Source organism: Parabacteroides provencensis, from assembly GCF_900232875.1.
Lineage (GTDB): Bacteria > Bacteroidota > Bacteroidia > Bacteroidales > Tannerellaceae > Parabacteroides > Parabacteroides chinchillae.
This window is the reverse complement of sequence record NZ_LT960488.1, coordinates 645001-760343: the sequence shown is the minus strand read 5'-3', so window position 1 is coordinate 760343 and position 115343 is coordinate 645001. Positions and strand designations below refer to the sequence as shown.

General features: G+C 40.1%; 115 protein-coding genes, 2 tRNA genes, 2 rRNA genes and 1 CRISPR repeat array (2 of these 120 only partly in view). Of the genes, 29 read left to right on the top strand and 90 right to left on the bottom strand.

What is annotated here, in order from left to right:
• Nucleotides 1-876, top strand: the 3' portion of a protein-coding gene (locus CTY47_RS03350; protein ID WP_099463419.1) for a tyrosine-type recombinase/integrase. 303 nt of this gene lie to the left of the window's left edge; 876 of the gene's 1179 nt are visible here — the last part of the coding sequence; its start codon lies beyond the left edge, outside the window; it ends in the stop codon at nt 874-876.
• 35 nt (nt 877-911) lie between these two features.
• Here the strand turns inward: CTY47_RS03350 and CTY47_RS03345 are convergent, their stop codons facing one another.
• The 58 genes from CTY47_RS03345 to CTY47_RS03080 form a co-directional block, all read right to left on the bottom strand.
• The gene (locus tag CTY47_RS03345; protein WP_099463418.1) at nt 912-1145 is read right to left on the bottom strand and encodes a hypothetical protein; all 234 of its coding nucleotides are present in this window, start codon (nt 1143-1145) and stop codon (nt 912-914) included.
• The gene (locus tag CTY47_RS03340; protein ID WP_099463417.1) at nt 1138-1380 is read right to left on the bottom strand and encodes a hypothetical protein; all 243 of its coding nucleotides are present in this window, start codon (nt 1378-1380) and stop codon (nt 1138-1140) included. Before CTY47_RS03340 ends, CTY47_RS03345 begins: the two co-directional genes overlap by 8 nt.
• 15 nt (nt 1381-1395) lie before the next feature.
• On the bottom strand, nt 1396-1641 hold the full coding sequence (locus tag CTY47_RS03335) for a hypothetical protein (protein WP_099463416.1): 246 nt from the start codon (nt 1639-1641) through the stop codon (nt 1396-1398).
• Nucleotides 1642-1931: 290 nt separating this feature from the next.
• Nucleotides 1932-2366 carry a hypothetical protein gene (locus tag CTY47_RS03330; protein ID WP_099463415.1) on the bottom strand — a complete coding sequence of 145 codons (435 nt, stop codon included), beginning with the start codon at nt 2364-2366 and terminating at the stop codon, nt 1932-1934.
• Between the two features lie 223 nt (nt 2367-2589).
• The gene (locus tag CTY47_RS03325) at nt 2590-3129 is read right to left on the bottom strand and encodes a phage antirepressor N-terminal domain-containing protein (RefSeq protein WP_099463414.1); all 540 of its coding nucleotides are present in this window, start codon (nt 3127-3129) and stop codon (nt 2590-2592) included.
• A 331-nt stretch (nt 3130-3460) separates the two neighbouring features.
• Nucleotides 3461-3862, bottom strand: a complete 402-nt coding sequence (locus CTY47_RS03320) for a DUF5053 domain-containing protein (protein WP_099463413.1) — start codon at nt 3860-3862, stop codon at nt 3461-3463.
• A gap of 40 nt (nt 3863-3902) precedes the next feature.
• Nucleotides 3903-4088, bottom strand: coding sequence for a hypothetical protein (locus CTY47_RS03315; RefSeq protein WP_099463412.1), 186 nt, complete (start codon nt 4086-4088; stop codon nt 3903-3905).
• Nucleotides 4089-4172: 84 nt separating this feature from the next.
• A complete protein-coding gene (locus CTY47_RS03310) occupies nt 4173-5897 on the bottom strand; it encodes a hypothetical protein (RefSeq protein ID WP_099463411.1) in 1725 nt (574 codons plus the stop codon).
• Entirely contained in the window at nt 5894-9661 is a 3768-nt protein-coding gene (locus CTY47_RS03305; RefSeq protein ID WP_099463410.1) for a phage tail tape measure protein, read from the bottom strand. Before CTY47_RS03305 ends, CTY47_RS03310 begins: the two co-directional genes overlap by 4 nt.
• Before the next feature lie 2 nt (nt 9662-9663).
• On the bottom strand, nt 9664-10185 hold the full coding sequence (locus CTY47_RS03300) for a hypothetical protein (protein ID WP_099463409.1): 522 nt from the start codon (nt 10183-10185) through the stop codon (nt 9664-9666).
• 53 nt (nt 10186-10238) lie between these two features.
• Nucleotides 10239-10718 (bottom strand): hypothetical protein, encoded by a 480-nt coding sequence (locus CTY47_RS03295; protein WP_099463408.1) that lies wholly within the window; start codon nt 10716-10718, stop codon nt 10239-10241.
• Entirely contained in the window at nt 10718-11239 is a 522-nt protein-coding gene (locus CTY47_RS03290; RefSeq protein WP_099463407.1) for a glycoside hydrolase family 108 protein, read from the bottom strand. The genes CTY47_RS03295 and CTY47_RS03290 overlap by 1 nt, the downstream gene beginning before the upstream one ends.
• Nucleotides 11232-11687 (bottom strand): hypothetical protein, encoded by a 456-nt coding sequence (locus CTY47_RS03285; RefSeq protein ID WP_099463406.1) that lies wholly within the window; start codon nt 11685-11687, stop codon nt 11232-11234. The genes CTY47_RS03290 and CTY47_RS03285 overlap by 8 nt, the downstream gene beginning before the upstream one ends.
• Before the next feature lie 195 nt (nt 11688-11882).
• The gene (locus CTY47_RS03280; protein ID WP_099463405.1) at nt 11883-12551 is read right to left on the bottom strand and encodes a LamG-like jellyroll fold domain-containing protein; all 669 of its coding nucleotides are present in this window, start codon (nt 12549-12551) and stop codon (nt 11883-11885) included.
• 9 nt (nt 12552-12560) lie between these two features.
• Nucleotides 12561-13187, bottom strand: a complete 627-nt coding sequence (locus tag CTY47_RS03275) for a LamG-like jellyroll fold domain-containing protein (protein ID WP_099463404.1) — start codon at nt 13185-13187, stop codon at nt 12561-12563.
• Nucleotides 13188-13197: 10 nt separating this feature from the next.
• Nucleotides 13198-13389: a hypothetical protein gene (locus tag CTY47_RS16745; RefSeq protein ID WP_143813331.1), complete on the bottom strand. Its 192-nt coding sequence runs from the start codon at nt 13387-13389 to the stop codon at nt 13198-13200.
• Nucleotides 13358-14038: a hypothetical protein gene (locus tag CTY47_RS03270; protein ID WP_099463403.1), complete on the bottom strand. Its 681-nt coding sequence runs from the start codon at nt 14036-14038 to the stop codon at nt 13358-13360. The genes CTY47_RS16745 and CTY47_RS03270 overlap by 32 nt, the downstream gene beginning before the upstream one ends.
• A gap of 1 nt (nt 14039) precedes the next feature.
• Nucleotides 14040-15140, bottom strand: coding sequence for a hypothetical protein (locus tag CTY47_RS03265; protein ID WP_143813330.1), 1101 nt, complete (start codon nt 15138-15140; stop codon nt 14040-14042).
• A gap of 18 nt (nt 15141-15158) precedes the next feature.
• Entirely contained in the window at nt 15159-16148 is a 990-nt protein-coding gene (locus CTY47_RS03260; protein ID WP_099463401.1) for a hypothetical protein, read from the bottom strand.
• Nucleotides 16141-17349 (bottom strand): hypothetical protein, encoded by a 1209-nt coding sequence (locus CTY47_RS03255; protein ID WP_143813329.1) that lies wholly within the window; start codon nt 17347-17349, stop codon nt 16141-16143. The genes CTY47_RS03260 and CTY47_RS03255 overlap by 8 nt, the downstream gene beginning before the upstream one ends.
• A gap of 1 nt (nt 17350) precedes the next feature.
• Nucleotides 17351-17650 carry a hypothetical protein gene (locus tag CTY47_RS03250; protein WP_099463399.1) on the bottom strand — a complete coding sequence of 100 codons (300 nt, stop codon included), beginning with the start codon at nt 17648-17650 and terminating at the stop codon, nt 17351-17353.
• Nucleotide 17651: 1 nt separating this feature from the next.
• Entirely contained in the window at nt 17652-17987 is a 336-nt protein-coding gene (locus tag CTY47_RS03245) for a hypothetical protein (protein ID WP_143813328.1), read from the bottom strand.
• 13 nt (nt 17988-18000) lie between these two features.
• On the bottom strand, nt 18001-20457 hold the full coding sequence (locus CTY47_RS03240) for a hypothetical protein (protein ID WP_099463397.1): 2457 nt from the start codon (nt 20455-20457) through the stop codon (nt 18001-18003).
• Nucleotides 20458-20497: 40 nt separating this feature from the next.
• Nucleotides 20498-21001, bottom strand: coding sequence for a hypothetical protein (locus CTY47_RS03235; protein WP_099463396.1), 504 nt, complete (start codon nt 20999-21001; stop codon nt 20498-20500).
• Nucleotides 20988-21749, bottom strand: a complete 762-nt coding sequence (locus CTY47_RS03230) for a hypothetical protein (protein WP_099463395.1) — start codon at nt 21747-21749, stop codon at nt 20988-20990. The genes CTY47_RS03235 and CTY47_RS03230 overlap by 14 nt, the downstream gene beginning before the upstream one ends.
• A complete protein-coding gene (locus CTY47_RS03225; protein WP_099463394.1) occupies nt 21746-22717 on the bottom strand; it encodes a DUF6712 family protein in 972 nt (323 codons plus the stop codon). The genes CTY47_RS03230 and CTY47_RS03225 overlap by 4 nt, the downstream gene beginning before the upstream one ends.
• Complete coding sequence (locus CTY47_RS03220; RefSeq protein WP_099463393.1) at nt 22717-24075, bottom strand: hypothetical protein; 1359 nt, start codon at nt 24073-24075, stop codon at nt 22717-22719. The genes CTY47_RS03225 and CTY47_RS03220 overlap by 1 nt, the downstream gene beginning before the upstream one ends.
• Entirely contained in the window at nt 24072-24350 is a 279-nt protein-coding gene (locus tag CTY47_RS03215; RefSeq protein ID WP_099463392.1) for a hypothetical protein, read from the bottom strand. Before CTY47_RS03215 ends, CTY47_RS03220 begins: the two co-directional genes overlap by 4 nt.
• Nucleotide 24351: 1 nt before the next feature.
• Entirely contained in the window at nt 24352-25422 is a 1071-nt protein-coding gene (locus CTY47_RS03210) for a hypothetical protein (RefSeq protein ID WP_099463391.1), read from the bottom strand.
• Between the two features lie 198 nt (nt 25423-25620).
• Entirely contained in the window at nt 25621-26301 is a 681-nt protein-coding gene (locus tag CTY47_RS03205; RefSeq protein WP_143813327.1) for an N-6 DNA methylase, read from the bottom strand.
• Nucleotides 26294-26548, bottom strand: a complete 255-nt coding sequence (locus tag CTY47_RS03200) for a SymE family type I addiction module toxin (RefSeq protein WP_099463389.1) — start codon at nt 26546-26548, stop codon at nt 26294-26296. The genes CTY47_RS03205 and CTY47_RS03200 overlap by 8 nt, the downstream gene beginning before the upstream one ends.
• The gene (locus CTY47_RS03195; RefSeq protein ID WP_099463388.1) at nt 26538-26954 is read right to left on the bottom strand and encodes an ArdC-like ssDNA-binding domain-containing protein; all 417 of its coding nucleotides are present in this window, start codon (nt 26952-26954) and stop codon (nt 26538-26540) included. The genes CTY47_RS03200 and CTY47_RS03195 overlap by 11 nt, the downstream gene beginning before the upstream one ends.
• A gap of 86 nt (nt 26955-27040) precedes the next feature.
• Nucleotides 27041-27490, bottom strand: coding sequence for a hypothetical protein (locus tag CTY47_RS03190; RefSeq protein ID WP_099463387.1), 450 nt, complete (start codon nt 27488-27490; stop codon nt 27041-27043).
• 510 nt (nt 27491-28000) lie between these two features.
• Nucleotides 28001-29713 carry a hypothetical protein gene (locus CTY47_RS03185; RefSeq protein ID WP_099463386.1) on the bottom strand — a complete coding sequence of 571 codons (1713 nt, stop codon included), beginning with the start codon at nt 29711-29713 and terminating at the stop codon, nt 28001-28003.
• A gap of 11 nt (nt 29714-29724) precedes the next feature.
• Nucleotides 29725-30291 carry a hypothetical protein gene (locus CTY47_RS03180; RefSeq protein ID WP_099463385.1) on the bottom strand — a complete coding sequence of 189 codons (567 nt, stop codon included), beginning with the start codon at nt 30289-30291 and terminating at the stop codon, nt 29725-29727.
• Nucleotides 30284-30532: a hypothetical protein gene (locus CTY47_RS03175; RefSeq protein ID WP_233202081.1), complete on the bottom strand. Its 249-nt coding sequence runs from the start codon at nt 30530-30532 to the stop codon at nt 30284-30286. The genes CTY47_RS03180 and CTY47_RS03175 overlap by 8 nt, the downstream gene beginning before the upstream one ends.
• 13 nt (nt 30533-30545) lie before the next feature.
• Complete coding sequence (locus CTY47_RS03170) at nt 30546-31136, bottom strand: hypothetical protein (RefSeq protein WP_099463383.1); 591 nt, start codon at nt 31134-31136, stop codon at nt 30546-30548.
• On the bottom strand, nt 31136-31951 hold the full coding sequence (locus CTY47_RS03165) for a hypothetical protein (RefSeq protein ID WP_099463382.1): 816 nt from the start codon (nt 31949-31951) through the stop codon (nt 31136-31138). The genes CTY47_RS03170 and CTY47_RS03165 overlap by 1 nt, the downstream gene beginning before the upstream one ends.
• Before the next feature lie 132 nt (nt 31952-32083).
• Nucleotides 32084-32647, bottom strand: coding sequence for a hypothetical protein (locus CTY47_RS03160; RefSeq protein ID WP_099463381.1), 564 nt, complete (start codon nt 32645-32647; stop codon nt 32084-32086).
• A gap of 17 nt (nt 32648-32664) precedes the next feature.
• Entirely contained in the window at nt 32665-33654 is a 990-nt protein-coding gene (locus CTY47_RS03155; protein WP_099463380.1) for a hypothetical protein, read from the bottom strand.
• Nucleotides 33655-33660: 6 nt separating this feature from the next.
• Complete coding sequence (locus tag CTY47_RS03150; RefSeq protein ID WP_143813326.1) at nt 33661-34764, bottom strand: Clp protease ClpP; 1104 nt, start codon at nt 34762-34764, stop codon at nt 33661-33663.
• Between the two features lie 82 nt (nt 34765-34846).
• Nucleotides 34847-35320 carry a hypothetical protein gene (locus tag CTY47_RS03145; RefSeq protein WP_099463378.1) on the bottom strand — a complete coding sequence of 158 codons (474 nt, stop codon included), beginning with the start codon at nt 35318-35320 and terminating at the stop codon, nt 34847-34849.
• The gene (locus tag CTY47_RS03140) at nt 35307-35861 is read right to left on the bottom strand and encodes a hypothetical protein (protein WP_099463377.1); all 555 of its coding nucleotides are present in this window, start codon (nt 35859-35861) and stop codon (nt 35307-35309) included. Before CTY47_RS03140 ends, CTY47_RS03145 begins: the two co-directional genes overlap by 14 nt.
• Before the next feature lie 664 nt (nt 35862-36525).
• Entirely contained in the window at nt 36526-36834 is a 309-nt protein-coding gene (locus CTY47_RS03135) for a hypothetical protein (protein ID WP_233202080.1), read from the bottom strand.
• Nucleotides 36835-36968: 134 nt separating this feature from the next.
• Complete coding sequence (locus tag CTY47_RS03130) at nt 36969-37247, bottom strand: hypothetical protein (protein ID WP_099463375.1); 279 nt, start codon at nt 37245-37247, stop codon at nt 36969-36971.
• Between the two features lie 44 nt (nt 37248-37291).
• A complete protein-coding gene (locus tag CTY47_RS03125; RefSeq protein ID WP_099463374.1) occupies nt 37292-37576 on the bottom strand; it encodes a hypothetical protein in 285 nt (94 codons plus the stop codon).
• Between the two features lie 37 nt (nt 37577-37613).
• Nucleotides 37614-38027 carry a hypothetical protein gene (locus CTY47_RS03120; RefSeq protein ID WP_099463373.1) on the bottom strand — a complete coding sequence of 138 codons (414 nt, stop codon included), beginning with the start codon at nt 38025-38027 and terminating at the stop codon, nt 37614-37616.
• A 19-nt stretch (nt 38028-38046) separates the two neighbouring features.
• Complete coding sequence (locus tag CTY47_RS03115; protein ID WP_099463372.1) at nt 38047-38274, bottom strand: hypothetical protein; 228 nt, start codon at nt 38272-38274, stop codon at nt 38047-38049.
• Nucleotides 38275-38300: 26 nt separating this feature from the next.
• Nucleotides 38301-38618 carry a hypothetical protein gene (locus CTY47_RS03110; RefSeq protein WP_099463371.1) on the bottom strand — a complete coding sequence of 106 codons (318 nt, stop codon included), beginning with the start codon at nt 38616-38618 and terminating at the stop codon, nt 38301-38303.
• 3 nt (nt 38619-38621) lie between these two features.
• Nucleotides 38622-38786 (bottom strand): hypothetical protein, encoded by a 165-nt coding sequence (locus tag CTY47_RS16900; protein ID WP_158228499.1) that lies wholly within the window; start codon nt 38784-38786, stop codon nt 38622-38624.
• A 9-nt stretch (nt 38787-38795) separates the two neighbouring features.
• Entirely contained in the window at nt 38796-38954 is a 159-nt protein-coding gene (locus CTY47_RS16895; protein ID WP_158228498.1) for a hypothetical protein, read from the bottom strand.
• Between the two features lie 6 nt (nt 38955-38960).
• Nucleotides 38961-39170, bottom strand: coding sequence for a hypothetical protein (locus tag CTY47_RS03105; RefSeq protein WP_099463370.1), 210 nt, complete (start codon nt 39168-39170; stop codon nt 38961-38963).
• Between the two features lie 18 nt (nt 39171-39188).
• Entirely contained in the window at nt 39189-40097 is a 909-nt protein-coding gene (locus CTY47_RS03100) for a hypothetical protein (protein ID WP_143813325.1), read from the bottom strand.
• Between the two features lie 11 nt (nt 40098-40108).
• Complete coding sequence (locus CTY47_RS16740) at nt 40109-40360, bottom strand: hypothetical protein (protein ID WP_143813324.1); 252 nt, start codon at nt 40358-40360, stop codon at nt 40109-40111.
• Between the two features lie 4 nt (nt 40361-40364).
• On the bottom strand, nt 40365-43457 hold the full coding sequence (locus CTY47_RS03095) for a CHC2 zinc finger domain-containing protein (protein ID WP_099463368.1): 3093 nt from the start codon (nt 43455-43457) through the stop codon (nt 40365-40367).
• A 465-nt stretch (nt 43458-43922) separates the two neighbouring features.
• Nucleotides 43923-44345: a hypothetical protein gene (locus CTY47_RS03090; protein WP_099463367.1), complete on the bottom strand. Its 423-nt coding sequence runs from the start codon at nt 44343-44345 to the stop codon at nt 43923-43925.
• Between the two features lie 22 nt (nt 44346-44367).
• Entirely contained in the window at nt 44368-44943 is a 576-nt protein-coding gene (locus CTY47_RS03085) for a helix-turn-helix domain-containing protein (protein WP_233202079.1), read from the bottom strand.
• On the bottom strand, nt 44940-45152 hold the full coding sequence (locus tag CTY47_RS03080; protein ID WP_099463366.1) for a hypothetical protein: 213 nt from the start codon (nt 45150-45152) through the stop codon (nt 44940-44942). Before CTY47_RS03080 ends, CTY47_RS03085 begins: the two co-directional genes overlap by 4 nt.
• 123 nt (nt 45153-45275) lie before the next feature.
• Here CTY47_RS03080 and CTY47_RS03075 point away from each other — a divergent pair, with 123 nt between their 5' ends.
• From CTY47_RS03075 to CTY47_RS17245, 3 genes are all read left to right on the top strand, one after another.
• Nucleotides 45276-45647 (top strand): helix-turn-helix domain-containing protein, encoded by a 372-nt coding sequence (locus tag CTY47_RS03075; RefSeq protein WP_099463365.1) that lies wholly within the window; start codon nt 45276-45278, stop codon nt 45645-45647.
• A gap of 213 nt (nt 45648-45860) precedes the next feature.
• On the top strand, nt 45861-46286 hold the full coding sequence (locus tag CTY47_RS17250; RefSeq protein WP_233202055.1) for a transposase: 426 nt from the start codon (nt 45861-45863) through the stop codon (nt 46284-46286).
• Nucleotides 46217-47158 carry an IS3 family transposase gene (locus tag CTY47_RS17245; protein WP_317044048.1) on the top strand — a complete coding sequence of 314 codons (942 nt, stop codon included), beginning with the start codon at nt 46217-46219 and terminating at the stop codon, nt 47156-47158. The genes CTY47_RS17250 and CTY47_RS17245 overlap by 70 nt, the downstream gene beginning before the upstream one ends.
• Before the next feature lie 44 nt (nt 47159-47202).
• On the opposite strand, the gene CTY47_RS03065 is transcribed toward CTY47_RS17245, so the two are convergent.
• The 4 genes from CTY47_RS03065 to CTY47_RS03050 all read right to left on the bottom strand — a co-directional run bounded on the left by CTY47_RS03065 (nt 47203) and on the right by CTY47_RS03050 (nt 50939).
• Nucleotides 47203-48429 (bottom strand): sugar MFS transporter, encoded by a 1227-nt coding sequence (locus CTY47_RS03065; protein WP_099463364.1) that lies wholly within the window; start codon nt 48427-48429, stop codon nt 47203-47205.
• A complete protein-coding gene (locus CTY47_RS03060; RefSeq protein WP_099463363.1) occupies nt 48413-48781 on the bottom strand; it encodes an L-rhamnose mutarotase in 369 nt (122 codons plus the stop codon). The genes CTY47_RS03065 and CTY47_RS03060 overlap by 17 nt, the downstream gene beginning before the upstream one ends.
• Before the next feature lie 64 nt (nt 48782-48845).
• A complete protein-coding gene (locus tag CTY47_RS03055; RefSeq protein ID WP_099463362.1) occupies nt 48846-49472 on the bottom strand; it encodes an NUDIX hydrolase in 627 nt (208 codons plus the stop codon).
• Nucleotides 49473-49484: 12 nt separating this feature from the next.
• Nucleotides 49485-50939 carry a DUF4153 domain-containing protein gene (locus tag CTY47_RS03050; RefSeq protein ID WP_099463361.1) on the bottom strand — a complete coding sequence of 485 codons (1455 nt, stop codon included), beginning with the start codon at nt 50937-50939 and terminating at the stop codon, nt 49485-49487.
• Between the two features lie 166 nt (nt 50940-51105).
• Between CTY47_RS03050 and CTY47_RS03045 the strand changes: the two genes are divergently transcribed.
• From CTY47_RS03045 to CTY47_RS03020, 6 genes are all read left to right on the top strand, one after another.
• A complete protein-coding gene (locus CTY47_RS03045; RefSeq protein WP_199163400.1) occupies nt 51106-51588 on the top strand; it encodes a ferritin in 483 nt (160 codons plus the stop codon).
• 115 nt (nt 51589-51703) lie between these two features.
• Nucleotides 51704-52186, top strand: a complete 483-nt coding sequence (locus tag CTY47_RS03040) for a ferritin (protein WP_099463359.1) — start codon at nt 51704-51706, stop codon at nt 52184-52186.
• 191 nt (nt 52187-52377) lie between these two features.
• Nucleotides 52378-54051 (top strand): GAF domain-containing sensor histidine kinase, encoded by a 1674-nt coding sequence (locus CTY47_RS03035; RefSeq protein WP_099464054.1) that lies wholly within the window; start codon nt 52378-52380, stop codon nt 54049-54051.
• A gap of 65 nt (nt 54052-54116) precedes the next feature.
• Nucleotides 54117-55400 (top strand): M64 family metallopeptidase, encoded by a 1284-nt coding sequence (locus tag CTY47_RS03030; protein ID WP_099463358.1) that lies wholly within the window; start codon nt 54117-54119, stop codon nt 55398-55400.
• Between the two features lie 42 nt (nt 55401-55442).
• Nucleotides 55443-57128 carry a M23 family metallopeptidase gene (locus tag CTY47_RS03025; RefSeq protein ID WP_099463357.1) on the top strand — a complete coding sequence of 562 codons (1686 nt, stop codon included), beginning with the start codon at nt 55443-55445 and terminating at the stop codon, nt 57126-57128.
• A gap of 135 nt (nt 57129-57263) precedes the next feature.
• The gene (locus CTY47_RS03020) at nt 57264-59012 is read left to right on the top strand and encodes a phospho-sugar mutase (RefSeq protein ID WP_099463356.1); all 1749 of its coding nucleotides are present in this window, start codon (nt 57264-57266) and stop codon (nt 59010-59012) included.
• A gap of 141 nt (nt 59013-59153) precedes the next feature.
• Here the strand turns inward: CTY47_RS03020 and CTY47_RS03015 are convergent, their stop codons facing one another.
• The 4 genes from CTY47_RS03015 to CTY47_RS03000 form a co-directional block, all read right to left on the bottom strand.
• Nucleotides 59154-61937 (bottom strand): hypothetical protein, encoded by a 2784-nt coding sequence (locus tag CTY47_RS03015; RefSeq protein WP_233202078.1) that lies wholly within the window; start codon nt 61935-61937, stop codon nt 59154-59156.
• Between the two features lie 159 nt (nt 61938-62096).
• The gene (locus CTY47_RS03010; protein ID WP_099463354.1) at nt 62097-62693 is read right to left on the bottom strand and encodes a MarC family protein; all 597 of its coding nucleotides are present in this window, start codon (nt 62691-62693) and stop codon (nt 62097-62099) included.
• A 33-nt stretch (nt 62694-62726) separates the two neighbouring features.
• Nucleotides 62727-63491, bottom strand: coding sequence for a TIGR03915 family putative DNA repair protein (locus CTY47_RS03005; protein WP_099463353.1), 765 nt, complete (start codon nt 63489-63491; stop codon nt 62727-62729).
• Nucleotides 63492-63494: 3 nt separating this feature from the next.
• On the bottom strand, nt 63495-64754 hold the full coding sequence (locus CTY47_RS03000; RefSeq protein ID WP_099463352.1) for a putative DNA modification/repair radical SAM protein: 1260 nt from the start codon (nt 64752-64754) through the stop codon (nt 63495-63497).
• A gap of 286 nt (nt 64755-65040) precedes the next feature.
• On the opposite strand from CTY47_RS03000, the gene CTY47_RS02995 reads away from it, so the two are divergent.
• The 3 genes from CTY47_RS02995 (at nt 65041) to CTY47_RS02985 (ending at nt 68473) form a co-directional block, all read left to right on the top strand.
• Complete coding sequence (locus CTY47_RS02995; RefSeq protein WP_099463351.1) at nt 65041-65937, top strand: YitT family protein; 897 nt, start codon at nt 65041-65043, stop codon at nt 65935-65937.
• A 74-nt stretch (nt 65938-66011) separates the two neighbouring features.
• Nucleotides 66012-67211, top strand: a complete 1200-nt coding sequence (locus tag CTY47_RS02990; protein ID WP_099463350.1) for a pyridoxal phosphate-dependent aminotransferase — start codon at nt 66012-66014, stop codon at nt 67209-67211.
• 17 nt (nt 67212-67228) lie between these two features.
• On the top strand, nt 67229-68473 hold the full coding sequence (locus CTY47_RS02985; protein WP_099463349.1) for an ABC transporter permease: 1245 nt from the start codon (nt 67229-67231) through the stop codon (nt 68471-68473).
• An 8-nt stretch (nt 68474-68481) separates the two neighbouring features.
• Here CTY47_RS02985 and CTY47_RS02980 read toward each other — a convergent pair whose 3' ends face one another.
• From CTY47_RS02980 to CTY47_RS02970, 3 genes are all read right to left on the bottom strand, one after another.
• Entirely contained in the window at nt 68482-69471 is a 990-nt protein-coding gene (locus CTY47_RS02980) for an endonuclease/exonuclease/phosphatase family protein (protein WP_099463348.1), read from the bottom strand.
• Nucleotides 69472-69491: 20 nt separating this feature from the next.
• On the bottom strand, nt 69492-71012 hold the full coding sequence (locus tag CTY47_RS02975; RefSeq protein ID WP_099463347.1) for a hypothetical protein: 1521 nt from the start codon (nt 71010-71012) through the stop codon (nt 69492-69494).
• 148 nt (nt 71013-71160) lie between these two features.
• Nucleotides 71161-72618: an aminoacyl-histidine dipeptidase gene (locus CTY47_RS02970; RefSeq protein WP_099463346.1), complete on the bottom strand. Its 1458-nt coding sequence runs from the start codon at nt 72616-72618 to the stop codon at nt 71161-71163.
• 147 nt (nt 72619-72765) lie between these two features.
• On the opposite strand from CTY47_RS02970, the gene CTY47_RS02965 reads away from it, so the two are divergent.
• Together CTY47_RS02965 and CTY47_RS02960 are read left to right on the top strand one after the other, a co-directional pair.
• Complete coding sequence (locus CTY47_RS02965) at nt 72766-72984, top strand: hypothetical protein (protein ID WP_099463345.1); 219 nt, start codon at nt 72766-72768, stop codon at nt 72982-72984.
• Nucleotides 72985-73006: 22 nt separating this feature from the next.
• Complete coding sequence (locus CTY47_RS02960; protein WP_099463344.1) at nt 73007-73612, top strand: OmpH family outer membrane protein; 606 nt, start codon at nt 73007-73009, stop codon at nt 73610-73612.
• Between the two features lie 149 nt (nt 73613-73761).
• Nucleotides 73762-74527: a CRISPR direct-repeat array (repeat unit 33 nt; unit sequence GTTTCTATCCACGCGTCCCGTATGAGACGCGAC).
• Between the two features lie 165 nt (nt 74528-74692).
• Here CTY47_RS02960 and cas2 read toward each other — a convergent pair.
• From cas2 to CTY47_RS02925, 7 genes are read right to left on the bottom strand one after another with little or no spacing between them, the layout of a single operon-like run.
• Entirely contained in the window at nt 74693-74983 is a 291-nt protein-coding gene (gene cas2, locus CTY47_RS02955) for a CRISPR-associated endonuclease Cas2 (RefSeq protein ID WP_099463343.1), read from the bottom strand.
• Nucleotides 74984-74987: 4 nt separating this feature from the next.
• Nucleotides 74988-76010 (bottom strand): type I-C CRISPR-associated endonuclease Cas1c, encoded by a 1023-nt coding sequence (gene cas1c / locus CTY47_RS02950; protein ID WP_099463342.1) that lies wholly within the window; start codon nt 76008-76010, stop codon nt 74988-74990.
• Complete coding sequence (gene cas4, locus CTY47_RS02945; protein ID WP_099463341.1) at nt 75970-76668, bottom strand: CRISPR-associated protein Cas4; 699 nt, start codon at nt 76666-76668, stop codon at nt 75970-75972. The genes cas1c and cas4 overlap by 41 nt, the downstream gene beginning before the upstream one ends.
• Nucleotides 76668-77534: a type I-C CRISPR-associated protein Cas7/Csd2 gene (gene cas7c / locus CTY47_RS02940; protein WP_099463340.1), complete on the bottom strand. Its 867-nt coding sequence runs from the start codon at nt 77532-77534 to the stop codon at nt 76668-76670. Before cas7c ends, cas4 begins: the two co-directional genes overlap by 1 nt.
• 25 nt (nt 77535-77559) lie before the next feature.
• Nucleotides 77560-79329 carry a type I-C CRISPR-associated protein Cas8c/Csd1 gene (gene cas8c, locus CTY47_RS02935; RefSeq protein ID WP_099463339.1) on the bottom strand — a complete coding sequence of 590 codons (1770 nt, stop codon included), beginning with the start codon at nt 79327-79329 and terminating at the stop codon, nt 77560-77562.
• Nucleotides 79326-80000, bottom strand: a complete 675-nt coding sequence (gene cas5c, locus CTY47_RS02930; RefSeq protein WP_099463338.1) for a type I-C CRISPR-associated protein Cas5c — start codon at nt 79998-80000, stop codon at nt 79326-79328. Before cas5c ends, cas8c begins: the two co-directional genes overlap by 4 nt.
• 30 nt (nt 80001-80030) lie before the next feature.
• Nucleotides 80031-82190 (bottom strand): CRISPR-associated helicase/endonuclease Cas3, encoded by a 2160-nt coding sequence (locus CTY47_RS02925; RefSeq protein ID WP_099463337.1) that lies wholly within the window; start codon nt 82188-82190, stop codon nt 80031-80033.
• A 254-nt stretch (nt 82191-82444) separates the two neighbouring features.
• On the opposite strand from CTY47_RS02925, the gene CTY47_RS17240 reads away from it, so the two are divergent.
• The 3 genes from CTY47_RS17240 (at nt 82445) to CTY47_RS02915 (ending at nt 85589) form a co-directional block, all read left to right on the top strand.
• On the top strand, nt 82445-82870 hold the full coding sequence (locus tag CTY47_RS17240; RefSeq protein WP_233202055.1) for a transposase: 426 nt from the start codon (nt 82445-82447) through the stop codon (nt 82868-82870).
• Nucleotides 82801-83742, top strand: coding sequence for an IS3 family transposase (locus CTY47_RS17235; protein ID WP_317044048.1), 942 nt, complete (start codon nt 82801-82803; stop codon nt 83740-83742). The genes CTY47_RS17240 and CTY47_RS17235 overlap by 70 nt, the downstream gene beginning before the upstream one ends.
• Before the next feature lie 401 nt (nt 83743-84143).
• Complete coding sequence (locus CTY47_RS02915; protein ID WP_099463336.1) at nt 84144-85589, top strand: OmpP1/FadL family transporter; 1446 nt, start codon at nt 84144-84146, stop codon at nt 85587-85589.
• A 155-nt stretch (nt 85590-85744) separates the two neighbouring features.
• Here CTY47_RS02915 and glgP read toward each other — a convergent pair whose 3' ends face one another.
• Both glgP and CTY47_RS02905 read right to left on the bottom strand, forming a co-directional pair.
• Entirely contained in the window at nt 85745-88315 is a 2571-nt protein-coding gene (gene glgP, locus CTY47_RS02910; RefSeq protein ID WP_099463335.1) for an alpha-glucan family phosphorylase, read from the bottom strand.
• Nucleotides 88316-88419: 104 nt separating this feature from the next.
• Complete coding sequence (locus tag CTY47_RS02905; RefSeq protein ID WP_099463334.1) at nt 88420-90078, bottom strand: glycosyltransferase; 1659 nt, start codon at nt 90076-90078, stop codon at nt 88420-88422.
• A 128-nt stretch (nt 90079-90206) separates the two neighbouring features.
• Here CTY47_RS02905 and CTY47_RS02900 point away from each other — a divergent pair, with 128 nt between their 5' ends.
• The 4 genes from CTY47_RS02900 to CTY47_RS02885 are packed head-to-tail and all read left to right on the top strand — an operon-like array spanning nt 90207 to nt 93077.
• Nucleotides 90207-90497, top strand: coding sequence for a hypothetical protein (locus CTY47_RS02900; RefSeq protein ID WP_099463333.1), 291 nt, complete (start codon nt 90207-90209; stop codon nt 90495-90497).
• 2 nt (nt 90498-90499) lie between these two features.
• The gene (locus CTY47_RS02895; protein WP_099463332.1) at nt 90500-91048 is read left to right on the top strand and encodes a 1-acyl-sn-glycerol-3-phosphate acyltransferase; all 549 of its coding nucleotides are present in this window, start codon (nt 90500-90502) and stop codon (nt 91046-91048) included.
• Nucleotides 91049-91059: 11 nt separating this feature from the next.
• Complete coding sequence (locus tag CTY47_RS02890) at nt 91060-91839, top strand: amidohydrolase (RefSeq protein WP_099463331.1); 780 nt, start codon at nt 91060-91062, stop codon at nt 91837-91839.
• Nucleotides 91836-93077: an MFS transporter gene (locus CTY47_RS02885; protein WP_099463330.1), complete on the top strand. Its 1242-nt coding sequence runs from the start codon at nt 91836-91838 to the stop codon at nt 93075-93077. The genes CTY47_RS02890 and CTY47_RS02885 overlap by 4 nt, the downstream gene beginning before the upstream one ends.
• A gap of 6 nt (nt 93078-93083) precedes the next feature.
• Here CTY47_RS02885 and CTY47_RS02880 read toward each other — a convergent pair whose 3' ends face one another.
• From CTY47_RS02880 to CTY47_RS02870, 3 genes are all read right to left on the bottom strand, one after another.
• Complete coding sequence (locus CTY47_RS02880; protein WP_099464053.1) at nt 93084-94703, bottom strand: RluA family pseudouridine synthase; 1620 nt, start codon at nt 94701-94703, stop codon at nt 93084-93086.
• Nucleotides 94704-94714: 11 nt separating this feature from the next.
• Nucleotides 94715-95539 carry an endonuclease VIII gene (locus tag CTY47_RS02875; protein WP_099463329.1) on the bottom strand — a complete coding sequence of 275 codons (825 nt, stop codon included), beginning with the start codon at nt 95537-95539 and terminating at the stop codon, nt 94715-94717.
• Between the two features lie 67 nt (nt 95540-95606).
• Entirely contained in the window at nt 95607-96425 is an 819-nt protein-coding gene (locus tag CTY47_RS02870) for an SDR family NAD(P)-dependent oxidoreductase (RefSeq protein WP_099463328.1), read from the bottom strand.
• Nucleotides 96426-96557: 132 nt separating this feature from the next.
• On the opposite strand from CTY47_RS02870, the gene CTY47_RS02865 reads away from it, so the two are divergent.
• Nucleotides 96558-96743 (top strand): hypothetical protein, encoded by a 186-nt coding sequence (locus tag CTY47_RS02865; protein WP_143813323.1) that lies wholly within the window; start codon nt 96558-96560, stop codon nt 96741-96743.
• 70 nt (nt 96744-96813) lie between these two features.
• Complete coding sequence (locus tag CTY47_RS02860; RefSeq protein WP_143813322.1) at nt 96814-98559, top strand: hypothetical protein; 1746 nt, start codon at nt 96814-96816, stop codon at nt 98557-98559.
• Nucleotides 98560-98905: 346 nt separating this feature from the next.
• On the opposite strand, the gene CTY47_RS02850 is transcribed toward CTY47_RS02860, so the two are convergent.
• The 4 genes from CTY47_RS02850 to CTY47_RS02835 form a co-directional block, all read right to left on the bottom strand.
• Complete coding sequence (locus tag CTY47_RS02850; protein WP_099463324.1) at nt 98906-99349, bottom strand: GNAT family N-acetyltransferase; 444 nt, start codon at nt 99347-99349, stop codon at nt 98906-98908.
• 1 nt (nt 99350) lies between these two features.
• Nucleotides 99351-100742 (bottom strand): tRNA uridine-5-carboxymethylaminomethyl(34) synthesis GTPase MnmE, encoded by a 1392-nt coding sequence (gene mnmE / locus CTY47_RS02845; RefSeq protein WP_199163386.1) that lies wholly within the window; start codon nt 100740-100742, stop codon nt 99351-99353.
• 2 nt (nt 100743-100744) lie between these two features.
• A complete protein-coding gene (locus CTY47_RS02840) occupies nt 100745-101866 on the bottom strand; it encodes a DUF362 domain-containing protein (RefSeq protein ID WP_099463322.1) in 1122 nt (373 codons plus the stop codon).
• A gap of 164 nt (nt 101867-102030) precedes the next feature.
• The gene (locus tag CTY47_RS02835) at nt 102031-104205 is read right to left on the bottom strand and encodes a tetratricopeptide repeat protein (RefSeq protein ID WP_099463321.1); all 2175 of its coding nucleotides are present in this window, start codon (nt 104203-104205) and stop codon (nt 102031-102033) included.
• 539 nt (nt 104206-104744) lie between these two features.
• Between CTY47_RS02835 and lepA the strand changes: the two genes are divergently transcribed.
• Entirely contained in the window at nt 104745-106532 is a 1788-nt protein-coding gene (gene lepA / locus CTY47_RS02830; protein ID WP_099463320.1) for a translation elongation factor 4, read from the top strand.
• A 59-nt stretch (nt 106533-106591) separates the two neighbouring features.
• Here the strand turns inward: lepA and CTY47_RS02825 are convergent, their stop codons facing one another.
• The 5 genes from CTY47_RS02825 to CTY47_RS02805 form a co-directional block, all read right to left on the bottom strand.
• Nucleotides 106592-108430: a carbamoyltransferase family protein gene (locus tag CTY47_RS02825; protein ID WP_099463319.1), complete on the bottom strand. Its 1839-nt coding sequence runs from the start codon at nt 108428-108430 to the stop codon at nt 106592-106594.
• Between the two features lie 3 nt (nt 108431-108433).
• Entirely contained in the window at nt 108434-109267 is an 834-nt protein-coding gene (locus tag CTY47_RS02820) for an OmpA/MotB family protein (protein WP_099463318.1), read from the bottom strand.
• 207 nt (nt 109268-109474) lie between these two features.
• Nucleotides 109475-110311, bottom strand: a complete 837-nt coding sequence (locus CTY47_RS02815) for a head GIN domain-containing protein (RefSeq protein ID WP_099463317.1) — start codon at nt 110309-110311, stop codon at nt 109475-109477.
• Between the two features lie 134 nt (nt 110312-110445).
• Nucleotides 110446-110868: a large-conductance mechanosensitive channel protein MscL gene (mscL, locus tag CTY47_RS02810; protein WP_099463316.1), complete on the bottom strand. Its 423-nt coding sequence runs from the start codon at nt 110866-110868 to the stop codon at nt 110446-110448.
• Nucleotides 110869-110926: 58 nt separating this feature from the next.
• Complete coding sequence (locus CTY47_RS02805; RefSeq protein ID WP_099463315.1) at nt 110927-111454, bottom strand: lipocalin family protein; 528 nt, start codon at nt 111452-111454, stop codon at nt 110927-110929.
• Between the two features lie 636 nt (nt 111455-112090).
• Between CTY47_RS02805 and CTY47_RS02800 the strand changes: the two genes are divergently transcribed.
• From CTY47_RS02800 to CTY47_RS02785, 4 genes are all read left to right on the top strand, one after another.
• A 16S ribosomal RNA gene (locus tag CTY47_RS02800) occupies nt 112091-113618 on the top strand.
• A gap of 190 nt (nt 113619-113808) precedes the next feature.
• Nucleotides 113809-113882 (top strand) — tRNA-Ile (locus tag CTY47_RS02795).
• Between the two features lie 24 nt (nt 113883-113906).
• Nucleotides 113907-113983, top strand: a tRNA-Ala gene (locus tag CTY47_RS02790).
• Nucleotides 113984-114157: 174 nt separating this feature from the next.
• Nucleotides 114158-115343 (top strand): 23S ribosomal RNA (locus CTY47_RS02785); it runs 1693 nt beyond the window's last position.
• Together the 16S and 23S rRNA genes with 2 tRNA genes alongside form the textbook arrangement of a ribosomal RNA operon.

Genomic DNA, 115343 nt, shown 5'->3' with positions numbered 1-115343 from the left:
CGGTATTTAACGAAACTGGCTGATGATGGCCATTACCGGAGTGATACGTATGTATCATATTGTTCCTATCTCCGGAATATAGAGCTGTATAACCAAGACAAGAAAGTGCCTATAATTTACATATATCAGTTCGACAGGGAGTTCGTCAGTGACTTTCTGGATCATGTCTACCTTGACAGGGAAAATACACCGCAAACGCGCGATAATTACCTCGGTTTTCTAAAAACTTTCAGTTCGTACCTGGTACAACATTCGTATATCAAAGTAAAGCCGACCGAAGGAATATCCTGTTTCGGTAAACGGCTGAAGAAGAAGAAACGTACCATAATTGAGGAAGGGGATATGATCCGGCTACATGATTATCTGCAGGAAAAAAACAAATATTACTTACTGGCCAGTTATGTTCTACACTATTGCCTTATCAGGCCGAAGGAAATGTCTATGATCCGCCTAAAGGATATATCGCTTAAAAAGCAGACTATCTACATTAGTGATACGGTATCAAAAAACCGCATGGATGGCGTTGTTACTCTTCCGCGTAAGGTGATCGAATTAATGATCGATTTGGATATTTTCCGGCATGCCGGTGATGATTACCTGTTTAGTACCGGTTTTAAACCAGGGGCGGAATACCGGGATGAAAAGCAGTTCCGGGATTACTGGAGTAGATATGTTCGTAAAGACTTGAAGTTTCCTGACAGGTATAAATTTTACAGTCTGAAAGATACCGGCATCACGTCGATGTTAAAGCTCTACGATCCGATCACAGTCCGGGACCAGGCGCGACATGCTAATATACTGATGACAGAAATATATACACCGCATGATATACAGAATGCAAATCATTTAATAATGAACCATGAAGGTGTATTTTAAATGAAAAAGGGGAGCTGTGCCGGCTCCCCTTTTGGTTACTTACGGAAAACAACCCAGTGGGGCTTCCCTTCTATAAAATCGACCTCAAAACTTGCACTATTCATCAGCTCCGATATTTCAGCTATGCTGATCGATACCATTTCGGACAGTTCCCGGACTATATCGGCACTTGTGATATAATCTTTATTCTCATTGTCTCCAAGTACCTGATAGTTCTCCTGTATGTAACGTACAGCGATATCTCTTTTTAAACTCTTTTCGTCACACATTTTTAACCTCCTCTCCATTCAATGTTGCAAATATTTCTTTGATATAGCATAGTTCCGAAATGAGTCTTAATGCGATTACCGCCTGTTCCGGTTTAGCGCCATCATTTTCTTTCGCAATATATGAGATTGTAGAATCAAACACTTTCAATGAATTTTCCATTGTCCCGTCATTTTGTTGATACCATTTAATGTTTTCTATCAATGCGGGTGTCAGATTTATACCTTCAATTGTCATTCCTGGCCTCCTTTCTTATCTTAAAATAGTTAGTAACAACGGGAATATGAAAAATATCACACATCCAAAAAAAATGGTGAATGCAATAGCTTCTGTCAGAAACTTGGCGTCCTGCACAGTTGCACGATTAAAATCCAGGAACGAAGGAAGGGCGCGGCGATAAAAGGCGGCGACATTTTCCCATGTAAATGGGTTACGGATTGTGATTGTAACAAGTTCCCGTCTTTGGGAAGTTGATACGGTTAATGAATTTGACTTCATACTTTAATGTTTGTTTCGCATTATAGGCAGAAAAAAAGAACGGCTGCCATTTCCCTTGTTGCGAAACAAACATCAAAGTAACCTCCGAAGAGTCCTAAAAATGCTGGGAAAGGCAACCGCCTTATATTATGTATTGCTCACGACATAAATGTCGATAGCAAAAGAATGGGCATAAAAAAAGCCCGACGTATGTCTGAGCCACTAACCGGGACTCTATCGGCAAGGTCTAACCCTGATGTTGTTTCGCACTGCAAATATGAGTATAATATTTGGACTGTGCAAATAAACAATCAGAAAGTAAGATTTATACCTATTCCTTCGTTGGCTGGTTTTAAATAAGCAAAGCCTTTTTCTTGATCATGGACTTTTCCAGCTTTGCCTATTGTTATAGCCCCTTTAAACCCATATACAATGGCTACAATTCCGCATACACCTCCAATACCCAACATGGCATATTGACCTCCCTTTTGGTCTATAAAAGCAGAAGTTCCGCAAAAAATACCGGAAGCAATACCTGTGCATCCTGCAGTAATAAACTCTTTTGATGCTTTTTGTAGCAGTAATCCAGAAGTTTGTTCTTGCAATGACTGTTTGTTTTTGGTCGCTTTTTTTGTTTGGATCACCTTATAAGGTCCTGGCCCGAAAAGAGATGTTTTCTTTTGTTTTTCCTGTGCAAAAATGGTAATGCTACAAAAGAGCATCAATACTAGTAAAATCTTTTTCATATTATGTATATATTAAAAATTGAAGGGGACAAAGATATAAAAAAAACGTCCTATTCTCACGAACCGGACGGTGGGTGTTAAGGTGTTTTGTAAATGAGAGTGAACTTTAACTGTCAAGCTCAGCATGACAGTTGTAATTTATTTTGATTATTTATACGATTTGTGTCTGTTCCAACTATTAGGCTTAACCCAATAGTTGAACCGTTACCCTGAAGGTAATGGATTATTCTTCATCGAAGTTCAGTTGCTGTTGTCTATCCTGGATTTCCCATTCTTCAAAGGTTAATTCTTTTGCTGCATCCATTCGCTTTTTTGCTTCGGAAAGTTCCTGTTTAGCTTTATTGAAGTTCTCCTGAATTGATTGGTAGTTTTCATATTCGCTGGCCAGTCGCTTTTGTTTAACTTCATTGAAGCGGGAATAAGCGGTAAAATGATGATATAAGGCTCGATAACATTCTAACTGGTATTTCTCGACCGCTTCTTTTGCTTCTGGTGCCACGTTGGAAGAATTAATGGTGAACAACCAACCAAAAACAAATTCTAAGGGTAGACAGAACATTTCGCGTTCTTTTTTATCAGCTCCAACTGCGGTGCACAGCACCGAGGTTGAAGATAATAGAGGATGTTCTTTTATCTTTTTTCTTTGCGATTCGACATCAATACCTAAAATGTCACAAATAGGTTTGATAGGTACAAATTTTTCAGGTTCGTTACTTGCAATGATAGCGATGTTGTTTACTTTAGCAATAATCTTTGTTTCCATAATATAAAAAAGAGGTATGGTTTCGGCGGATGCAACGCCTACTCCCAATACCTTTAAAATTTCTTTCTGATGCTGTCGTTTGCATCTCGATCAGCACGCCTTTCATTAACGTACTGCAAAAATATAGTCAAAATTTCGGAAACCCCTGCTATAAAATGGGAGAGTTTTAGTGCTTTTGTACTGTAACAAAGTTTAACAAAAACGGAAAACAATCGGTTCTCTTTTGCGCTAAAAGTGACTAGACTATGTGATCTGTTAAAACTCAAACAGAAAGCTGTAAAAAACCCCTGTGCGGTTCGAACACAGGGGTTTTGTGTCAGATAACAGTCTATCAACATTTGATGGACAGCGAACCAATTTTATTACTGATATCGCGTAAAGCAAAATTCAATGTGTCTATTTCTTCCGGACTGAGTTTGTAAACTTGCCCTCTAACGGCATTACCGTTAATGCGCTGGTACAACCAGGCACGGCTTTTACCAAAATATTTTTTAGCAATGTAGGAGAGAGAAACAACTTCTGAAATATCTTTCAGTTGTTCTTTTATAGTCAATTCTTTGTCAATCTCCTTCATTTCCGACTTTATGTCATCCAGTTCCCCCAAAAGGTGTTTGCGGATCGTCTTTTTGTCTTCCGGAGATGTGTAACGGGCTTTCATATCTACCAGGAATAAATCCAGTTCCTTTCCGGAAAGGGAATCCATTTTTTTTAGATCATCTTTTAATGTACTCATAATATAGGGGTTTTATGTCCCCTCCGGAGAGGGGACGTCTTTACTTTTTCTTCTTTAATTCCTCAATGCGCTGTTTTAGCTTTACAATCTCATCTAACATTTTGTCGGTTTCGACTTCGTCCGTGTAGGGTTCGATTTCAAATACAGCGACTTTTCGTTTCCAAGAATAGATTCGAGCCTCTACCTGAGCAATTTTAAATTCTAGTTTTTGAATATCGTCCATCATTCTGTTTTTAATATTAGTATTCTTGTTATCTGACAATGCAAATATACATAATCTTTTGATTATGCACAAAGGAAAAAGACAAATTTATTTCACTTCATAGAATATGCCGGTAACTTCCGGGTGTATTCCATCGTTGGTAATCCTGTATTCTAGTTCTTTGCAGATAAACAGTTTATTGTTTAGCAGGAATTGCGATTGTATGTTTGGCATAGTGTTAATAATGAATTTTATCGTGTATTCTTTTGTCGCGCTGATCTGCTGGCTGGGTTGATAGTACCGTTTTACAAGTCCTTCGGGACCAACTAGCCTAAAAGTACCGTGGCTTTTTTGATACCAGGAAGTGGTATTGTCATTATCTGCCACGTTATCCGTAAGAGTGAAATAATATCCTAAATCCGAAGGATGGAAGGTACACAGAGAAACAGGTTTTTTATTTGCGTTAAAGTCGCTTACTCCATTTTCTATTAATTGCCTGATATTCTTTGCCTCTTCTTCTTCGGTATCGTCAGCTCCCGGTAGATATGGCATTCGTTGCGTTACTACATACATACTATCGTTGGGTCTTGATATGTATAGACAAGGGAAAAAACTTAGTTTCAAATAGTCATCATCCGGATTTGATGTATATTTTCGAAAGGTGTTTACCTTTAGTAAGTTTTTAATGTAAACAGATGCACCTGTCGGGCTGTTAAGCCATTTGTAAAGATATTTATCAAGAACATAGTATGTGTCTGTCTCGGTTACATAAAACAGGGTATTGGAGTTATAGTATTGATCGAAAATATCATCCGGTAAAACTTCGTCTTTGGAGTTTGTTAGCTTCTTAACCAGATCGGTATATGTTTTTGATTCGTTTATAATAGCTTTTTCCAGTACACTTTCATCAATGTTCTGGTATTTGTAATCTTTTGAACTGGGAAGATCGTAACAAACGTTTTTATACGAAATGCGCGGATCATCGTCTACTGTTGTCCGTTCGAAAGTGTCCAGTACATTTTCAATCGTATAGGTACCTGTTTCTGCTTTAGATGAAGCACAAAGAATGCGAACACTGCGGTTTGCATCATTAATGATAAAAACAATATTCATCAACTTTTCGCATTCTTCCAAAAACTCTTTTACTTTCCAACCCGGTAGTATTTTGTTGTATTCGCCGGTTTGGTCGTTATTCAGAATAAAGATACGGGAAAGGAAATCGTCATTCCTGGCTTCGTTATACTCAATGACATACCCTAAAGCTGATAATATTTTTTCGATCATTGCCAGTAAATAGGGTTGGATTGCCAAATTTGAAAAATTATAGGGCTTATTCAAAATTACATCCATAGACATTTCCCGGTGATCGTTGTATATTTTGCTACCAATCTTCACCATTGGACAGGCGAAAGCTACTTCCGGAAATCGTTTTCTTATTACCTGGTTAAATCGTTCGCTGCTTATATCGGTTTCTTTTCCCAAATCGAGCGATGAAATGTAAGAGTCTGCCCCGATGAAATAATTCAGTTCCGAGTTTCCAGAAAGTAATTGGATTTTTACTTCTTCATTAGTATTACTGATAAAGGCTTCCGTCCCGTTTAAGATCACATGGCCGTTCGATATAAGAACGGCGCTTCTACCCTCAATTACGGCCGCAGATTGCAGCCGTTCAATATGTTTGTACAGTATTGAGTTATTCCGCTCTTTTAGAGAAAGCGAAAGATCAAGGGTAAAAGTGCCGTTTTTGGTAATAAGCGGGTTTTGCTGTTTGACTTTTAAGTCCATTCCTTTCGGTAATACAACTTGTTTCCCATCAATAAATAAATCTGTCATCGTGTAGCGTTTTTGATTAGTTTATCATAGTCTGTTAAGTTTTGTTTTACGCCTCTTGGTCCATCGACGTAAACTTCGCCTATGAACGGTTCTTCCAGTTTTTTACGTATAAGAGCTATCATTCGTGTATTATTATCGAGTGCCCGAATAATATCCGGATTGGTAGACGCTGTTTGTCCGATTGAAACCGGCATATTGTTTGGTGTACCGGACGATGGAGTGGAAGAACTACCTAGAGCGCGTGCCATGTCCGGTCCAGTAAGGGCGGCAACATTCCCGGTACGTTGTGCGTAGTCCATGATATCAAATACCGGACGTAAAATTTGAACGGTTTTCTTATTGGCGACAAATTCGCCGCCATGTGTCTGTATGAGTTTCTTTTTTTCGTATTTGCCACCTTCACCGGTATAACCGCCGTCCCACATGTTGGCTGCCTGTTCACGTGCTTGGTTAGCTGCGGCAATTTGAGCGAAACCTGCAGCTACAGCTGCTGCTGCCATAACAGGTGCAAGAGGAATACCAAATAATCCTAATTCTAAGGCTGCATTATAAGCACGCATGGCTGCAACTGCTGTATCTGCTGTTATTTGAAGGACCTGCAATGCAAATTGTTTATCTGCATATTTCTTTTTGATGGCCAACAATTCAGCTTCTTTTTGTTCTTCAAGTTCGGCAGTTGCTTCATTATCACCTTCAGCCAGGATAAGTTTATATTTATACTTTTTTTCAATGGCAGCTTCTTCCCGAGATTGAGCAGACTGCATAATGGTAACGGCAGAGTTTGCCAGACTGGAAATAGCATTTAAAACAGACTCCCGAATTTCCATTTCATGTTCGGCTGCAACTTTGTCTTTAGCTTCTTTTTCCTTCCGGTATTTTTCATCGAGAATGCCTTTATTATACAAATATTCTTGATGAGAGATCAGCCCGGCTTTATACTTTGCTTCATTCAGGGCAATTTGTATTTCAGTACCTTTCGCCAGTTCAGCCCAAAATGGGTTTTCGTCTTCCTTTTCTTCCTCTGGCGTGAACTTCAGTCCCTTAACTTCCTTACTAGCCTTCTGGGCTGCAGTTATGATTTTGTCCCAAAGAGACATTTCAATATCTGTTGTATCCTGGCCGAACCTTTTTAATAGATCAATCTTAGCATACAGATATCTCATTTCTTCGGTATATAGATCACTTTGCATCTGATCCGATGTTCGCTTTTGTTCAATATAGGCCTGCTTGATGATATTGGTTTGTTTATGGTATGCTTTTTCCAGTTCGTCAGTCGCTTTCTCTAAAGCTTTCTTTCTCTCTGCTTCATTACCTCCTGTTCCGACCGGTACAGGAGTAGGGTAGACCTTCGTTTTTTCCCGGGTAAGGGCTTCGATCGCGTCGATAGTATCTTCAATGCGTTTGTTATAGTATTCCAGTTTCGCCAGGTCAACGGGACTGACGATACTAAGCGGTTTTTTCTTATCCGTTTCAATTTTAGCTAACAGCTCATCCCTTTCCCGATCTAACTGTTCCAGTAAGGCTTGTTTGTTTTCGGTCTGGATGGAAACAGGAATACTGATCTGATACTGATCCGCATTTTGATTGTACAGGTCGATTAGTTTATCGATCTGTGCGTCAATCTTGGATTTATCTTCATTGATATCTTTAGCTTTAAGGCTTATTTCCAAGTTCGCATAATATAGTTGTTCATCGGAAAAACCTAGCTTGTTTTCTTTCAGTTCTTCCCTACGTTTTTGTAGGTCATATAGTTTCGTTTCGTATTGTAGTTGCTCATCATACAGCTGGGAAAGTTTGTTCTGAATAGCCTTAGCCTTTGCATTCTTCATTAATGATTCCGTGTACTTTTTGACGGCAGTGTCGGCGGCTGAAGTATTTATATTCTCCAGGTTAAGGTTTCCCAGATATTCAGGACTGATTTCGTTCAGCAGTTTAATTGCTTTGATACGGGTTTCTTTGCTGATATTCTCGTTTTTGGCGACCGACAAAAGTGATTCCAGTTCTGCCTTTTCATTTGATAAGGATTTAACAGCTTCCTGGTTTATTTCAGCCATTAATTTGACTTCCCGTGTAGCTTCCCTTGTTTTTTCAGCCCAACGTAGTAGAGCGACTGTAACGCCTGTAATAATTATAGCCAGTGCCCCCATCGGACTTATGCCGATCATTCTGTTAAGTGCTTTCATGGCAATCGTGGCTTTCGCTATGTTTCCGGATAAAGCTGCTTTGGCAGCAGACCAAAGCAGGGTTACAGCTGTAGCCGCTTTCACCCCGATATTTCCCTGGAGAACCAAGCCGTTGTAAACTTTCATTGCTGCATTGTACCGGCCTTGTAACCCTGCCTGATTGGCCAAGGATGCAGCTTGCAGTAAGGCGAATGCCTGTCGTGTTTTATTGTAGCCATTGAGAATGGTTAAAATAGTAGCTTTTGCCTTTAATGCAGCAGAGTATGAAATGACGATCGCTGTAAGTTCGACGATAGTCCTTCCGTGTTCTTTTGTGAACTGGATTAACGGAGGTATGATCTTTACCAGGTAGCGAACACCATTGGCAGAAATGGTGAAAACCGGCCCGATTTTATCAACCATTTCCATCGCTTCCAGCTTCAGGGCATTCATCGTTTGCTTTAGTACAGCGCCTGATGTTTTCGTATTGGTAACGGCCTGCTCTGTCGCTATGCTTGTATCTGTTACGGCTTTGGTAAAATGATCAACCCGGTTAGTTCCTTCAATCAATGTCTGAGCAACGGTGTAAGCTTCCAGGCCGAACACGGCGATCATCTTGCTCGCGTCCATGTTTTCTTTTTTCAGGTTCTGCAGAGCAGCTGTCAGACCGACGATCTTAGGATTGAATTTGTCTGCACCTTGCTGCAGCTTAAGAAGGAATGTCTTTAAACCAGTACCAGCCATTTCGTCTTTAATACCCTTTTCGGCCAATGTTTCAATAAGACCTACTGTTTGTTCTAGGGTAACATTTGCACTATTAGCAGCAACACCGGAATTTCTTAAAGCCTTGGCAACACTATTTACATTTGCTGAACCGGCTTTTGATCCGGCGGCCAGAACATTCGTTGTGCGTTTCGCTTCGGTTCCGAACTGATTCATGGCCAAAGTGGAAGAATCTACAACATCCTTTAAGTTCATATCGTCTGCAGCTTCAGACAGGATCAGGATTTCTTCAGTCACTTCGGCTAGTGCTTCTTTGTTCTCTAGTAATTCCGGTTTTGCCGATCCTACGAGCATGAAAGCGTTAAGTATATCGGTCGCTTCCTTCCTGATCCGTACACCGGCAGAAGTAATGGAAGTTGACAGCAGCTTTGCCTTATCTTTGAACCAGGTAACAGCATCATCAGACAAACCGGTTAAGGCCTGTAAGTTTGCACCTTTCTGTTCAAATTCATCCCGTTGTTTTTTTAACTGATTCAGGGCGAAAGAAAGGCCTGTCAATGACGCTATCATAGATAATACGATACCGGAATATTTTGAAAAGATATCATTGATCTTATCAAAGGACAGTAGGCTTTTCTTTGCTTTGTCAACCTCAGTAGTTGTTTTACGCCATTGTTTCCGGTGTTCTTGTATAATGGAGTCAAGGGCTTGAATTTTCTTTCCGGTCTGAATGTATTTTTCTGACCCTATTGTCATTTTAGCCTGTTCGTTTTGGAGTTTTTTAAATTCGCCCTGTACAGACTTTAGATCGTTGTTTATCTGCTGTCCGTTGATATAAAGGTATATACCTCTTTTTGTCACAATTTTGTCATCAGCCATGGTTAAGGAGTTTTGTCGATTAAAAGTTTACTTGCTTCTTTCAGTACAGCGGTAGCGGCTTTATCACCGTGATAAGAGGCGGCAATGTCTGCCAGACGTTCAATATTTCCACGAATTTCGATATCCAGCCAGTCAAAGCCATGACGGGCTACGGGTCTATGATCTCCGGCGTACTCTTTCCAGGTTTTAGCGGGTCGTCCCCGATACATCCGGAATTTATTATTATCCTCGCGATGGCCGCGTATAACGGAACCGCCTTTGCGGATATAGCCCCGGCCTACGCCGTAATGGATAAATACCAGGTAAAAACTGAATTTAAAACCTGTGGAATAGATTTCGCCGTACTGTGATTTAAAAGACGGCGAAATAGTTCGCAGGCCTTTACTGGAACTTTCGCCGGTTGTGGCTTGCCGTAGTCGGCCTTTTGCCCTTCCTCTTACCTGGAAGGTCCAGCCTTTGACTTGTTTATTAAACTGTTCAACGGTTATGACCGTATCGGTTGGTTGGTTTGGGTTAGTTTGCATTAGCTCTCTGTTTAAGCAAAAACCGCCCGGACTTCACAGTAGGGGCGGTTCGGTCAGTTATGAACAATCATTTTTCTACATTTATAAATAATACCTATTACTAATATTATAAAGAGTACGACAATCATCCACTTAGGGGGTCTGAACAACCGGCTATCCGTTTTCTTATTCTGATTTTCGATTTGCTTACTGGTGTCAATGGATTTTTTGTTATTGCTTAAATCTGCTTGACTATTGATATTTTGGTTTGAAATGGCAGTTTCATCACCTTCTAACTCTATATTATATTCTGTTTCGGAAATGATCGGTTGCTGGCCAGTGGAATCAGGTGGGGCATAGTGGCGTTCTGTCTTCTTGATGGTCGCTTTATAGCGGGAAAGAAGAGAGTCCAGGACAGACGTATTTGTCTGTTTTTGGAGTTCTAAGCGTTCTAACATTTCCCGGTTAATTTCAGTTCTCCGAGAAAAGGTGTCCGTTGTCGTTCGGCAACCGGTTAATATTAGAGCCAATAATATGATGATTGTCAGTTTCATTAGCCGACGAATTTAAAGTCATTAATACGGTTAGTCCAACCTTTCAGGAATTTGGTTTGTGTAGGGTCTTTCTTGCAAATGTCATGGCAGAACTTGATACGTTCTGCTTTTAGAACTTCGAAGAAAACAGAGGGATTAACCTGGTTAAGCGTTGCCAATGTGATTTGACCGACGAATCCATCCGGATTGACGTTTAAGAGACGTTGCGGGATTACGATACCCCATTTCCCAGATGCCCAAACCCAATCGACCAAAATATTCGCCAGAGATTGACTGCGGATATTATCGGCTATCCAGCGATTCCAGTAGTGTGTCCGGAGAAGGGTTACCACATCTTCACGGGTAATCTGCTTTAAGTCGTCGGCGTCTATATCGCCGTCACCGTCTTTATCATACCCGCAACTTTTCCAGGTGGCAAGAGTCACACCCATGTTTGTTTTACCGCCTTTGTCTTCTTTGACATCCGCCCAGCCACCTTCCCATTGGAAGATAATAGGGGCCAACACTTCAATTTTAGCCATTCTGTTCCCCCTTTCTTTGCTTTAGAAAAGATTCCAGGAACGGTACTTTCTTCATAAATTCAAAGCTGATAAGCCAGTAACAGAAAGCAATCCATTGAGACTGTGGAAATATCCGTTTGAGGTTTTTAAAAACATTGACTGCATAGAAGTATAAAACTACATGTGTCACAATAGAAATAGAGACAAGGGCTTCACCTGCGTTATCCATATGTTCGCCGATCGTAAAAACGGCGGCGACAAAAACAACGAATACACATGCTTCGGAGAAACAGGAAAAGGCCTTTTTGAAGTCGAAATCTTCTTTGTTGACCAGCATTCCGGAAAAGTAGCCGGCTGCAAAATTTAGTACGAAAGCTAACGTCACGGCAAATAGTATGCCGTTGATCGGGCTTAAATATGCCATCAGGGATGACAGGGAAACAACAATAATAGTTCTTAAATCTTCCATATTTAAAGGTTAAGGGTTAGTGTTTTGATGCAAAATAAAACGAAGGTGTCTTTTGGAAAAAGGACATCTTTTTTTATTTAGAAATTTAAAGGGGCAAAACTTCTGGGCATATTTGTTTGTTATTGTGCCGGAACCGAAGCCTCGGCGGTTTATTATTTTGTTTCACTTGTGGGCATAAAGGAGTCACCACCGAAATTATTTTTTTATTTTAAATGGCTTAGTCGGTGGAGTGAAATCTGATTCCCAAAGAATTCCTTCTACTATAGCTATTTCGTCCAATGCAGCCCCCATTGAACGAATACTTATCCTACCTTGATTACTATTATAATAAAGAGGGAAAGTTGCTGTCTGTTTTAGTATTCCATCAAAGTATACATTAAACTGATTAACATTTGATCTATATGTAATTGCAATGAAGTGAAATATTCCATCATCGCCGGAAGGGATATCTCTTAATGTTTCGGTGGATATCCAATTATTTAATGAGCTGTTAGCCAATAATAATGAGAAACTGCATTGGCTGCCTTTAGATAGATTAAAACCTATTTGAGCAAAATCAGCCCCGACAGAAGTACAATTGATTCTCACTCCTATTGAACTCTCCGATGCTAAATTAATCTTAGAATACCAGCAAGCTATAGTAAAATCCTTACCATACATATTTGCATTTGGAACGTTAACCGTTGCTATTCCTGAAGAAAGGGCATTATCAAATTTTCCGGTACTAAAAGACGAACCACTATAAGTCAGAGCATTTCCTACAGCATCAGTTGCTACTGCTCTATCTAAATGTGTAAGACAAATAGGATTAGACAAATATATTTCTCTACCTTCTTTTTCCGTCATCACTATTCTTTTCGGCATAACTTTTAATTAATATGGTTTAGTAGGTGGTGTAAAATTGGATGTCCAGCGAGCAACATTTGATACTCTAAACTCAGATATAAGACCTGACAAACCATTCCCTATAACGCTATATCCTGTGCCAGAATAAAGAGAGATATTGCCTATTTCTAAGCTATATATCATTATTCCATTTACAAATACATATACGTATGCTCCCTTTCTTACGTAGGCAAAATGATACCAGATATTTGCTGACCAAGATTCTGGCAAATAAATATTATAAAGCCATGACGTGCCATTAATAGAAATAATTACTCGACGTCGTAATACATCCGTATCAAACCCAACTCCACAATATGTACCACTTGATTGATTAAGTCTAAAAAAACCATAGGACGTACCATTAAATTTCACCCAGCAATCAACCGTAAAATCGCCTGCTTTAAAGTCAAATAAAACGGAAGAAGGTATTTGCAACGGTGTGCCAGTAAATTTGAATGCTTTGTCAAAATATCCGTCAACGATACTTACATTAGTATTGTTGATGATTTGATGATGACCTGTAGTATCTACAAAACTATCACCATGTAACAACAACAAAGTATTTGCATCTAGCTTGCCACTTTCCCCTGTCATTATAATCCTCTTCGGCATAACCACCTCCTTACCTTATATCCGGGATAATTACCGTTGTTACACTGTCATTACGCTGCACAACTGTTCCCTCCTCTATTTTCGAGGTAGGCAGGTAGTGAGGTACTGTAGCTGACCAGTAGCCAGCCAATGCGATTGTTGTCACTGCTAACAGGATCATCAACTCCTGCTTAACTGTTTGTCTCTGTAGTATTGTTTGCATTGTCTTGTGTATTTAAATCCAAGTTAAGTTCAAACGTCAAAAAATAAGGATAGTTCGCTTTTACGTCGATTTGAGTCAATTGCTCCAATGACGTAGCGGCATAAGCGGCGGCCTCGTTACTTGCTTTGAGGTCGTAAGTACGTTTAGCGTATATCTCAAGCAATGGTAACTTATCCAATGCCCATACAATAGGCACATCTATAGACTGAGGAGGCGTGCCGGTTGTCCACAACTTAGTAGTGGTTTGGCCATCAGCCTGCAAAGCCGGCAGGGTAATACTGTATAAAGAGTTACGCAAATCCTTATCAATCCATAACTCTACGTTAGCAATCTCAGTACCGCCCTGTGTTATCGACACAAAAAACTTATTACTAAACCCGTCCTGTGTTTTTATCTCCTGCAACTTTGCTTGTCTAGCCATTTCCAGTGGATCAGGATCAGGCAAAGGCTCCGGCGCAGGTGTAAGCTCCATGTGCCAACACTCCAAAGGAGATGCGTCCAGGTGTGCAGCGTGGAAAGCTGCCTGTTCGTCACTAAGGGCTAGATAAGCCCCATTGTTGTAATCATCTATCGTTACACCTAGTTCGTAAAAATCGGTAAGAGGTTCCGATATGTTTACAAAACCTTTTTGTTTTTGAATGTATATCATATTAATTTGTTATTATTGATTTGAACTGTTGAATATCTTTTGCCTCAATTATATTGCCACGAAAAACGAGGCGAAATGAATAACCAGAACTTGTATCATTTGTATATCCTCTAATACATCCAACCCCATTATAATATGGAGCAGGCGGATGATAAAATGATCTATGAAATCTATTATAAGGAGCACTAGAATTCCACATATAATCACAATACCCTTTACTTGCATCCGGCTGTCCTTGTTTCCCTATTAAATCCAAATACTCTCCAATTACAATTTTTGACGGGACTACGTTCGGATCACTTATAGGAGCTGTATTTAATGTTCGTGTTGTCCCATCATGCTCTACAATGGTTAATAACTGATTGTTTTTAGTTAATCCTTGGACTATATCTGTATAATAACCCCACCAATCCTCTAACCCCCAAAAATTAATAGGATTATTGCCAATCAATGCGGATTTGGTATCTTCCATACCTAGGTTGTCCGTGCTACCTGTTATATGAGTATTTATTGTTCCATTGCCTATCACTGCTTGGCTATTTGTTGTACCGTACATAGCGTAAAATAAAAAAGCCATAATGCAATGATTTCGAAAATCTACACCGGTAAAACCAAGTCCCATATTGTTAACATAATTAAGCCAATTGCTATTGCTTGATAATGTAGGAGTTGCTCCACTAACTGAGTAAACCGTATTATCTAATACGATAGATAAATAAACAGCAATGAGCTGTTCTTTATATGTTTTCCAAGTGTCACTAACTTTATAGTTTGCAAATTCGATTTCCCAAATATCAGATGATACTTCTTTGGCATGATAATAAAATGTAGGTAATTTCATAAATACGCTACCTTCCGACCCTGTTAACACAGCTACACTACCGTCATAAAATTTCTTACGGTCTAGGTCTGACAGTTGGCATACAGTCATTTCTCCGACCCCTGTATGTTTAGCCAGATAACAGTGCGAGTTATCTCTAATCCACTTAATGGCATCTCCATTTATATCGCCACTTAACATTGCTGATGGATCACTAAGATTCTGATTCAAAATTATTTTTGAAACTATCTTTTTATCAACAGTCATCAAACTTCGTTTCATAGCTCAATTATTTTCCAATTAAACCCTAAATACATATTTACCATGTATGTAACGTACCGAGATAGCAGTTACCTTACCAGTAGGACAAGTAACAGACGTCTCGTTACTCTGGCAATTATCTGCGTTTGGTAAAGGCTGATCAAAGTCAGCCGACCCGCTATTAAGGATGTCGATCATGTACTCCATTCCGGGGACTGGCGTGCCGGCAAATGAGATAGGACTAGCTGCAGACAAAGTGGCTTCGATAGAATATTTTGTAACCGGTAAGTCTGTAAGTGTAGTTACCTCTATTTTATCCTTAAACCGTAAGGAGTCTGCAACTTTCTGTTTTTCTTCGTCACTATAATTGTTGTCTGTATGTATGTAACCTGCATCCTTAACTACATTATCATCGTTTTGTAATTGTGATGTTTTAGTAGGGACAGTTGCCTGTACATTTGCAATACTTTGATTGATCCCTGCAATGATCCCTGCCAATGTTTGGCTATCTTCCACATTTGACAAAAAAGCGATGATCTCGTTAAACGATTCAATTGCGGCCGAAGCATTACCAGAAACAAGTGTATTAACTTGTTGTTGTAATGCAGTTAATGCGTTTCGAACTGCCGTATCATCATAGTTCTGTGGTTTCAAATTAGACGTAGTAACTTCACCGGAAGCAGACGTAAATTTGAGCTTGTAATCTGTTGCAGTATCGCTAACAACTTCCACTGTAGCCCCTATACCGTTTGTTCCTCGTAGATTCGGTGTATCAAATGATCCTGCTGCTGTCGTGATCGTAAGGATATAGGTTGTAGCATCGTTAGTTTTGACAGTTGCGGTAATATCCTGCAACACGGTCGGAAGTTCGGCAAACGTATGTACACCGTCAGATAACTTCATGTTAAATTTGCCGTTTTCCAGACGCTCAAACAGCCAGACGGATGCAGGGTACAGCGTTGTATTGGTAGCCCATTCCGCAGTTGTTAGTTCTATTTGTTGATAGATAAATGCCCCTTTCTTACTCATTTAAGTTTCCTCCCTTAATTATTCGTACTGATTCATTATAATAATTTGCCCCTTGCAAATAGATGTTGCCGGGTAATGCCGTCCCAGAGCCGGATTCCTGCCATGAGGCCACACCATCAGCCAGATCGTAGAGCTTGTAAAATACATATTCGCCGTTTTCTAAAACACGTACTTCGTCACCAATACGGAAGTTGATTGTTGTACCGGAAGAATTAACGTAGCTAAGTGTGTCAGAACCGGGAACAACAGCCAATGTGGGTATTTCTGGTTTGTTGGCTATATAATTTCCGGATGTCGGATCAGAAACATTATAATCCGGACGAATACCTAAAACAATATTTTCAGCAGCTTGAGCAGCAGCATTAGCACGGTCAGTAGCTATATTAGCGTTACCGGTGGCAATGTCGGCATTATCCTTTGCCGTGTTTGCTGCGGTAGCTGCAGCATTGGCAAGCCCAGTAGCTGCAACAGCGCCAGACGTAGCATTAATAGCATCCTCTGTCGCAGTGATAGCATTTCTGGCAGCCGTACTAACCTGTTCTGCCTTACTCCCTGCTAATGTCGCCGCTTCTACTGCAATACCCGCAGCGGTGTTTGCATCGTCTGCTGCATCTGTAGCTAATCCAGCTGCTGCGTTGGCTGCTGTAGCCGCCGTATTTGCGTTTGTAGTAGCTGTTTCTGCATTGGTCTTTGCTGTATTTGTATCGGTGATAACTTGACTCGCTTCTTGCGAGATACGAGTCATTTCCTCGCGAACCTCGGCAGCCGCAGCGGTGGCAGGTTTTTGAAACTGCGCAAGCACGTCTGCAGGGATGGCCGCCCAGAAACCGGCAATTTCTTCCGATGTCATTTTATCGAAAGTCATCTGGAGATTATCTAGCTGTTCCGGTGTAAAATCCGAGTAGGTAAACGGATCGCCTTTAGCTCCTTTTAAAGATACAAAAAACTCAGCAAGTGTTTTACCGGAGTTACCTTCCTGCTCTTTCCATTCTTCATAAGCTGACTTTCCGCTATCACCCTTCAGGAGTGATACAGCAAGACGTACAAGATTCGCCGCTGTCCCTGCCTGGTTATATTCCAACACAGGGGCTAAGTACATTCGTGACAAATCGGTACCACCATCAGTAAGCCCCTGTATTGACATTCCTTTTGATAGAACGTATTGATATACCTGATCTAAATCTTGCTGAGTTAGTGCCATATTATTGAACGGTTGAAATAGTTATTTTTTCTGCAAGCGCTATAACATCAGCTTTATCGGCTGACACTTTCGCATAAATCATATTACGTTCGGCATCGGTAAGCGGAGCCTGAGTTTCAAATGTAAAGTAGTTTTCGGCTGTACGGATATTACCACTTGCAACCCTGGCATTATCTTTCGTTACACTGTAATTAATAAATGATGGCTTACTATTCGGTTGATGAGTTGCTTGATATTCATACTTAAATCCGCCTTCTTCCGAGGTAAACGGAGTTGTGATTGTTGATGTTCCTTTTTCCATTTTACTTTGTCATATTTAGAATTGTTCCAGCCTGAGTAGAATTGAAATCTTTTTTACTATAGAGATAAAGTACCGATTCACGGATAAGGGCTAATTCATCCGTAGAATATTCTTGTTCTATACCTTTAGCCACTTTCTGTTGGAGTGTAAGGCGTTTTACAATCTCTTCAGCAGCAACAATTTTAGCGTCATCGGAAGGTTGGTGCATTAAAGAATTAATTACCAATACAGAAACTTTGAGAGGTGATTCCTCTTTGTCTGTCGGACGAAGTCTAACTTTTATAACTTCGCCATAAGCATCTACTAAATTCACATTGAAATTGATTTTCTTTGCCATAATCTTTAATATTTTATTGTTTAACTTTAAGATATCCACTTCCATCTTTATAGGCTTCACCTATACCAGCTTCATCATAAGAAGGCCAACTGGCATACATGCCTATTCTTCCTGGTGTTTTGGCACTTCTAGTAATAATATAGCTTCCGCCATTTATAGACATGTTTAAACCTGCATTTCCCAATTTTACATTTGAAGATGGAGCAGCAAATTCTAAAGAATTATAAATGCCTCCATCATAGCTGTCAAAAAATATTCGAAAACTCCTATATCCATCGTTGTTATACATGACGAACTTATTTAAACTGGCTGGGTCTATAATGCATCGATAGCCAAAAACGCTACTTTCAAATTTTCCTCTCACATTGACATTTCCATTTGTGTCCCATTGGATATTTTTTTTAGCAAGCCAGCCATCACCACCATACAATAGCGCAATTGGAGCATTCCTCCAATTTTCAAATGTCGATCCAGCCCAAGCAAAAACAACGTCTGATTTAGGTGCAATGCCTCCTTGACATGTAAAATAGCCGACTGCACCATCTCCTATGCCAAGCTCTATACGCCTGTTAAGGCTCATTCTGGAATCATCGAATTTATAGAAGGCATTAGTAATCGACATGGAATTATCTATTAAAAGCAATAAGGAGTTAGATGTCTGTTTAAATTCAGTCTTACTTACTAAATCTTCAACAGAACTATTTATTTGTGAGCTGGTCCATGAAGTAGTAGCATAATTAGTAAGTTTGCCATCAACAATAGTCCCTACCTCCGTATTGATCTTTGTGGCCGTCCAACTCTGAGTAGCATAATCACGCCGGACCACACGGTTAAACTCATCGTATTCGTCACGGAAAGAGTTAAGCTCTGCCTTATCCGCTTTGACAGATAATTTGGTATCATATTCGACTTTCACCCGATTAATGGCATTCGTCAGCCTATCGGAAGTAAAAGATATGTCTATGATATTGACTGCGCCAGAAACGCGTATAATAAAGTCTCCCATACCATCCCAATCACCGGACAGCTCCGCCCGTTTCCATGTAGTATCTTCTGATAAAGGTTGTGTAATGTGGAAGGACGTACCTGGAATACCTATTTCCAGACTGCCGAACGAAAGCAGGGAGCGGTAATAAAAAGACAAGACATATTTGCCGGGTGTCCGGTCGGTGAACATTGCATTACGCTGAGTTACGGCGCTATCGGACACTTGTAATACAGTACGATTATTTACAGGATCGTTTACCAACACAGCGCCAGAAACAAAGTTAATGAATGGGCGGTTAGATGCTTGTAATAGCGTCCCATTAATAGTCCAGGGATAAAACACATTTGTGACTTCCCAGCTATTTATACCATCCTGAAATGCAGGGTTAGCCAGTACGCTATCTTTCGATACTTGTATTTCGTAGCGAATATCTGACAATCCCATGTTGATCTGGTCCCTTAATACTTCGAATGTGCGGGATACACTTTCGCCTGTGGATCGAAGGATTAATTCACCGGTACCGTAGAAGTTGCAGGTGTAAAGCCCGAAGTTATTCACAGCTCCGTAAAGTTCGGGGAATGCAGGATCACTAATACCATCCAAGCGTCCATTGCGCACTTTAATCACGCCTTGAGTGGCATCCCAGTCACCATATCGGACATCCATGTAAGGGTTATACGAATCGGAACTTGTCAGGTAGACAAGTCCCTTTCTGTTAGGATCACTTAGATTATCCCATCGGATTAGCTCGTCACCTTCTTCTGGTATTCCAGTACCTTCCAGATTTTTTTTTGAAAGATCAAAATAAGTGGCAGAAACATTCGTTATGGCAGCCAGATAATATTTGGTAACACGCTGGCACTTTACACAGTCATCAACACGGAAATTCATCCATACATCACCGCCGTATGTGTCAATATAGCAACGCCAGAAAGTTCCCATGTCTTCCACGTGGTCTATCTTATTGCAATCGGCTACTGCCAATGATCCGTTAGTTCCCCGTATCTGGTCAATGACAAACATTTTTGCCCGTAGCTCTTTGCGAAATGATCCGTAATCGGTTTCAAGATAACCACGTGACATACTCCATTGACTGCCGAAACCATCCCAACCGCCAGCATAATGAGGAGAACCGATAACATTGTTGCTCAAAATCGGCCCGCGAACGTTCATCGACGTATACCAAGCATTTCCGGTTTCCGATACATACCAGCCGGTTGGATTCTCTACTTCCCATCCTATATTATATTCGGCCGAACGAACAGGGGCTTGTGTCATCCAACCAGCTTTCCAGTTATAGAAGCCGGCGCCTTCGTCATTTATATATTTGCGGAGATAGCGTTGGTCAAGGATATCAGTATCTGTACCGGTATTTTCGATCATATCCAAAAGAAGCTGGCCGACGCGGGTTGCCGTGTTCCGGCCTTCCATCACTTCGTCCCTGATCTGTATTGCTCTTAGTTTTAAATCTTCACTTGACATGTTGCGAAAGTAGGTTTTGAGTTAAGTTTGAAAAAGGACATTATTCGAAGCTTCCTGCCCTGGGTTTTACACAAAATTTAGATGTAACAGGAAACGTAACGATCGCGCCATATAAGGCCAGGGACCGGTTACCAGCTAATTCATATTCGACGGAAGAAAGGTCCATATCAAACATACCGGGGGCTTTCCCGGAAATTATATCGACATAGATTTGTGAAACAAAGTCATCGGCTATGGCCTCGCAGTTGTCCCAAACATCGTGAATACGATTGTAGTCCTTAGTGTCCGGGACATAATCCAATATCATTAGAGTAATTCCGCGTTTCTTGGATGTATTGCCGACCTCTCCGGAAAGGTTCGCAGAATAGCGGTCCAGGCAAACGACCGGGAAACCGACTGTTTGTTTGATACTGTTATCCAGTTCGTCCGTGTCCAAGCGGATGAAGTGGGAAACGTTGTCATTCAAGTGCTTAATCTCTTTATGTTTCTTAGACAGGCTTTCGAGATATTTTATAAAGTCTGAAAATCGGTTATTTAGGTTCATTTAGATAGTCTTTCATTCTTCGGTTAATAATGCGAAATGCATCCATACAAGGCATATTTTTATAGAACTCTGTATCAGGTATCTGTTCACCAACAAAAGCGTCGAAGATATCCAGCCATTTTTGTTGCCGTTTCGGGGAACTGCTGCCATTCTCTTCATTGGATGAAAACATATAGGGGTAAGCCTCAGAAAGCCATTTCTTTTGCATCATGTAATTTAACAAAACAGCTTCATAAACGACGTTATCAATTTTGATCTTTTCCAGGCTGGCGGTGCGTGTCTCGATATTTAAGTCGGTAAAAGCTTCGTTCTTTTTCAGATAAAGAGCGGCAATGAAGCTGTACAAATGCTGTTCATTTTCTGATTTAAGATATTGTGTGTACATCGTATCGGCAAACATGAACTGCATAAATGAAATACCTTTGAATTTCAGACTGTCACAAAATAGATCTGTTCCCGGTAGCCTGGTAATAAAAAAGCGATCGGCAGACTTTGAAAAGTCGCTGAATGTTTCCATACATTCAATAAGTTTGTACGTCCAGAACTTTTTCAATGAGATAACCAACGACATGAAAACAGAAAGGTTATACATGATCGCAATCAGCCGGCCTTCCCGGATTTGACCGTTCATATACCGAACTAATGACAGATATTGTTTTTCTGTCAGATCGGCCATTGTTCCGGGAATTTCACGTACAATTTTTATCGGAATGCCTAAAAAGCGAATGACGAATTTTATCTCTTTCATACTCCCCAAAAAATTTTAAGGTTATCATTATCGACGTTGAATGTGTTACTGGCCTTGCCTTTGAAGTATTCGGGGAAATTGTCCTGAATGCAACGGTCGGCCAAAGACAGGTAAGTTTCGGCATCAGCTTCAAATTGCTTTGCCCTTGTTTCAGTTTCTTCCTTAGTCGCTATAATATTTGTTTCGTCATTGCCCGACATTCCGGCAAGAACGGAAGAAAAATACAGGCCTTTATCTGTCAACATTCCGGCCTGACGTACCAGGCGGGCGGCTGCATAGAGGATAACAACCGGTTGAATGCAGTTTAATAAACTCTGAAAGGTTGTTCCTTCTACTTCCTTCTTTTCCATCTTTTCTTTTAGGGCGGACAGCATTTTTTCACCGATCAACCCGGGCAGGCGTGTTTTTTCTATGAAGGAAATATGCGGTTCCAATCTGAGAAAAATAAGCCGACTTCGTTCGATTGGTAAATATTTTTGTACGGTATCGGCTCCGGGAACAATCGCCGTGCTACGGGAAAGCCATGCCGGAGATTTTTTATATTCCGGAAAAGAAGAACCTTCGAGATATAGTAGCATATCATCCAGCGCATTAAACCCTTTTGTTTTGTAGTTTTCTCTTAACTGGCGCTCCTGGTATTTATACAGACCTTTGTAGTCTCCTGTTTCAGCCTTTTGGATGCCACTACCGGACAGGATAACGGTTAATTCGTAAAAGTTATACCATACAGCCAGGTTCGCGTTCGCACGTTGTGCAAGGTAAATGACCGGATTACATTTATCCGGTGTATCTTCGTTATACTCCTTAATAAGTCTTTGGGTCATATCTTCCCCCAGGACCGGCCGGATAAACAGGTCGAAGGCTTCGCGTAATATAGGTTCAAAAGAGTTAAAATCAACAGCGGCCGAACTTTTCATAACGTGCTGGAACTCGCGGCCCTTGTCCCATTTATCTAAACTAAATACCATCAGCTTAATACTTTTTTTGTGCCGGCGCCAGTGTCCAGCGTGGTTAATATAGTGTTCCGGTAACGTAAGGAAATATTCTTGACTCCATTGAAGCGCAGATAACATTCGAGCGGGTCAAGTATGTTTTGACGATCAATCCAAGCGTTGGCAATGTTTACCAGAAAGGCTTCTCGAATATTACTTCCTCCCTGATTGCCGGCATATGCTCCCCCCGGCATACCGGCACCTAAAACGTTCGGGTTAATCATTAGGGAAAACAGAATTTCAGAGTTTGCAGCAGCAGAAGTAACCAGCTTTTCGGCGTCTTTACTTTTATTATCCAAAGGTGTTATCTTCCATTCTTCTTCGATGCGGCCATTACTTTCATTAACGCCATACATCGTGATAAGTGGTTTTTCTGCATTTTCTTTACCGCACAGATTGTTTTCTACACTCTGCATATACTGTGTTATGGCAGCTTTACGTTGGTCACTACCTTCCGGATATTCGGCATAAGGAAATTTCTTTTCCCAAAAGGCATAGGGTATCTGTATGTGCCATTTTAGCGTTACTTGGTTTTCATAGGCTTTTAGAAGAAATTTAGGAACAGAATGCGCTATATCAATCCATCCGGCCTGTTGTGCTGCCCACCATACTGGGCAACTGTAATGATCGTTGTTGCTCCAGCTATCCCGGACGGCATAAACAAAGCTCTGGCCTTTTATCTTCCCTTCACTTGATAACAGGGAAAGATCCCATTCCGGGTCGTACTCGGAAAGTAAACGGAATTTATCAAATACGGAAGGTGCATCCGGAAATTTACCGGAGACGATACAATACTGTTCCGTGCCTTTCATTTCAGTAACACGGCAATATAAAGAGTTTAGCGGATTGATACCGGCAAAAGTATTCCCGGTAACGGATGGCATTAACTGTACGAACCCGATACCGAATTTAAGGTAATCGCGTAAGATTTTTTCCATATACCGCCGTACCAGACGACTGGAAAGAAATGCTTGAATGCCGATATTGTCAATCGGTTTTAGAACTTCATTTCCTGCGTCGTCGATACCTTCCACGGTGCAGGGGAAAATTCCCTGGCCGATGGTTAGGTTTCGCAAGAATTTAAGGCCGGTATTCAGCACTCCGGTACGAGTAATTATTTCATCTGCTTTTTGTGGAAAATCGTTATTCTCTCCCCAGGAAACAAGCCGGAAATTGCCAACGTTCATTTTGTCGATATCAGCTTTTTCTGTCGTTAAAACTTCTTTTCTTTTGACCGTTTGCGGGACGCCGGTTGTATTACCCAGTGCACGACCGTAAGGACCTGACATATCGAGAACAAGAGGGTCGCCTTTATGGTTAAATTCTATGTTCATAATACCACTGTCATGTTATTAAATTCAATGATCCGGTCTATACTGACCGGATAGGGGTGCCCTTCCGGATTACCGGATGCGCAACAGGGTTGTACACCTCTCATACGGTTTTGGTAGTTATCCATTTTCCCGGCACCGCATGAAATTGCGGTTGGAAAAAAACGGATTATTCCACTTTTATCGCAAAACTTGACAGAAAAAATATGCGGTTTCCCGTTGGGAAGTTCCCGTACAGAAAGCAGTTTTAACATCAGATTTCTTTTAATTGTTTCCATATTAGTTAAATGTTTCGTCAAAGGTGTAGTCAAATATACCTTTTTCACGGTTGTATTTGTAAATGGTTAGGTTTCTTGCTGAATAGGTATAAGTAAATTCGGCTGTCGGTAGTTTTGATCGGAAGTTGTGCAGTGATACGTTTTCCCCGCTAATAATAACGGGAATAGCAATATTATCCTGTAAAACCATCAGAGAAGAGGAAGAAAGAAGGGATATAACGGCTTCTTTCTGATCTGCATCCAGTGTGCCGGTGTTGACTGTGAAACTTCTTAGGGTTGTTTGTTTAGAGATAAAGGCACGCCCGGCCAGAACTCCGGTTTCCCTTTCCGCCTGTATTTCATCTTTTCGGATTCCACGGCACACAAACGATTCTATACCACCAAAATCATTTTGGTATATGAAGACTGTCGGCGCGAAAGACATCGGTTTATCCAGCCAGTACCGGACTGCCCTGTCTTGATGGCCGCTGATATATACGTCCCAATATATGGGGGTATCGGTCGAAAGTAATTTCGATAGAATAACAGAGGCAGAAACATCGACGGTGTTGTAAGCGTCTGAAGTGGAAAAGGTGTATAAGTCTACGATCTTATTGGCCATTCTGTTACCGGCTTTATAGGTTATATCACAAAGCACCGATAAACTGGTAGAAGATACGAAAGACAGGAATTCTTTAGCATCCGGCAATGTGTGTTTTATCTGCGATCTGGTTAGTGGCATAGATCGAAACATTTCCGGTGCCAGTCGGTCGCCGCCGACGTATGAGCGGCAAAAATAAACGGCTACAGTTTTGGAAACTGTTTCCCCTGCGGATGTGAATGAAATAATAGCATTCATAGCAAACCGTCTGATATCGTATGTGGCATCATAGAAGTATTTTTCAAGCAGATCGCCTATACCTCTAAGCGTTGCCATACCGTCCGTATCGAAATGATAAATTTCGTTTTCCAGGATAGCGAAACCACCCATATTGATAGAAACCAGCAGCTTTTCTTTTGCTTTTCCTCGAACCGTAATATTCGGGAATTGGTTTGTAAATGCGTATGTTGGTGTAATAACAGACAAAGCCATAACTTAAAATTTCCCGCAAGATAGTAGCAGGTTTTGCGGTAGAAAAGGACAGAAATCGAAGGGGCTTTTTTGCCCCGCTCGCCCCATCAGTGAAGCCAAAGCGAAACGGGAAACCCGCCGCGAAGCGGCGCGCGCCCAAAACAGGCCATCCCTACCCATCGCGGGCAAGTAGGCCAATCCGACATATAAAGTCATTATTTAGGCAACAAAACGCCTAAATTTGAATTGCTTTGTATGGTGTTCATTGATTTGAACAGGTTCAACAGTTGTAATTTCTTCGGTTTGTACTTCTTCTTTAAGTTCAACAATAAACGGAATGCGTGGATAAATCGTAAAAGTAACAGCCCATTCTTTATAAATTTCCATGGAAAGACTATTCATCCAGGCAATACGGCATTTTAAACCATTCAGGCACATATTAATGAGAGTCATTTTGCAACATGTTTCTGACAGGTCACCTCCGTAAAATGTTACATCTCTGTTCTTTTCGGCAGCAGCAAGAAAAAGTCTTCCACTGCCACAACAGGGGTCATATACATTTTTCCCTTCGATCGGATTGATTTTGGTCATTAATTTACAGATAGACGGGGGAGTAAAAAACTGGCCTAATTTTTCGTTATAGAAATATTTTTCAAAATATTCTCCTAAAATGTCTTTTAGTCCCGCTCCGTTGTTGTCCATTTCAATCACCAGTGCGGCAAATGCTTCTTTTAGGATATCAAGATCATCACGACCGTATGACTTTATTGTCTTAAAGTATAGTTCTTCTTGTTTCCCCATTGACAGACAACAAACGGCAATAGTCAGGAAGTCATTAAAAACCCTACTCCGCCCATATCGGGCGGAGAGGCTATCTATATAATTGGCAAATTTATCCACGTTTCGGCAGTGTTAAATCGAATGTATCAATCAGATTATCAACAACTTTATTTTTTCTACTAAACAAAGAAACGATATTTGTTTCTGTGTCTTTAGTTATAACGATTCTGTTTTCTGTAACTTCTACATGAACATAATCACCAATATTAAATCCGTAATCTTTCAGATATTCGCCTTTTAAGTTAATTCCTGCAGTGTAGTTATTCTGAGTAGGTAAACCGCATACTTTTAATAATTTAGTTAGCATTGCCCCCCCCTTTCTCTGCTTTTTCGACTTGCAAATTAGAAAACAAATAGGCTATCGGGAAAAATTCGTACGCTGTTTCTTCGGTAGGCTCTGTATTTTTTTCGGTTGCTTCGCCTGGCTTTGTTACATTTTTTTTCTTAGACCAAAGGATAAAAGCCTTTGAACCCTTTTTGATATTATAACCGCTTGCTTTCCATTGTGCAAACGTTTTAAACTCTGTCGCTCCACTTTCCTGTCTATACCATTCAGCAATAATATCATTAATCCGTATTGAAGACCAATATAAAAGTTGTTGCTCTGTTTCTGCTTTACTTAGTTGTTCTTCTCTGTATGCACGTGCTTTTACTGATAATTCGATTAATGCGGCTCTACGCACATCTATTTGTTTATTTAAATTAGATTTCATAACTTTGTCGGACTTTTAAAAGAGTATAAAAAATTGATTTTTAGCCCCCTGCATAGCTGTTACTATGTAGGGGGATTTTTTTAGGTTTATGCGCTAATAAGATCACGCATCTGTTTTTCAACTTCATCGATAGCCGTCGAAAATTCTTCTTTCCAGATATCAATCACTTTTTTAATACATTTCGGATTGCAACTTTCAAAACTTAAACCTTTAGCATCTGCAAGCTGTAGTTGCGCATTGTCATTATCATGAGAAATAGCGAAAAGGTCTAAACTTTTACGTTTTCCGGTCAATTCCTCATATTTAAGTGTCAAAAGGTGTAATTTCTCCGCTTTCTCCATAATAGCGGAAATAGAAACAGCTTTTTTATCATTTTTTTGTGTTGCACCAGGTAATTCAGGAGAAGGCAATAACGAAGTTTGTTTTGTTACTTCATCAGTTACTTTATTATCCGGTTTTGAAACTGTTAAAACTGCATTTGCAGCCGGAACGGCTACGGGCTGTGCGCTTACCGCGCTTCTTGCTTTTGAATTCATAATGTTACTTTTAAAAGATTAATAAAATAAGGGGGATTGCTGTTACAACCTTTTTCCCTTTTGATTACAATACAAATATACTATTTTTTAATGTGTTGTTCAATAGGTGATTATCTCTATTTGTACCTCAAGATAGCACCCTTATACATTTCATTTGACGACGGGTAAACACGAACCCTGTCAGGAATTAAAAGTTTTTTTCTGTCTATAGACAGAAAAAATGAAAGATCGTACCGCTGGCGGCCTTAGGGAAGGTCGTTTTTTGTATTTCAATTCCGTACTGTTAAAAAAAACAAACGGAATTGATTAGTAGTGTCTTATCGGTCGAAAATAACCGGCGGTAGCCGGTTATGAAGAGCGAACCCCGAGCCGTGCCCTATCGCGGAGCGCGGCCGGATGCGCACCCTTTTGCGGAAATATGCCTCGGAACCGCTCCCCGGGGCAGTCCTAAAACGATGTTCGACCGCGTTTTTCGTGCTTCAGGCACGAACGCAGTCAGAAGCGCATCAACTATAACAGCGGGTCTACGAAGCCATAAGAGCGGCGTAGTAGGTGATTGTATTTAATCCAGATACGTTTATCAACAGCATCCCCGAAGTGTGTCGCTTCTTCAGGCAGTACAGATTTACGGCGTTCACTGGTTTTGTCCTTTTTGAACTTCCCGTCGCTGCCTTCGATCACACGGGTATTATTCATAGAAATGAGGGTATATTTACATTTGCTGCCATTAAAGCGAACAGGAGTGTATCTGTTATCTGTTTCTTTGAGAACATAGGCCCACAATAAGTATTTGTCGTGTTGGGGTGGCTCCATGCCCTTATGTGTTTTCTGTTCCACGGTCCAACCACGGGAAATCAACCTGTCGATAGTTTGTTCATTGTAAGTCTTTTTGTTATCCGGACGTTTGGCATCACCGTATTTGTCACGATAGAATATAAGCCGTTTACAGGCATGGTATTCGTAGTAATCGCAGAACTTATCGACTATGGCGTTTATCATTACGTCTGATTCTTCCTGTGGTTTTACAAAGAACTCATTTATTATATTGTCCGTCTTTCTTAGCAGCTTGGTTACAAAATCGAAGTTGCGCTGTTGGGCGACAGAGAACACCGCAATTTTACTACCCCAATCAACCGACAGTTCAAGCGGCTGGCGCGGATCGCAATCCAGATCGGCACGGCTATCAAGGTTTGACAGCTTTTTCCAATCGAAATTTTCATTATCGGCAACACCACGGATATAATCGTCATTGGTTGCATTATAGTAGATATGACGTTCATCAATTGAGTAGTAGCAATCATCGACTTTATCCAGGAACAGATTCATAATTTCGACCATGAAGGTCATTAAGTCCATTGTCCTGTATTGAGTCATAATATAGGACATTCCCAGGTTCTTGATATTGTCGAATGCATTTCCAACCGAAAACAGAACGTTATCCTTTGAAACAAAAGGTGCAATTTTTTTCCGGATAGTAACGGTTTCCTGCCATATATCACGAAATAACCGGCTGTCTTTTTGTTCGGTAGCTTCTATCAGTTGCATTTGTAGTTTAACTATCCGGTTCCAGGTATCAAACAGCCGGATTCCGGCTTCTTCTTCATAGTATTTTGCAAACTCTATTAGCCAACGTTGTTCAGATGTATAGGGCATGGAAGACGTAAACAAAAGGCCGTGGTGTTTAAGTAGCGGTTTCTTTGACAGCCGACCGAATACATCTTCATTACCTCTGTTTGTGGGGGCTACTTCGGCATCGAACTTTTCTTTATCAAGTGTCAAGGCCTCGTCCGTTATATTGTAGTCAGCGTTTGGACCGCGGCTGTTTGTGTCCTGGGAAAGCAGAACAGCCGCATGTCCGTTAATGAAGCTGATGGCATTATCATACGAAAGAATTTTTTCGTAAGGAGTAAGGAAACCGGCCGGCGGCTTTTGGCAGACAACATAATCACCGGTTTTAGTTTTAGGATTATAGCGTTTCAGTCCGAATTTTTCCAGCAATTTGAATGTAGAAGGTAACGTCTTAGTAAGGGCCTGGCCGTATGTGCGCTGCGTGATCGTCGTAATGCCTCGCGGCATAATTTTGATATTATCGTATAGCTCATATCCGTTTTGAAAGCTCTTTCCGGATGCACGACCGGCGACGTGTACCTTTACTTTAGCGGGTAAAAGTATTGCATTGAACTGGAAAGGATTAACGGAAATTTCTTCGTCCCATTCGTTCATAGGTCAAGGGTTTAGGAGTTCATTATATCGGTAGCTTCGTTTTCGTCTATCTCTTGATAAGCGGCCTCTGTCAGTTGTTGTAATTCTGTTTTATTCAGCTTCGAAATTACATCGATCGGCACATTATAGTTATTGAGCTGGATATAGACGTTTGTTTTTTCTGCGCGGTGGGGGTCTTCGTCCTGGACAGGCTTTTCACCGATCACCGTTTTAAGGACCTTATGAGCATTCACCCATTCTTTGTGCTTGCCTTGTAATTTACATTCACGAATAAGTTCTAACAGGTCTTTTATTTGCCAGGTCTGCCAAAAATCAAAGTCAAATTCGTTGTTCATCTTAAACAACTCCGTAGCCATTCTGATATCCTGATATGCCGTGTTTCGGCCAATTCTATATTTTGCCTGTAACTTAGCGACGATCTGCGACCGGTCCGGGTGTCGGTCAAGTAAGCGGGATGCCTGTAAAACCCGATCGAGTTGTATTTGGAGAGCTGGCGATAATGGCGAGTTCTCCGGATCGAGAATATGCGCCATTATTTCTTCATATTTTTGATCTTCCAGTTTCTTTATATTAGCCATGTAACAGTTCTCTTTGTATATTGGTTATACACTTCAATAGTTCGATTTGGGCAGGATTGCTGCCGTTTCTTGCGGCTTTTATTGTGTCTGTGCGCAATTCTCCCAACTGGCGGAGATAGCCTTTATAAAAGGCTTTATGAACGTCGGTTCCGGGAGTGCCGATTTCTTCGATAAATTCGTCGGCTTCTTCGGATTCGAGTGCTAAAGCGATTTCAAACGGGGAAAAAAGCTGGTAGGCCATTTCCTCAATATTTTTAAGTTGTTCCGCGTTGAAATACATCGTTAAGGGTTTTAAAGTCAAAATCAAAAACTTGTGGGTCTGTGTAGATAATACCCCTTTCTACTTTGGGGTTGTCGGTTGCATTCTGACTACTGATAAGGGTTACTTTCCAGGCGTCGTTATAAATACAGGCTACTTTTGCATGAATGGAAATGCAACGATAATCGAAGTTTCGTACAATCATATCAAACGGCTTTGGTGATATCGTCCGGACGCGGTTGTCTATAATCAGGCGAAAGTCCTGTATTGCTCCCTGTTCTTTTCTCCGGATAATACCTTCAATGGTTTTAGGAGATATACCATAAGAGGACATTAGAATACTGGCCGGACCAGTCGTTTTCAGAATATGGAAAATAAGGCGCATACTGTTGAAATTACCAAAACTGTAAAAGTGCTTTGTTTCTCCTTGCTTTAGTTGGCCTATACTCTTGTCTAAAATACCGGCTACAAAAGTATCTTTAGCATCACAGGAAAGGCCGGAAACGGCAGGAGAAGGCCTTTGCAGGGCTTCTTCTGCCGCCTGACTAACCTGGCCTAAATCGATAGGGATAGCGGAATATAACATTAGGACAATTCAACGATTTTGTAACCGATTTTTTCAATGAAGGCAGTCAGTGTTTCGACCTTCTTTTCGTATTTGGCCCGTTTGGGGCCTTCGGGCATAGGATTAGGTTCATCGGCTTTCGTTACCTGCTGATAGTCCAGCATATTACGGGCACGGATAAGTTTCGTGTTTACATTCTTTTTCAGTTTTTTTAAATCGTCTACTGTCGCATTTTCTGGGATGGTATCATCTTCTTCGTCGTCACCATCAGTGGAAGTGTCCGCTTTTTGAACCTCGAAAATATCTTCGCTTGGGACTTCTTTGTCTTTTTCGAACTTGGTTTTGATAGTCCAAAGGAAATCCATACGCAGGGAAATGCTTTCGATCGTCTCGAATAAATCCTTTCTTTCTGCAACTTGTGTAGGTTCGTTTCCTTCGATGGCTGTAGCCTTGCTTTGAAGCTGGCGACGTTCTCCCATTAGAGCATAAAACTCGTGGATAACCCGGCGGATGATATCCGGATATCCCTGTTTATCACAAAGAGTCTTTATTTCTTCTTCTGTCTTTGCTTCCGGTTCAGGTTTAACCTCCTGTTCCGGTTTTTCATCATTAGCAGCCATTTCCGGTTTTGACCATAATCGGATAAATTCGTACATCAGTGTTGCTAGCTTCGCGTTTGCAAAGGCGTTCTCTTCGCCTCGTTTAGCGACATTAGCCACGGCAACGGGTTTATAGCCAGATTCTTGTAAAATTGCCAATCCTTGTTTAAATGGGCGTTTCTTGTCGTCAATCCATTTGATAGCCTTACTGCGGCATGATAGATAATCTTGGTTCATTCAATTAAAGTGTTAGTTAATAAATCAATCGGAACAAACGTACTGCGTTTTTTGCCGCGTATAAAGGACAAACAAAAGGCGATACAACGGGTATTGTATCGCCTTTAAAGGTTTGGTTAAAAGTAAGGTGGTTTATTCTGCGGGTACAGTTTGTAACAAAGAGTCAAAGTCACCGTCATAAACGCGTGGATTGTTTACTGGATAGATGAATTTCATGCTGCCACTGCGAAGGTCGGTTCTTGCTGTACCTGTAGTTGCTCCGTCTCCTTTGTCTCTCATGGCGCCGGTATCTTCGTCTCCCATCAGATATTTTTGTCCGTTGGAGTCCATTACCACAAATCCCATTTTAGCGTTCTTGGTAGCTCCCATTAATCCGAGCATTTCGGGGGTGATACCATTCTGGAAAATGTTAAGTTCGTATTGGTGGGACATACCACCCATTTCGCCTTGTTCGGTAATGGCAAAACTACCTTTGTTTTGTGGTAGGATGATAAGAGCAGCTTTTTTTCCAGGCTTTAAAACCAAATCACCTTCCAGTGTACCGGCGGCTGCCAAATCTACTGGTGATGTTGGTGCTTTCGGCCAGGATTTAGCATCATCATGGTAGAAGGCGGCAACCTTTACGATTCCGCCCGTGTTGTCTGAACAACCTAAGTCGGAATCAATATCTTGCAATTGTATACAAGTCTTATTCATAAGTTAATTTTTAAAGATTAGACATTTTCTGCAACGGGGGTCAAAGGCTGATCGTTGATACACAGTTCTGATGGGTGAATAGAAACAAACTGGCAACCGAATACATATTTCATGGCAGCAGTGAACAGGTAAGGATTACCGCTTGAAAATGCTTTCATTCCGGTAAGATCACTTTCCTTATCATAACCGTAGACCATGTTTTCTTTTGTAGTAAGCAATGCGAATTGTGAGCCTTCCGGGAACGCATTAGTACGGATGATCTGCACACGTTTGTTTGTTTTTTTGAGATACTGGATTTCTGATTCATCAGTACCTGGTAACTGGATTGTTTCGCTTTCCAACCAATCATCGTAATCGTCTCCCAAATCTTCAGATAAGAAAAAGATTGCTTTCTTTTTACGGAATGTTTTAGGCATTGCACGCCACATATCTAGCAGTTTTTGGCCTATATTTGTGGCATCCATTGCACCGGTGGCAAACATATTCTTTTTATCAAGAGAAATGTTACCAGCAGTTTTTTCTGTTTCTAAAATTGAACCCCAAGCGTCGAAAGAATTTTCCAGCTCTTTTTTTTCTGGATCACTGTCATACTTTGCAGTGAACAGTCCGTTGTGCAGGTCTTCGGATGCGATGTTAATACCGTGCTGAATAAGCCATACTTCGAACGGGTGTTTATTGGGGTCCAATCCACCTTTAACTTCAGTAATCCATGAACGACGATAACGCTCCGGTTCGTCTGCCATTTCAGCAACGACTGGGTAGACAGTCAAAGTACGTGGTACAATTTTCCCCAGATTGTTAGTGCCTAAGAAAACGCCGGAATATTTTTTCGAGATTGTACCGCCTTCAACTTTACCTAAAGTGATTGAATTGGTAATACCCGGCATAGGGGTACAATGTTTCAGAACGTCGCCAGCTTGTAAGCGGTCAACGGAAACCATTACATTTTTGTGTTTTACAACTGCGCCATTTACGGCAGAAATGTCAATAGGCTTTGTTAAATCCATAGTGGGTTAGTTTTGTTTAAAGAAATTGTTGATTTCATCAGGAATATAGTCCTGGGTTGTTTCGTGGGTATCTGTACCTAATTGGTTGGAAGGCTGAACGCCTGGGCGCTTATTCAACAGATTTTCTACGGCCGTCAGTTTTTCATCTTCGGTTTTGGCATCTTTGACGGTTGCGTCCAGTGCGTTCAGTTTATCCAGAACAGCCGAATGTAGGGTTTTGGCTTGCTCTGCCTCTTGCATCGCAGTATTGAAAGCTACCAACTGTTCAATAGTTAAGGTAACAGCATTATTTTGAACGTCGAAACCTTCGATATTCAGAACTTGGTTTAAGTGGGTAAATTGTTTGTCCATTGTTGGTTTATTTATAGGGTCTTGTGTGCGAACGCTTTCTAAATTGACGTCGTTCTTTGGATTTCGGGAAAGAAATGATCTAACACTTTTGGCGATATCTTCGATAAATTCTTTACTGAAATTTTTAGGGCTTGGCTCTGTTTCCTCTTCTCCGATACAGTCTTCCGGAAGTGGCGTTCCGTTACTGGCGAAAAGGGCAGCAACGCAATTGGAAACTTTCTGTTTCTTTTTGCATTTGGATTGAATGATTTCATCGACAAATCCGGCGTCTAAGGCTTCCTGCGGAGTAAGCCAGCGGGCATCTTTCATCATGGTAAGAACATCGGCAACGGCTTTTCCTGACTTTTCCGAATAGCATTTAGCCAATTGCAAAGTAGTTGCAGAAGCTAATTCCTTTTGTGTTTTCAGGTCTTCGATAGCTTGGTCGATTTGATCTTCGTTCATCTGTCCCCAATTATCAACCCAAACGGATGTTTTGTGTATCATGTATAAAGCATCCGAATTGATTGTTGATTTTTTGGCGTAAAGTCCCAGGAGAGTAGCGGCAGAAGCGTTGAAAGCGACATATTCGACAGTGACGTTTCCATGTTCAGCGATCTGATTACCGATAGCCAGGGCTTCGTTAACATCGCCACCGTATGAATTTACAGAAACAGTTATAGGGCCTTCTTCGCAGTCCTTCAACTGCCAGCGGAAGTAATTAGAACCATAACCCCAACGGTCGATAGTTCCGTTAATTTCAATGCGATTTTTGGGCATATCTATTTTTTTTGGCAAGTGTAGGCATGAAAAAAGCGCTGCAAAAGGACATTGCAGCGCTTTCAATTATGAACAAAAAGTATTAAATCATAGGGTTTTGGATATTGACACTTTCGTATTCGTCCTCACAAGAGAAGGAAAAAGACGTTCCTTTTAATCCCGATCGTGAAGAAGATGTATCTTTTTTTCGCTCAAAGACCAGGTGAACGCGGTTGCTTCCAGAAACAACCCAATTTCCTTCCGCGTCTTCGGTCGCAATGACCCAGGAACCGGAATCCAGTTGAGAAATGATCTTATCGTTATTTTCACTTTTACCATATATAAAGCCTGTTACTTCAATTTGGTAAACGTCCCCACTGTCTGATTCCTGTTTATTTTCCTGAAAACTGCCATCGGCGGGAAGGCAGGAGATACAAATGATATCATCCGTATTGGTAAGACTTAGAATCCGGCTGGCATCGGATGCAAAACCAATACCACGAAAGCTACTAAGAGGAATAGCCAAAATTTTTCGTAGGCCACCAGCGTTGTCGAATGGAAAATCAGTTTTCTTCATAAAGGAGTTTAGCTTGTGGGGTAATTGTCCGGTTTTTGGACATTTGGGACAAAATTATTTTATGAATTTTTTCGGAAAGTAGTCTGTCCGTCTCTTTTTCGAATACATTATTTCGCTGGCAATCTTTATAAATCGACTCAAACTTCCAAATATGTTCTGGAAAACCGAACTTTGATTGAAACGCATTAACACATTCTACGGCAGGCATTCCAAAACTATGTTGAGACGCACACCAAGAACGCATTAGGGTTTTTACTTTACTCTCAAAGTATTTGTTTAGGTCCATTATTGCTTGATTACTGAGATAGCAGCCATAATGTTCATAATCCTTTTCGTTGATCTGAAAGGTTAGAACTTCCGGATATACCTCTTTATTGATTGGCCTGTATTCCAGGTTCTTGGAATTACGCATCAAAAGCAATCGAACAATTACCATTACGCCTTTATCTCTATAAAAACGAACGGGCTTGCCATAGTTTTGTTCGATGAAACATTTAACATAAGGTTTACAGGGTAAGGTAACAGTAAAATTGTAAGGCATTTTTTAGGTTGTAGTTTAATTTTTGTACTTAAATTATTGAAAACAAAGGTATTAAATATTTTCTTGTGTTGGCATAAAAAACATAGAATATTATCTATGTTGCAAATACCCCCTTATGGGAAAGAGGTTATTTCCGCAGTGCTTTCGTGCTAAAAAAACGATATGTTTTATATACTGTTGAATATCAGCTAAATATGTCAGCACTTTTTTTGCACAAAGGATATTAGAAACAAATCATACAGAACAAAAACGGGTTTTATACTCGTTTTGTGCTAAATGTGCTGTTTAGTGCGGAAATTGTGCTATGTCAATTTATTGATATTTAACTATTTACAAATGTAAATTGCGGAAAAGTACAACCGCACTACTTTTATACCTTTTTTTATATAGGGGTATAATTATAAGTAGAAGAATAAAAAAAAGAGAATATAATATATGTCTCCTGCCTGTCGTTTTGTTACAAATAGCTGGCGATATCCATCAGGTATCGGAAGAACCCCCTGCTGTCGATCTTTCTTTTTGCGCGTTCTTCCCCGCTTCTCCTAACAAAATAAAATGTGCATCTGTACGCCGTCGATTTCACGCACAGATGCACCAAACGTTATTTTCAAATAAGGGGGGGGGCGGGGGAAAAGAAGAAAGAAAAAGAGGGAACTTCATGCGGCTAAAGCCGCACGAAGTTTAGAGGATAGTAAGCGTCACACATAAACTCGTGTTCCGGATAAAGTTTCTTTATACCTATGACGACAGCAATACCGCGAGCGGCCAGTTCATACAAGCGATGTGTTGTAATAGGGCTTTCGCGTAGGTTGTAAGAATAGGCCAGTACAAAGTATGTATTAACCAGGTCGTAATCCTGAGGTGTCAAACGAATGATCTTTGCGGCGTCTGCTGGTGTAATGGCGAACCCTAAGTCGATAGCGATACGGCCGATCATGGCTTTTCGTTCCTTCTCGTCCGGGCTTATGGCCACAATGATTTTATTTTGTTTTTTAGGCATAATATTCTATTGATTATTTGGTTGTTAATACGAAAATTGCTATCTTTACATCATGCTAAATTGGGGCATTATATACCATACAGGTAGGTAGCGAGAGACGAATATTTTTAGAATAGTCTTTGTCGCTTAATGAAAAGATAGTCATCAGTAAATAAAACCTCGTCAAAGGCCTGTTCTACCATATAAACGCAAGCTGTTTTAATAAACTTCTCCCAGTTCTTTTCCGGAATATTTTTACAAATGTCAAAGATTCCACCATAAGGGAGATTGTCCAAAAATACCTTCATCGCTGCATAATATTGTTTGAATGTTTCACCACCGGCTACTTTGTAGTCTATCACGTCTTGCATAGTATTTAACCGGAATTGTTTTAAATTGGATATCATAATAACTTCAATAGATTGCTAACTCCTGGAGTCGAAGCATAATATTACCAGCTTATGAAAAACTTAACACGATTACCTCCAATAAATCGAAACACAACAGTATATCCACGTTCTATTAATGTACGGTTCAGTTCTTCACGAATGTCTTCATCAACAATACAAGAGATGTTTTTCAGTCCTCTATTGGTACTGAATCTTACATTTCTGTCTATTTTTTCAAGAGAAACTTTTATCGCTTCCTCCACTCTGCTTTCTTTGTTTGCAGAATAATTATCTTCAAGAATTTTTGAACGCTTTTTTGCTTCAGTAGCATTAATCAATGTTCCCATGTCTATTATTTTTAGTTCAGAATTTACAGGATTTGAATTATTTCAAATAGGTTAGTAATTCAAGAATACATTCAGGAACATCGGATAATTGTACTTCTGGTATATACTGAAAATTGAAAGCATTATTTGTATGAATTTCTATTTCAGATAATCGAGCTCCGGACGGTGAACTGTTGCCAAAATCAAGTCCTGATTTGTACTCGACACATATACAGTGTCTATCATCTTTGGTAAAAAAGTACGTTTGATCTCCTGGATTACGAGTCAAGCAATGTACTTTAATCATTGCCTGCCGTTCTTTAATTTCAGATTGAAATTTTGCATAGCCATTGCGATAGGCATTTATTACCAATTTCCTGACCCTCATTCTATCTACAAATTCGGGAAGTGGATCACAAACCTTTTTGCTGTGTTTCAAGGCGGATTCTGTTATGCCTCTTTTCTTTGCCATACCTCACTTGTTTTTTAAGTTATGATTCAACAATCTGTAACGCCTGCATACATTCAAAAGAGAAAGTAGAATTTAAGGCGTCATACACTTCTTCCGGTATATCATTTTCATGTTCAAAATCACCTTCTATACCTTTTGCTCCAGTAGGTGTAGCGACATGTTTCTGGATAAATGTTTTACCATTAAGACAGACAGTCGTTGTCCAGCCTTTACTTGTTATTTCAATTGATATTTTATTTTCTTCCATGATTCAATTATTTTTAGTTTTGAGGGTTATAGCATTTCAAATTCAGCCTTTAGCTTACATAGATTTTCTTTTATCGCCACTTTTATAGTGTCTACAAGAAAATCACTTAGAACCATAGGTATAGGAAGTTGTCTTCTATACTTATCTTCATCAAATTCATCGTACTCGATAATTAACTTAGGGTTTGTACTTTCAAACTCTGGAGGCAATTTATCTTCCCCATTGGATTCACGTATATCGTTTATATACTCATTTTTATCATACTCAAAACAGAGCAAAGCCTTCTCGTGCTCTTCAATCAACTTGTTTAGCCGATTAGCTTCTTTTAGTCTTTCTTTTTCCATGCTTCAATTATATTTAAATTCTAAATCCGACACTTCAATATTAGTGACATTGCCCTCTGTTATATCAAGTTCTAAGAAGGAGCTATTGTCTTCTACAGATTTACACACTTCTTCTACTGTTTCAGAATCAGCTGCTTCAATCGTTATTGTTACTTCAAATGTTTTCATGACTCGTTATTATTTAAATTCTAAATCCGACACTTCAATATTAGTGACATTGCCCTCTGTTATATCAAGTTCTAAGAAGGAGCTATTGTCTTCTACAGATTTACACACTTCTTCTACTGTTTCAGAATCAGCTGCTTCAATCGTTATTGTTACTTCAAATGTTTTCATGACTCGTTATTTTTTAGTTTCGTACAGTTGATAAATAACTTTGTCAATAGAGCATGATCCAGTAATATCATGTCGTCTTTTACCTATATCGCTGGACTCGCAACCGATGGGGGCCTTGAAAATGCGATTGTCACATATCTCTCCTCGAACGGCTACTAACTTTACCGTCTTTCCCGTATCCTTAACTGGATGTTCAAAAATATCTCCTATTTTCATAATTTTTTAGTTATATGTTTATTGGTAAATTGACCGTGCAAAGTCCTTTCGGGACAGGAGTTCGTTGTAATACGACTCGTTGTCGTCGAAATAGTCGGAGCCTTCCGGTTCCGGATATTCCGGCGTATACCGGAAACCGATTTCTTTCGAGTTCAGGAGAAAAAGTAGTACACGGCGCAAAAACTCTGCTGTACCTGGTATTTGGTAGCGATGCATCAGGCGATATACACCATTATACATATCACCCTCTCCTATATATATGCGGAACTGTATTTCACGTGAAAAACTATGCGTTGTAAATCCCTCAATTCGCAGGTGGTCTTGTATTGCCTCCTGTACTTCAAACGGTATCGGGTAACTGTCCGAAAGAACATCTTCCGCTGCCAGCACCATGCTAATTGCCGAACGCACCATGCATGTGAAGGACATCCCGCCATGTATGGACATTTCGAACAATCTGTCGTATAGCGAATCGGACATATAAGTCTGTAGCCATCCTGAACAGGGAACCTTGGGGACAAACCGGGCGTGCATTTCTTTTCTAAGCCCGCGTTTTTCTCCTCTTCTGGCTGACAGAAAGGCTTCCATTAACGCATTTATCAGGTTCGACAGATACCCAAAATCGGTAAGGCTAAATATCTTGTCCTTATATTCCTCTGCCAATTGCAGGCCTCTGTGTTTACGTGGAAACACTCGGAGGACGGGAGGCCGTTCAACAGACACACGGCTTAGGATGCAGCGTACGATCCAACTGTTTTTTATGCCGTTCCGTTCATTATAGAGTCCTATGGCCAGATAGATCAAAGCTTCTTGCTTGTCTCTAAAGCCGAACTCCTTGACTTGCTTGTCATACTCTTCCGCCAGTACTACTGGAGCCGTATAGGTAGTATTGCAAGTATCTTGCATGACGAATCGTTTCTTTTTCATGATAAAACTTTTTATTTGATTTGTTCCCTGGCAAGGGATCGGAATCCGGTGTCCAGTTTTTTAATAATCTTGATAATGTATTTTCCTTTGAGTGGATGCCTTTTAGTGTATCGGTATTTTCCTGATTGATCGTTTATTAAATTCATGGAACATTCTACAAAACTTCTCATAGCCGCGGAACATTCTTTTAAGGCGGTTCCCAATGGGAAAATACTGAAACAAAACTCAGCGATCGGAACTGTATTAAATTCTTTGTTATCCATTATTTTAATTTTTTAAAATATCTATAACCGTTTGTTTGCCTGGTTGATAGTTCGACTTTTGTATAATCTGAGGAACTTCGGGGAGTTGTCCAATAGTGAAGTATTCAACGCCATTGCTTTTGTCGTCCAAGTCAGGCTTTCCATCCGCATCGATATACATAGGCAATCCGGAAATAGCATCATATCGGCCAGGGTTGAAGATGTAACCGCGAAGTTTACAATACTTTTGTAACTTCTTTTTGAATACAGCTGCCGAACAATACTTCCGTTGTTCCGGCGCATATTCCAAGTATGCGTCATACAGTGTTTTTCTTGGAATACGATCATTAATTCGTGATACATCAGAGAAGTATTCATCGGCCCATAAAAGAAAGGTTTCCCCGACATCTTGCCGTAATCTTCGAATTTCCAGACGTTCTCCAGGAGACTCAACAACTCCGAACATTAGATAAGCACGAACACATTGGGCCATGAGGTTCCAATGTAAATTCCATTGTTCGAAGTCCCATTCGTCAAAAAACATTGTTCCAAAATCGTGTATAGGCTTGTGTTCATTATTGTAGAAGTCTGAAAAAGCAATAAGCCACTGCCTATCTAAAAAAGAAGATGTATCACCGGATAAAGCATGATTGGTTGTAAGATATATTTTAGGTGATACCTGAAAATTGAATGTTGCTCTGCTACCTCCTTTATAGTTTACTTTCCAGTCGCCTGTAATGTTTGCAAACAGAAATTCGAAATCGAAATTTTGCCTAACATCATCAATGAAACAACAGCGCATTCCCTCTACAAGATCATTCCATAGAAAATTATCGCTTGCCATATCTTTTGATTTTCCGTTGATAAAAAATGTTGGCATCAGATATTTGAACATTTCGCCGACAATCGATTTTCCGGAACGTCCGTTTGAGGCTCCGACCTCGGACTGTTTGCCGTCCATGGCAACAACTGCGCGTGAAACGGAGCGGTCTTTAGCTTCCATCAGCATGTAGCCGATGGCACACATCTTGGCAATAAGATGAACTTTATTGTCGTATAGGTCTTCTTCTGAGATGCTAATATCACTTTTACCGGTTTTCTCTATTTGTTCAGTCCTTAATTTTTCCTTTCGCCAAGTGAAATTGCTGGTGTTTATCAAGAATTGCAGGAAATTACATTTTTTGCCTGTTTCAGTTACTTGGTAACTAAATTTACCGGTATCTGCGTCCTGAGTTATATTTATGAGTGAAGGTGACTTTTTTGCGTCAAAGCTCTTTTTTTGATTCCCCCAGATGTGTATCTGAACTTTAGTATAGTCAAGTTCGTTAATACCGTCCTTTGTAACTTCCCAGCAATTATTTTCAAAAAAAAACATTTGTCGGTTGCGGGATGGTGTATCAAAATTCGGCTGAAGAAAATCAATATTAGAGAGTTTGTCCGGTCCGAGATATTGCGGCCCACCTTTATACAGCATATTTAATACGGCTTCGCTCGCTATAGACTTAGTAAAGTCTGTAACAAAGTCCCTAACGTCTGTGGCTTCTATCATTTTAACTATTGGTGGGTCCAGGTGTATTAGCGCTGTCGTCCCGTCGATCTTGCGATATCGGCCAAAGCCCCTATTTTGGAGAAAACGAAAACATCGGGCATAGTTGAACGAATAGACGGAGTATTTATCTCCGTTTCTGTTTTCCTTTTCGATTTCTTCCCAATACTGTTCGTCAGATTCCAAAGGTTGTGCTGAAACAAACTCGCCAAATTCATTAAATTTCCAGGCATGTTTACCGATGCGAAATTCCGGAAGGTTTTTAAGTATCTCTTTGTGAGCTTCGGCAAACTTGGCTGGATGGTTTAAATGCCAATACTCTTCCAGTTTATGATCTGTTACAGACGTTATTTTATATAATGTCAGATACTTACCCGTTAGATTCTTGTTACATAACAATGTGTTAAGATCATTCAGGATAGTTTCTTCTTTACCTTTTAACGTATTTGCTAAAAGATCATCGATGCCTTTGTCATCAACTTCATTTTTATTGACATGTCCAAAATATAGTTCAATGAATAAATTCCGGCTTTTAAGAGAACGGCAGTATTCCTTAAAATTCCGGACCGCATAAAAGAAATTACGTGGACGTTTTTCTACCTGATCGTTGATTTTTATATTGCTGGAAATATCATTCCAGTCTGCATCGAGCAGGAAACAAACTTCTTTGACATGACATCCCTGTATAATCCGGATTAAGTCTTCGGGTAAACGTCCCTGTTGGCCTAAGTTCTGTATTCCGGATATGGCTACGGACATTACCCCATGTTTGCAGGCTTTTTCAGCTTTCTTTTCTCCTTCTTGAATGAAAAGCATGTCGATCGATCGGCCTTCTTTATAGGCTTCGCGTAATCGTTCCGGGATATAAATATGTGTACCACCACCATAAGGAGTTTTATACTTTCCGGCTTTCCCGGCTTTATCCAAATGTTCTTCCGGAAACTGCCAGCGAACTCGGTAATAGTTTCGCCTTTTATCGGTAGGCTGTTTTTTATTATCTAAGACGAAATAGGACACAGGATAACCGTCCAAGTCAAAATATTCAATAATGGCATCATCACCGGCCGGATCGATTTCTCCCCGACTATCAATAGTCCCTTTGCGGAACGTTTGCCATTTTAAACAGGTCTTTTCCTTATCCTTCCGGAAAACACTTGCCATCACATCTTTGGGAGTTAGTCCGGATGCGGTCAACATGCGATTACAGAAACAATCGCCTTTTTGTGAGGTGACTTTTTTAGTTGTTTGCTTTTGCTTTTTGGGTGCTTCTTCTGGTAAAATATATCCTATATGTTTAGCCAGGTATTGCAGGGCATCAGGATAACTCATGTGTTCCCCCTTCATCAAAAAGTCTATAGGTCTTTTTCCGGATAGCTCATTACAGGCGAAACATTTAAAAACATGTTTTGACGGGTTGATTTCCAGTTTATTTGCACCACACAAAGGGCAGGTTCCAACAGAGGAAACCGACCCAGATCGGTGTAGTGTTACAAATTCGCCGATTACTTCAACCAGTTTGTTTTCTGTGCCTTCCAGGATTTTTTTTGCATCATCATCAGGAACATACGACATAATTAGTATAGTTTTTCGAGTTCACGTTTTAGTTTTACAATTGCCTTTTCTGCATCTGATCTTTTCCCGTCGGCTTTGACAGCCAAATAGGAACAAAAGCAGTCGTCTAGGATCTCGGCTTCACGGGGGGATATATTTTGTATGATTATTTGGCCGCGTAGGTCTTTCTCTATATACATAGGATTTTTTCTTATTAAGGAAAACAACCCGTGTTGTCGTGGTGGTTTCCCGGATTAATACTATATCTTTCATTAAAAAGGAAGATTATTAATAACGGTGGTGTTTTTGAGCTTTAGTAAATTGAGATTTATAGTGTAACTTGACATAACTATTTATTTAATAGGTAATTTGAGTTTTTGATGTGTTTTAATAAAACTACGTTGAAAATGCCTGGCATTGCACAAACACCCCCATAGAGGCACGGATGTTGTGCATTAGCATTCTGCCGAAGAATGTCCGGGGGAATTAATTCTTTTTCCATATTTTGCTAAACTCATTCAAAAAATTATCTAAACTTTTATCTGTAAGGGATTCCCGCTTGTTTTGGAGGTCTAATTTTTCCGTGACTTTGGAGAAAAGGGTAATTGTTGAAGCTACCTTGCTGAAAATCTCTTCTAAAAATTTGCAGTTGATAGTATTACTCAGGTCTAAGTTTACACCAGAAAATTCGACGCTAAATTTATCTGGTTCTTGCTGTTTAAACCTTAAACCTATTTGATTTATAGAACAAGCATCTTTGCTGAATAACGCCTTTTGGTCAATTTTTGCAAATAGGCGATGTTTTCTAATATTCTTAGCCGTGATTTCAATGTTTTGTTCTGACAATTCTTCAACGATAATATTTAGAATTGCTTCGTCTGACTTTGATAGGGGAAGATTTGTAATCATAATACCAGTGTTTAAAATTTAATTATTTGAATTTGTTGTTGTTCCAAAATGCGACCATTTGGGCCACAGTCCGGACACCGATTTTTCGTTTGATATTTTCCCGGTGGTTATTCACCGTTGGAAGGGATAGGCTTAATTCTTGTGCTATTTCGTACCCGTCGAAACCATCGACGATTAGTCGGAATATATTCATTTCTCTTTGTGTTAAATTTGTATTGGGTTCAGGTTTGCATATGATACCTTCGTCCAAGCATTCCCCCCGCAGCGGGCACCTGACTTCTTCGAAACAAAAATTACCACGTCGATCGATGTCGAAACAGTATTCGTCAAGTTCTCCGAAGTTACAGCGTGCAAACCTTTTTACAATTGAAAATTCATAGAACAGCCGGTTTCTGCTTCGAACTGTATAGAGTTCACATAGCCGGTCAAATGCTTTGGGGTATCGTTCGGAAATAGCTTCCATCATCCAACCTATTAGGTCCCGATCGCTTTCTTTCAGTTTGCGTAACGGTTGGTTCTCTATATGATACATAATGTCACCATTGGGTACATTGTAGAACTCAACGTTATAGTAACGAATACTTACTTGGCCTTTCATTGCCATGTGAATTTTTGGTTGCATAATTCTTCCAACTTGCTTTGTTCCAGTTTGGAAAATTTTTCGTGTCGGAGTTTGTAATAAAAAGAAGTATAGGCGATTCCGCTTGCAGAAAGAAAGCCGTCGCGGATGCTCGTTTTTTCATCTTCTGACAAACCTTCGTAATAGTACTTAAATACTATTTGATCTGTTTTTTTGGTGTTTTCCATTTCAATACAAATTTTAGTGCTATATTTATACTGCAAACGTATAAAATAGTTTCGTTCGTGTAAAATAATACATCTTAAAAAGCTACTATTTTATATTTATTTAATGATTTAGCTACTATTGTTATGTTTGTACCAAATAAAATTGAACGATTACTAGAAGAACGGAAGGTGACTAAAGTCTATCTTGCCAAACAGATAGGTATTAGTGTTGCTGGATTAAAAAAAATGATAGCAGGAAACTCTTTACCTTCGGTTGAGAAAGTTGAAAAGATCGCTGATTTTTTCAATGTTCCTATGGATTTCTTTTTTGATAGAGAAGCTGAACGAATTTCGGTAAACATAGGACATCAGGTTTCCGGGACAGGGAATATTACAGGTGACATTTCCTTGAATGAATGCCAAAGAGAAGTGGAACATTTAAAAGAGATCATTAAAGAAAAAGATAAAATTATAGAAGAGAAAGAGAGGGTTATACAACTTTTGATGAAGAAATAATTCTACTTCAAACCGGGACAGCATTCGAGACAATCATTAGAAATTTTGTAACAAACAATTGTAGAGAATCAAGTAGTTATGAGCGAAAAGGTTTTACAAAAAAGTCTTCTCATCCCGACTCGGAAAAAAAGGGTAGGAACAAACAATGTTCTTACCCTTTTTTTAGATGTATGTCTAGTCCTAAAATAGCGTTACACCAAATTAAGTAACGAAATGAAAAAGTCAGAAACCAAGTACATTAGACGTACACAAAAGGATTACAGCATGTCCTTTAAATTATCAGTAGTTCAAGAGTATGAAACAAGCCGGCTAAGTATGGAGACTATTCAGCGTAAATATGGCATACAAGGAAGCCATACATTAAAACGTTGGATTGAAAAATATGGTAACTTTGACGTGTCAAACAAATCTCATTGTCCCGTGGAAAAGAGTAAGGAACAGCAACTGCTTGAATTGGAGCAGAAAATAAAGTTGTTGGAGCGCAAGAACGCCCGCCTGGAGAAGGAACTCGAATTAAAGGATATAAAAGCCGAATTCTTTGATATGATGATAGATATCGCAGAAAAGGAATATCACATCGATATCCGAAAAAACTCCTTTCCCGAACAGTCCTCCAATACAAAGAAGAAAAATCCGTAAGTATCAGCGGGATCTGCCGACTGCTCGGGATAAGCAGGCAAAAATATTACCGTCAGCATTGGAGTATAGACAGGAGTCGCCAAAAAGCTACCGAAGTTGTAGAGATAGTACAGGGTCTCCGTTTGGAGATGCCCCATATAGGTACCCGTAAACTCTATCATATGCTTCAGCCGGTATTGAAAGAGAAGAAAGTTGGCCGTGACAGGCTGTTTGACATACTACGTGCCAACCACATGCTCATAAAGCCTGTCCGTTCCTATCATGTGACGACCAACTCCCACCATCGGTTCCACAGGCACAAGAACCTTGTGGCAAATATGGAATCTATACGTCCGGAAGAAATCTGGGTTTCGGATATAACCTATATAAGAAATAGAAACAGTCACTTGTATCTCTCATTGGTTACAGACGCTTATTCAAAGAAGGTTATGGGATATGACCTTTCCTGTTCTTTGGACACTCAGGGTACCCTTAATGCCTTAAAGATGGCCAACGGCAACCGATTGTACAGGGAGGAACCCTTAATACATCACTCAGATCGTGGTATACAATACTGCTCCGATGCATATCAGAGATTATTGAAACGGTATCATATCATACCGAGCATGACTGAGTCCTATGATCCTTATGCAAATGCCATAGCAGAAAGGATAAACGGGATACTCAAACATGAGTTTCTGCTTGAAGACCTTAATCTTCCATTGGCACAGATGAAGCGTCTGGTAAAGGATGCTGTTTATAAATATAATAATCTCAGACCACATTACTCGTGCGGATACAAAACACCGGAGTATATGCACCATCAGAGGCAGATTAAAATTAAAAGTTATAAAAACAAACAGTTCAGCAAGGCTAGCCTTGCTGAACTGTGATAAATGTTTTAGTTTTGTCCAATAACTGTAACGGTTATTTAGGACTAGTCAGGATTTGTTTTATGGCATTGGACTGCAAAATAAAATATATAAATGAAAGCTACTAATGGAACAAAGAAACCAATTGCCATATTGGCTTCTCCTATGTACCCCATCAACATAGGACTGAATGCTCCGCCAGCTACCCCCATTACAATATAGGAGGAGGCTTTTTTCGTATATACGCCCATACCTTCAAGACCTAATGCAAAAATGGTGGGAAACATGATAGACATGAAGAAAAAGGATAGGTAGAGGGCATAGAGGGAGATACTGCCTAATGTAGCGGTGACGAGGCTCATGCAGATTATGTTGGCTAACGAAAACCATGTGAGCAGACGGTTTGGCGACATCCATTTCATGGTGAAGCTACCAGTAAGGCGACCTACCATAAATAAGGCCATACCTCCGAAGGCCAGTATCCGGGAGGCTTCGATGTTGCTTGTTTGAGGATCGGTTTCGGTAACATAGTTGATGAAAAAACTGAATATTCCGGTTTGTGCTGCACAATAACAGAATTGGGCAATGACGGCACGAACAAATTGCCGGTGTTTCCAAATTGATGTTTTTTTGCCGGATTCGGAGATTGCGGTATCGTTAGCTGTTTTTATTTCAGGTAATTTGGTGAAGATGAATAACAAGGCTACCAGCAATACGATACTGCCTACTAATATATATGGCTTTGTAAGTGCGAACGAATCATTTTCGGGTGCACCGAATATAAGCAAGCCACCTACTAACGGACCTAATATCCATCCTAAACCATTGAATGATTGAGAAAGGTTGAGGCGTTGGGCAGCCGATTGGGCAGGGCCTAAAACTGTTGAGTAAGGATTGGCTGCTGTTTCGAGTATGCAAAGACCGCATGCAATGATAAACAGAGCTATGAGAAAAGGGGTAGCCGAATGCAAGAAGGCAGCGGGAATAAAAGCAAATGCACCACCCGCAAAGAGCAATAGCCCGAGGATGATACCTTTTTTATATCCATACCGTTTCATAAATGCTCCTGCAGGAAGAGCCATGAGGAAATAGGCTATATAAGTAGAAAATTGTACGAGTCCGCTTTGGGCTTTTGTCATAGTAAAAACGCCCTGGAAGTGTTTGTTGAGTACGTCAAGTAGTCCGTGGGCAAATCCCCAAAGTAAAAACAGGCTTGTAATAAGTATGAAAGGTATAAGATAGTTTTTTCCATTTGGTGCGGAAACCAGTGATTGTTTATTTGTTGTCTTCATTTAATTTATTAGGTTGTGGTAATTTGAAAATACATTCCATACGCTGCCATTTTTCGGAAGAATTGCTTCTTGGTGCGGCTTTTTGGAACTGGCCTACAAAGGCTTCCCACTCGGCCTGTTTTTCCATTGTCGCTAAACGGGCGAATGCAGTGTCCCAATCGAAATCGTCGGGAGTTTCTACAATCATGAACAGACGCGTGCCAAGACGATAGATTTCCATATTCAGGATACCAACGGCTCGGATGCCTTGGGGAATTTCTGGCCAGATATGTTCCGGTGAATGCCAGTGGGTGTATTCCTGAATAAGATTTTCATCGTCTTTCAGGTCTAAAGTCTGACAGTATCTTTTCATTACTAACTATGTTTTTTTATGAATTGACAAACTTAGTGAAAAAACATTGGCAAATGGAGCTAATCTAATCTAAATAGACCGTTTGCGAAGGATTTTTATAGTAACCGAACATTTGTTTTATTTGTTCGGGAAGCACTCGCTCGAGAGATAATGGAGGAAGTTGGTCTAATTTGAAAAAGCCTTTTCCCAGAATATCAAAGGTTTCGTTGAATGTCCCCCCGGTTATCCTGCAAAGAATAAAGAATTTGTATACGTAAAACGGAATAGCAGGGTGAGGATGTTTGCTCATATCCATGACGGCTAATAGCCGGACAGCTTCTGCGTCGAATCCGGTTTCTTCCTTTACTTCTTTTATGGCAACCTCTTTAGGTGAGAATCCTACATCCGACCAACCGCCGGGAAGAGACCAAAGCCCGTCGGCTTTCTCGCGCACAAGCAGTATTTCGTCTTTTTCGTTGAATATAACAGCGCGAATATCAGCCTTAGGTGTGGTATATTCTTTTAAGGGATGATAGCACGCATGCACAGTTTCGTTATCTATTCCGGCAGAAAGGGCGGTTATTTTATCACTGATTTGTATTAGTTCTTCATACCGTTCGATGTCATACTCGTTATCCGAATAGGTAAGTCCGTTTTGGGCTAAAGCCCGGATGCGTTGTGAAAAAAGTATCAGTTCTTTTTCTTTTTCCATAAAGATGAAAATTTAACGTTGTAAATAATATGCAGGATCGATATAAGATACATGATAAATGGAGTCGCGAGTCAGAGACATGCGGCCGATTACTAATTTGATTGAATCCAGGTCTAGTTCAAAAATTTTAGAATTAGCACTGTCTGGTATCGTATCGGTTGCTGTAAGGCCTATTTTATACATTTGATGGAGTAAAAAAGTGTCTATTTGTTCTTTGAACAGCAGGTTTTTGTTCCCCTGGTACACATAAAATGTATCATAAGCCTGATCTGTCCAGATCCCATCGGTCATGTCGGTACCTACAAGTTGTATGGTTTTATAGTCTTTTATCTCTATTGCGTTGTTATTGTTTAAATCGACGTAAGACGGATAAACATATTTTTCCTTAGACTGTGTATTACCTCTTGCAGACTGTGAAATACGTTCGATATCGGATGCGGTTATTCCTGGTATATAGGTGACGGACGATAAAAGTATTACTGCCAGGCATGCGATGTATAAATAATGTGCTGTACGTTTGAATATGAACATGATGGCTGTTCCGGTTAGGATTAACCCTGTTACGACCAGATATACGCGCGGTTCAGTGTAACCATATTCGTTGATGCGGTATAAAGATCCGACCCAATACATGATTAGTGCCGGAAAAACAGCCAAGCTGGCATGACGATAGAACCATTCGTAATGACGTTTTTCCAGAAATTCCTGACATCCTTTTAATATAAAAGTAGCCGAAGTAAAACTGACTACAATATAAGCTACTGCTCCTTTGGGTAGCGACCATAGGACGGTTATCTTAATAAAATAAAGATATAATATGACAGCATATATCAATAGGGCGGGAGAAAGGACATAGTTCATCAGTACATTAAAAGTTTTGTTGCCAGCATAGTTTACATTCTCTTTTCTTTGGTTGAACATGAGAAATAGCAAAGGCATTATGCCGAGATAAAAAAAGCAGGAAGAGTAAGAAATATAATCATATTCGTGGCCTTCCCATATTTCAAAAATATAACTGATGGAATAATAGATGGAAAGCGATAATAGCCACGCAATGGATGCTAATACGGCGGCTGAAAGTAAAGCTCCTATATAATGAATCCCTATTTGCATAAATGCATTGTTGTCTTTCTTCCAGCATCCAGCCAAATAGGCTAGTTGGATAGCAATAAGGCTGACCAGATAGGTTGGATAATGTCTGGAGATGTCTATGAACAGGAATGGCAGGAAAGACAGTGCTGATAGGTAATAGAGCCAACGTCGTTTTTGCCATGTTAGTTGGTTGAGGATGTAGGTAAATAAGAAGATAACCGGAAAATAGAGTAGCGCCATTTCTGTATTTTGGCCTTTATAATTATGATGGTAGCATCCGATTATAAAGAACAGAATGGAAAGGAATACTTCCATCGGATTACCTTTTACAGCTTCTTGCAGGCGGGCAATGAATATTTCAATTCTTTTTTTCATGTGCATAATTAAGTTATATGTTTAGAACGTATAAAGATAGGAGATATTATTCTCCTTACAGCGGGCTTCAGTCAAAATAGAAATTAAATAATCTCTATTTGGTATAAACTAAAATTCTAATGGCTTGTTTTATTATAAAATAATTTCATTAAAACGAACCATTATGATTTTAAGTAGAAAACTATCAGATGCTCTGAATGAGCAAATAAATGCAGAAATGTGGTCGGCTAACCTGTACATGTCTATGTATGCGCATTTTCTGGTTCTTGGACTCGACGGATGTGCTCATTGGATGCGTAAACAGTCTGAAGAAGAAACAGAACATGCTTATCGTATGATTGATTATTCGGTACAGCGTGGCGGACAGGTAAATATCAGTCCGGTTAATTCGGTTCCTACAGCTTGGGGAAGTCCGCTTGAAATTTTTGAACACATATATAAACACGAAACCTATATTTCTGAACTTATAGATAAACTGGTTGATGTTGCTTCTGCGGAAAAAGATAAGGCGACACAGGATTTTTTGTGGGGATTTGTCCGTGAACAAGTGGAAGAAGAAGCAACAGCTAAAAATATCGTTGAAAAATTAAAATCGTATGGCGAACACCATATTGCCATTTTAGATCATCAGTTGTGTAAAAGAAGCTAAGAAAAAACAAAGAATTAGAGGTTGAAAGTATAGCTTAAAATTAAATAAATACTTATTTTTGCAATAAACATTTCACAATCATTGTGTCAAATTAATATTGAAAGGGTATAGTACTATGATTTTAAGTAAAAAACTAACGGAAGCATTCAACGTTCAAGTGAATGCAGAAATGTGGTCGTCTAACCTCTATTTGTCGATGTCAGTGTATTTTCAGAAAGAAGGTCTGAATGGTTTTGCTCATTGGATGCGTAAGCAAGCCGATGAAGAAATGGAGCATGCCCACAAAATGATCGATTTTGCAATAGACCGGGGTGGTGATATTACAATCGGTCAGATAAATGTTGTCCCGTCTGCATGGGGCAATCCATTGGAAGTTTTTGAACATGTCTATAAACATGAAGTACATGTTTCTGAAATGATCGATAAAATGATGGATATAGCAGAAGCCGAAAAAGACCATGCAGCTAGAGATTTCTTGTTTGGTTTTGTGCGTGAACAGGTGGAAGAAGAATCGACGGCTAAGTCTATTGTTGATGAATTGAAACATTATGGCGAATGTCATTTTGGAATAATGGATCATAAACTAGGAAAGAGATAATGTGAAATTTGTATATTTGAAACAATTTGTTGTATATTCTGTTCAAGAAAGGTTGCATATAATATGCAACCTTTCTTATTTGTGTTAAATTGATACTTTTTTAGTTTGAAAATATATTAAATGAAATTTATTTTCTAGATTTGTCTGTCTTGAATATCAAAAGAATTTCAGAAAACTATATACTGGTATATATGGCCTCAGTATCTAATATCAAACAAATTATTTCGGAAGTAATAGCTTTGCTTTTCAATTCAGAGGAAAAAGATGCCATAGAAAAAGCAATGAAAATACTTATTGACTTTTTTAATGCTGATTGGGTTTATGTCGCAACTTTTGATGCTGAATATAAAGTAGCTGATTTTTTGTATGAGGTTACAAGTACCTGGGTAGATACTTCCAAAGAAGATTCATCTGTTTTGTCTTATGAAACAATACCATGGATGATTGATACTCTTATTTCCGGAAACGATATTGTACTTCATGATATTAAAGATCTGCCCGAAGAAGCACATATAGACCGGAAATTATTTCAAAAGCAAGGATTATTGTCTATGTTGGTGTTGCCGCTTTCTTTTCATGGAAAAATCAGAGGCTTTCTTGGTTTTGATGCTATTCGTGTCCGCCGCCAATGGACATTGTCAGAGATAGAAAATGTTCGTATTATCTCGAATATATTCTCTATTATTATAGAACGTCAGAATGTCCTGGAGAATATTCAAGATTCCCGGAAACGTTTATTACAAAGTAATATGCGTTTTCAGATGATATTTTCTAACTTGCCTGTTGGAGTAGAATTATATGACACGGATGGATTCCTGATTGATGTAAATGAGGCAGATGCCCGGATTTTTGGGAGTCGCCGGGAATGTTTGTTGGGAATTAATTTATTTGAGAACCCGAATCTTCCTGTAAATGTTGCCGGTTGCTTAAGACGATATGAAAATTTTGATTTGCCTGTTACTTTTCATTTCGATAAGATTGGTAATTATTATTGCAGTACTATTACAGACCGTGTTAAGTATCTTCAGATAAGAGGATTGATTTTGCATGATGAAGAATTGGGGAAGATTGGCTATTTGCTTATTATCAGTGATAATACAGAGAACCGCCTGAAAATGGAGATGGAAGAGAAACTGAGAAAAGCGGAAGAAGAGAAACAGAAGGCAGAGCTTGAGATGGAGAAAATACGGGAAGCGGATAAGTTGAAATCGGCTTTTCTGGCTAACATGAGTCATGAAATCCGTACTCCGCTTAATGCTATAGTTGGTTTTTCCGGAATTATGGCAGAAATGGAAACTGTTGAAGAACGTCGTTACTTTCAGGATATAATCAATAAAAATAACGAGTTGTTACTTCAGCTGATATCTGATATTCTTGATTTTTCGAAAATAGAAGCCGGTGTCTTGAAATATCAGAAAAAAAGTATAAATCTGAAACACATATGCCAGGGAATAGCTAATATATACATGGCATCGGAGTTTACCCATTTGCGTTTTGTTTTTGATAAAGATGCCCATCCTGATTTATTGCTCCATACAGATGAACAGAGAATCCGGCAGATTATTATAAACCTTATTTCGAATGCGTATAAATTTACAGATAAAGGGCAAATTGTATTATCTTATAAGCTTGCGGGAGAATTTGTTCAGATTTCTGTTACAGATACAGGCATAGGTATTCCTCCGGAATATCACGATAGTATATTTGAGCGATTTGTGAAAATAGATAATTTTAGCCAGGGAACAGGTTTAGGTCTTCCTATTTGTAAAACAATTGTAGAAGCTTTGGGTGGAAAAATAGGGCTTGAGTCGGAGTTGGGAAAAGGTTCCACTTTCTGGTTTACACTTCCTTTGTTTTCGTCTTGACTGTAAGGAGATAAATATTTCCTATATTTGTATGCATAATTAAAAGCCAACGAAAACTACTTGTTATGAAAACACGACTTTCTTTTCTTTTGTTCTTTTTGATTTGTGGCCTGGCATGTATGGCACAAAATGAATTTGATACTTATTTCCTTCCCAAAAGTCTGCGGATAGATTTTGCTCTTAGTGGAAATGCCAAATCTCAGTCGGCTGCAATTCAACAGTTTCGGGAAGAACCCGTTTGGGGAGGGCCTCGGAAAAATTTGATAGATAAGTTTAATTATGGCGGATATTATGTGAATATATATAACAAGGCCGATAATCGACTGATTTATTCTCGTGGTTTTAATACGTTGTTTGAGGAATGGCGTACTACGGAACAGGCTGATAAAGAAACACAGTCATGGACAAATAGTATTTCTGTTCCATATCCGAAAGCTCCGGTTTTGATTGAAATTACTGCCCGGGATAAGAAAGATATGAAATTTCATCCATTATTGAAAACAGGAATGGACCCTTCCAGCATTTTTATTGATCGTGGAAAACTGAAGGATAATAACATTACTCGAGTTCAGTATAAAGGAAATCCGACAGAGAAAGTAGATATGGTCTTTTTGGCTGAAGGTTATACAAAAAACGAACAAGATAAGTTTATTGCAGATGTTAAGCGTTTTGCCGAATCGTTATTTAAAACCGCCCCTTATGATAAGTATAGGGATGATTTTAACGTTTGGGCGGTTGGGTTAATTTCGGAAGACTCCGGTACGGATATCTCGGGTCAAGGCGTTTTTAAGAACACGGCACTTAACTCGGGTTATTATACGTTCGGAATAGACCGGTATTTGACAACGCCTGATATGAAATCTATTCGTGATGCCGTTTGGAACGTACCCTGTGATGCTATTTTTATTCTTGTGAATACAGATACGTATGGTGGCGGAGGCATGTATAATTTTTATGCAATGGGTACGGCGGATAATGTAAAAACCCAAGTTGTGTTTGTTCATGAATTCGGACATAGTTTTGCAGGATTGGCAGATGAATATTTCGCATCTTCTGTTGCTTATGTAGATTTTTATAATCTGAAATATGAACCGTGGGAACCCAATATAACAACATTAGTGAATTTCGAAACTAAGTGGAAAGATTTGCTGCCGGACAATACTCCGGTTCCAACGCCATTGGATGATGAAAATAAAGATAGAATAGGGGTGTTTGAAGGCGGAGGCTATATTGCTAAAGGTATTTATCGTCCTATGGATCATTGTATGATGCGGGATTATGCACCATTCTGTCCGGCTTGTAGCCGGGCTATTGTGCAGATGATAAATTTCCTGACCGATAAAAAGTAAAGATATTTTGTGTATGTTTGTCTGATATAACGACAAGATATTATGCAAGTACATCATATTATAGCAGGCATTTGTCTGACTTCTTTTATTGTAACTTTACCTCTTACAGCGCAGGAATATCAAGCACCTTTTGATTTTCCGATCCTATTGAGCGGAAATTTTGGAGAATTAAGAAATAATCATTTTCATTCGGGGATAGATTTTAAGACACAGGGTGTTGAAGGTAAGCCTGTGCATGCTGTAGAGGAAGGATATGTTTCCCGCATTTCGGTTAGTCCCTGGGGATATGGAAACGGACTTTACTTGACTCATCCGGATGGGACGACTACGGTCTATGGGCATTTGAATAAATTTTCTAAAAAGATTGCCGACTATGTGAAAGAGCAGCAATATCAAAAAGAGAGTTTTAATGTGGACTTGAGTCTTACCCCTGATATTTTCCCGGTGAAAAAGGGAGAAATAGTAGCTTTGAGTGGTAATACGGGAAGCTCGGGAGGACCTCATCTGCATTTTGAAGTACGAAATACGGAAACGGAAGAAGTGCTTGACCCGATTGACTATTTCAGGGATAAAATCACAGATACACGGGCGCCCAAAATACAAGGTGTTATGATTTATCCTATATCAGGGCAAGGTGTTGTGAATGGCAGTAGCAAGAAACAGGAGTTGAAACTTGTTACTTCTAAAGATGGAAAACAGGCTGTTACAGGAAAGTTGGAAGCATGGGGTGATGTCGGGCTGGCTGTTAAAGCATATGATTATATGGATAACACTTCCAATATTTATGGAGTGAAGGAAATTACTTTATTGGCGGACAGCCAGGTTTTATTTCATAGTAATCTGGATCGTTACGCATTTGATGAAACCCGTTATCTGAATAGTTTTACGGATTATGAAGCCTGGAAAAACAAACATTCATTTTATATGAAAAGTTTTATAGAGCCGGGTAATCGTTTGCGGTTTATGGAAGGAATAAACCGGGGTATACTTTCTGTGGACGAACCGAAAACTTATCATTTAATTTATAGGCTGTCCGATACATTTGGTAATACGACTCAACTTTCCGTATGGATTGAAGGAAAGCAACAAGTTATACCGAAACCGGATACTTCCGGTGTTGAGTTTTTCCATTGGGGAAGCGATAATAAGTTTGGTGCTAAAGGTATACGGCTTACTATTCTACGTGGCAATTTATATGACGATGTGTTGTTCAGATATGAGGTGAAAGAAGATGAATCTGCATTGTCTGCAATCCACGTTTTGCATAATCAGCCGGTTCCATTGCATAAATCGGCACAGTTGTCTCTGCGTTTGCAACATGACACTTTGGAAAATAAGCAACAATATGGGGTGGTACGTGTACAGAATGGACGTGCATCCTGGATGGGCGGAGTTTACAGGAATGGTTGGATAGATGCTGACATTAAAGAATTGGGGAGTTATATGATCAAGCAAGATATAAAAGCTCCGGTTATCACGCCTCTGAATCCGGCAACCTGGGTAAACAAACGAAGCATTGCTTTCCGGCTGTCGGACGATTTAAGCGGTGTGCAAACATATAAAGGAACTGTAGACGGGCAATTTGTATTATTTGAAATGAATAATAAATCTGTAATTACTTATCGCTTTGATAAAGAAAGGTTGAAACCCGGCAAACATGACCTTGAACTTGTTGTGACAGATGCTTGTGGCAACCAATCTGTTTATAACCACACGTTTAATTGGTAGATAAGATACTGGCTTGAATTTGAAACCATTTTAACGTCGAAAATCATAGTTGAAAGATTTGTTTAAATCAATTAATTCGTATATTTGTTTTCTTTATAATAGAGTAATTTGTTCAACAACAAACACAATATAAACATGGAAAACAACGAGTTATTGGAAATGGTCAGAAGTAAGGCACAAGGATGGCTTACTAAGAGTTATGATGCCGAAACACGTGCGCAGGTACAGGCTTTGTTAGACAACGAAGATGCTACGGAATTAATAGAATGTTTCTATAAAGATCTGGAATTTGGAACAGGCGGCTTGCGTGGAATTATGGGTGTTGGCTCTAACCGTATGAATATTTATACTGTTGGTGCTGCTACGCAAGGCTTATCTAATTATCTGAAAAAAGAATTTGCTGATTTAGATCAGATAAAAGTCGTGATTGGTTATGATTGCCGCAATAATAGCCGCAAGTTTGCTGAAATATCAGCAGATATTTTTTCTGCAAACGGTATCAAAGTTTATTTGTTCGAAAATCTTCGCCCTACACCAGAAATGTCATATACTATCCGCAAATTAGGATGTCAAAGCGGAATTATCCTGACAGCATCCCATAATCCGAAAGAATATAATGGCTATAAAGCATATTGGGATGACGGAGCACAGATGATAGCACCGCATGACCGTAATACAATTGCCGAAGTAAATAAAATACGCAATGCCAGCGATATCAAGTTCAAAGGCAACAAAGAATTAATTGAAATTCTTGGTAAAGAAATTGATGATCAATATATTCACGATCTGACAACAATATCTTTGTCCCCAGAGTCGATAGTCCGTCATAAAGATATGAAGATCGTTTATACTCCGATTCATGGAACAGGTGTTAAGTTGGTTCCTGATGCTTTGAAAGCGTTTGGATTCACGAACATTATTCACGTTCCTGAACAAGACGTTGTAAGCGGAGATTTCCCAACTGTTGTCTCTCCCAATCCAGAAGAACCGGCTGCGTTATCTATGGCAGTAGAAAAAGCAAAAGAAACAGATGCAGAACTGGTATTAGCTTCTGACCCGGATGCAGACCGTGTAGGTGCAGCTGTTAAGAATAACGAAGGCGAATGGGTTCTGTTGAATGGTAACCAGACTGCTTTGATGTTTGTTTATTATTTGATTACCCGTTGGAAAGAACTAGGTAAAATTCAGGGCAAGGAATATGTTGTGAAGACGATTGTAACAACGGAAACAATTCGTACTATTGCAGAACGTAATGGTGTGGAACTGTATGATGTTTATACAGGTTTCAAATGGATTGCCGATGTAATGAAGAAGAATGAAGGCAAGAAAAACTACATTGGTGGTGGTGAAGAAAGCTATGGTTTCTTATGCGAAGACTTTGTTCGTGATAAGGATGCTGTTTCGGCCTGTGCTATTCTTGCAGAAATTGCTGCTTGGGCAAAAGACCAGGGATTATCATTATTCCAATTGTTACAGAAAATTTATGTGGAATACGGATATTCAAAGGAACAGGGAATTTCTGTAGTGAAGAAAGGCAAGAGCGGGGCAGAAGAAATAGAAGCTATGATGAAGAAGTTCCGCGAAAATCCATTGCAGGAAATAGCAGGTTCAAAAGTGACATATTTCTATGATTATGCTTCGCTGAAAGGTCATAGTTTTGCTGATAATGAAACTTTATCTCTGGATATGCCTACAACTTCTAATGTATTGCAATATTTTACGGAAGATAATACGAAAGTCTCAATCCGCCCTTCAGGAACAGAACCTAAGATTAAATTCTATTGCGAAGTGCATTCTAAGATAAACAGTGTGAATGATATTCCGGAAGCCGAAAAAGCGGCTGTCGAAAAGATCAATCAGATTAAAGCATCATTAGGTATTTAATCAATTGTTAAATTTATAAGATTGAATAAGGAGGCTGTCTAACAATCAAACTTAGACCGTCTCCTTTTTTTGAATACCCATTGGATATTCATAGTTATGAGTTGGAAAAATCATAACTATGGTTTTCTAAACTCATATCTTTTATTTGTGTTCTCTCTTTTCTTCATGTTCTTCAAATTTCTTTTTTTCCCCTTCAAAGAAGCGTTTTACTTTCCCGAAAAAAGACGAAATACCTTTTGCGACATCTTGTTCTGTTTTTGATACACCGACAGAGGCTGCAACTGCCGGACGAAGAAGCTGCCATAGGTAATTGAATGTTGAATGATATGGATCACGTTCTATGTACATGTTTATGTATCGGAGTTTGCTGTCTGCCTTTTCCGGATGGCTCGGATTGTTATCCCTAAGTAATAGATTGGCCAAACCTGATAGAAATGTGTTGTTGTGAATTTCGCCATTCTTCTCTTTCTGCAAAGAAACTTTAAGGTTGCGATATGGAAATTGCAATTCTATTTCCCCACCTTTACTGGATGCATCCATATTAAAAGAAAATCCGTTAGTCCACCCGCTTTTTATTTCGGCTGAAACCAGCGGTGTGATGATTTCATTTAGTGCGGTTAAATTCAGACTATCCATTTGGGCATGTAGTAAAAACCGGTCGTTTAATGAATCAACCGGTAATTCCCAGGTAGCCGCAAAGTAACCTTGCCCCATTAGTTTACCGTTTGCATCTAGCCGTATGTATTGATTATTGGAGGAGATGATGTTTGTCAAACCGGAAAAATGTCCGTTCATATCTGTAAAATAGATCTTTCCCGGCAGTGTCCCTTTCTTTTCTAGTTCTTCATAAATAACAGAGAAATTTTTTATGTCTGCATTCCCAATAGTGAATAGAACCGGTGCTTTTTGAATAAAAGAGTAAACCATCGGGACGATATGAGGTTCGACATAAATCTTTTTGTTTTTAAAATTCTGCAATAATACATCTTTTATTTGCAGATTTCCTATTTTTAATTGATTATGAGTGAAGTAATGTGGTATGTCAATATCTGTCAGTGAGATATTCCCTATTTTTACATCAAACCAATCTTTATGTTGTGGTTGTTTATAAGCAAATTCCATTTTAGGATATGGTGATACTAGATGTAAGCTATCCAGTATTAGCTGGGATTGCTTCAATTTCAAAGTTCCGATGTTTAAAAAGTAAAAACCGTTGTCTAATGGAATTTTTATGTCTTTTGTCTGGAAATAAATGTCTTTTAGATTACATTTTTGTTTGATATTATCTATATCGACTCCTGTTAATTCCAGATCAAAAGGTGAAATTATCTCATCTGTTTTTGTACTATCGTTGACTATGTTTATGTATTCAAAACGACCTTCTGTTATTTTAATTTTATCTAACACGACCTGATTTGTAAAAGAACCGAGTTGCTTATAAATGTTTTTAATGTTAAATTGGGCTTTGCCGGACTGTGTTGGTAATATTTTCTTTTTTTGATACCATTTGAAAGTAAGTTGGGGCCGTACAATTGTCAGTTTTCCCATATTTAAGATACTTAAGTTTGTGCCTTTTTTATAGAATAGGCCATTTAAGCCAACAGAATCTATTTGGCCGGAAATATAATCTTTGTGTGTGTTTGTAGATATAGGATTTAATTTTACTTTGTTTATCTGGAAATGTTTTGTTTCTGTATTTAACATCATGTTTTCTATCTGGAAGTGATAGTTATGTGTCGGCATCATTCCATTTATTCCTGAGGCATTGAATGAAAAACTGCGAAAATATCCCAGATCATATTTTTCAAACGAAAGAGAATCGATTAGAAATTCATTCCCCCGGAAACTAAAATTGTCCACTTGATAAATATCCTTGAATTGATGTTTGGATTGGGAATAGTTGAGGTGTGCATCGTTGACTGATACTTGATGAATAGATACACTATGCAGTACTGGGGAAATAATATCATATAAAGATAACGCCTGTACGATTGAATCTGTTTTTGCAATATCTGTTGAATCTTTATTAGAACCTGATTTTTCATTTACCAGATTAAATGCTTCTATGTCAGGATTTGAAATATTAAAGGAATGTACTTCTAAGTAATTCAATGCATGTTTACGTTTAAAGAAAACACCTTTTGCTTCGATGTCATGTATATTGGCCGATAGAAAATTGTCAGGCTTCTGTTTTCTTTCGTTCCATAATTTTTCTTGGGGAAGAATGCGTATATCTTTGATGTATATGATTGAATCTTGGGTGTCTAATGCGATACTATCTGTTTGGAGTAAAAAATCATTGTTTGTCAGTAATGTCTGGGGGCGATTGGTTTTAAAGTCAAAGTTGTCGCAATATAATAACTTACCGTTTGTGGATGATAAAGAATCCAGCCAGAAACCATATCCGTGGAAGCTAACATTGTTAAGTGCATATATAATAGGTGTGGATGAGTTCTGGACGGTATAAAATATACTTGCATTTTCCAGGTTAAGTGTACGGACGCTTAATACATTAATGTAAGGTGATATAATTTCGTATAATGTTTTTGATTTGCTGTGTTTTATCTCTGCTGCTGTGTGGTTGGCATAAAATGGGCTGAATAGATGTATTTCGGGTGACTTGATTTCGAAAGATTGAAAATGCAACCTTTTAAAATTCCAGCGCCAGGTAAGGTTTACACCTCTGAAACCAATAGTTCCGACTTTTGCATTGATATATATGTCGGGCAGGCTGTCTTTTGATTCCCATAAATGAAAGGTTGCCGGGTCGGGGGTAAAAGATACGCCGCTGATTTTCAATTCGCCTTTAAAAAAACTGATAGACAAATCATCAAAAGAAAGTTTGTAAAAACCATCCGTCGCTTTAGAAGTCCGTTCAACCAGTTCTTTTTTAAGGAATCGTTCCAGGCGATTGGTTAAAATCATGTTCAGGACGAAAAGGACAGCTGACAGTAAAATGACAGATGAAACTATAGATTTTATTAGTCTTTCTATTTTTCGCCCTTTCATAGATTTTTTTCCGGATAAAAATGCCTTGTATAATAGAAAACAAGATCAGTGAAGTTATGTTCCCGGATTTATTCTCTATTTCTGCAAGCCGTCAAAAAGAAGTGCGATATTGGATGTGAATAACCTGACCGAAATAGCTAACAGAATAATACCGAAGAATTTCCGGATCATATATATGCCGCCTTTCCCTAATATTTTTTCCACTTTAGCCGTCATGCGGACAACAAAATAGACCCATATCATATTTAATATCAAAGCAACTAAAATATTGATAGAAGCATATTCGGCTCTTAGCGAAAGTAATGTGGTAAATGAGCCTGCCCCGGCTAATAAAGGAAAAACTAGAGGGACAAGAGTTGCTTCTTTTATAGGGCCTTGATTCTTGAATATTTCAATGTCCAGAATCATTTCTAATGCCAGCAGGAATATGATAAAAGAACCTGCAACAGCAAATGATTCTATGTCTACGTGAAACAGTTGGAGTATATAATCCCCTACATAGAAAAAACCTACCATCAGTCCAAATGAGATCGTTGTAGCTTTCAGTGCATTAACGCCTTTTCCACGTCGTTTTAGTTCTACAATGATAGGAATAGAGCCAATAATGTCGATTACGGCGAATAAGACGATAAAGGCACTTGCCATCTGTTGGAAATCAAAATTGGATAACATAGCTTTATTTATTTATGATTTTTGTTTTGTCTTTTATTTTTTCTCAGGCATGTATTTCCAGAAACGCTCCGGCATGTTTTGCCTGTGAAGTTTAGGATTTAAACGCTCCTTTATGGCAATCGATTTGAAATAGGCCGACCACATTTGTTGAAATAGTTTTTCGTCTTTATCCATTATATCTTCACTTAATAAACCCGAAATGAGATGTGAATCTTTATTTTCGAAGAGTACTTCTATTGTTTCCTGCAAATCATAATAATAACCATATTCACGTTTTAAATCGTAAAGAAGCCATCTCTGATCGGCGAAACGGTCTGTTAAATGTGATAAAGTGAGCGGTAATACGTTGTATAATGGTGCTAATGCTGCAAAATAAGTTCCGTCGGAAGCTTTCTGGAAACGTAAAAATTGTATGACACGTAAACGTTCCTGACTCACTTTTTTCCATATTTTTGAGACTTCAAGTACATCCGGGTCTCCCAGGTTATATTCTATTGTTTTCGGAGCATCAATTGCCTTGCGTATATAACGAAACAAAAGCATGTCTACTTCCGGTAGTTCCGACAACCACGTAATGCTTAATCCGGACAATGACAATTCTGATATTTTTTTCTGCAGGCCTTTCCATACACGTTCTGCTTTTGTCCCATCTGTATATATAGTTACAGCTTCATTGTAGAACAGTGGTAGAGGTTCATTTTCTGTTAGTAAAATATCCGGGAATGTCCGGCGGGTATAAGCGTCGAATACTGCGGTTAGCAAACCTTCAAATGTTTTGTCATAAATAAAAATAATCATCTGCTATTCTTGAAACTGTATTATCAATTGTCGATCGTCTATTTTTGTGTTTGCTTTTTTCGTTAATATCTGCCGTAAAGCCTCGGGACTCACTTCGTTTATTGTCTTTACCGGCAGTTCGCGGCAGGTAATGAAATACTGGGCTTTTTTCATAACAACACCTATTTTCTTTAATTGTTCACTTCCAAGGTTTGAATATCGGCGGGAGACAATGATTATCTGGGCTGATTTTACACCTATTCCGGGTACGCGGAGCAACATTTCGTAATCGGCTTTATTTATATCTACCGGAAATTTTTCGGGGTGACGTAGTGCCCATGAAAGTTTCGGGTCAATTTCTATATCTAAGTCAGGATATGTGTCATTCACGATTTCATCAACTTTAAATTGATAAAAACGCAACAACCAATCGGCTTGGTATAAACGGTTTTCGCGGACTAATGGCGGTTGTTTTAGTGCAGGCAAACGGTTGTCGTAAGAATTGACAGGGATAAAACCTGAATAATAAACCCTTTTCATTGTTGGTCTCTGATAAAGAGCAGAGGAAAGATGCAAAATATCTTTGTCTGTATCTGCTGTTGCGCCAACAATCATTTGTGTGCTTTGTCCGGCCGGGGCAAAACGTGGTGCAGAGCGGAAATGTTTTCTTTCTTCAGCGCTTTGTAATACACCTTGCTGAATGTAGCGCATAGGTGTAAATACGCTTTGAAAATCTTTCTCAGGCGCTAATATTTGCAGGCTTTTTTCATTTGGTATCTCAATATTCACACTTAAGCGGTCTGCATATAGTCCTGCTTCATTGACTAATTCCTGACTTGCTCCGGGAATGCTTTTCATGTGAATATAACCATTAAAGTGATAAATTAAACGAAGGTCTTTTATCGCTTTTACAAGTCGTTCCATTGTGTAGTCCGGATTACGGACAACACCTGAGCTTAAGAAAAGTCCTTCAATATAATTGCGACGATAAAATTCGATTGTGAGGTTAACTAATTCGGTTACGGAAAGTGTTGCCCTCCGTATATCATTGCTTCTACGGTTTATACAGTATGCGCAATCGTATATACAATAATTGGTGAGCATAATTTTCAGAAGGGAAATGCAGCGTCCGTCTTCGGCAAAGCTATGGCAAATACCCCAGCCGGCAGCACTGCCGATACTTCCGTTCTTATGTGAACGTGAAGTTCCGCTGGAGGCACAAGATACATCGTATTTTGCTGATTCGGCCAGGACTTTCAATTTTTCAAGAACTGTCTCATTCATTTTATTCCGAAAATTATTTTTACAAATGTAACAATATTGGGTGAACAAATATAGGACTTCTGTAGATTTAACAAGAGTGGTTATATAAAAAGGAAGAGCATTTTTACTGACGTTCTTCCTAAGTAATTTGTAGTTAAGATTGGGCGTTTATATGAATGTTTTTGACAAACTGGTAATTTCAAATCTTTCTTTTCAGTATAGGAATGAAAAATCATTTTCTTCGTTAATTTCAAATCTTTTTTTGTCTATATTTGCAACATTTTACAAATAACGCTTAATTCGAAATATGAAACAAAAAATGGCAGTACCTTCTAATGCTACATTGAAAAAAAACGCAGCCGATTATTCATTGATTGTTGTGGGTTCGTTTTTGCAAGCTCTTAGTTATGTGCTTTTCCTTGCTCCGTATAAAATTGTACCGGGAGGCGTGTATGGTGTTTCTATTGTGATCCATTATGTGACAAAGGGATTGTTCCCTTTTTTGCCGGAGGGTTTGCCTATGGGGGCTACTGCATTATGTTTCAATATTCCGCTAATGTTTCTGGCGATGAAAAAGATAGGTCTTTCGTCGGGACCTAAAACAATAGTTACCTTTTTGCTGATTTCCATCTTTACTGATACACTATCTTATTTTCTGACAGACCCACTGGTGGAGAATGATGCTTTTATTGCGGCATTTTATGGTGGTGCCATTTTGGGAGTAGGCGTAACATGTATATTCCGTGCCCAAAGTACCAGCGCGGGTACGGATGTGTTGGCGCGTGTTATTGCTAATGATTCGAATTTGAAAGTTAGCAATATGATTATAGTGTTAGACTCCGCAGTCGTGTTGCTTGGGCTGATTGTTTTCAGGGATTGGGCGGTTCCGTTGTATTCGTGGTTTACTATTTTTGTATATGGGAAAATTGTAGAAATGTTTCAGGTGGAAAATCCGAATCGTGCAGTATTTATCGTTTCTAAGAAGACACAGGATATGAAGAACCTGATTGTGAATCAGCTAGGCATGCGTGGTACGTTTATTCACGGGAAAGGTATGTATGAAGGTCTGGAAACGGAAATAATATTCACGATAGCCGAACGCAAAGATCTTCCGAAATTAAAAGATGAAGTGAAAGAGATTGATCCACATGCATTCGTTTCAACTATGCATGCCAGTAAGGATTCTCCCCGTCCGGGTATTTAATTTCTTATTTTCAATTCCCAATTATCAATTATTATTATCTTTGCCCTTCAAAAGGAAAAAAATAATAGTAAAAAATGCCCAACATCTCACAACGGGGAGTCAATATGCCGGCTTCTCCTATCAGAAAGCTCGTTCCGCTTGCCAATAAGGCAAAAGCACAAGGTATTAAGGTGTATCATCTTAACATCGGACAGCCCGATTTACCTACGCCCGAAGTCGCGATGGATGCGATGCGCCATGTAGACAGGAAAGTGTTGGAATACTCGCCAAGTGAAGGAATACGAAGCTTCCGTGAGAAATTGGTTCTTTATTATGAAAAATTCAATATTCATGTAAATATTGATGATATAATTATTACTACCGGAGGCTCTGAAGCTGTATTTTTCTCATTTATGGCTTGTCTTGATCCGGGTGATGAAATTATTGTACCGGAACCGGCTTATGCTAATTATATGGCATTTGCTATTTCATGTGGAGCTGTAATTAAGACTATACCTTCTACTATTGACGAAGGATTTGCTCTTCCGTCTGTTGAAAAATTTGAAGAACTGATAACGCCTCGCACAAAAGCAATTTTGATTTGTAATCCTAATAATCCGACTGGCTATTTGTATACACAAAAAGAAATGGACCAGATTCGTGATATAGTAAAAAAGTATGACTTGTTTTTGTTTTCTGACGAGGTATATCGCGAGTTTTGTTATACAGGAGCTCCTTATATTTCAGCTTTTCATTTGAAAGGAATTGAGAATAATGTAGTTTTGGTAGATTCTGTTTCTAAGCGTTATAGTGAATGTGGTATTCGTATAGGTGCACTGATTACGAAGAACCAAATGGTGAAAGAGAATGTTATGAAATGGTGTCAGGCTCGTTTAAGTCCTCCATTGATCGGACAAATAATAGCCGAAGCTTCTCTGGACACACCGGAAGACTATATGTTGGAGGTTTACAATGAATATGTAGAACGTCGTAAATTTTTGATTGACGGACTGAACCGTATTCCTGGTTGTTATTCTCCGATTCCTATGGGAGCTTTTTATACGGTTGCAAAACTTCCTGTGGATGATGCTGATAAATTTTGTGCATGGTGTTTGAGTGAATTTAGTTTTGAAGGACAAACTGTTATGATGGCTCCTGCATCAGGTTTTTATACGACACCCGGTTTGGGAAAAAATGAAGTACGTATAGCTTATGTCCTGAAGAAAGAAGATTTGGCTAAGGCTCTGATTGTCCTTCAGAAAGCATTGGAGGCTTATCCGGGTAAAACAATATAAGCTGACTGTCAACTGTTTTGAGTTTAGAATTATTCATAGCAAGAAGAATACATTTTAGCAAGGAAGGTGATCGGAAAGTTACATCTCCTGCTGTTCGTATTGCCATTATTGGCATTGCTTTAGGGCTTGCTGTGATGATCCTTTCTGTGGCAATTGTCATAGGTTTTAAAAAAGAAGTCAGGAATAAGGTAATCGGTTTTGGCTCTCATATTCAAATTACAAATTTTGACAGTAACTCTTCGTATGAATCAACGCCAATTGCTATAAGTGACACTTTGCTGCAAAACCTTCGTGCATTTCCTGGTATTCGGCATGTTGAATCGTTTGCAACCAAGCCAGGCATTTTGAAGACAGAGAATGACTTCCAGGGTATCGTACTGAAAGGAGTAGATACAGATTATGACTGGACATTTTTCCGGAATAATCTGAAAGAAGGAAATATCCTTTCTATCGATCCGGATAAAAATTCTACCGATGTTATTATTTCCCGTTATTTGGCTGATTTATTGCAACTGAATGTAGGAGATTCATTCCTTACATATTTTGTCCAGGATAATGTTCGTGCCCGTAAATTTCATATTACAGGCATTTATGAAACGGGTTTTCTTGATTACGATAAGCTTTTTGTTATTGCTGATATAAAACAGATACGCCGGTTAAACGGTTGGGAAAAAGATCAGGTGAGCGGCCTTGAGCTATTTGTTGATAATTATGATAATTTGGATCAGATTTCTGAAGATTTATATTTTGATCTTGCTGAAAAACAAGATTGTAATGGCAATACGTTCTATGCCCGCTCTATAAAAGAATTGAACCCGATGATATTTAATTGGCTGGACGTATTAGATATTAATGTTGTGGTAATATTGGTGTTAATGCTATCTGTTGCTGGCTTTACCATGATTTCAGGATTGCTGATTATTATTTTGGAGCGAACGAATATGATTGGTATTTTGAAGGCTTTGGGACAGAATAATACAAGTGTACGTCATATTTTTTTGTATGTATCATTTTTCCTGATAGGTAAGGGTATGTTATGGGGGAATATAATAGGTGTTTTCTTATGTCTGATGCAATCCCATTTTAAGATAATTACCCTGGACCCGTCTATATATTATCTGGATGCAGTGCCTGTCGATTTGAATATTCTGTCACTCGTTTTGTTGAATATAGGGACACTTTGCATATCAATGCTGATGATGCTTGGTCCTTCTTATTTGATAACTAAAATTGATCCGGCTCGTAGTATCCGTTTTGAGTAATTTTACTGTTAGTAGGAGATAATAAAATCGGCAATTAAAGGTAAATGATCGCTGTAACCTCCTTCATATCTGAATCCATAATAAGTTCTAAATGGTCTGGTTCCATGCCATGTTTTATCTTTGGTGAACAAGAACGGAGGCGCGTATATCCGAGCACTTTGAGGAATGTAGTGGAAGGATTTTGTGGTATCGATTAAATCTCTGCTGATAATTATATGATCCAACTGGCTCCAGTTTCCTTGATATTTGTGGCTTCCTTTAGGTGAAAACTCTTTCAGATTTGAAAACAGGTTGTGCAAGAAACAAGATTGTTCTATTTTTGTCAAGCTCTTGTTCTCGGGCGTGTCATTGAAATCCCCCATAATGATGAAATGTGCACTGGTACGGATTTGCTTTAGTGAATCACATAGATTTATGAGTGTTGTTGTTGCGTCTATACGGTCGGTTTCACTCTCTTTTTCTCCACCGTAGCGGGATGGGAAATGGCAGACAAAAATGTCTAAAGTATCTTCTGTAATTAGTTTACCCCATACATGTAACAGGTCGCGTGATAGTTTGTGCTTTTTATGTGAGTATGAAATAGGCTCTGCTTTGTGACCAAGGTATTTAAATTTATCCCGTTGATAAAGTAATGCCACATTAATTCCCCGTCTGTCCTGACTTTGTGTGATACAATAGCGATATTGTTGCTGGCGTAATGGTGTACGATTAAGAAGATGAACTAATGCGGAATCGTTCTCTATTTCACATAGGCCTACAATTGCCGGCGTATCCCATTCGCCAATGGCAGATATAACTTTTGCTATATGTTGTAATTTAAGATTATATCGCTTTTGAGTCCAATGCCTGTTTCCGGAAGGTAAAAAGTCGTTATCGTCTTTATCCGGATTATCTATTGTGTCGAATAGATTTTCTACATTATAACTCATTACTCTGAAATTGGTTTGAGCTGTCGTGGAGAAAGTAACCAAAAAGAAGAAAAACGTAAATAGTTTCATAGTTCAGGTTCTGGTTTATCTCATTGCTTATTGTTTTCTTTTGGAACATATTCATACGCTCCAATAGTTGGACCGTTAGTACTAGACAACCGGTCTATACCATAACGGTCTTTTGGATATTTCCGGGCAATAGATAAATCAGCTTTGCCTACGCCTTCTTCTTTATCACTGGCAAGCCGGAAATCGAAAGCATATTTGTTCTCTTTTTCTCCTGTTTGTATATACTCCGGACTTTTTGTTATAAAGATAACGTCCTTAAAATTGTTATTGGCTTCGCCTTTAGTTTTAATCAGACAATGATTAAAAAGAAAATCGAAACTGGTGTCTTCTGATTTAAAGGTTGCTCCGGACGTGATTTGTAACTCTCCTCCTAATTCCTTTTCTCCGGCTGAAAAGCTGCCATCTATAATACAGTTGTCAAATTGTGCCTGTATAATTGGATATGGACCGCTTTCGTTGACCGTAGCATTATTAAATATTCTGAGTGTCTTACTAGGCACTTCACCTTTGCTTTGGCTGTCTCGCGTTAATAAGACCATGTAATTGGCCAATGTGCAATGCGCAAAATAATATTTACCACCAATGAGTGTAACAACACTGCCTTTTGCATTACTGAATTCACTGTTTGTTGCTGTAATGTTACAATTGATAGCACTGAATAAATCTTTACTCATATTTGTTATCTGCGAATTGCTGATTTCTAGTTTGCTTAATTCAGGTTCTGATAATTCGCAAGAAATGCCTGTTGTACCATTACGGACAATAACGTAATTCATTATGTTGTTAAAACTGGCTTTTTTGAATATAATTCCTCCCCATTGTCCCGGAGTTCGGTCGTAAGGCAATACATTATCCAATATAAAATCCAGCCGGTCTCCACGGAATATGACCGGTTGATCTTGGGTGCCGTTGGCTTCCATTGTTCCACGTACAATAATGTTTGCTTTGTCGTGCATGTAAAATGTCGCACCTTTTTCAATGGTTACTTTTGCGCTTGGGGCAATAACCAGGCTGTCGTAAATCAGATAAGGACGACTGGCGGTAAGTATACTGTCTTTAGTGATGGTAACCCCGCCTTTATATAAATTTACATCCTGTCCATAAGCTTCAAGTATAACAGATTGTTGCATTCCGTTTGTGACGAACACGATAGAATCTTCAATCAATAAAGGTTGATCCGTTCCATTTGGGTCTACTGTCACTTCAACGAAAACATACATGCTGTCTTTGGCAAGAATGCTGACGTTACTGAAAGAGTCTCCTTTTCTGCCGTCTACATTAATACGGAAACCTGTCGTCCCTCCTCCTGCCAGCAAGATGGATTCAATATTGAGTGCTTCTGAATTGTTGTTATAAATCATCAATTGTTTTGTGGTGGAACCAATTGTACTGAATATGGTGTCAAAAGCTACTGTATCTTTAGAAAAGTCCAGCCTGTGGTTTGGATTTGTGGAATAATGTTCGTCCAGTCCGTCGCATCCTGATAAAAGATTCAGTATTACAGCGGAAAGAATGAATATTATTATGGTTAATCTTTTCATTTTCTGTAAATGTTAAATAATATGCCTTTTTGTTCTGTTTCTTATCAATAAACAAATTTTTTCTAATTATGTTTCCAAATCGAGGCATAAAAAAGAGGATTAACATATTGCTATGTACATCCTCTCTTATAACGGACAATACTTTGTTTTATTTTGCAGGAATACTCTTTAATAATTCAACTAGATGATTCCACCACAAACCAACAGTATCAATCTGTATGCGTTCATTCGGCGAATGAACTTCACGTAGAGTCGGACCGAATGAAATCATGTCCAGGTTAGGATATTTCTCGAGGAATAATCCACATTCCAATCCGGCATGTATAGCCATAATTTTGGCATCTTTATTAAATAAACGTTTGTATGTTTCCTGGGCAACTTTCAGTATTTTGGAATCTGGATTTGGTGCCCATCCGGGGTAACCGTCTCCATGGCTTACATCTGCGCCTGCAAGTAAAAATGTTGATGCTACTTGATTGGCAACGGCTATTTTACATGATTCAATGGAACTGCGTTGGCTGGTTCCTATAACAATTGTATTGTGTTCTTTCATCTTTACGGAAGCCAGGTTTGTCGAAGTCTCGACTAGCCCTTCAATATCGTGACTCATGCCAATAACACCATGCGGGCATGCATGTAATGCAAGGATTAGTTTTTCTGTAGTTGTATTATCAATATGCACTTCAGGACGATCGGCAGATTCCATTGTAATTTGTACTTTCGGGTCGATATGCTTTAATTCATTTTCAATATCCGCAGTGAAATGATTCAGCATGATGCGTACGTTTTCTTTGTCTTCCGGACGAATGCCTATTACAACATGTGCTTCGCGGGCAATGGCATTGCGTAAATTACCTCCGTCAATAGAGCATAAAACAAACGGATATTTCTGTTTTAAAAGGAATAAGAAACGAACCAGAATTTTATTGGCATTACCTAAACCTTTGTGTATTTCGCCGCCGGAGTGTCCTCCATTCAGTCCTTTTACATCAATACGGAAATATTGCATGTTGGGAGAGGTTGGTTGCGGATGATAATGAAAAACGGCTTGTGTGTCTTTGCCTCCGGCACAACCCATAAATATTTCACCTTCATCTTCACTGTCAAGATTTAGCAGGATTTCTCCGGTCATAAATCCTTTTTCGATGGCTTTTGCTCCGGTAAGCCCGGTTTCTTCATCAACTGTGAAAAGACATTCGACAGGACCATGTTCAATATCGTTGGAAGCTAGGATGGCTAATTCTGCAGCTACGCCGATGCCGTTATCCGCACCAAGTGTAGTTCCGTTTGCATGGAGCCAATTCCCTTCTACGACAGTTTCAATAGGATCTTTATCGAAATTGTGAACGGTTCCGTTATTTTTTTCGCAAACCATATCCATGTGCGATTGTAAAATAACGGTTGGGCGGTTTTCCATTCCCGGAGTAGCCGGCTTAGACATTAAGATATTGCCTGCAGCATCTTTTTTGATAGCTATATTGTACTCTTTGGCAAATGATTCAAGGAATTGGATCATTTTACCCTCTTTTTTTGATGGACGGGGAACTTGTGTTACCTGATGGAAAAATTTCCATACGATTTCTGGCTTTAAATCTGTAATCTTCATAATGTTACGATATATTATAGATGTTACTCTATAGTTAATAATATGGTATCTCTAAGGATAATGTTCGAAAAAAAGTAGAATAAAATACCGAAAAGATATTTTATAATCAGTTAAACTCTTATATTTGCGTCCACAAATATAGAGAAAATGCTTACAACGTTATTGCTTGCTGTCATAATTCTTGTTATAAGTGTTGTGTTATTATCTATCAAAGTGTTGCTGAAAAAGGGAGGAAGGTTTCCTAATACACATATCGATGGTAACAGGGCATTAGGAAAGAAGGGTATACACTGTGCTAAAACACAGGACAGAGAAGATGCGGCTCAAAAGAATCTATATGATAGGATGAAAGAAATAAAAGAATAAATAAAGATTTAATTTACACTTTATGAAGAACATTAACTACGTTATTAACGGTGTGCTTGCTGTGGCTGTAATAATATTGTTTATTATGCAATTTTCCGGTAAAAAGGAATCTGAGGTCACAAGAACATTTACTTCCGGGGAGGATACAACAGGGATACTTCCGATTGCCTATGTCAATGTTGACTCTCTTTTACAGAATTACAATTATTCAAAAGACCTGAATGAGATTATTTTGAAAAAATCAGAAAATTCCCGTGCCAGTATTACACAAAAAGCCCGGTCATTGCAAAGTGAAATGCAGGACTTTCAGCGTAAAGTGGAAAATAACGCATTTCTTACCCGTGAACGCGCAGAATCTGAACAACAACGTTTGATCAATAAACAACAGGAACTACAGAACTTGGATAATCAGTTGGCTCAGGAATTGGTTGCTGAACAACAGAGAGTAAGTGAGCAACTTCGTGATACACTGGTTTCACAGTTGAAAGAATTTAATAAGGATAAACATTTCCAGGTAATTTTCAGCAATACTGTAGGTGATAATATTTTATTGGCTGGTGATGCTTATGATATTACAGGTGAGTTGATAGAATATCTGAATAAAAATTATTCATCTCAAAGTAAGTAATAGCTTTTAGAAATAGTTGTAAAACGTCATAGAAGAAAGCCGCTTCCGGATTATCCTGGAGTGGCTTTTTTTGTTTTATGGTTCTTCTGGCAAATGTATAGTTAGTTTACATTTGACACAAAGTAGACCGAAGAGATTGATCAAACTATGTTTTTATCCACGCGTCCCGCATGAGACGCGACATACTTGCCATTATACGGTAATCCCGCTGCCGCGTTTCTATCCACGCGTCTCGTATGAGACGCGACTCAGCCGCCTCTCCTTTTATATGCTGACTGGTGGTTTCTATCCACGCGTCCCGTATGAGACGCGACATCCGGCTAAATTTAAACAGTTAAAGCTTAGTTGTGTTTCTATCCACGCGTCCCGTATGAGACGCGACGGTTAATGGATGTCATCGGGTAAACTACCATGCCGTTTCTATCCACGCGTCCCGTATGAGACGCGACAAACCTTCTACGGACACACTACTGGAATCGTTGGTTTCTATCCACGCGTCCCGTATGAGACGCGACCATCCGTGCCCAATTCTTTGGCAAGCGCCACAGCGTTTCTATCCACGCGTCCCGTATGAGACGCGACCTGATGCAGGGGTATAAGCATCCGTACGTCCCGGTTTCTATCCACGCGTCCCGTATGAGACGCGACACATTAGTAACAACATTTCCTGATCCTGTTACAGTTTCTATCCACGCGTCCCGTATGAGACGCGACCCAATGCTACCTATATATTCCGATATAAAATCTGTTTCTATCCACGCGTCCCGTATGAGACGCGACGAAATGGTATAAATACCGTTCCGGGGGATGGATCTGTTTCTATCCACGCGTCCCGTATGAGACGCGACTTCTTCGTTTGTGATAGTTCTCATGCCACCGGACGTTTCTATCCACGCGTCCCGTATGAGACGCGACTCTTGCTTAATAAGACATTGATATATAGTCTGAAAAAAAGTACTTTTCGCGAAAGTATTCTTTTACGTTCTATAAATCAATATTTACTAATGTTTTATTTATAAGTTGTTGAAAATAAAACAGTGCGATAATCTAGCAATTTTTGTATCACTAAAGGTTCGCACTTTAAATTATCAATTCAGATGTTACATCATAAGATGTAACTTTTCCAATACATTCTATTCTCTTTTGCCAGTTTTTTCCTAAAAAATAAAAACGGATACTATCTTTTTCAGGATCAATGATTGACTTAATTTTATTTTGTAAAAATAAGAAATCAGCTTCATTTATTACACATTCAAAAACTGAGTTTTGAACGCGTTGTCCATAATTTTGACATTCTTTTGCTACTTTTCTAAGTCGCGAGCTGCCTGCTTCCGAAGAAACTTCAACATCATATGTAATCAATATCATCATATTTTTATCGTATTAAAAAAACCGGATAATTGTCCAAGTCCCCTCTTAAATAACGCGCTAATAGCATAGCTTGAACATAAGGCAGTAAACCTATTGGCACTTTTTCGTTCAGATATGGATGGTTTATGATCTCTTTTTTACGTTTTTGCCAGGTTTGTAAAACTTCTTTTCGACAAGAATCTGTCATTACGATTCCTTCATCTCCTTGTTTAACAAAATCTTTAATGGTTACTTGCTTACGATTTATGAGAGATAATACCAACCGGTCTCCCAAATAAGCACGAAACTCTTCCATTAAATCCAAAGCCAACGAAGGCCTACCTGGACGAAGTGTATGCAAGAAACCAACATAAGGGTCCAAACCTATTGTTTCTAAAGCAGCCTCAATATCATTAGCTATTAGTGTATATACAAAAGAAAGTAATGCATTAACTGCATCTTTAGGAGGACGACGGTTGCGACCTTGAAAAACAAAATCATTTTTCTGATTTACTATTAAATAGGAGAATATATCGAAATAGCTCTTAGCTGCATCTCCTTCTATCCCTCGTAATTGGTCTGCAGTCGTACAACAAAATAACTGTTGTTTACGCATTTTTAAGGTATCAGATACTTTTGTTATTTCTTCATGCGCTCCATAATCCCTCATATAGCGTTGTAATATACTCCGATAGTTTTGTATTTTAGCACCAATAAATATCTTATTGACATTAAGTGCAAAATCTTTATCTGAAGAAAGACGAAATTGTGTATTTCTTAGAAGGACGTTTCCTCGAACAGGACCTTGTAGTCGACCAACATAGCGCCCGTTTGGAGAAAGAAATACTAAGGAGACGTTGTTATCGCAGCACAGTTTCATAAGTCCAGGGCTTGCTCCCATATATCCGAAAGTTACAATTGATTCTATATTAAGAATTGGAATCCGGAATATTTCTGTTTGATTCACAGAAATGACAACATTTAATCCCTCTTTACTCAAATAGGCTTCAGGAGTCGTTACGTAAAGTGTGTTCAGCAGCTTCCTCATATAAGTTTTCTTTTAAATATTTTTCTACTGTTTTACAACCTGCCAGTTTGGGCATACATAAATCAACAAGAGAACAGTTCCTGCAATGAGTTTTCTTTTCAGCTTTTGGTGTTTCGCCTTTCTGATAAAGTCGGTGCATTTTATGCGAGCAATCAATGGTGAGTTGACGTAATTTAGGAGATATTTCTATTAATTCGCGACGTCTGGTTTCTCCATAGAATAAAGCACCGTAATCAATATGTATGTTATACATTTCTTCAAGACATATAACTTGCGCTGCAAGTTGAACTTCGTCTCGTTCATCAATCTTGCTATGCCCCCGTTTATATTCTACCGGAAAAGGCTTCCACCAACCAGTGTATTGAGGATGAATAATTGCATTTTCGGACGTTTCACTAGGATGCAATTCTATGGCATCAGAGATACCATACAACCCTAACTGCTTGGAAGCTATAGATACAGAACGTAAAGTAATTCCATTTTTTCCTTTCTGGCGATAAAAGGGATCATCTACATGGGTATGTAATATTTCTCCTTCAATTGTAAAGCGATTCTCGTTCCATTGTTGCTCTATATGTATTAAAGCCCATTGTCGGGGACAAAACATATAGTGCTGTATCCCCGACAACATAAGCATATCATCTTCGGCGTAACTCATTATAAAAGTTCTTCGATAGTTACGCCTGTCGGCAGATTTGTTTTGTCTATCGTGATTTCGTAGTCGCTGAATGAACGTGGAGCGACTTCTGGATTTTTCTGTGTAATGCTTATGCGTTCAAATAGTTTGTTGGCAGGTGCATTTCCCAGTTCCGAGTTATGCTTGAATACAATCAGGCGTTGTGCGCTCATTAGTCCGTGTGCTGCCGACCGGTCATGATCGAACATATTGCGAAGCGCGTCCCAGAACAATTGTAAGTCTTCTTCGCTGAAACCTGTTTGCTTCGCTAGATTTGCAGAAATGAAACCATGACAAAGGTAAAGGCCGTAAGGAATTGTTGCTTTACGTCCCATTGTGCGGTTATCGCCTTTTTGCTTCTTTGCCTCTTCTGGGGTCGCCACTGCCAGACGGGTAATAGAATGTTCGGAAGGTACGATTGGACTGACCGAACGGGCAAAGGTTAACTGAATAGGTCCTCTAACCTGTCCTGCATTCTTGCCGGTAGACATGACGGCACCGAAAGTACGGACATCATAATAACGCTTGCACATGATATGCCGTGCGGCTTCTGTTTTCTCGCCTTCTTCTTTGCTCTTTACACTTTCGTCTTCGTGAGCCTGATTTATCAGGTCATTTAGAATTGCCTTTTCTTTGATGAAGATGTCGAATTTATCGGCACAGTTTTTTGTGTAAAAGATATGATTGCGTATTTTTCGTTTTAAACAGACATCCGTAACAAGTCCCATGCCCGTCTCTGCATCGATACGGGGTAAGTTTCCTGCATCGGGATCTCCATTCGGGTTTCCATCTTGTACATCGAAGAGATAAATAAAGTCGTAGCGGTTGTTGATGCAATTATTTTCCATGATCTTATTTCTTTTATGATTTAACTTATTCTTTGTCTGTTGTTATTTTTCTTGAAGTATAGTAGTATTGTCTTTGATGATAATAACCTACCATAAAACGTCCCTGTTCGCGTAAATCGAGATGTGTGGGGAAGCCATCTGCCGGAATCTTGTCGATGATTTCTCTTTTCTTACGCTCAAAATAATCTTTAGAATATTGTCCTTCTCTTTTCAGCTTTTCCACATGATGGATGGAAAGGTTCAGTAATGTGGGGAAGACAGTTGCAGGAGTGCCGGATGCTGCATTCATATACTTCTCGAGAATTGTGTTGATCCCGCTACTTTTCTCTTGCAGGTATTCTAACGTAGCGAATAATCTCCCGCATAAATAACCGGGACTGGTGTTTTCTTTGTCTAACATAACTTTAAGTTTTAGATTCTTATATTTTCTGTTATTATATGCTTTAAGGATGGCAGCCCTGGTAATACCTATTTCTTGTGTTGCACGAATACGTTGTAGGCATGCATGGAAAAGAGTGTCTGGGTAAGGTGTGCCTTGAAAGATGCTTTTGACAGTGGCCTCGGGTAGATTAAGAGGTATGTTCTCATTTTTGCTTTGAAATGCTACACTTCGAAGCATTTGATGTAGTCCGTAATAGGGGCGTTGTTCTTTTCGGGTATCGGCTATGTTTATGTCTTCAAAGTGTTGCCAGATGTTTTTAGAGAAATCCTTTAGTGTAGTTTCATTCCAATAGACAACGGCAATACGGGCAGAGTTGGGTGCAAGTCCCAGAATATAAAACCGATCGTCCGGATTGGTGCGGAGCACTCCTGAATAGATCGCTTTGAACACCTCTTTTACTTCTTCTATACGCTTATTGGGGTTGTCTTCTTCTTTGATATGACTGAACAGGCTGGTCATGCCTGCTTCAACTGCTTTGGCGGCTTCATCTGAGTTGGAGGCCCAAAAAACAAAAGTACGGTTTCCGATCATGAATTTATTTGGAGAGTCTTTGGCTAGTAACCGGTTGAGGGCAGTAGTATAGGCTGCTTCTGCTTTTTTGGAAATGGGAGCGTTTAGTCCTTGCAGATTTCCAAATGAGTCATAACCGGATTTTACCTGGAAAGCCACCAACTTAGCCGTAGCCTGGCTCCCGGGGATCATGGTGGCGGTGGTTGTTGCCACCGGTTCTGCTTTTTCGCCGGTAATCAGGCAGACCGGATAGTCTTCTGAAGGCCCTGTATCATTCTTACTGGAAGAGGTTATGTAATCTGCCAAATCATCATCTTCCGCAACGATTTCATCTTCACCTTCCAGTCTGAAGGATAGGTTGACTGTCGGTTTCTTCTCGATCTCCTTCCATAAAGGGTCTTTCCGGATCATATCCAATTGCTCTTTTTTATAGAATAATGCTACTGCCCGGAATGCTTCGTTTTGCGGATAACGCGATGCGAGTTCCAAAACCTTGTCTATGAATAATTGGTTTTTTACATTTGACTTTTCTATGGCTTTCAAACGCTTTGCTTCCTCTTTATCTGTTAATTGCTGTTGAGGGAGAAGGTGGTTCTCTGTAAAGTTTAATACATACTCTACGTTATCCCATAAAATATTAGGCATGGGAGCACTGGTACGTCCATTGTTCTTTACGACCTGAAATGATTTGCATTGTTTCTTATCCATATGCATATCCTCCAGTTCTTTAAAATTTCCATCTTTATCAATACGAATCAGGAAAGGTATTTCCTTTGGTTCGAAACCTTCCGGAGCTAGGTCTTTGCTCCTTTGGTAATAGTCATAAAGTGCTTTTAGTATCATCTTAGTATGTCGGGGCTGTTAAATGGTGGAATTTCAATAACACCTTGGTTCATTTGGGCACGAAAATATAGAGGTAACGCACCTTTAGAGTGGTTAAAGTCCATGTCATAATGCATTAGCCCCAAATCCCGGGTTTCCGGAATAGGAGGGTATAAGTTCGTTTCATCCTTTTCTATAAGCCGAAACGATGCAGAAAACTCGCGCGTGCCCAGATAAGGTTGATTGAAACACTGCCCTTTACGGGCCCGGCGTTCGAACATTGCGTTATACTTTCCGGGGTTTTCGTCTTCGCCGCCTTCGTGTTTTTCATCTTTTCTGTTCTTTGAAGGGATGAAAACCTGTTTGGCATGTATCCGGTAATGCACATCACGAAGAAGAAGGCTGGAACGTTGTTGCCGCTTCTCTTCAATGAAAATGCATTTTGTACGCGGACTGGCTATAGCACCCACTTCATTTCTGCGTATGGAAGTCCACTTTACAGGAGCTAAAACTTCGATGCGTGTAACCTCCCACCGGATAGCTGGTTTCCAGAAGATGGCATCGAAAATGGCCCGGGCTGCTGAAGGAGGAATTACGTCATAACTGACGCGTTCCACTTTTAGCTCAGGCCGCGTAAAACAAGCCATTTCTCCTTGTACATCCAAACAGAATTCTTTGTCAATGTATTCCATGTGTTTTTATTTTATCGTTAACAATCCGTTTTATATTGTCAAAATTTCGTTCAACCAGTGGTTTTCTAAAACCAAACCAATTTTAGGATCATATTGCTTTCTCTCCGAAAGGAAGAAGATGCCTTCTAATATTTCCTCTATCAAACCATATTTGCAGAACTTTTTTAAGTCTTTCTCGTACACGTGAACCGTATATTGATTTAATTCTTTCATTAACTGATAAGAAGGACCTTCGGATTTTAGCCTTTCAATCAGCGCTATACTGTTTTGATAGTTGACAATGACGCCTATACCTTTATTATCGATCAACCGAAAGTTATCGGCGGCCGTTTTAAAATAGAAATCGTTAGTGGTATAGAGAGCATCACAGATTCTGGCTTCATCAAATGAGTTTATATTATAGTATAAGTGTTTAAAGTAGCTCTTTATCGTATCAGGGGAAAGCCAGTCACTTTCTTCGCTTAATCGTTTCAATGCGCTCAATGCCAGTGAAATGCTTCCTCTGTATGTCTTTTCGAGTTTAAACACGTAGGTATTTCCACTTTTAAGCTTACCTTCCCGGTTACATCGTCCTGCAGCCTGGATAATCGAATCTAATCCCGCTTCTTGCCGGAATACAACTGGGAAGTCTATGTCTACTCCTGCTTCAATTAGTTGTGTCGCTACTACTCTGATAATAGGAATATCTTCTGATAAAAGTGCTTTTTTTAGCGTTTTAATTGTTTCGCGGATGTGGACAGGGCACATCATGCGCGATAAATGAAATGTAAATTCATCTTCCGGCAAACGGGTATAAATTTCCTTTGCATCCGCACGGGTATTGACAATGCATAAAACCCGTTTGTGTCTGGCTATTCGTTCGGCTATCTCATTATAGTTCGATATATCGGTATCCATGTGTATTTGTACCCTTCTGAGTTGTACTGAAAGCTGTTCCGGATCAGATATAATTTCGTGTATGTTTTGAATGCCATCAAAGTGGTCTTTGTTCGATTTGCCGCAACGGATATCGCCGTCGATGGCCGACTGGCTTGCTGTTGTAAAAAGTATCGATGTGCCGAATAAGTTTTGTAATGCCTTTAAGCAATCGATAATCGGTCGCAGATAGTTCAGTGGTAATGTCTGAACTTCATCCAGAATGATAATGCTATTGCATATATTATGTAGTTTCCTGCATTTAGAGGGACGGTTGGAGAAAAGCGATTCGAATAACTGAACATTCGTTGTCACAATAATGGGTGCATCCCAGTTTTCTGTGGCCAGTTTCATTTGTTCCTGCAACTTTGGGTTTGCATAAGTTTCTTTTATTGTATTTGAATGATGCTCCAATACGTTCTCCGGTCCGAAAATATCCCGTAATATCTGGGCAGTCTGAACAATAATACTGGTATAAGGAATAGCAATGATAACACGTTTTTTTCCATATTTCAGAGCATGGTTGATTGCCCATACCAGTGATGAAAGCGTTTTTCCGCCTCCGGTAGGAACAGTAAGACTAAAGAATCCGGGCCGAATTGAAGCAGCATCAAAGCATTTTTTCTGAATTTCTTCTCGTATTTTATTTAGCGGAGTGTCTGAAGCGTGCTTTTTTAATTGATATAAATGATCTTTTAAGGGGGGAAGTAGCTCATGTAGTTTTGCTTTATTTTTGCGCAACTTAGATTGTTCTTCGTTCATAAATTCTTCAGTGTCCAGATAATCAGCATCTACCAAGCACGAAAACAGCATCCTGATCCAGATATGAATTTCAGATAATTGAAGTTGAAATGGCAAAGGAAGCGTGTTTTCTTTATAAAATGGAACAGTCACATCTTTAGGAAAAGGAGACTTCATTGTATTGTCAAAGTTTCCACAATCCGGTAGCCCCGCATGATGCCCCATAATACAATAACTCAAAATAAAAAACTCTTTTGGGAAGATCTTCCTTGCTGCAAGGGCTCCCACATAGGCGTGATTCACGTGTCTGTTTCCGGCAAATTCTGGTTTATAACCACTAACTCCACTAATATATCGTTGAAATTCGGGATTCTCTTTACCCAGATCATGTAAAAGTCCAATGAATTTACCCCATATACCGCTTTTAAAATCTTCAGAAAAACGTTGAGCTAATATGCTAACATTATTACTGTGTTTCTCGTTAGATTGAATAATCCATTGATTATCTGTGTTTAGCTTTAGGTGTGATATCATAATGTTCAATTGATGGTAAACGTTTTGTGTTTTGCAAATGTGCAAATAATAAATAAAACCAACAAGAAAAAAGAAAGATATTTTTATCTTTACATGCGAAATTTAGAATATTACTTAAATTGTCGCAAAATTACAAATGCGTGGATAGAAACAATTGTTGGTAAATAAGAGGTAAACTTCTAAAAGAAGCCTGCCTCTTTTTTTGATCAAAATGTCTAGTCCTAAAATAGCGTTACACCAAATTAAGTAACGAAATGAAAAAGTCAGAAACCAAGTACATTAGACGTACACAAAAGGATTACAGCATGTCCTTTAAATTATCAGTAGTTCAAGAGTATGAAACAAGCCGGCTAAGTATGGAGACTATTCAGCGTAAATATGGCATACAAGGAAGCCATACATTAAAACGTTGGATTGAAAAATATGGTAACTTTGACGTGTCAAACAAATCTCATTGTCCCGTGGAAAAGAGTAAGGAACAGCAACTGCTTGAATTGGAGCAGAAAATAAAGTTGTTGGAGCGCAAGAACGCCCGCCTGGAGAAGGAACTCGAATTAAAGGATATAAAAGCCGAATTCTTTGATATGATGATAGATATCGCAGAAAAGGAATATCACATCGATATCCGAAAAAACTCCTTTCCCGAACAGTCCTCCAATACAAAGAAGAAAAATCCGTAAGTATCAGCGGGATCTGCCGACTGCTCGGGATAAGCAGGCAAAAATATTACCGTCAGCATTGGAGTATAGACAGGAGTCGCCAAAAAGCTACCGAAGTTGTAGAGATAGTACAGGGTCTCCGTTTGGAGATGCCCCATATAGGTACCCGTAAACTCTATCATATGCTTCAGCCGGTATTGAAAGAGAAGAAAGTTGGCCGTGACAGGCTGTTTGACATACTACGTGCCAACCACATGCTCATAAAGCCTGTCCGTTCCTATCATGTGACGACCAACTCCCACCATCGGTTCCACAGGCACAAGAACCTTGTGGCAAATATGGAATCTATACGTCCGGAAGAAATCTGGGTTTCGGATATAACCTATATAAGAAATAGAAACAGTCACTTGTATCTCTCATTGGTTACAGACGCTTATTCAAAGAAGGTTATGGGATATGACCTTTCCTGTTCTTTGGACACTCAGGGTACCCTTAATGCCTTAAAGATGGCCAACGGCAACCGATTGTACAGGGAGGAACCCTTAATACATCACTCAGATCGTGGTATACAATACTGCTCCGATGCATATCAGAGATTATTGAAACGGTATCATATCATACCGAGCATGACTGAGTCCTATGATCCTTATGCAAATGCCATAGCAGAAAGGATAAACGGGATACTCAAACATGAGTTTCTGCTTGAAGACCTTAATCTTCCATTGGCACAGATGAAGCGTCTGGTAAAGGATGCTGTTTATAAATATAATAATCTCAGACCACATTACTCGTGCGGATACAAAACACCGGAGTATATGCACCATCAGAGGCAGATTAAAATTAAAAGTTATAAAAACAAACAGTTCAGCAAGGCTAGCCTTGCTGAACTGTGATAAATGTTTTAGTTTTGTCCAATAACTGTAACGGTTATTTAGGACTAGTCAAAATAAATAAGGTTCTAAAATTATCGACAAATTGAAAAAACTTCCCTTTGCAACAATGAAATCGTTTTTGTCAAATCATCGGGATCTTTTTTCAAAAACATCAGGGTCTTTTTTTTAAATCATCGGGATCTTTTTTAATGAGAGCGCATGCTTATTCACGTAAATAATGGGTCAGGATAATCTGTAAAGCTAACTGTGCATTTGTTTGATGAACCGTTTTGCACAAAAAGCGCTTCTTTGTGCCGCACAATTTGGCTGAAAATGTGCAATGGTAAGAAAAAGTATTTTATCTTTGTCCCCGTTTGTGCCAGGGATGGCAATAGAATGAGGTATTAACTAATTAATAATTTATGAAGAAAATTATCGCTTTAGCATGTCTTTCCATGCTTCCAATGTCTTATGCTGCGGCAGAAGGTTATCAGGTGAATGCACAAAGTACAAAGCAGTCTGGTATGGGCCATGTGGGTACTGCTATGAAACTGGGAGCTGAAAGTATGCATTTTAATCCGGCCGGTATGGTTTTTATGGATAAGAGTGTAGACTTATCGGCCGGTATAACTGGTGTGTTTGCCAACGGTAAGTTTGCGGGAGATAATGGATACGTTCAAAAAACGGATAATAAGGCAAGTACGCCTTTGTTTGTATATGCCGGTTTTAAGATTTATGATTTCCTCGCTGCCGGTATCAGTGTAAATACCCCTTATGGTAGTGCCATTAACTGGGGGCGCGACTGGAAAGGTGCTCACCTGGTACAGGATATCTCTTTAAAAGCGTTCAATATTCAACCTACTGTTTCCTGGAAGATTATGGATAACCTGAGTATTGGTGCCGGTCTGATGATGGAATTTGGTAATATCGAACTGAACCGTGCCTTGATAGCGCCGCGTGCAATGACTGGTTTGGCTGAAAGTATGATGGGGCAACTCGGTCCGATATTGGAAGCTATGCCTCAATATAAGCCGATTGTCGATCAACTCGTGTCAGAAATGTCCAAATATGACGAAACATCTGCAGTTTCTGCTTCTTTGAAGGGGGATGCCGGTATTCGTCTGGGGTTCAATGTCGGAGCCATGTACGATATTAACGATAAATTTACTGTCGGTGTATCTTACCGTTCAAAAGTAAAAGCCCGTGTAAAAGAAGGCGATGTTCGTTTGAGCTATGCCAATGAATTAGGCTTCAAAGGATTGTTGGAACAGGTGAATGGTTTGATTAGCCAACTGGGTTCTATACCGGGTATTCCTAAAGATGGTATTCAGATTCCCCCGTTAGACCAGGCTACTTTCTCAGCTGAATTGCCGCTACCGGATAACTGGAATGTCGGTTTGACTTACAAGCCTACGGATCGTTGGATCGTATCGGGAGAAGTTCAGTTCGTCGGTTGGGGTGCTTACAACTCATTGGTTGTGAATTTCTATCCGGCTTCAGAATTGAGCCAATATGATATCGATGCTCCGAAGAAATACAAAAACTCACGTATTTATCGTCTGGGAACTCAGTTTGCAGCAACAAATCGTCTCGATCTTCGTTTAGGTGCTTATTTCGATGAAACTCCGGTAGAGGATAATTACCTGAATCCGGAGACTCCGAGTATGAATAAGTTGGGTATCACGGCCGGTTTGAGTTTCCGTCCGCTGGAATCTTTGTCTGTTGATTTCGCATTTTCTTATGTGACCGGTTTCGGACGCGACGGTTCTTATACGGATCTCGATCTGTTAGGAAAACCTCGTACATTCGGTGGACATTACAATGTATATGCTTTAATGCCTTCTATAGGTGTTTCGTATGCGTTCTAAGGAGTTTTTTGATTTGTGACTAGTCACTGTTACAGTTATTGGACAAAACTAAAACATTCAGTAAGAGGTTGTGTCAAAATGAAGTGAACCCCGAAAGTTTTTTATCTAACTTTCGGGGTTCACTTCATTTTGATATTTATAGTTTATCAAAATTATTATTGTTGTAACCAACGAACATAAGCGAAATCCTGACGATGAGGTAATTCTTTATTTACCGGATAAACTCGGAAGCCTAAGTTTAGGTTGCCTGCCTCTGTCGGAGTACTTGTAAGAGAGAAGAATAATTTAGAACCTTCTTCTTTCATCAGTTTGAAAGATTCAACAGAAACAAGTTCCAGTGTATGTTTTTCCGGATCTTCTTTAGTTATTACCATATCAACTCCGAGCATGCCTCGTAATTCGTGACGGTCGATAACTAAATTAAATGTGTAATTCTGCCCAATAACCGGACCGTTTAACAATAAGTCATGGTCGCAAGTGAATGATTCTACTTGGAAGCTATCCCAGTGCTCTGCCACTTCTTCTTTCCACGCAGCAATCTCTTTTGCCATTGCGTAATTGTTTTCCTGAAGATGAGCCGAACGTGTAGCCAGTTTACTATAGAAACGGTTTTCATAATCATCTAACATGCGTTTCATTGTATAGTCGGGAGCAATCTTTGAGATTGAATTTTTGATATACTGAATCCAATCTGGAGAATACCCCTTGCTGTTCTTAGCATAGTAAGTCGGGATTATTTCGGTTTCCAGAATATGGTAGATTGTTGCGGCATCTAATTGATCTTGATACTGTTGGTTTTCGTAAGTACGCTTGTCGGTTAATGCCCAACCAGCGCCTTCGCGATAGCCTTCATACCACCATCCGTCAAGTACGGAAAAGTTAAGAACACCATTCATTTCCGCTTTTTCTCCAGACGTACCGGAAGCTTCCAATGGACGGGTCGGTGTATTCAGCCATACGTCAACGCCTGAGATTAAACGACGGGCTAAACGCATATCGTAGTTTTCCAAGAAGATAATCTTTCCTAAGAATTCCGGACGACGTGAAATTTCTACAATATGTTTAATCAGGCCTTGTCCGCCACCGTCAGCCGGGTGGGCTTTTCCTGTGAATACAAACTGGATTGGGTATTGTTCGTTATTTACAATTTTTGCTAAACGGTCTAAATCCGTAAATAACAAGTGGGCACGTTTGTATGTAGCAAAACGGCGACCGAAACCGATCATTAGTGCATTCGGATTGATTTTTTCAAGGATTGACATTACTTTTGAAGGATCACCTTGGTTTTTCAACCAGTTACCTTTGTATTGTTCTTTGATATAATCAATCAGTTTGTTCTTTAAAGTCTTGCGTATTTCCCAGATTTCTTCATCAGGGACGTTTTGAATTGCTTCCCAGTATTTCTTGTTAGATTGGTCGCTGAAGAACTTTTTATCGAATTTTTCTGCATAGAATTTCTTCATTTCTGTAGCAGCCCAAGTTGGCATGTGAACGCCATTTGTAACATATCCTACATGTAGTTCATCCGGGAAATATCCTTTCCAAACCGGAGCGAACATTTTTTGAGATACTTTACCATGCAACCAGCTTACACCATTGGCTTCCTGGCATGTGTTCAAAGCAAATACACTCATTGAGAATTTTTCATTTGATCCGGGGTTTTCACGTCCCATATCAATGAATTCTTGCCAACTGATACCAAGTTTGCCTGGGAATTCGCCCATATACCGACCGAATAGGCTTTCATCAAAATAATCATGACCAGCAGGAACCGGAGTATGAACTGTATAAAGAGCAGATGCGCGGACTACTTCAAGTGCTTGATTGAAGGTCAATCCATCCTTTTGAATATAATCTACAAGGCGTTGAGCATTGATAAGTGCTGCATGACCTTCATTGCAGTGATAGATTTGTTTTTTGATACCAAGTTTGTTTAGCATCATGATACCGCCGATACCCAGTAAATATTCTTGCTTCATACGGTTTTCCCAGTCGCCACCATATAACTGATGGGTGATAGAGCGATCCCATTCACTGTTCTGAGGAATATCTGTATCCATCAAATATAAAGGAATACGTCCTACGCTTACTTTCCAGATATGTGCATAAACTGTTCTTCCCGGGTAAGGAACTTCCAACAACATGGGTTCTCCGTTGGATTGCATTACCTGTGTAAGTGGTAATGTATTGAAGTTTTGAGCTTCATAATTTGCAATCTGTTGTCCGTCCATAGACAAAGATTGTGTAAAATATCCGTAACGGTATAAGAAGCCTACGGCACATAAATCTATATTACAATCGCTGGCTTCTTTCAGATAATCGCCGGCCAGTACACCGAGACCTCCTGAATATATTTTTAACACATTCGTTAAACCATATTCCATACTGAAATAAGCAACCGACGGTTTTGTTGTATCAGGCTTTACATTTACGTAAGCTTTGAAATCGGCATACACCTTTTTCATTTCCGCTATAATTGCTTTGTCTGCCAAAATTTCTTCTATACGTTTATATGGAAGTTTTTGTAGCAATAGTACAGGATTGCCTTCTGTTGTTTGCCAAAGCTTTTCATCTAATTTGCGGAATAGTTTGGCACCTTCATGATTCCATACCCACCAAAGGTTAGTAGCCATTTCGTAAAGCGGTTCCAACTGCTGAGGAAGCTTTGAATGTGAGTAAACCTCTTTCCAGATCGGACTGTTTGCGTTATTCGCCTTGATTTTCATTATCGTGAAGTTTAATAAGTTTCTTTTTATGAATAAATGATAATCTTTCTTCTTTTTGTAAAACTGTGCAAAGATAGGATTATCTTCTTAATTATGAGTTATGTTTAGTTGTTTCTTTTCTGAGCTTGCTCTAATGCTATGCCGAAAGCTGTTTTATAATAAGTAATAAATTTGCTCCATTCGGCTTTGCTGGCAATGTCAAAACAATGTTGTTTGATGGTTTCAGTTTCTTTTTTGTCTTTCTGTGCGTAAGACAATATATAATTTGCAATAGTATCGGCAACTTCGAAATAATTGAAGTCTGTACGATTAACAACGGCAACGCCTTCGTTAATATCATTTCCCGATACTGTTTTTGCGGCCCATAACCCGAAACCTGCCAGATTTGTTGTAATTGTAGGAATACCAAACGCTATACTTTCCAATGGGGTGTAGCCCCAAGGCTCGTAATATGAAGGGTAAACGGTGACATCCATGCCAATGAGCAAATCGTAATAAGCCTTATTGAATATACCGTCGGATCCGTCCTGATAACAAGGTACGAAGATAATTTTCATCTTGTCGGATGCCTTATTCGTAAAGCCTGCATGTGTAATATAGTTTAATACCTTATCTTCCCGCATTTGGTGTAGCCAGTGTGTAATAAAAGGTACTTGTAGAGGTGAAGTCGTTTTAATATCTTTTTCTATAACTTCTTTCAAATCTGCACGGGCATCACGAACCCATGCCGGAACCATAATGAATGCTATTGCTTCGCGTTGCAAACGACCGGATGTACGTACGCGGTTCATCGCTTCGATAAATACGTCGATACCTTTGTTTCGATATTCATAACGTCCGCTGGTAGAAATTAATAAAGCATCCGAAGATATAGGGCTACCCAAAAGTTTCTCTGCTACATTAATTAATGTGCGACGTGCGATAGCTCGTTTTTCTGTGTATACTTTTCCTTCCGGAACAAAGTTGCGTTCAAAGCCGTTGGGGGTAACAATATTCGGTGCCTTGTCTAATAATTGCTTACATTCATGGGCAGTAATATCACTAACCGTAGTAAAACAATCTACATAGTGAGCCGCTTGTTTTTCCAGTGAATGTTTGGCTTCCATATTCAACTCTCTGGCCATCTGATCTCCGTTATAACCATCCATATAGGCGTATAAAGCTTTGTTATTGCCTGCAATGGAACGACCGATAGATGTGGCATGTGTTGTGAATAATGTGGCAATGGCCGGAAGTTGTTTTTGGATATAAAGTGCACCCATTCCCAACATCCATTCATTGAATAAGGCGGCTACTTTCTTGTTTTCCAACTTATAAAAGTGATAAAAGCTTTCTATTACTTTGCCAACAGCAAGAGCGAAAATGCAAGATTCGTCGTAGTCTCCGTAAGCATGCATCGAATCAACCTTGAAATGTTCCCACATAGAAAAATAGAAAGCATCACGCTCTTTGAAAAAAGGTTTGAAGTCGACTAAGACTACAGGAGGCGTTCCAGGAACATTCCATCGGCCGACCTTGATATTTAGTTTCTCTTGGGATAATGCATGTTGTTTCCAATCGGCAAACAAGACTGTATCTTCAATGAAGTCAGGTGTTTTTGTGTCTGTCCATACATCCGGGCCAATGAAAACTATTTTGTCATTAAAGATTTGTTGTAATGTATGCGCTTTCGTCGAAAGGACAGTGTAAATTCCTCCTACTTTATTACAAACTTCCCAGCTACTTTCAAACAGATACTCTGGCGTCGTTATGTTATTGCTCATATATGATATTGTTTATAATCAGTAATTTCACGCTTGCAAAGATAGTCTATTTTATGTTTTTCTCCATTATTCAAAGGTATTTAATAACAATATTCCTAACTTTGTGGAAGTTTAAATACAAATGAAGTATGGCTAAAAGAAGAATTTTAAAGAAAGACATCAGCTATGTGGCTGGTGATTTATTTACAGAAGCACTAGTATGCAAGTTGTATATTCCCGGCGTAAATCAAGAAAAAGCCGATGTTGTGATGGCTCGAATCTTGGATATGCAAGATGAATATGTACGTCGTGCCAATCGTCCTGATGCGAAGGAAAATAAGGCATTAGTTAAAGAATATTATCGCAAGCTCAGAGCTGACTTGCAGTTGGAGGTAAATGCCATTGCTACCGAAATTAGCTCTCTGAGCAAAGAAAAGTAAGCATGAAGAAAGAAATTTGTAAAGCAATACTCCGGTTAGCAGGATGGAAACTTGGCCCGGTTGATGGTGTTGAATTGCCGAAATGCATAGTATGTGTTGCGCCTCATACCAGCAACTGGGATTTTATCGTAGGAAAGTTATTTTATACATCAATTGGGTGTAATGCAGGCTTCCTTATAAAGAAGGAATGGTTCTTTTTCCCTTTTAACCTGTTGTTTAATTGGTTGGGTGGAGTTCCGGTTGATCGCGGAAAACGAACATCTGTTACAGAACAGATGGTGGAAATATTTAATACGCGTGATAAATTCCAGTTGGCAATTACTCCCGAAGGTACGCGCAAGCGGGCAAAAGAATGGAAAAAGGGTTTCTATTATATTGCTTTCAAAGCAAATGTGCCGATAGTGATGGCTTACTTTGATTATGGAAAGAAAGAAGTCGGAACAAAAGGTGTATTTTATCCTACGGGAGATGTTGATAAGGATATACACGAAATACGTATGCATTATCGTGGAATTACGGCTTGTCATCCGGAGAATTTTGTTGAAATTTAATGTGTAATAATATGGCCGACAATTTGCGTATCAGTATGGTTCAGTCTCATATAATATGGGAAGACCGGAATGAAAATTTGGAATATTATGGAGAGTTGCTCCGCCGTGTAAGCGGTAAAACGGATATAGCCGTTCTGCCGGAAACATTTACTACCGGCTTTTCTATGGAAGTAGAGAAACTGGCAGATACAATGGATGGCGAAACAATACGTTCTGTAAAAAATTGGGCTCATAAGTATGGTATAGCTATTGTCGGCAGTTTTATAGTAAAGGAAAACGGTAAATATTATAATCGTGCATTCTTTATTACGCCTGATGGCGAAGAATATTACTATGACAAGCGTCATTTATTCCGCATGGCCGGTGAAGATAAACATTTTTCTGCCGGTGATGAGCGTGTAATTGTACGTTACAAAGATTGGAATATTCGTTTGCTGGTATGCTATGACCTCCGTTTTCCGGTTTGGAGCCGGAACGTAAATAATGAATATGATCTCCTTATTTATGTGGCGAACTGGCCTGAGCCGCGCAAGAAAGTATGGAAAGTGCTGCTTCAGGCACGTGCCATAGAGAATATGTGTTATGTATGTGGCGTGAATCGTGTGGGTGTAGATGGAAAAGGATTCTCTTACCGTGGAGATTCGATGGTGTTTGATCCCAGGGGTAAAAAGATGGCTGATGCCGGTAAGCGGGAAGAGATAATGCGTACATGTACGCTCCTGAAAAACGAACTAAATGACTTTCGTGCTAAATTTCCGGCATGGAAGGATGCAGACATCTTTCAGTTATGAAAAATCCCTGGAGTTGGATTCCCTCATTGTACTTTGCGGAAGGTTTACCTTATGTGGCCGTAATGACGCTCTCTGTCATTATGTACAAGCGGCTCGATATATCTAATACGGATATAGCTTTATTCACTAGTTGGCTTTACTTTCCGTGGGTTATCAAACCGTTGTGGAGTCCGTTTGTGGATTTGATCAAGACGAAGCGTTGGTGGATTTACGCCATGCAACTGTTTATCGGAGCCGGCATGGCAGGCGTTGCATTTGTCCTTCCCGGCGATTTCTTCTTTCGGGCTACGTTGGCATTCTTCTGGTTGATGGCTTTCAGTTCGGCTACACACGACATTGCCGCCGACGGCTTTTATATGCTGGGACTGACGCAGGATCAACAAGCCTTCTTCATCGGCATACGTAATACCTTCTATCGGGTGGCCATGATTACCGGGCAAGGTCTGCTGGTTATGCTGGCCGGTTTTCTGGAAAAGTCTACCGGACGTATTCCTTTCTCCTGGAGCATTATCTTCTTTATTATAGCAGGTCTGTTTGTTGGACTGTCTTTATGGCATCGGTCTGTATTGCCTCGCCCGACCGAAGATGCTCCGCGTCCTCAGGTTACGCCGTCTGTCATCATGGTTGAGTTTATGAAGACATTTGCCAGTTTTTTTCGTAAAAAAGGTATTATTCCGGCAATACTCTTTATGCTTACTTATCGTTTGGGTGAATCGCAACTGGTGAAACTGGCTTCTCCCTTTTTGTTGGATAGTCGCGAGACTGGCGGATTGGCGCTGTCTACGGCACAGGTAGGTTTTGCTTATGGCACGGTTGGTGTAGTGTCTTTGTTGCTGGGAGGCATTTGGGGCGGACTGGCTATTGCGCGGAAAGGATTGAAGCAGTGGCTTTGGCCTATGGCCTTGGCTATTTCATTGCCAAATCTGGTTTATTTATACATGGCATATGCTATGCCAGATAATATATTCGTTATCAACGCCTGTGTCGCTGTCGAACAGTTTGGCTATGGTTTCGGTTTTACTGCTTATACCATGTATCTGATGTTGTTTGCCGAAGGCGAATATAAAACTTCACATTATGCCATCAGTACCGGATTTATGGCTCTAGGCATGATGTTGCCTGGTATGGCTTCCGGTTGGATTCAGGAGCAGATCGGCTACCAGTATTTCTTCGTCTGGGTGATGATTTGCTGTATTCCGGCTTTCTTGGTTCTTCCTTTCTTGAAGTTTAAACGCTGATTCTTTTTAAAAGGTTTCTTCTTTCTCCACGCAGATCGTTTCTCCTGTAACAGGATGGCGGAATGTTATGGTAACGGCGTCCAGATGAAGCCGTTCAGCTTTTTTTCCATATAATTCATCTCCGACTATAGGTGCATTTAGCCCTGATGTATGAGCTGCATGAACGCGTAATTGGTGCGTTCGTCCGGTGTACGGATAGAATGCAATTCGGGTTATGCCATCCTTATATCCTAGAACCTGATATTCCGTAACAGACCGTTTTCCGTGTTTATCGCTCACCATTTGTCTGGGTCTGTCCTCCGGGTCAAGGCAAAGAGGTAGGTCAATTATGCCTTGAGATAAAGCAACCTTTCCCTCTAATAAAGCGATGTAACATTTCCTGATTGTCCGGTTACTAAACTGGATTTGCAGATTCTGATATACTTCCATTGTTTTGGCTACTATCAATAGCCCGGAAGTAGCCATGTCGAGCCGGTGTGCCACCAAAGGGCCGGTTGCTTCCGGATAGCGTTTCTGCATCTCACTGTAGACCGAGTTCAGATGCAGCTTACCCGGAACAGAAGGCATTCCGGCTGGCTTATCCACTACCGCTAACCATTCGTCTTCCCACAAGATACGGAGTTCTGTTTCCTTTGGGAGCTCTTCTGCCAATGGATTCGGATCTACCTCTAATCCTTGAAGCATGTGGTTGAGAATTGGCTCGCATTTCCCTTTGCAGGCCGGATAATAATAGCCATGCCGCCGTATTTCCGCTTTGGGCGATTGTCCCCACCAGAATTCGGCCATCGCTATGGGATGCAGTTTCTTCAGATAAGCATATTGCAAAAGACGGGGAGCGGCACATTCACCAGCACCGGCAGGAGGCAGTTGATGTTTAGCCTGCTCAAAGATTGCTAACAGGTTCTTGCTTTCACCACGTGCGTTTAGCATCCTGAATTGTTCGAAAAGTTTTTGTTGCAAAGCGGCGGAGCGTTCCTTCCGTTCGGCCTTTAGCCGGTTTATCTCTTGTTCAAATGTTTCTACATTTGCTTGCAAAGAACTGATCCGCTCTTTCCAGTGATTTTTCAACCGTTTAAACTCCGCCTTTTCATATTGGCTTTCACGTATCATAACAGCTTGCTCTACCGCATCCGGATGATTCATACGGCATGCATCCCGCTTCTTTTTTGCATTAGCTAACTGTGCTTTTGCAACTTTTAAAGACAATTCGGCTTCCTTTGTTTGTTGCCTCAGATGTTGTTTGCATGCCTGGTATTCCTTACTTCCTGCAATTGCTTCGATTTGTTTGTTTATAGATGATATCCGGTCTTCTTCCGGTTTGAAGAATCCCTTCGGTTCTAACAAATCATAAATAGGAGGAACGAAGTAGGGATGTAGGTTCTTTCCGGCCAACGTACCCGAGAAAGCTGCCAGAAAGCCCAGTTTTCCCATATGATTCTTTGTGATCAATACACCAAACATCTTTCCTTGTTCCAGTTCCTCTCTCCATTCTTCTTGTTTTTCCAGATAAGCTTGCACTTCTTGGGCGGCCTGTACACATAACGGATGAGGTATATAATGGAAAGGATAGGTAAACCGTTGAGGCAGGGCAGGGGACGAATCCTGTATATGAAGTAAATGAAACATGCCGCGTGGTTTTATAGTTTTTGGCATTCGGGACAATAGTAAACCGACCCTCCCATATAGGCTTCTTTCACAATGCCGTAGCCACAGCGCGGACAAGGCAAATCGTATGTATTTTTCGACAATATCGACTTGTAGCCGCCTTTGTTTCCGAAGAAATCGGTTTCCGTATCTCTTCCGCCGCCATCCGTCATTTGTTGCAGGGTGGCTTTGATCGAGCGAAACAAACGTTGTTTTTCTTCATCTGTAAAAGACCATATTTTGCGCTTGGGGTGAATGGCTGCATTAAATAAAATATCTTGTAAGACACCGTTACCCACACCCGGAATACGTTGTTCCGTTGCGAGCAAAGCTTTCGTCGTTATGTTTTTCTTCTCGGCGGAAACCAGTTTGTCAAAGTAAGATTCGTTGAAAGCGTCACTTAAAGGCGAAATACTTTCCAGGCTGAGAGTCTGGTATTTATTATCCAGTGTTTCACTGAAGGCGTAAATGCCGCCATACATGATAGTATTGAAGCTGATAAATGAATTATCGTCAAATGTAATCAGCATCTGGTATTTCGTTGGAATAGTTGTTTTGCTCTCGTTATAGCGCATATTTATACCGTCGAAAATACTTAGGAATATATTGTTGTCGAACTTGATGTCTACAAATATCCCTTTCCCTTCTGCCGAATCAATGCGTCTGCCTGCAAGTAATTTGCAGTATGCTTCGGGTGTATCGTTGAAGAATGTAAACTTGTGCAGGTGGGTAGCTCCGTATACATCCGTTACTGTGCGTCCGGCAAGCGTTTGATTCACCTGGCGGCCAATAGTGATTGCTTCGGGTAATTCTATCATATTCTGTAAGCCTGATTTATAATGTTATTCTAATGACGTGTGTAATTCAGTTAATATGCGTGCCATGCTATTCGGTGTAAATCATCTTTTTCGTCATTCCTCCGTCAATGGTGATATTTTCTCCATTGATGAAATCGTTTTCCTCCTGACTTAGGAATAGGCACATACGTGCAATATCTTCTGGTTTTCCTACCCGTTTGGATGGATGTTGGGCGTGATCGGCAGGTAGAAGCTGATCGTAGTCACGTGTTTGTATCCAACCCGGGGCAATGGAATTGACAGTGATGTGCAGATCTGCCAGTGACATAGCTAATGCGTGAGTAAGCGAATAGATACCGCCTTTGGAGGCCGCATATCCTTCGCTGCCCGGTTCACTCATTAGGTAACGGGTGGAGCTTATATTGATAATCCGTCCAAACCGGTTCGGGATTTCTTGCGATTGCCTGTGCAGGGCAAGCTGCCGGGAGGTGATAAATGCCGGGCGGAGATTGACTGATAGAATCCGGTCAAAATCCTCTACACTGGTTTCCGTAATAGGAGAAAACTGGCTGATACCTGCGTTGTTAATAATAATATCGATATCTCCCCAGTCAGCAAACAGGTGCTGCATAGACTTTTCTAAAACATCTTTGTCGCTTATATCTACGTGATAAAAATCCGTTCCTGTTTGAAGAGCAGTCTCTTTTCCTGTTATCTCGTTCTGGTCGCAAAAAGCAACTCGGTGGCCTGCGCTGCGAAACGTTTTTACTATGGCTTTACCTATACCTTCGGCTCCTCCGGTAATAAAAACTCTTCTGGTTTTATGGAAAGTGTTTACTCTTTTCGTACCGGATGTTTTCCGTGCCTGATAAGCTTCCAGTTTTTTTTCGAGGTAGTTGTCTGCCATATTCTGTTTATTTAAGTAGCAAATGTAGTTATATCTGTATTAAGTTTATATAAGTCGTATAATTACGTGTAAAGATAATAAATATAAATATTATGTATAACTTCGTATGTGAATATGGTAAATATTGAATTTATGAAAATACAGAAGAACAAGGTTCGGAAAAGTATCTCGATAGAAGATTACATCAAAGCCGCCAAAAAAGGAAATCGCATGGCTGAACAAGAACTGCTTGGCCCGGGCTTTCATTCATCCGACCGTGTGCACCAGTTCAAGAAACTTTATTCCCGCAAACAGAAGCATAGGGGAGAAGAAGGATAACTGCTTTTTAAGAAGAAGTAATAAGGTGTTGTTTATTTGCTGTTTATCGGATATACATAATCGTATGGAAATGGAAAAACTTAATTTGCTATTTGATAATACTTTGAAAAATATTAGGGAACAAAAAGGCTTTAATCCTTTTAGTCCTTCTTTTTCTGAAGAGAATATAAAGAAGATATGTGAAGAGGTTGTACGTTTTGTAAATTCAGAAACTAATATGAATGAGGAAAAAAAGTCTGAAATAATTCAGATACTTCATTTATGTGATACAACTTTCCTTATGAATAATTTCAGTAAAAAGGGATATGCACATTTAGATAGCCTTATAGCTAAAAGTAATTTTTCACAACAAGAATTGCTTGATTTTTCGTTTGCGGCTTTAAACCGCGATTATCAACTTGTACAGAAAGAGCTTTCGGGTAGAGCCAAACCTGACAAGCAAGGAGGCAAAGGTAGGAAGGAGTTCTTGTTTATAAATGAGGCCGATTTTAAAATAAAGTCTCCGGATCAATCAATTGGGGAAATAAGTGCCTCAGGACTTGTCGAAGCAGGTGTCGACTCTTTGAATACACTTGTGAAATATTTGCTATATAAAGATGTAAATGATTTTATAATCGATCCAGTTAAAGGGAACCAAGATAGCGCCGATACTATCATGGACTTATGCCAAAGCTGCAATATTATAAATATGATGAAATATAATTATGAAAATGCAGTTTGGAATGAAGGCTTTTTTGTATTAAATGAAAAGGTGCTGAAAATTGATTTTTTCTCTCATCATGAACTTAAATTAAAAGCAGCAGGCCTTCGGATAATGTATCAGAGGGTTTTTGATCAGTATTCGATTCTTATGTCTTCTTCTTTCAAATATCCGTATCAGGCAAAAAAACGGATAAAGAAATGTTATGTAGAGAATGGTTATTTAAGATATAAACTTTCTGACGGACAGGATAAAGAGGAAATATCTCATGGTATGAACATGCAGGCATCCCTGAACGTGTATTACGAATTTCTTAAAAAAGTCCCGTTTTCGGCATACGGTAACCTGGATATAGATAAAGTGTTTTTTATGTTTAACCTGATATCATATTTGTTTACTGTTGCTTCTAAGCTTCAGATACCGGAAACTGCAATAATGGAAAAAGAAAGATTTTATTCTTATCCGTTTAGAATTGCGAAAAGAGATTTAATAGAATATCTGAGGATACGTACAGGTTTTGGTTCCAGAGAAATATGTTCTTTTTTATCTCTTTTAGAATATGAAACAGGATATCTTAATTTATGGAATACTCCATTTCTTTGTCAGGGAGTCGATTATCTGTTTACTTTATTGCCGTTGACTTTTCCAATGACTTATAACCTGATTGACTATTGGCTGGAAAAAGGAGGGATATCATTGAAAGACCGTGGTAAACATTTGGAGCAGTATATTATAAAAAAGCTTATAAGCGGAAAATCGGAACAGCCGTTTCCTTATACAGTAATAAAACAGAAGAAATTTCGTATTGACGAGGGGGGATCCGAAGAGATCGACTTATTAATAAGTATGGATTCGACCTTGATTGTAGCAGAAGTGAAATGCATACGATATCCGATGGAAGTCAGAGATTACCATAATGCACTTAAACGGTTGAAAGAAGGATGTTCCCAAGCCCAAAGGAAAAAGGAATATATTAAAAATAATCATGAACATTTCTGCAATCTAATTGGAGATTATAAGGATAAAACCCATATTGGGAGTTGTTATTACCAATTACCCTCTATTCTCAGGTTATCTGCGTTTGGGCATCCCTATTGTAGATGCTCACTCATTTGAATCCTACTTTACCGGAGGTTCTATTCTTTGGAAAAGTGCTTCTCAAGAAGGAGATAAACATGTAAATCAGGTTGAGGGAGCAAAACTGTTATATATAACTAATGAAGAGTTTAATAAAAACATAAATCGTTATTTAATGCATCCACCTGTTGTAGAAATGGTTATGAATAATACAAGTATAAATATGAAAAAATGTATACCTTCTAATTCTGATTTCGGTGTGTTTTCTGTAACAGCTAGCATAGAATAACCTTTAAAACTGTTCACAAATTGATTTAATAAAGGTACAGTTCTATATGTTGGCTACGTTACAAATGGTTTGCAGGGGGAAAGACATTTATCCATATCATATTTCTCGTCTTAGATATATCATATCTTTAAGCAGCACGCCATCTTCAATTATCTGATGACCGTAATTGTCCGTGAAAAAGTTTTCAATGCGGTGGGAGTATTCAAATCCACAGCTTTTGTAGAATCCAACCGTACTTGGTACATCACCTGTTCCTACTATCATCTGATTGTATTTACCTGAATAGTGGGTGAATAGGTAATTTATCATTCTCATGCCATATCCTTGTCGTTGGAATTCAGGAGTAACTGCAATATTTTTGAGTTCACAAACTCCGTCGTTTTCATCCGTGACAACACAAATGGCCTTTACGCCATTATCATTGAGCACAAACATGTCTCCACGCTCTAAGTAACGGTCGATCATAGACTCCTGCTCGTCAGCGAGCAACAGCAGGTCTATGTATTGCTTTTTATTTTCTGTTAGTTGGATTATATTCATGTTATTTCCCGATGCAAAACTTCCCAAATATATTCCCTAATATTTCATCATTGCTGATTTGGCCTGTTATTTCTCCCAGATAGTGCATGCATTCACGGATATCCTGGCTGAGGAAGTCGCCGGAAATGTTTTGGTCGAGGCCGTTTATGACGCGGGTAATGGCTTCATGAGCTTTTGTCAGAGCTTCGTAATGGCGGACGTTTGTGACGATGACGTCGTTTTGGCTTAGCTCTGGGATAGAAGCGGCCTTTAGGAGTTGTTGTTGCAGCAATTCGGTATTGTTTTGTTGCTTGGCTGAGATGTAAAGACGTTCTGCCGGAACATTGGATAGGAGTTGCTGCTTGGCAGCCAGAGCTTCGGGTGACAGCAGGTCGGATTTGTTAAATATTAATAGTGTGTGCTTGCCTTCGGTTTTGGGGATGATGACTTGTGCGAGCGATTCTATTAATTCTGGCGGACTGGTTAGGTCAATTACCCAAAGAACAATAGAAGCCTGTTCCAGTTTCTTGAATGTTCGTTCTATTCCAAGGCTTTCTATCGTATCGTTGGTCTCGCGGATGCCGGCGGTATCAATGAAACGGAAGTTGATGCCTGAAATATTGATCGTGTCTTCTATCACATCCCGGGTTGTGCCGTGTATATCGGAGACAATGGCACGTTCTTCTCCCACTAAAAGATTCAGTAAAGTAGATTTTCCTGCATTGGTTTCACCTATTATGGCTACGGGAATACCGTTTTTTATAGCGTTGCCCACACTAAAGGAATCGGCTAGCTTATGGATTAGTTGTTCAATGCCGGATGCCAGTTGCTTTAGGTTTGAACGGTCGGCAAACTCTACATCTTCTTCGCTGAAATCGAGTTCTAATTCGATGAGGGATGTGAAGTCTAGCAACTGATTGCGAAGTTTGCTTAATTCATTGCTGAATCCTCCGCGCATCTGGCTTACTGCCAGTTTATGTTGTCCGGCGGAAGTAGAGGCAATAAGGTCGGCAACTGCTTCGGCTTGGCTAAGATCCATTTTGCCGTTAAGGAAGGCACGTTGTGTGTATTCGCCGGGCAAAGCGGAACGACAGCCTTTTTCGATAAGCAGTTGCAGTAGTTGTTGTTGTACATAAACAGAACCATGACAGGTGATCTCTACCGTATCTTCTCCCGTAAATGAATGCGGATTACGGAATAATGCCAGCAAAACATCGTCAATCATCTCTCCGTTACGATAAATGCTACCGTAGCTGAGCGTATAGGCTTTTTGCGCCGTTACGCTGTTTCCTTTGGTTCTGGGAACAAAGATAGAGTTGCAGATTGATATGGCTTCGGGGCCGGAAACGCGAATAACTGCTATTCCTCCGGTTCCGGGTGCTGTAGATACGGCACAGATTGTATCCTGATTCATGATTAAACGGTTATAAGTTCATATTGTTGAGTTCCTAGCCCTAGCTTTTCGGCATGTTCCAAACCTGCCTGCCAGTTTGTGTCGGGATGGATCAAATGGAACTTGTCTTCGCCTTCCAGATGCTGATGGGGATGAGCTTCCGAGAGACGGTTTACGGTTTGCAGTGCAGGTGCGTTAGTAACCAGATCGGCACATGCTTTATCCAATGCTACCGGATCGAAAGAAGCGGCAATTCCTAAATCGGGGACTATGGCTGCATCATTGTGGTTCCAACAGTCGCACTCGGGAGATACATTCATGATGAAACTTACGTGGAAGTGAGGTTTATCCAGTAATACGGCTTTTGTGTATTCGGCAATCTTGTAATTCAGCCGTTCGGAAGTGTCCCACGAAGCCAGAACAGCCCCTTCGTATTGGCAAAGTGCCACGCACTGTCCGCAACCTACACATTTGTCATAATCGATAACAGCTTTGCGGTTATCATTCAGGTGTATGGCATCATGTGCGCAATGTTTTACACAGATGTTGCATCCTTTACATTTTTCGATGTCTATTACAGGTTGCGAATTACCGTGTAGTTCAAGCTTCCCGGCTACACTGGCACATCCCATTCCCAGATTTTTCAATGCACCGCCAAAGCCGCTTTGTTCGTGTCCTTTAAAGTGATTCATGGAAAGAACAATATCGGCATCAACAATGGCTGTACCTATTTTAGGTGCCGGGCAGTACTCGCCGTTTATTTCGATTTCCCGGCAGTCGGTTCCTTTCAGACCATCGGCAATGATTACATCGCATTGGGCGGAGATGGGATTAAACCCGTTTTCCATGGCACTCCTTAGGTGATCAACGGCGTTGGAGCGGCGTCCGGAATATAGCGTATTGCAGTCGGTCAAAAAAGGTCTGGCTCCCAAACTGCGAAGCAAGTTTGCCATACGGGCTGCATAATTAGGGCGGATATAAGCCAGGTTGCCAGGCTCTCCAAAGTGGATTTTAATGGCTACAAATTGGTCTTTAAAATCGATTTTCTCAATGCCGGCACGTTTAACAAGGCGCTCCATCTTGTCGAGCAGGTTGCTTGACGGCGTGGTACGTAAGTTGGTGAAGTAAACTTTTGAGGTTTCCATTTTCTTTATTGATTTATGTTGCAAAAGTACAAAAGAAGGGGCTGTTCAACAAGTCTTTTTTGTCCAAAGTATCCGGAGCTATAACTCCAAACACTTTGGAATGATAAGTGGCCTTATGGCGACCCGAAAGGAACTTACCGGAGACAGCCTTCCATGTTTGCTGCTTATCTGTTTGATGTATCGTCTAGTGTATATTGAAGTTGGTCTAGCATAAGAGGAACTTCATTTTCTTCGATGCCGGCAACAAGCAGATCCGGAATGTCCTGGATGAACTGTTCCCGGAATTTATTGAAGTCGTAATCATCGGCTTCTATGGCTTGCTTATAGTAAGAGAGTGCCCCTTTGATATTTTGCAGAGCCCATTCGGTATGACCGGCATTCAGATAGTCTTGCGTATCGGGCTGGCTGTCCGTTATCTTCTTGTAATAATTGCGTGCCTGGTCATATTTTCCTGTCAGAAACGAGCACCAGGCTATCGGCCGCCATGCCTTATGGCTTTTGTTGTCCAGATAATCTACCTTGAAATAGTATTTTAATGCTTCGTTGTAATTCTTCAGTTCCAGATAACAATGTCCTATGCTGATCTGGACAGATAAGTTATCCGGGCTAAGCGTTTCGTAGCGACGATAATACTTCAATGCTTCTTCCGGCTGTTTCAATGTGCGGTAGCAGCCTGCAATTCTCCGGATCACCCATTTGCTTTCCGTATTGAGCAGGTCGGCACGAAGGTAGGCTTCCAATGCCCCTTCTATATCTCCGCCCATTTGTTTGCAATAGCCTATTTTCTGGAATAGGATGTCGCTATCCTGAATATGCTCCGATAAACGGTTGTAAATAATCAGGGCATCGGAGAAGTAATTCTTGCGGAGGTAATATTCCGCAATGGTAGTCAGGCTTTCTTCGTCCGAGATGTAGGGTTGCAGTATCGGAAGATTATGGAAATCGATCGGAGAGGTAAATATGTCTTCAAAATCGAGATGACTGGGGTATAGTTTGAAGAAACGGTACAAATCCTGAATGTACTGTCCTGTAATTATTTCCTCTTTGCCTCTTTTACTGATCAGCTCTTCTTTGCTTTGTTGTATCATTTCGTTGGCCTGGCTGTCAAATTGATTCATCATCATGCTACGGTGTGCTTCCGGCAGTTGCATCATGCTGAAATAAAACGAATACTTGTCCGAGTTACACATAAATCCGGCAGTAGTCATCGTGTCGAGCATTTGTTTTTCGGCACTGTCTTTGTTAAAACGGTCTCCAAATGCTGTGTGTGATGTGGTAAACGGCATAAACCAGTTGCTTAGTTCCCTGAAAAACGGGAAGTTCTTCAGATGAACAAACGTAGAATGCATCACATCGGCTCCTTCCTGTTGTAGTTCGCTGAATTCTTCCATCTTCTTACCTAGCGAACTCATCTCTTGCCATTCCGGATTCATCTCGTCTCCGAGTTGTTCGGGGTTAAAATCTTTCAGATTGATCTTCTTGCTGATCTTAGGACTTAGTTTCATCATTTCAGGGATGATCTCGTCTTGCAGTTTACGGGTAATCTTTTCCGTTTCTCTGGCCAGGATAAACCGTAGGATAATCGTACGGATTGCCTTGGTGAGGTTGGGTGTTTTTTCGTCCAGTGCAGCTAGCCTGTTTGCTATCTGCGGATATAACGCTGTGCGTTTCCTGTATTTACATAAAGTGAGCAAAATGCCGATCAGGGCACGGACACGTATTTCTTCATTGTCCAACGACGCAGCATCGAAAAGCAACATGAGCTTTTCTTTATCAAAGGCCATTTGCAACCCGAGCATTAAGGCAGACACCGTCTGTGCACCCACACAGGTAGGCAAAGCGGTGTCTGTCAATATGTCTTGTATGCCTGCTACTTCTTCTGCCGTAAGAGGGTTTGAAACCCATATCTTGTGGAAAAGAACAATCAGCCCGGCTTCAAACCGTACTTCCTCTTTTACTATTCCAACCGGAGTAGATAGCATGCTGTGCAGATTGGTATAGCTCATCTGCTGCTGGGTTTGCAGATTACGTCGATGGCTGTAATAAACCAGAGGCGATTCGATGGCCAATGCTTTATGTTTCACCAAGTCTGCCAATTCGTATGCCGAAGCTACCAGATTGTTATATATCTGTTCCTGCATCGGATCTTTGGCGCCTTCACCCCGGTAGCGAAGCATGTATCTGTATGTCTCCTGTGCTTCGTCTAATTTATCCTGAAAAGAATATTCACGACTGCCGGCTATAAATCCTTGCAGGAAATCGAAAGCATTCTTCAACTCTCTGCTATCCAATGAACCAATGATGCGGTTGTATGCTTTGTTTATTTCTTGTATTGTCATAATCTATTAACAACAAATGGTATGCCAAAAGTATTATTTTTCTTTCAACAACAAACAATTGCTTGTCTATTTAATAGAAGAATGTGTGTCAAAAGTCGGAATTAAGGAACGCATACTGCGCATATTACGCAGACTACGCGCAGAGAAACCTATTACATTCCCCTGGCTGAACCATCTCCCTACCTAGGGAGATACTTTCCCTCTACCTAGGGGGATCTTTTCTCCTTACCTAGGGAGATTATTTCCCCCTACTTAGGGAGATTGGTCTGACAGGGGGAGGGCGGGACGCCGGACGAGGCTAAGACAAAGAGGGAGTGTAGACAGTATATACGGGGTTATGCCGTGAACGTGCCTTTATGCTGCATATCCTGTTTGCAGAACTGCTGTATTGCCGAACGTTTCTTTCATATTTATGAGAGAGCCAAAAAAAACAGTATATTTGTACCGCAAAACATACATCCGTAAGATGATATCTTGTAGTAAGATGATCTTTACCGGAGGTGTTTCTGTTCTAGAAATAAATAAATTACGGTGTAAAGATGAAGAATATCCGCAATTTCTGTATTATTGCTCATATAGACCATGGTAAAAGTACCTTGGCTGACCGTTTGCTTGAGTACACCAAAACTGTAGAGGGCAAAGACTTGCAAGCACAGGTTCTTGATGATATGGATCTGGAGCGTGAACGTGGTATCACGATTAAAAGCCATGCTATCCAGATGAAGTATAATTATAAGGGGGAAGAATATATACTGAACCTTATCGATACTCCGGGACACGTAGACTTTTCGTATGAAGTGTCTCGTTCCATAGCCGCTTGCGAAGGTGCTTTGTTGATTATTGATGCCGCACAGGGTATTCAGGCACAGACCATTTCCAACCTGTATATGGCTATAGAAAATGATCTAGAGATTATTCCGGTGATGAATAAGATTGACTTGCCGAGTGCTATGCCGGAAGAAGTGGAAGATCAGATTGTAGAGCTATTGGGTTGCCCCCGGACAGACATTCTGCGTGCCAGTGGTAAAACGGGAGAAGGAGTTTTCGAGATACTTGATACGATTATAGAAAAAGTTCCGGCTCCGAAAGGGGATCCCGAAGCTCCGTTGCAGTGTCTTATTTTCGACTCCGTGTTTAATTCTTTCCGCGGTATTATTGCTTATTTCAAGGTGGTAAACGGGGTGATACGTAAAGGTGATCATGTCAAGTTTATTGCTACCGGCAAGGAATATGATGCCGACGAAGTTGGGGTATTGAAGCTGGATATGTCTCCCCGTAGTGAAATCCGTACTGGCGACGTAGGTTATATAATTTCCGGTATAAAGACTTCCCGGGAAGTTCGTGTAGGTGATACTATTACGCACGTGGACAGACCCGCAAAAGAAGCAATTGCCGGTTTCGAAGAGGTAAAGCCGATGGTGTTTGCCGGTGTTTATCCTATCGAAACGGAAGACTTTGAAAACTTGCGTGCGTCGTTGGAAAAACTACAGTTGAATGATGCTTCCCTTACCTTCCAACCGGAAAGTTCTGCTGCATTAGGCTTTGGATTCCGTTGCGGTTTCCTGGGTTTGTTGCACATGGAGATCGTGCAGGAACGTCTGGATCGCGAGTTTAATATGGATGTTATCACAACAGTTCCGAACGTATCTTATAAGGTCTATACAAAGAAAGACGAATGTATCGAAGTGCACAATCCGAGCGGTTTGCCCGATCCTACGTTGATTGACCATATAGAAGAACCGTTTATCCGTGCTTCCGTCATAACTAATACGACCTACATTGGCCCGATCATGACACTTTGCCTGGGTAAACGTGGTATATTGCTTAAACAGGAGTATATTTCTGGTGATCGTGTCGAGATTCACTACGATCTGCCTTTGGGCGAAATTGTGATTGATTTTTATGATAAGCTGAAAAGTATTTCCAAAGGGTATGCCTCATTCGATTACCATATACATGATTTTCGCCCCAGTAAGTTGGCAAAGTTGGATATACTGCTGAATGGCGAACCGGTAGATGCCTTGTCTACACTTACACATGTAGATAATAGTGTAGCCTTTGGACGTCGCATGTGTGAGAAGCTGAAAGAGCTTATTCCGCGCCAGCAGTTCGATATTGCAATTCAAGCTGCTATTGGAGCTAAGATTATTGCCCGCGAAACCATAAAGGCTGTCCGTAAAGACGTTACGGCTAAATGTTACGGTGGTGATATTTCGCGTAAACGGAAACTGTTGGAAAAACAGAAAGAGGGAAAGAAACGTATGAAACAAATCGGAACAGTGGAAGTGCCCCAAAAAGCATTCCTTGCTGTACTGAAATTAGATTAAAACGAAAAAGTTGGATGTGTAGAAAGGATGCTTCGGTTTGAAGCATCCTTTTTTGTCTTCTAATCCGTCCATTCCATTGGAACGGACTTGATGTTTTCTTCCGGTTGATCCTGTTTGGCGAAAAGCCAGTTGCCAATGACCAGGTAATTCATTCCCGTACTCATAAAGCAGCGATAGGCGTCATCGGGCGTACAAACGATAGGTTCGCCTCTGACATTGAAGCTTGTGTTTACAAGAACGCTGCAACCCGTCAGTTTCTTGAAAGCGTTCAACAAAGAATAATAACGCGGATTGGTTTGTATTGATACTGTCTGGACACGGGCACTGAAGTCTACATGTGTTATAGCTTGCAGCGACGAGCGGTTTACGTAGAGCTTTTCTAAATAAGGCAAAGCCTCATAATCATCGGGTAGTGGTAATCTGTGGCTTACGGATAGATTTGCTACTTTAAGCATATAAGGCGAGGTTTCGCTCATGTCAAAGTATTTGGAGACATCTTCTTCTAAGACACTGGGGGCGAAGGGACGGAAACTTTCCCTGAACTTTATCTCGAGATTCAGCATTTTTTGCATGCTGGTGTTTCTGGGATCGGCCAGGATGGAACGGTTTCCCAATGCTCTTGGTCCGAATTCCATTCTTCCCTGGAACCAGCCTACAATCATTCCGTCGTTAAGCAGCGAGGCTACCTTATTATATAATGTATCGTCGTCCAGCCTTATGCCTTGCGCGTTTTTCTTTCGCATAAATGCCTGGACAGACGCGTCGGTAAAGCATGGCCCCAGATAAGAACCGGACATACTGTCGGGTGTGTGTACGGTTCGTTCTTCTTTTAGGTAAGTGTGCCAGGTTGCGTAAGCGGCACCTAGAGCGCCTCCGGCATCTCCAGCTGCCGGTTGAATCCATATTTTGTTGAACAGATTGCTGCGTTCTATCTTTCCGTTGGCTACGCAATTCAGAGCAACGCCTCCGGCCAGCACAAGGTTGGCACATTGTGTCAATTGTTTTGTGGTTTCAATAAGCCGCAGCAATACTTCCTCAGTGACCGACTGGATGGCATAAGCCAAATCCATGTATTTCTGAGATAATTCCTCCTCCGGCTTCCGGGGTGGAAATCCGAAAAGCTTTTCCCATTTACTGTTTTGAGTCATCTTTAATCCTGTGGCATAGTCGAAGTAATCCATGTTAAGCAGGAAGGAACCATCTTGGCGGATATCTATCAGACTTTCTTTTATAATCCGGATGTATTCCTGTGTTTGGGATGAAAGGGTGCCATAAGGTGCCAATCCCATCAGTTTATATTCTCCGCTGTTCACTTTGAATCCACAGTAATAGGTGAATGCTGAATAAAGCAGTCCGAGAGAATGCGGAAACTGAAGTTCGCGAAGTAACCTGATCTCTTTGCCTTCGCCAATACTGATTGTTGTGGTCGCCCATTCGCCAACACCGTCTACTGTCAGGATAGCCGCTTTGTCAAAAGGAGACGGATAGAAAGCACTTGCCGCATGCGATAAGTGATGTTCCGGAAATAGTATTTGTGTGTCTATTTCTTGTTTCAGAAGCTCTTCACACAGGATACGTTTCATGTAAAGCTTTTCCTTTACCCATACAGGCATAGCTTTGGCGAAATTACGGAAACCTTTCGGAGCGAAGGCGTGGTATGTTTCCAGTAACCGTTCAAACTTGATGAATGGTTTTTCATAGAATGCTACATATGAAATATCAGTACCGTTTATTCCAGCCTCTTCCAATACATATTTTATGGCATGATGAGGAAAGGAAGAATCATGTTTGGTACGTGTAAAGCGTTCTTCCTGCGCTGCGGCTATTACCTCACCGTCTATTAGTAAAGCAGCGGCACTATCGTGGTAGTATGCAGATATTCCAAGTATAGCTTTCATCCGTTATTTCAGTATCTCCAGCAGTTTGTTCAACTTCGGAGCCATGATGATTTCCGTACGGCGGTTCTTACTGCGGCCGTCAGCTGTTTCATTGTCGGCTACAGGCATAAATTCTCCCCGGCCGCAGGGTTGTATTTGCAACGGGTTCACACCATAATCTTTGGTAAGTATGCGGACAACGGAAGTTGCACGGATCACACTCAAGTCCCAGTTGTCTTTGAATTGGGCAGTGTTGATTGGCTTACTATCCGTATGGCCTTCTATATATACATCTATGTCTGTCTGTTTATTCAGCACTTCTGCCAATTTAGCCAGTGCTTCTTTACCGCGTTTGTCTACTTTGGCACTACCCGATTCGAAGAGAAGTTTATCGGACATGGCAACATATACTTTGCCATCTTTTCCGGTAACCGTAAGTTCGTCGCTGCTGAACCCCAGAAGAGCATCTTTTACACTATTCAACAGGTTTTGTACTTTCTCGTTCTGGGCATGGATCAAATCCTGCAGTTCGTTGATGGTACGTTCGCGCTTATCTAATTCACTCATCTTTTCACTAAGAAGCGAATTTAATTTATCCTGTTCGCCCATATTGGCATTGAGCATTGTCTGATAGTTACGGATGTTACGTCCCATTTGTGCTGTGTCGCGCAACAATTCATTCAGACGGGCAGATAACTGGGTATTGTCGTCACCGCATTTACCAAGTTGTTCCTTTAAAGCTTCGGCACGCCCGATAGCTTCCAGACGACCGTTTTCGGCTAATAAATACTTCCCTTTTGTAACGCAGGAAGTGCAAACCAACAGTGTTGAGGCTGCTACGATTACTGCTTTCTTCATAATGACAAATAAAATTTAGCGAATGTAATATTTATTACATTTTACATGCGTATTGTTTAGTTTATTTGTTTTCCGTAAACATAATTAAAGAATAGGCCGTATGAATATAAATGAATTATAGAATGCTGTGCTGTTTTTATGAGAGATGGATTGTGTCTGCTTATTCGGAAAAGAAATCTTTGCATATGTTCAAATATTGCACTTCAATTAATTGCCCTCTTTTGTAATATCGCTGCCTCCGGAAGCAGAGGAGTTAAGTTTGGGATTTCCTTTATAGTGTATATCACTACCTCCGCTGGCAGAAGCTTTTAAATAGTCTGTGACATGCGTATATATGTCGGATCCACTACTGGCAGAACACTCTAACCTGGCTATAATGAAATCGCTCCCTTTGATATCAGATCCACTGGACGCTTCATATAAAGCACTGTTCGCTTTCCCTTTAAGAGTGAGGTCGCTACCGCTGGTAGCTTTGCATTGGATCGATTCGCAAGTAAGGTTGCTAAGCACAATATCTCCTCCTGCCCGTGCTGTCACTGTACAATGATTCATTTGTACCGGATATTTCATAGTAATATCACTACCCTTGGTTGTCAATATTTCCAGATCGTCACCGGATAAAGGGCTTTGTAATGTGAAATCTATGTTACCAGATGTGTGGATTTTCTTTAAATTTTTGGATGTTCCATTTAGTTTGAAGGTGGTCGGGATTAATTCCTCTCCTCCTTTTGTGGTAATAGTTAGCTCTTCGTTGTTTGTCTTAATATTCAGGTATGGATAGAGATTCTCATCTATAATAATCTGAAGTGAAGCTGTTTCTCCCTGCTTATAATTAAATATGTATGAAGTTTGTTGTCCACTGGAAAACCAGTTGAACCAACTGTTGTTGGATCCTAATGTGTTGGAACTTAATAAGACTGAAGAGTATTCTCCAATTGAAATTTGTTTGGTTGTGATCTTACCGTTCCCTTTTATTGTTTTTGCCATGCAAGGCATTGCACAAAGGGTTATCAACGTAAATAATGTCATGATTCTTGTTACCATAGTCAGTAGAATTTAATCGTTTTTATATTTAGACGCATGTAACAGGAAAATGGTTGCACATTTTGGCACAAAAAACGTTACGTTAGATTCCTCTACTCAAGGCATATGGAATTATAACGTAACGTTTTGTTCCTTTACCCCTGCTTTTTCAGTAAGTCCCGAATTTCAGTAAGCAATTGTATGTCGGCAGGAGGAGCCGGTGGGGCGGGCGGGGTTTCTTCTTTCTTTTTACTTAAAGAATTCATACCTTTAATTAATAAGAATATGGCAAAGGCAATGATAATAAAATCAAGAGTAACCTGTATAAAGTTACCGTAATTTATACTTACAGCGGGGGTGATGATTTTATCGCCTTCCATAACTGCATGTTTAAGCGTAATTTTCAGATCTGTGAAATTTACACCACCAATCAGTAATCCGATTGGAGGCATAATAAGATCGGCTACAACAGATGATACAATTTTGCCGAAAGCACCACCTATAATGATACCTACTGCCATATCCACCACGTTTCCGCGCATGGCAAACTGCTTAAATTCTTGTAATATATTTCCCATATTGTGTATTTTAGTTATAGTTACAAATGTAATTTTTAATTTTGCATTATCATAACGTTTATTCCTTTTGTTTGATTCTCTTTACTATGGAGATGTCATATCCTCTTTGTTCTGCTTTGTTTAATAGAAGACGGATAGTTTCTTCGGGCAACTGAGGTGTACGGCTTAATATCCATAGATATTCTGATGTATTGCTGCCAATTAAAGCATATGAATAGTTTTTGCTGTCTAATTCCATTATATTGTATTCCGCATAAAACCAAAGAAAAAACGAAACTTTTAATTTTCCGGGTTCGGAGGCTTTTGTTATTTTGGCTACACCTTTGGCTGTTTTGAAGTCTCCGGAGAAATCATTCCAGTATCCGCTGTTTATCACTTGTATTTTGCCATTGGGTAGTTTTGTGTATTGGGCTGTAACGCCAACCAGGTTATGTTCAAAACGATGGTCTATCCGTGCTATTTCAAACCATTTGCCCATATATTTGTCTATGTCAATTGTTTTTACAGTTGTTTTGTCGATATCACGTTGTATGCATGAAGTATTCATTAGTAATATATATGTAAGGATTGTAAGTTTTAAATTCATATTTTAATTATTTCTTCTTATTATAAAACATAAGCGGTAGAGAAAAGGTTTTTTAGGAGCCTTTATTCCAATCATCCCGATGAAATAATAAAATCATCCCGATGAAATAATAAAATCATCCCGATCTTTTTTTTAAATCATCGGGATGATTTATTTTCTGATTTTTGAATGTATTAAGCTTATTAGGTAATCCCGTACATTATATATATAAATAAATCGTTAAGATTTAGTGATAACGAATCCTGTAATTTTTTTTCATGATGTAACTTGCGGTTGTTATGCAAATTAGGTTGTTCGCTTTGTTTTGTTTAGGAAAATAGTTGAGATAAAGTTTGGAATATATGTTTAAGAGCATTACTTTTGCATCCGCATTCGAGAGAGAATGAATGGAGAATAGATATAGAACAATATTTTTATCAAAAAAGTTCCGAAAACATTTGGAGCTAATAAATAAAAAGTTTTATCTTTGCATCCACGTTCGCTAAAAAGCGGGTGTATAACGAGTTCTTTGAAAGATTTACATACAACAAGTAGTACAAGTATTATACAGACATTGATGTTTGTTTAAAGAATAATAATACCGTCAATTACTTAATAGATTTAGAGATTCTGAGCAAAGGTATAAAAAACAAATTAACAACGAAGAGTTTGATCCTGGCTCAGGATGAACGCTAGCGACAGGCTTAACACATGCAAGTCGAGGGGTAGCAGGGGATAGCAATATCCCGCTGACGACCGGCGCACGGGTGAGTAACGCGTATGCAACTTACCTATCAGAGTGGGATAACCCGGCGAAAGTCGGACTAATACCGCATAAAACAGGGGTCCCGCATGGGAATATTTGTTAAAGATTTATTGCTGATAGATAGGCATGCGTTCCATTAGATAGTTGGTGAGGTAACGGCTCACCAAGTCGGCGATGGATAGGGGTTCTGAGAGGAAGGTCCCCCACATTGGTACTGAGACACGGACCAAACTCCTACGGGAGGCAGCAGTGAGGAATATTGGTCAATGGGCGAGAGCCTGAACCAGCCAAGTCGCGTGAAGGATGAAGGTTCTATGGATTGTAAACTTCTTTTAGAGGGGAATAAAGTGCGGGACGTGTCCTGTTTTGTATGTACCCTCTGAATAAGCATCGGCTAACTCCGTGCCAGCAGCCGCGGTAATACGGAGGATGCGAGCGTTATCCGGATTTATTGGGTTTAAAGGGTGCGTAGGTGGATGTTTAAGTCAGCGGTGAAAGTTTGTGGCTCAACCATAAAATTGCCGTTGAAACTGGGCGTCTTGAGTATGTTTGAGGTAGGCGGAATGCGTGGTGTAGCGGTGAAATGCATAGATATCACGCAGAACTCCAATTGCGAAGGCAGCTTACTAAACCATAACTGACACTGAAGCACGAAAGCGTGGGTATCAAACAGGATTAGATACCCTGGTAGTCCACGCAGTAAACGATGATTACTAGGAGTTTGCGATATATTGTAAGCTCTACAGCGAAAGCGTTAAGTAATCCACCTGGGGAGTACGCCGGCAACGGTGAAACTCAAAGGAATTGACGGGGGCCCGCACAAGCGGAGGAACATGTGGTTTAATTCGATGATACGCGAGGAACCTTACCCGGGTTTGAACGTAAGAAGACCGACCAGGAAACTGGTTTTCTAGTAATAGCTTTTTACGAGGTGCTGCATGGTTGTCGTCAGCTCGTGCCGTGAGGTGTCGGCTTAAGTGCCATAACGAGCGCAACCCTTATCACTAGTTACTAACAGGTCAAGCTGAGGACTCTAGTGAGACTGCCAGCGTAAGCTGTGAGGAAGGTGGGGATGACGTCAAATCAGCACGGCCCTTACATCCGGGGCGACACACGTGTTACAATGGCATGGACAAAGAGCTGCTACACAGCGATGTGATGCAAATCTCCAAACCATGTCTCAGTTCGGATCGGAGTCTGCAACTCGACTCCGTGAAGCTGGATTCGCTAGTAATCGCGCATCAGCCATGGCGCGGTGAATACGTTCCCGGGCCTTGTACACACCGCCCGTCAAGCCATGGGAGCCGGGGGTACCTGAAGTCCGTAACCGTTGAGGATCGGCCTAGGGTAAAACTGGTGACTGGGGCTAAGTCGTAACAAGGTAGCCGTACCGGAAGGTGCGGCTGGAACACCTCCTTTCTGGAGCGACGGATCTCTGAAGAAGTAAAGACTCAGGTATTAAGTTCTTTACTTGTACTACGGTTGCTATGTATTAAAATATATGATCTTACTCACAAGAGGGTATAAGTATGGATATAGTGTCCATGTTTGTCCTTTAGGTAGAGAAAGAGAGAAAAATGATGCTGAGAGTAATCGAGGCAAAGTTGACAGTCCTATAGCTCAGTTGGTTAGAGCGCTACACTGATAATGTAGAGGTCGGCAGTTCAACTCTGCCTGGGACTACAAAAAAAATCTCAAGAAAAAAAGGGGGGATTAGCTCAGCTGGCTAGAGCATCTGCCTTGCACGCAGAGGGTCAACGGTTCGAATCCGTTATTCTCCACCAAAAAGTTCGACACACCGCAAGAGTATAGTTGATTAAACTGTCAACTGTCCCTTGTCACCTGTCAACTGAAAAAAGATCTTTGACATGATGGACAAAAGAATAAAGTAAAGTAGAGCAAAGCTGAAGATATATCAGCCCGACGCGGTACTAATTATAGTACAGTGTCAAAGGTAAAAGAAAGTAAGCAAGGGCAGACGGTGGATGCCTAGGCTCTCGGAGGCGATGAAGGACGTGATAAGCTGCGATAAGCTTGGGGTAGGTGCAAATAACCATTGATTCCAAGATTTCCGAATGGGGCAACCCGGCAGGTTGAAGGCCTGCCACCATGTAACCATGGAGCAAACGTGGGGAACTGAAACATCTAAGTACCCATAGGAGAAGAAAACAAAAGTGATTCCGCAAGTAGTGGCGAGCGAACGCGGAACAGCCCAAACCAATGCTGTTTAGGCAGTATTGGGGTTGTAGGACCACGGCATAGCAAGAACTTATCGAAATAGAATGTTTTGGAAAGAACAGCCATAGACGGTGATAGCCCGGTATATGACTCGATAACGAAGCTTAGTGGTATCCTGAGTAGCGCGGGGCACGAGAAATCCTGTGTGAATCAGCGGGGCCCATCCCGTAAGGCTAAATACTCCCGAGAGACCGATAGTGAACCAGTACCGTGAGGGAAAGGTGAAAAGAACCTCGAACAGAGGAGTGAAATAGTCCCTGAACCCGTCTGCCTACAAGCGGTCGGAGCCACATTCAGTGGTGACGGCGTGCCTTTTGCATAATGAACCTACGAGTTACTTTCAGTGGCAAGGTTAAGTGGTTCAGCCACGGAGCCGAAGCGAAAGCGAGTCTTAACAGGGCGGTTTAGTCACTGGGAGTAGACGCGAAACCAAGTGATCTACCCATGGTCAGGTTGAAGGTTAGGTAACACTAACTGGAGGACCGAATCGGTATACGTTGAAAAGTGTTCGAATGAACTGTGGGTAGGGGTGAAAGGCTAATCAAACTTGGAGATAGCTCGTACTCCCCGAAATGCATTTAGGTGCAGCCTTTAATTAGTATATTATGAGGTAGAGCGACTGATTGGATGCGAGGGCTTCACCGCCTATCAAGTCCAGACAAACTCCGAATGCGTAGTATATATTATTAAGGAGTGAGGGCGCGGGTGCTAAGGTCCGTGTCCGAGAGGAGAAGAATCCAGACCACCGGCTAAGGTCCCCAAATAACAATTAAGTTGAACTAACGAAGTCAGATTGCAAAGACAGCTAGGATGTTGGCTTGGAAGCAGCCATTCATTTAAAGAGTGCGTAACAGCTCACTAGTCGAGGAGTTTGGCGTGGATAATAATCGGGCATAAATTGTTTAC

Coding starts and splice junctions, on each gene's coding strand:
- CTY47_RS02975 (WP_099463347.1), bottom strand. CDS start 71,012: ATGAAAAGATTAACCATAATAATATTCATTCTTTCCGCTGTAATACTG.
- cas7c (WP_099463340.1), bottom strand. CDS start 77,534: ATGGAAAATAATTGCATCAACAACCGCTACGACTTTATTTATCTCTTC.
- CTY47_RS02970 (WP_099463346.1), bottom strand. CDS start 72,618: ATGAAGATTACAGATTTAAAGCCAGAAATCGTATGGAAATTTTTCCAT.
- CTY47_RS03100 (WP_143813325.1), bottom strand. CDS start 40,097: ATGAAAAAGAAACGATTCGTCATGCAAGATACTTGCAATACTACCTAT.
- CTY47_RS03255 (WP_143813329.1), bottom strand. CDS start 17,349: ATGGCACTAACTCAGCAAGATTTAGATCAGGTATATCAATACGTTCTA.
- CTY47_RS02885 (WP_099463330.1), top strand. CDS start 91,836: ATGAAAAATCCCTGGAGTTGGATTCCCTCATTGTACTTTGCGGAAGGT.
- CTY47_RS03230 (WP_099463395.1), bottom strand. CDS start 21,749: ATGAAAGAGATAAAATTCGTCATTCGCTTTTTAGGCATTCCGATAAAA.
- CTY47_RS02835 (WP_099463321.1), bottom strand. CDS start 104,205: ATGACAATACAAGAAATAAACAAAGCATACAACCGCATCATTGGTTCA.
- CTY47_RS03160 (WP_099463381.1), bottom strand. CDS start 32,647: ATGAATAAGACTTGTATACAATTGCAAGATATTGATTCCGACTTAGGT.
- CTY47_RS03005 (WP_099463353.1), bottom strand. CDS start 63,491: ATGATTATTTTTATTTATGACAAAACATTTGAAGGTTTGCTAACCGCA.
- CTY47_RS02875 (WP_099463329.1), bottom strand. CDS start 95,539: ATGATAGAATTACCCGAAGCAATCACTATTGGCCGCCAGGTGAATCAA.
- CTY47_RS03220 (WP_099463393.1), bottom strand. CDS start 24,075: ATGAACATAGAATTTAACCATAAAGGCGACCCTCTTGTTCTCGATATG.
- CTY47_RS03125 (WP_099463374.1), bottom strand. CDS start 37,576: ATGGGAACATTGATTAATGCTACTGAAGCAAAAAAGCGTTCAAAAATT.
- CTY47_RS03050 (WP_099463361.1), bottom strand. CDS start 50,939: ATGAAAAAAAGAATTGAAATATTCATTGCCCGCCTGCAAGAAGCTGTA.
- CTY47_RS03335 (WP_099463416.1), bottom strand. CDS start 1,641: ATGAAGTCAAATTCATTAACCGTATCAACTTCCCAAAGACGGGAACTT.
- CTY47_RS03270 (WP_099463403.1), bottom strand. CDS start 14,038: ATGATATACATTCAAAAACAAAAAGGTTTTGTAAACATATCGGAACCT.
- CTY47_RS03065 (WP_099463364.1), bottom strand. CDS start 48,429: ATGAAGACAACAAATAAACAATCACTGGTTTCCGCACCAAATGGAAAA.
- CTY47_RS03250 (WP_099463399.1), bottom strand. CDS start 17,650: ATGGAAAAAGGAACATCAACAATCACAACTCCGTTTACCTCGGAAGAA.
- cas1c (WP_099463342.1), bottom strand. CDS start 76,010: ATGAGGAAGCTGCTGAACACACTTTACGTAACGACTCCTGAAGCCTAT.
- CTY47_RS03035 (WP_099464054.1), top strand. CDS start 52,378: ATGGCCTCAGTATCTAATATCAAACAAATTATTTCGGAAGTAATAGCT.
- CTY47_RS03225 (WP_099463394.1), bottom strand. CDS start 22,717: ATGGTATTTAGTTTAGATAAATGGGACAAGGGCCGCGAGTTCCAGCAC.
- CTY47_RS03245 (WP_143813328.1), bottom strand. CDS start 17,987: ATGGCAAAGAAAATCAATTTCAATGTGAATTTAGTAGATGCTTATGGC.
- CTY47_RS03180 (WP_099463385.1), bottom strand. CDS start 30,291: ATGGCTAATATAAAGAAACTGGAAGATCAAAAATATGAAGAAATAATG.
- CTY47_RS03145 (WP_099463378.1), bottom strand. CDS start 35,320: ATGAAGAAAACTGATTTTCCATTCGACAACGCTGGTGGCCTACGAAAA.
- CTY47_RS02960 (WP_099463344.1), top strand. CDS start 73,007: ATGAAGAACATTAACTACGTTATTAACGGTGTGCTTGCTGTGGCTGTA.
- CTY47_RS02905 (WP_099463334.1), bottom strand. CDS start 90,078: ATGAGCAATAACATAACGACGCCAGAGTATCTGTTTGAAAGTAGCTGG.
- cas5c (WP_099463338.1), bottom strand. CDS start 80,000: ATGGAATACATTGACAAAGAATTCTGTTTGGATGTACAAGGAGAAATG.
- CTY47_RS03085 (WP_233202079.1), bottom strand. CDS start 44,943: ATGAAAGGCCAAGTAAGTATTCGTTACTATAACGTTGAGTTCTACAAT.
- CTY47_RS03040 (WP_099463359.1), top strand. CDS start 51,704: ATGATTTTAAGTAAAAAACTAACGGAAGCATTCAACGTTCAAGTGAAT.
- CTY47_RS03155 (WP_099463380.1), bottom strand. CDS start 33,654: ATGGATTTAACAAAGCCTATTGACATTTCTGCCGTAAATGGCGCAGTT.
- CTY47_RS02915 (WP_099463336.1), top strand. CDS start 84,144: ATGAAGAAAATTATCGCTTTAGCATGTCTTTCCATGCTTCCAATGTCT.
- CTY47_RS03320 (WP_099463413.1), bottom strand. CDS start 3,862: ATGAGTACATTAAAAGATGATCTAAAAAAAATGGATTCCCTTTCCGGA.
- CTY47_RS02860 (WP_143813322.1), top strand. CDS start 96,814: ATGGAAAAACTTAATTTGCTATTTGATAATACTTTGAAAAATATTAGG.
- CTY47_RS03340 (WP_099463417.1), bottom strand. CDS start 1,380: ATGACAATTGAAGGTATAAATCTGACACCCGCATTGATAGAAAACATT.
- CTY47_RS03265 (WP_143813330.1), bottom strand. CDS start 15,140: ATGAAACGAAGTTTGATGACTGTTGATAAAAAGATAGTTTCAAAAATA.
- CTY47_RS03300 (WP_099463409.1), bottom strand. CDS start 10,185: ATGCAAACTAACCCAAACCAACCAACCGATACGGTCATAACCGTTGAA.
- CTY47_RS03315 (WP_099463412.1), bottom strand. CDS start 4,088: ATGATGGACGATATTCAAAAACTAGAATTTAAAATTGCTCAGGTAGAG.
- CTY47_RS03170 (WP_099463383.1), bottom strand. CDS start 31,136: ATGTTATATTCCGCTATCCCTATCGATTTAGGCCAGGTTAGTCAGGCG.
- CTY47_RS02925 (WP_099463337.1), bottom strand. CDS start 82,190: ATGATATCACACCTAAAGCTAAACACAGATAATCAATGGATTATTCAA.
- CTY47_RS03295 (WP_099463408.1), bottom strand. CDS start 10,718: ATGAAACTGACAATCATCATATTATTGGCTCTAATATTAACCGGTTGC.
- cas8c (WP_099463339.1), bottom strand. CDS start 79,329: ATGATACTAAAAGCACTTTATGACTATTACCAAAGGAGCAAAGACCTA.
- CTY47_RS02840 (WP_099463322.1), bottom strand. CDS start 101,866: ATGGAAACCTCAAAAGTTTACTTCACCAACTTACGTACCACGCCGTCA.
- CTY47_RS03210 (WP_099463391.1), bottom strand. CDS start 25,422: ATGGCTTTGTCTGTTATTACACCAACATACGCATTTACAAACCAATTC.
- CTY47_RS03200 (WP_099463389.1), bottom strand. CDS start 26,548: ATGCTAACTAAATTATTAAAAGTATGCGGTTTACCTACTCAGAATAAC.
- CTY47_RS03060 (WP_099463363.1), bottom strand. CDS start 48,781: ATGAAAAGATACTGTCAGACTTTAGACCTGAAAGACGATGAAAATCTT.
- CTY47_RS16900 (WP_158228499.1), bottom strand. CDS start 38,786: ATGAAAACATTTGAAGTAACAATAACGATTGAAGCAGCTGATTCTGAA.
- CTY47_RS02825 (WP_099463319.1), bottom strand. CDS start 108,430: ATGAAAGCTATACTTGGAATATCTGCATACTACCACGATAGTGCCGCT.
- CTY47_RS03055 (WP_099463362.1), bottom strand. CDS start 49,472: ATGGAAAAAGAAAAAGAACTGATACTTTTTTCACAACGCATCCGGGCT.
- glgP (WP_099463335.1), bottom strand. CDS start 88,315: ATGAAAATCAAGGCGAATAACGCAAACAGTCCGATCTGGAAAGAGGTT.
- CTY47_RS03185 (WP_099463386.1), bottom strand. CDS start 29,713: ATGAACGAATGGGACGAAGAAATTTCCGTTAATCCTTTCCAGTTCAAT.
- CTY47_RS03215 (WP_099463392.1), bottom strand. CDS start 24,350: ATGGAAACAATTAAAAGAAATCTGATGTTAAAACTGCTTTCTGTACGG.
- CTY47_RS02850 (WP_099463324.1), bottom strand. CDS start 99,349: ATGAATATAATCCAACTAACAGAAAATAAAAAGCAATACATAGACCTG.
- CTY47_RS03115 (WP_099463372.1), bottom strand. CDS start 38,274: ATGGAAGAAAATAAAATATCAATTGAAATAACAAGTAAAGGCTGGACA.
- CTY47_RS03260 (WP_099463401.1), bottom strand. CDS start 16,148: ATGAGTAAGAAAGGGGCATTTATCTATCAACAAATAGAACTAACAACT.
- CTY47_RS03120 (WP_099463373.1), bottom strand. CDS start 38,027: ATGGCAAAGAAAAGAGGCATAACAGAATCCGCCTTGAAACACAGCAAA.
- CTY47_RS03305 (WP_099463410.1), bottom strand. CDS start 9,661: ATGGCTGATGACAAAATTGTGACAAAAAGAGGTATATACCTTTATATC.
- CTY47_RS03010 (WP_099463354.1), bottom strand. CDS start 62,693: ATGTTATCCAATTTTGATTTCCAACAGATGGCAAGTGCCTTTATCGTC.
- CTY47_RS03310 (WP_099463411.1), bottom strand. CDS start 5,897: ATGACAGATTTATTTATTGATGGGAAACAAGTTGTATTACCGAAAGGA.
- CTY47_RS03140 (WP_099463377.1), bottom strand. CDS start 35,861: ATGCCTTACAATTTTACTGTTACCTTACCCTGTAAACCTTATGTTAAA.
- CTY47_RS16895 (WP_158228498.1), bottom strand. CDS start 38,954: ATGAAAACATTTGAAGTAACAATAACGATTGAAGCAGCTGATTCTGAA.
- CTY47_RS02805 (WP_099463315.1), bottom strand. CDS start 111,454: ATGAATTTAAAACTTACAATCCTTACATATATATTACTAATGAATACT.
- CTY47_RS02820 (WP_099463318.1), bottom strand. CDS start 109,267: ATGAAGAAAGCAGTAATCGTAGCAGCCTCAACACTGTTGGTTTGCACT.
- CTY47_RS03030 (WP_099463358.1), top strand. CDS start 54,117: ATGAAAACACGACTTTCTTTTCTTTTGTTCTTTTTGATTTGTGGCCTG.
- CTY47_RS03165 (WP_099463382.1), bottom strand. CDS start 31,951: ATGAACCAAGATTATCTATCATGCCGCAGTAAGGCTATCAAATGGATT.
- CTY47_RS02965 (WP_099463345.1), top strand. CDS start 72,766: ATGCTTACAACGTTATTGCTTGCTGTCATAATTCTTGTTATAAGTGTT.
- CTY47_RS03095 (WP_099463368.1), bottom strand. CDS start 43,457: ATGTCGTATGTTCCTGATGATGATGCAAAAAAAATCCTGGAAGGCACA.
- CTY47_RS03075 (WP_099463365.1), top strand. CDS start 45,276: ATGTTTGTACCAAATAAAATTGAACGATTACTAGAAGAACGGAAGGTG.
- CTY47_RS03325 (WP_099463414.1), bottom strand. CDS start 3,129: ATGGAAACAAAGATTATTGCTAAAGTAAACAACATCGCTATCATTGCA.
- mscL (WP_099463316.1), bottom strand. CDS start 110,868: ATGGGAAATATATTACAAGAATTTAAGCAGTTTGCCATGCGCGGAAAC.
- cas2 (WP_099463343.1), bottom strand. CDS start 74,983: ATGATGATATTGATTACATATGATGTTGAAGTTTCTTCGGAAGCAGGC.
- CTY47_RS03275 (WP_099463404.1), bottom strand. CDS start 13,187: ATGCCGAAGAGGATTATAATGACAGGGGAAAGTGGCAAGCTAGATGCA.
- CTY47_RS02980 (WP_099463348.1), bottom strand. CDS start 69,471: ATGAAACTATTTACGTTTTTCTTCTTTTTGGTTACTTTCTCCACGACA.
- CTY47_RS17250 (WP_233202055.1), top strand. CDS start 45,861: ATGAAAAAGTCAGAAACCAAGTACATTAGACGTACACAAAAGGATTAC.
- CTY47_RS03330 (WP_099463415.1), bottom strand. CDS start 2,366: ATGAAAAAGATTTTACTAGTATTGATGCTCTTTTGTAGCATTACCATT.
- CTY47_RS02890 (WP_099463331.1), top strand. CDS start 91,060: ATGGCCGACAATTTGCGTATCAGTATGGTTCAGTCTCATATAATATGG.
- CTY47_RS03235 (WP_099463396.1), bottom strand. CDS start 21,001: ATGAACCTAAATAACCGATTTTCAGACTTTATAAAATATCTCGAAAGC.
- CTY47_RS03025 (WP_099463357.1), top strand. CDS start 55,443: ATGCAAGTACATCATATTATAGCAGGCATTTGTCTGACTTCTTTTATT.
- CTY47_RS16745 (WP_143813331.1), bottom strand. CDS start 13,389: ATGCAAACAATACTACAGAGACAAACAGTTAAGCAGGAGTTGATGATC.
- CTY47_RS02990 (WP_099463350.1), top strand. CDS start 66,012: ATGCCCAACATCTCACAACGGGGAGTCAATATGCCGGCTTCTCCTATC.
- CTY47_RS03345 (WP_099463418.1), bottom strand. CDS start 1,145: ATGTGTGACGAAAAGAGTTTAAAAAGAGATATCGCTGTACGTTACATA.
- CTY47_RS03000 (WP_099463352.1), bottom strand. CDS start 64,754: ATGAATGAGACAGTTCTTGAAAAATTGAAAGTCCTGGCCGAATCAGCA.
- CTY47_RS02870 (WP_099463328.1), bottom strand. CDS start 96,425: ATGGCAGACAACTACCTCGAAAAAAAACTGGAAGCTTATCAGGCACGG.
- CTY47_RS03190 (WP_099463387.1), bottom strand. CDS start 27,490: ATGAATTCAAAAGCAAGAAGCGCGGTAAGCGCACAGCCCGTAGCCGTT.
- CTY47_RS17240 (WP_233202055.1), top strand. CDS start 82,445: ATGAAAAAGTCAGAAACCAAGTACATTAGACGTACACAAAAGGATTAC.
- cas4 (WP_099463341.1), bottom strand. CDS start 76,668: ATGAGTTACGCCGAAGATGATATGCTTATGTTGTCGGGGATACAGCAC.
- CTY47_RS03080 (WP_099463366.1), bottom strand. CDS start 45,152: ATGGAAAACACCAAAAAAACAGATCAAATAGTATTTAAGTACTATTAC.
- CTY47_RS03090 (WP_099463367.1), bottom strand. CDS start 44,345: ATGATTACAAATCTTCCCCTATCAAAGTCAGACGAAGCAATTCTAAAT.
- CTY47_RS03130 (WP_099463375.1), bottom strand. CDS start 37,247: ATGATATCCAATTTAAAACAATTCCGGTTAAATACTATGCAAGACGTG.
- CTY47_RS02880 (WP_099464053.1), bottom strand. CDS start 94,703: ATGTTTCATTTACTTCATATACAGGATTCGTCCCCTGCCCTGCCTCAA.
- CTY47_RS03105 (WP_099463370.1), bottom strand. CDS start 39,170: ATGAAAATAGGAGATATTTTTGAACATCCAGTTAAGGATACGGGAAAG.
- CTY47_RS03015 (WP_233202078.1), bottom strand. CDS start 61,937: ATGATTTTAACCAATCGCCTGGAACGATTCCTTAAAAAAGAACTGGTT.
- CTY47_RS02995 (WP_099463351.1), top strand. CDS start 65,041: ATGAAACAAAAAATGGCAGTACCTTCTAATGCTACATTGAAAAAAAAC.
- CTY47_RS03175 (WP_233202081.1), bottom strand. CDS start 30,532: ATGGCCTACCAGCTTTTTTCCCCGTTTGAAATCGCTTTAGCACTCGAA.
- CTY47_RS02815 (WP_099463317.1), bottom strand. CDS start 110,311: ATGGTAACAAGAATCATGACATTATTTACGTTGATAACCCTTTGTGCA.
- lepA (WP_099463320.1), top strand. CDS start 104,745: ATGAAGAATATCCGCAATTTCTGTATTATTGCTCATATAGACCATGGT.
- CTY47_RS02900 (WP_099463333.1), top strand. CDS start 90,207: ATGGCTAAAAGAAGAATTTTAAAGAAAGACATCAGCTATGTGGCTGGT.
- CTY47_RS16740 (WP_143813324.1), bottom strand. CDS start 40,360: ATGGATAACAAAGAATTTAATACAGTTCCGATCGCTGAGTTTTGTTTC.
- CTY47_RS02865 (WP_143813323.1), top strand. CDS start 96,558: ATGAAAATACAGAAGAACAAGGTTCGGAAAAGTATCTCGATAGAAGAT.
- CTY47_RS03150 (WP_143813326.1), bottom strand. CDS start 34,764: ATGCCCAAAAATCGCATTGAAATTAACGGAACTATCGACCGTTGGGGT.
- CTY47_RS03290 (WP_099463407.1), bottom strand. CDS start 11,239: ATGGCTAAAATTGAAGTGTTGGCCCCTATTATCTTCCAATGGGAAGGT.
- CTY47_RS03195 (WP_099463388.1), bottom strand. CDS start 26,954: ATGAAATCTAATTTAAATAAACAAATAGATGTGCGTAGAGCCGCATTA.
- CTY47_RS03110 (WP_099463371.1), bottom strand. CDS start 38,618: ATGGAAAAAGAAAGACTAAAAGAAGCTAATCGGCTAAACAAGTTGATT.
- CTY47_RS03280 (WP_099463405.1), bottom strand. CDS start 12,551: ATGCCGAAAAGAATAGTGATGACGGAAAAAGAAGGTAGAGAAATATAT.
- mnmE (WP_199163386.1), bottom strand. CDS start 100,742: ATGAATCAGGATACAATCTGTGCCGTATCTACAGCACCCGGAACCGGA.
- CTY47_RS03285 (WP_099463406.1), bottom strand. CDS start 11,687: ATGGAAGATTTAAGAACTATTATTGTTGTTTCCCTGTCATCCCTGATG.
- CTY47_RS02895 (WP_099463332.1), top strand. CDS start 90,500: ATGAAGAAAGAAATTTGTAAAGCAATACTCCGGTTAGCAGGATGGAAA.
- CTY47_RS03020 (WP_099463356.1), top strand. CDS start 57,264: ATGGAAAACAACGAGTTATTGGAAATGGTCAGAAGTAAGGCACAAGGA.
- CTY47_RS03240 (WP_099463397.1), bottom strand. CDS start 20,457: ATGTCAAGTGAAGATTTAAAACTAAGAGCAATACAGATCAGGGACGAA.